Genomic DNA, 115,343 nt, shown 5'->3' with positions numbered 1-115,343 from the left:
ATTTACAATAACCAAATCAGTACAATACCAAAATCGATAGGTGAATGTAACAAAATCAGGGAATTGCACTTTATGAAGAACCAAATTAAAAAACTTCCACCTGAAATTGGTCATTTGACCGAGTTAAGGATTCTTGATTGTTCTGATAATCAAATGGAACTGGTTCCTCAAACTCTAGGTTCTTTGGTTTCACTGAAAATTCTAAATTTACGCAATAATAATTTAAATTCACTTGTAGATGAGATAGGAAATTTGTCCGAGCTGATTTACTTAGATTTAAGAAACAATCAGATAACTGAATTGCCTATGAGCATATTAAAACTGAAAAGCTTACAAAAGTTGGATATAAGATGTAATAGGAGGTTTGAATATCCAAATTGGTTATTTGAATTGGAAAATAACGGTTGCGTCATATTGCATTAGTGCTTGAAAGTCAAATAAACAACAATCAGAGTTGATTGAAAGCAATTTTATCCATTGGTCTTTTTAAAATGATTTCCATTTTGGAAAATTTAAATTTCAAAATTGTTATATTCTCAAAATCAGCCACATAGATTAAATTATGCTCACCACAGGTGAACAAGGTGAGAAATGACTAAATTTAAGGATTTACGAACATTTAGTTCTGAATGTTACAAAACCTCTCGTAAAATCGGAGATCATTATGTGGAAGTCCCTGTCATTATCTATCGGATACGTGATCTGCCACAATTGAATGAGATGGATTTGCCATCAAAATTATTTCAAGATGAAGATTTTGTCGTACCGCCGAAAAATAATGGTCGCAACTGGGTCAAAGCCAAGATAGGAAAACTTTATCTCGAATGGATACCCGAAGGGAAAGGAAGCTTTTGTCTAAATATTAAATACATAGATAAACACAATAGAACCCTCCGGTCATTTTTAAATTTAAAAAATCCACGACATTCAAATATTGAGTTTGAAGATTTATTGCCCTTTGATTTGGGTACCTATTATTCGGATCGTACCGGTAATATGACACGAAGTGCCAGCTTTGCACGGGAGCAAAGAAGCTGTGCTTATGAATTGAAAATAATTCTCACCAAATTGCTTCTTGATGAAACGCCTACTGCAGATGAGCTGAGAAACTTCCAGGAAAATTACAGGAAACTTTATGTTACAGGAAATTTAGCGCAATCTGACAAACGAATTATAAAAACACACTTTCAACCCTTAAAAGATATTACATACTTTGGACAAAATCCTCATAGAAAACCGGCTACTTTGTTTGAAGTATCAGCAAAAATAGGGGCAATTGCCTTAAATAATTTGTCTATCAGTGAGAAAGAAATTGGTGATGTTTTGACGGAATACCTTGAGGTTACAGGCCAAAAATTAGATATATTTGACACAAAAGAGGTTGAATCGGAAATATTGACTACTCTAATCGATAAAGGACGAGTTCCATTAAAGTCGATAGTTGATGATATAGAGCATTTACTGCACAATACGATTCGCAGTTTAAAGAGCCAGCAAGCTACTCGATATTTTTCATGTACTGATTTTACTTTAAAGAATAAAACTGGTGCGGAGATTGATCAATGGCTGCAAGAAATATTGTTTCAAGACCTTTCTCTTACAGAACGCAAAAATGGATATCTTTTAGGATTGGAAAGTATAATTAACGATTTGGAACCCGCACAAAAAAAGAGCTTAGGGCTCTGTATTTTAAATAATCCAAACCATTTCTTAAAAAAAGAACGACACTTTTTTCATTCTTTAGAGTATTCTAATGATACATTTTCTATCTTTCGACTGGTTAAAAAGCTCATGCTTGGAGAACAAATAAACAACACACTTATTATTCATGATGATGAACATCATCAAGATCATGTCCTGTCACGATATGTATAAAAAATAAATCTATAATTTACAGCTTGCATCCAGAATAGAGCAGAAATTCCGGATGCAAGAGCTCTAGGTAACCTTACTTTATATTGGGTTAAAATGTTGGGGCTGAACATTGAGAGGGGTTTTCTTTACTTACTTCGAAGCATGGAGACGTTTTATCTACATCAAGTTTCATATTGAGCTTCCTAAGTTCTAGTTCCAGTGCTTTCGCCCACTTATAAACTCCGTTAGTGGTTTCAATAGGTTGATATTTAAAAAAACTCTTAGGTAGCACTGTTCGTAAATGTTCAATGCCAGCCAATAAACAACGTTTGACACTCTTCGCACAATTATTTTTGATTAGCGTATAATTTTCATTTCGTTCTTTTTCCATGGCTTTAATCACTTCTAACTCATCAACGAAATAAGGTAAACCACATTCACTGGTAGGGAGATTGATCGAATGGTCCGGGTGTCGTCCATCAGTTTTGTATAGTTTTTTTATTAACATTTCTTGACGGGAAAGAAAATCTGCTCGTTCATTGATTTCTGATTTTAATGCCTCCATCTTCGTTTCATCTAGATTTTGCAATTTTTCATTGAGTTCATCAAGCTGGACTTGAAGATTACTCATTTCTTTATCAATTCGATCGACTCCCGTCTGATTTTCTTGCATTTGTTCTTGATATGCACTTTGTTGTCGTCTTCTCTTTTTTTCGATCTTAGCCAACTGCCGTGACAGCTCTAAATTCTCTTTTTGCAACGTATCACGCACTTGGATTACAGACTTCATTTCATCATATGTATTGTTCCCAGGACTGCAAATTTTTTCTAAATAACGCGATTTATTCGAAAGAAAAGCAATTTTTTGATTGTTTTTAGACAACTTGCTGGTTAAATTATCTGTTTTTTCCTTGAGTGCATCCAGTTTCTTTTGACAGCGTTTATTTAGGTCATCTCGTAAAGTAATTAAATCTTGCTGTTTTGACAGCAGCGCTTGAAGTTGTGCTTCAATATTTTTTTTATTGTCTAAATCACTATCCAAGTTCCAAGTTTTAACGATGTTATTAAGGTTTTCTTTTTTATCATTATCTACTTTTTGTATTCCTTTTTGATAGTAGGGATGTTGAATGGGATGGGTCGAGCCTTTGCCAATTACTTCTCTTTGCATATCGGATTCATGATCGGATATTTCAGGCTTAACTCCTTTACATTTCGGGGCAAGATGCAAAAAATGAAAAAAATCTTGAGCCAATTGACTTTTAGATGGCGTAATTTCGGGCCAGAAACTGTGGGTTACCTCAACGCTTTTCAGGGTTTTTCGCCTATAGTATTTGCCTGATTTACCTTCAACCAACTCAGGTACATAGCTAAGACTCTTTTTTACAAAAAAATGGCTTGGATTTTCTTCCAGTTTTGCGAAGCCGCGCGAGCGCTCATTAAGCTCCATGTAAAAGTTAGCGTGGCCAATATTTTCATCCTCATCAGAGGCTAATAATGGACCAAAGAATCTGTTTTTAATCCGTTTGCCAAAAATTTGCGTTGTTGAAAGCCAAACATTTACTTGAATCATAAAAGCCTTATTTCTTTTAAATCACAAAAACGATGAAAAATCACACACTTAGGAAGTTCAATCTTTATCTTATATTAAACTATTTGTTTTTCAAGTACTCAGGTCTATTTTTTAATTGAAAAATAATCGGCTTTTTTATTTTGCACAATGAGATTTATTTATAGAGAGTGCGAATTTAAAATACTTTCGCTAATGCATTCCAGGGAGCGCGATATTTTGATATCGTTTTAAACTTTTATGGCGAGTTTCAACTAATGCAACTGCTCAATTACTATTTGATTTTTCCCTCCTTTTTTAGCTTGATATAGTGCCTTATCAGCAAGGTTAATCACCGTTTCAATATTCGATGAATAATCAAAATGAATATTAACAATCCCTATACTTAATGTCACTTGCTCCCAAATGGTCTGATCATGAAGAATGGAATCTTCACCATGAACAAGTTTTTTTTGAAATAAACCGTTTATTGTTTGACATACAGAGATGGCCTCTTCAAGAGGCTGATTGGCAAGAATTGCAGCAAACTCATCGCCGCCTAGCCGAAAAAGTGTATCATTTGATCGTTGACAAACACTATTGAGAAGTTCCGCAATTCCGATTAAAAATTTATCACCATAAGGATGGCCAAAATTATCATTAATTAACTTAAAATTATCAACATCCATAGATATGAGATTTAAAGGGTATTTATTGCGTTTCGCTCGTTTAAGCTCTTGAGGGAATAGAAATTCAAAATGTCTTCTGTTATACAACCCAGTTAAAGGATCAGTTATCGATATAATTTGTAACTCATAAATCAATGTTTCTCTTTCGTGGGATAATTGAAAGCTTTTATGCAATAATTTCATATTAATTTTTGCGGAAATAAGAAGCATCACCACAAACAATAAAAACATAGTTGCCAAAAGGGCTCTGTCCATATCCAGAACTAAATAGTTATAGGCAATTACTGGTAAAAACATGGGAACTATATAAGCATAATATGCTGGTAAACAAACAGAGAGTGTCGCGATTGAACCAGCACTCATTCCACCGAATACTAAAATAATAATGAACTCATAGAGCTCAGTTACATAAGCTAAGGAAATTAAGTAGCAAGCCCCCCATGCAATCCCCATGAGTAGCGTGAGAAAAAAAAACTTGATTAAAATAGATTGTTTTTCACCCGGATCCAAATCGTTCTTAATGATTCGTCTGCAAAAATTCCATCTAATAAAACTAATGATTAAAATTCCGCAATACCAGCCACTAATCAGTAAGAAGGGGGCCTGATGATATAAAATAAGTGCGAGCAAGGAGGCCAAAATGATATTAAAAGGAATGGCCCTTTTAGAACCCTCCATAAGCAGTAATGTGGCTTCCTTACCTAACTTAAAGATCATCTCATTTCTCTTTGATAGTTCCTTTTTGTCTATTACATAGTATAGCTGGTGATACTCAAGTATCATTCAATGCAGAAATAACTATTTAGAATTGACCGGAGTACAATTATGCCTAAATACGCTCCAGCATGGCCTCATGGCGATATAATTGAAGCATTTGAAGGGATCTATGTTGTCCGTGGTACTAATATTACTCATTTTGATAATACAAAGATTCAGCACAGTAGAAATATGACAATTATTGAATCGAACGGCGATTTAACTCTCATCAATACGGTACGACTGAACGAGATTGGATTACAAGCGCTTGATAATTTAGGTACCGTAAGGCATGTTTTGAGCATTGGAGCATTTCATGGAAGAGATGATCTGTTTTATGTGAATAGATATCACGCCAAATTATGGTCTGTTCCTACTGAGGAAAAACATCATGATGTACGTTATTTACAGGACCAGGATGAACTGCCAATAAAAAACTGCCATTTTTTCATGTTCAAAAGTTCATCTCCTTCTGAGGGCTTCATCTATATTGAAGATCATGGGGGTATTATTATCACCTGCGACAGCATAAAAAATTGGATTGAAATTGATGAATTCTTTAGCGAAGATACAGCACAGATGGCTCTATCTCATGGAGAAATAGCAAAGGCACGAATTTCACCTATATGGCTTAATGCTACAGGTGTTCATAAGGCTGATTTCGACTCATTGTTACAATTGAGATTCAAACATCTTATTAGCGCTCATGGAAATGTATTAAGAGATACAGCCTATTCTGATGTGAAACATTCTGTGCAACAAATCAGTTGACCCCATAAATGCATCTGCAATGACAATGTGAGATGAGCGATAGGGGGCATATCCTTACTGAAACATAGAATAACCTAAAGAGTGAAGAGTAAAATAACACGACAAAGATTTCGTTTACAGCACAATGATTGAATTATTTTATCAAGCAATCCATTGTGTTTGATTAACGGCACAACAGGAGTTTCATCACTTTGGGCGAATAAAAAACATCATATACTTCCACTCCCAACAGGTCACATATTTTATTCAAGGCCCTGAAATGCTATATCAACAACACCATTGCGTTCAAACATCGATTTAAAATGCTCTAGACTCACCCGTTTCGATTGATCGCTCTGATTGGAGGAGAGTAAATCGAGTCCATAAAGAGCGATATCCTCGATAATACGTTCATGCCTGTAATAGGACAAAATCGTTTTATCGATCAGAACCTCACCATAGCCCTCATAAAAATAGGCTACTTCTGCAGATAAATTCCAAACATTGCCGACGCCACCGCCTATAAACATAAGATCTCGTTCTTTGGGAGCCATCATAGGGTCGTCCCAATCAATAATGTAAAATGATTCATCCGAAGTCATTAAAATGTTTCCAGCATGTACATCTGCATGACACAAGACGTAGTCCTGTGCATTAAACTGTATTTGTTTCACCAATGCTTCTGCCGAATTAACGAGTCGATTAATCGAATCGAATTGGTTAAGATAATAACTTTTAAACGCTACAGTCATTTTATTGGTGGATGTATTCGATTCTATTAGAGAGTATAAAGATTTAACTATTTCGCGCCATTTTGGAGAATACGTTTCGGTTCTCAGTGATTTTCGAAGCGCAAGCGGTATGGTTAATGTATGAATTTGTTTTAATGTTTTTCCTAACTTAATCCACTGATTTTTTGTTAATACTTGCTGGAATCCATCGAATCCCTCAATAAAAGGGTAAACAATCATTTGCAAGGCGTTAAATTGTTTTATTAATTTGCCATCAACAGAAGAAACAGGAAAAATAATTTCCTTTACGTGTGAATCATGCAGTAACTGAATAACATCCATGTGGTTTTTTTCATGATTACCGTATTTAAGTTTTAAAAAATAAGCCTTGGATGGGGCCTTTACTCTATACACCAATGCATTCATGTCAGCGCCTAATTGAAGCGGTAGAATTTCTTTTGCGAGGATCGCGTAGTAATTTTTTAATAACTCAATCAGCTGCTTTTCGGGGATTGGTTGACCTGGCATACACATAGTTTTAGTAGGTTGATTTATGTTGCCTATGTTATAACAAAAGCCAAAATCTGAGTACATTTAACTCGTAATTCAAATCGCGCGCATCTGCGTTCGATAAATCCGCAGCAATCTAAACCTAGCTCCAACGTTAAGAGGAAGATGCTAGTTGTTTAACCCGGACTACGGGTTACTCACTTTATTTCAACTTTGGTTACTCCATTCTTTGATACTCATTTTATACCTAGGTCATCATTTAAATTTTTGAACACCACCATGAGCCTATAATTCAGGCGATTTATGCGTAATTTGATTAGGCATACTATAATAATTAGCATGAGTCCAAAACTGGGATGAACCCCAAAAATATCTCATTCCAAAGTATGTCTTTCGACGGAGTTATCATGAGAGAAAAATCTAATCGAAAAGCAGAATTCCAGGCTTCGCCGATTGGAGGAGACAGCTTCGATGCGCATGAAACCCAACTTAAATTTGAAGATCTGGGAGAGATTTTTGCATATTATAGAGAAAAACATGGTATTCGTTTGATCAGGAATGGAGATTATCATAAGCACATTCTCCAAGCTAATATTAATGGCTTTGCTGCTCAACTTGATGCAGTTACCGCTAAAACGCAAACGTACTATAATTTTTTAAAAATATGCGAATTCAGTGATTCTGCTGTTTTAAAGTCATCTACACACCTTTCAACTAAAGAGTTGCATGAGCTTTATGATTTTCTCAAATCTGAAGGATTTCTGGAAAACAACCGATTAAAAAAAAATCTCAATCCAGAGCAAGTGCACGAGATAGAGAATTTTTGCCAAAAAAAATTATCGGCTCAAGCTCAAGCTAGATTAGAAAATCGAAGGAAGAGTTTAAGTAAAGACCTTCAATCAAAAATGCGCACTTGTTGCTTAACAAAAGAGCAAGCAATAGATGAAATTCTTGCTATCCAAAAGTCACTTGGTGAAAAAGAGATGGTTGGATATGTATTTACAAACAATGAACGTGGTCAAGGAATCACTCGACAAACCCATTGGGAAGCCCTCATAATTACCAAACATGATATTATTAAACCATTAGAGTGGCGCGACCCACCTTCTCCAAAGCCTGTCTTATATCATACTGATGGGGGATTAAACTCTGCTGCTTTTTACTCTCCGAGAGCGGACTTTTTCCCTGATAAGGGAGTACCTGACCAGCAGGTCAATAAAAGCCATGAGGGTGTGCTCAGTGTTTTGTATCTTAAAAAACTATTGCAAACTAATGGCAAAGCGCTGTCTGAAGACAGTTTAAGAATTCCGCTTTATGATGAAAAGAATGAGCTAAATTATGTTTTTATTCCTCCACCCGATGTGATGCAATACGCACCAAGCAATGAATTTATAGAATTTTACCAAAAACTGATAGGAAAAAAAGGAGAGACTTCCTCAGGTCAACCAACCCCTAGAGATCTGAAAGAGTTATTACTGGAATCAAAAGTAAGGGCACATTTGTTAGGCGATCGTAAGACCGCTGAATACAATCAAAATTTAATCAATAAATTGGATGCTTTCAGCGAGAAATGGATGCGAGGCTGTGAAGAGGCTTGTAAAAAAAGGGACGCAATGTTTCATAATAACGATAAGACAAGCTACAACCTCTATCTTGCTTACGCTGCAAAACGATTAAAAGATGTGGTGCTTTCTCGTAAAAAAGAACGAGTTGAGCCGGATTTAACCGATGAAAAGGAACAGGAAGCGACTAATGTGCAGGTCAACGATTATCAAAAGCATAGTATAGGGGCGGGGACAAGCACACCTCAAAAAGAAGACCAAACCCAGACATCCATGGCCGAAAAGGATCCAAAGGAAAAATTTAAAGACGATTTGCAAAATTATGTTTTTAAGCGCATGTCCGAAGCAGCTAGTGACGATTTTGCATCTCATCATCGGACCAGGATAATCACGCTTAAATTTGGTTATAGTGCTCAACAAAAAATAGCAGCAGTTAATAAACTGATTTATGCTTTAGATATGCAAGGTAAGCTTGATAAAAGACCGATAGAAATGCAATTAACTGAGACTGATATTGGCGCCTTGACTACTTCCAGACTGTATAGAAATGTGATTGAGAATCACCTGGAGCTGTTTAATCAAATACTTGAGAACTTACCGGAGAGACAGAACTCAAATCACTTGAAACACGATATGTGATGATTATTTCATTCAAGTCACGGTCTAGCTATCAATGTTTTTTGTTTGGAAAAAATAGCTATTTTTTTATTGTTAGAACCTAAAAAATAGACGGAATATTTCGGCTTATACATAGTGTAGCTGAAGCGTGCATGGGCAAATACATCAGCGACACTTCATAACTAAAGTCTGATTATATAGATTAAAAGGCCAAAGTAGTAATCCTAAACCACGTGCACTGCTCTATTCTGCCTATCTTTTTGTTCCTATCAATGCAGCATTGCTTGATATAGTATCGAATTATGGAGTTAAGCAAAAAAGCCGGCCGTCCTAGTGAATTTTTAAACCACCTTTGTCATTTAATTTAACCTCGTATAAGGCTCTATCTGCACGCATCATGATATCATCAAATTTATCGTCACAATCATCTAAAGTCGTACCGCCAACACTAATTTTAATGGGTGGACTCAACCTCTTTAATGATTCGATCAACTCCTGTGCTTTCGACTCAATTACCGTTGTCGTTGCACCAGGCATTATGATTGCAAATTCATCGCCACCAATTCGACAAATTAGATCTGAATCGCTGAAAACTGCCTTACAGGTATTCACTAAATTAATAAGAACTCTATCTCCATATAAATGACCCTCTTTATCATTGAATTTCTTAAAGTCATCAATGTCAATTAAAATAAATCCAAAGCTATTACTTTTTCTATGATTGTGCTTCAAAATCACATTTAGATAACTAAGCAAATAGCGTCGGTTGAATGCACCTGTAAGATTGTCGATAAATGACAAGCATTTTAGATCATTCTCAATTTTTTTATTTTCAGTGATGTCTCTTTCAATTGCGCAATAATATCCAATCGAGCCATCATCGTTAAACAAGGGAGTGACCATATAATCCAGCCAAAACTCACTTCCATCTTTTTTATAATTTAATAGCTCTGCTCTGTACGTTTTGCCATTTTGAATCGCTTTTCTTATCTCAGCTAATGTCTCTCTATCAGTTTTTGGGTCCTGAAGTAAGCGAGGAGTCTTACCTATAACCTCAGCGGGCGAATAGCCTGTGACTTTGGTAAAGGCGGTGTTAACATAAATAATTTCTGGACCATCAGGAGGGTCGATGTTATCTGCCTTAGTAATGATTACCATGTCATGGGCATGCTCAATTACTTCCTCAAATGGTATTTTTTTATCAGCCATGACCTTTATTAGTAGTTTATGAATACTAGTTATATTATAGTCTAGGCCCAATATAATGATTACAAACATTGGAAACGAAAAAGGTTATCAATAGAGCAATTAAAATTTTACGTAAAACTTTAGCCCCAATCCATTTGTGGTCCATAAGATTAAAATCTGGAAAATACGGCTGTAAATATTCGAAAGAAAAATATCATCCAAGTTTTAAAGCCATGAATGAAAAAAGCAATTTTAAAGTTCCCATGTTTGAAACAGAATATCGGATTCATACCGAATTTTCAGGAAGTGGATTTATTACAAAAGCAATTACCGCTATTGCAAGATTTGCTTTCGAACATTTTTTAGCGTTCCGTGTGCAAATCTGCGCGCAGAGAGAAAATATCAAGAGTATCAGTTAGAAGTCAGTCCCCATGTCTCAAACAAGACGGAATGGGGATTTTTATATTTTCCGTATGCAACGGAAGTAAATCGATACAATTAATAAGAGGGGAATCAGGCATCTGTTCTCAAATTAATTTAACTACGGGTTTCATTCATCGAGAGTCGTTTAGTGCATTAGAACATGGCCATTATGATAAGCACACGTCAAAATTCACCAAGATTTTCTAATAAAAACTTCATCTCCTCTATGTTTAGTTAGAACTTCAGGCTTTACTAACTTCGGCAAATGGTTTCACATTCTAGGGACAAATCTAGAGTACTTAATGACCCAAGAACATGAGTTTTTGAGTCCAGCCATTTAAATTACGATAAGCTTTCAGCATAGTTTGTGAAAATAGGTAAAGGAGTATGGGAGAATGAAATTAAGTGACGATGGCAAAATACTACTCAAAGGGACTAATAGGGATATCAATGAAGATGGCTCATTTGATTTTCCAGCAGGAGTTACCTCGATTGGAGACGATGCATTTGAAGGTTGCAGTGAAATAGGCGCCTCAAGATTCCCTAAAGAAATTATAATAAAAGAAGAATCTGCATTTTATAAGTATATTGTCCTCGTTTACTTCTTATCCATTCTCTATCCTGATCATCAAGAAAAGAATAATTGGAGATAAACTCTGGTGTTAAGTCATAAGAGTCCTTGCCATAATTTTCACTTTGATGAAATCGACCGGCATTACATCTAAATGTAAAGCGTGTTGCAAGAATCAGATGCAAAAGTCTATTGTTTTGCGATATGATTTGCAAATAAATTTTAGGGCTTTGTTATGAAAATTGGCTATACTCGCGTTTCAGCTATTGATCAAAATTTAGAGTTTCAATTAGCTGCTTTAAAAGAAGCTGGATGTGGTCGTATTTTTCAAGAAAAAATTTCGGGAGCAAAAAAAGACTGTCCTGAATTAGAACGTTTACTCGATCAACTTGGTCCTAATGATATTGTAGTTGTTTGGAAATTAGATAGATTAGCTCGTTCTACCCAGTATTTATTGGAGTTTGTAGAACGAATAAGAATAGCCAATGCTTCATTTTGCTCGCTTTCTGAACCATGGGCAGATACAACTTCTCATGCAGGCAAAATGATCATGACTGTATTTGCTGGTATTGCTGAATTTGAGCGTGATTTAATTCGTGAGCGCACTTCTGCGGGGCGTGAATCAGCCAAGCGGCGTGGAATTCGCTTTGGCCGCCCTAAAAAAATGAATGAAGAGCAACAATTATTAGCTAGGCGATTGTTGGAAGAAAATAAATCAGTAAGTGTAATTGCCAAAACTTTCAATGTTCACAAGGCAACAATTTACCGATTGCAGGATTAAGAATAATATGACTCAAAAAGGTTCATTTAAATTTCCAAAACTTGTTGCATTAATTTTAACGTTTTTCTTGATCACTCAATTGAATACAGTTAACGCCACTAACTTAAATTCTACTCAATATTCCCGTGCTTGTCTCAATGCAGACAACATAAACAGAATTAACGCAAATGGCGAATGTCTGGCAGCTCAGTCATTTTTTTACAAAAATAAATTACCCAATAAAAACTCCAGGTTACTTATATTCATACATGGAGATGGTGCAGAAGGTGGTGGACCTAGTGATTATTTAAAATACCAAGCAACATTGTTTCTAGATCCTAGCACAATATCTACTGTATTAATTCGACCTGGGTATTATGATAGTTATGGAAATTATTCGACTGGAGAAAGCTATGCCTTTGACTGTGATGGATTTCCTTGTGATGGTTATAGAGAAAAAACAATTACAACACTTGCGAGTGCTATAAAGAAACTGAAAAATTTTTATCAACCCAGATGTACTATTTTAGTCGGACATTCTGGTGGTGCTATGATGTCTGGAGTTATTTTGGGGAAATACCCTCATTTAGTTAGTGGGGCTGTTTTGGCTTCTACTACCAATAATGTCCACGAATGGTCTAATCATCATGGATGGGGGAAATGGCCTAATAGCCTATCACCTCACGATTGGATAGCTAAAATCCCCAGTGATACTTTCGTTTATATTGTATCTGGGGCCAGAGATAAGAATACGTATCCGAATATGGCAAGAACATATTATGAATCATTAAAAAAATCAAAGATACCTGCCTATTTTATATCCAGTGAAGAAGGATCACACAATACAATTGTTTTGAATAAAGCAAAAGAGTTTAAACTCGCGATTCAAAAGGCTTTAAAAAATTGCCCAGTACCTTAACTGTTCTTACAAAGTGTTTGTTAAGAACAATTCATGAATTTATAAAGAGGGCATTATTGTGATTATTGAAGCCGAACGACTTTGAATGAGACCACCAAAGTCAAGGGATGCTAAACCGGTCAACCTGGCTATTAATCAATCTTTAAATGAAATAAGTAGGTGGATGCCGTGGGCTTCGGATCCTAGTCTAGAAAGTACAGAAGATTTTATTAGGCATGGCATAGAGTCTTGGAAGGAATCTCAACCTAAAGAGCTTCCAATGATTATCGAGTTAAAATCTACTAGGGAAATTATTTCTGCTTCTGGCTTTAATGAAAAAAGCAATTTTGAAGTTCCAATGTTTGAAACAGGATATTGGATTAGTACCGAATTTTCAGGAAATGGATTTATTACAAAAGCAATTACCGCTATTGCAAGATTTGCTTTCGAACATTTTTCAGCAGACCGTGTGCAAATCTGTGCTCAGAAAGAAAATATCAAGAGTATTAATGTTGCTAAACGCTCAGGATTTATTGAAGAGGCGATTTTAAAAAATTTCAGGATAGATTGTTTATCTAAAAAACCATGCGATGAAGTGATCTATGCATGTTTTGAAAAAAATATGTTACCAAAACTTAATGTTTATAAGATAAATAAATAAGAATATGATGTTGGATTGGCGAGTTGAATTAGCCCCTACACTTCACCACTTAAGTCTGATTATCAAAATAATCAGACTTAAGTGATTATTCAACCATTCAGAATGAACCCCTACTTAATTCTTATCTCAAAAGATCCCATTCGATGAATGGTGATTTAAGATTCCTTCATTTTTTTTGTTGGTCTTCTCTGCACTTTTAAAAAAGGAGAAAATGGTGCTCTCTTGCCATATCAAAATTGTCGTACATTGATTCGTCTTGACGATTTGATATTTACTTTGGGACGCCTCCAATCTAAGTTTTGAAATATCTACTTCACTCACATCTGCTTGATGAACTGTACTATCGTCAGGTAAAGTGACCTTTCCTGTTTGAGCCTTTTGCTCCCAGCCAATTGGCATCATCCCGCTATCATCAATTTCCTCGATGAATACTGAGGCAGATGGCACTGAGGCAGATGACACTGACGAAGATGTATGTGAGAGCTCTCTAAAAGTAGGAAGCGGAATCGCCTTAGCTTCTCTTGACTCAGCTGAAGAGTTGGTGCTTCTCTCTAGAGCTAAAACATCGATAACTTTTATTGAGTGTTTATGTTCATGAGCATAACCCGCCATAACTAATTGTGTTTGGCCGTTTGCAAGCTCAAGATTAAAGTAAGCTGTTTTTTTAACTCGTTTTTCGCCTTGTTCAGTGACTATAGGTCGAGGGATGTAAACTGTCGCAGAATAATAATTAACGGTGAGATTTTTATACTCATCGCCTAACTCTTGAGCAAAGTAAGTGGCTAATCGGTCATTAGTCATACTTTCGTCACATACATATAAGTTAATTGCCTTAAGGTTTCGTGCTAATACGGGTGTTAGACCACATTGTTTCATACGCCAAGCTACTGCATCAATTGATAGTTGATAAGGTTCTTGTCCTAAACGTTCATAATAGGTTTGATTCACATTGACCACGTAATCAGGATCGCCTGTTCCATCAGCAAGAATATAAATGACTGTATTAGCAGGTAAGTTTTGCGGGGTGAATTTAAAATCAGCTGTATCATACAACTCATAATCTTCTTCATTTTCATCAGGATGGCGATACATTACTATACGTGGAATTATAGTGCCCATCTTTTCAGAACTGCGTAAATTATTTCTCCAGTCCAATGCTCTGATATATAAAGAGAAATTATTCTCACTGACTGTAAAAGGAATAAATAGAACAACATCAGAGGTCGGTAATTTTGATTCGGTTTTTTTAAACATGTGAATGTGAATGAGATTAAAAAATGTTTAAATTATATAATTTCTTGATTAAGATATTATTAACAAAGAAATTTGTGATAGTTCCAAAAGAAAAAATAATCTAAATAACAAGAGAACGAATCTTATGTCTTGGAAACAAACAATTACATTAAGTCAACTGCAACAAAAAGGACGTCACTGTGAAACCATAGATGGCCATAAAATTTTATTGATTTGGCATAACAATAAAGTACATGCCATTGCCTCCCAGTGCCCTCATTTTAAATTGCCTCTATCCAAAGGGACAATTACAGATGAAAATACTATCGTTTGCCCTTTTCATAAAAGTGCATTTAATCTCACAACGGGGACTCCCGAATGTTGGTCGCCCTGGCCACCAGCTGTCGGAACGGTGCTTGGTAAGCTGAGCAAACCCAAAAACTTAAGGATTTATCCGGTTCGCATTGATAATGACATGATTACAGTTGAGGTTGTCTAATCACAAGAAAAACCCAGATTAGAAGGTGTTCGTCTGGGTTTTCGTGTTATGAGTCTCCCCTACTATTCAATTTGTAATGAAAAAAGTCTCGCTTAAGAAAGCGAGTATTTCTAGAATACGTTAAGATGCTACCCACAAGTGTTACCAAAAAGAGCGTCCTATAGCATCTGATCTTGAGTCATTGGGGTCATATTTTTCATTTATTTCTAATGCAGCTACGAGTTGTTGCGCTTTAATCTGAGCAGGTGTATTACTAATTGATGGTCTAAAAAAGAAGTTTGGATTCGTACTACGCAATGATCCATAATAAGATACCGCAGAGTTTTCAGAAGAATAAGATGTTATATCGGAGGATTCGTATCCACATAAATCACTTAAACTGGAGTCAGTGATTGCAGCAAATTCTGCTAACGTAGTAGGCACATCAGAGATAGGTTTCTGTGTAGTAGTATTGTAGATTACTCCTTCAAGCTGAAGTAATTGATGTTGATAATAATAAGCGAGAGGAAATTTTAGTATATGGACTAATGCAACTATAGGAAAAACAATTAAAGTTGCTGCAGCAGCCATTGTTAATCTTAAAAATTGTAAACCAAATCCTATACAACAGGATATGTTTCTAAGAATGACTTTGTCATTCCATCGCTCTTCATCTCTGACATATTTGAAAGGATTATCATTTTTCGGTCTACTAGGCATACCATAATTAATTAAGAAATTAGATAATTGAGGGATCAAGGTTATATCAATTAATCCGTATTTCAGTTGATTAGGATCGAGTTCACCTCCATCTATTTTTTTTAGGATCCCATAATCCCCATACATTATTGAAAAAGTATCTTTCAATCCCTCCCAAAAATTATTTTTTAATACTTTATTCAGCTTTATCCATGGGTACCAACTATTAATTTTCAACGTATTATTTTTATAATCCTCATCCGCCCTTAATCTTTCAGAAGAATAAAAATATAAGCTGGGTTTTTTTCTTATTGCTACAGAAGCCACTCTTTCGCTATCCTTTAATCTATCTGATATATGAACATAAGAGTCGCAATCAATTGCAATTGCCGCAAGAACAAAACCTTCTTTATCTTTTAGTTGAGGGTTAGCATAATACATTGCGAATGAACTTATCTTTATCGCCTCCAGCATAAACTCTTCATGAGCCTTTAGATCCTCAGAAGCATCTGCAAGATACTCAACTTTTTGTCTGACTTTTTCTAATTCGCTTTTCTGAAATTCATCCAACATAAGAAAGGAAATTCACAAAGAATAAATAATGGGCAAATATTATAGTAAATCTGATTTTATGTAAAAGAATTTAAAAATAAGAGAAAGCCTTGGTTGTTTGAAACTCGGATTTTAGCGGAAATAACTTGGTGAAGCGATCCAAATCACCTCATTGCGACCGCTGATAAGATTCTATGCCATTGCCCCAGATTAATTACTTCCATTAATTTTTGGTACCTTATTCACCACGAATCGCATTTGCCCCGCTTCTGTAATTTAAACCAATTTTTCATTTTACGTAGATAATCTGCTCTAAACCCAGCTCAATCATTCAATCAATGAACCTTCTTCTCAGTAAACTCATGGTTGACTAAACCGCTTAAAAGGAGTTGTACTGCTGTCTCACCCATTTTTTCGCTGGGACAAAAATCCATCGCTACAGCAAAACCTATCTCTTTCATGGACTCATCCCATAATGGATCTTTATTCAAGATAGGTTTTATCTTCTCTAATAAAGAGTCGACGAACATATCGTCCATAGAAAGTAAATGCTGCTTTTGAGGTTTGTTAATCAGCATTTCTTTTAAGGTGATATAAAGCGAGTATTTCAATAAATATAAAGCATACTCTAGAGACTCATTGTTCATATCCAACTGAACACGCTGCTCTTGAGCGTAAAAATGAGTGAAATAATAGTTATCAGGATAAAATTCGCTATCAATAAAGTCCTGTAGCTGACCGTTACGTACTTCACATCGGAAAAGAAAATACTCTTCATGATGCGAATGAAGAGCAGAAACTTTAAAACATCCCTGAAAAATAGCGGGTTGATTCCAAATAGCCACTATAAGCAACGTTTCAACATTTATATCGAGGTGACTCATCTTTAATTAATCAATTTCATGTTTACTCACTAGTGTATAAGCACATAATACATAAGGACAAGTTGCGATTGCTATTTTTGAAAATGTAAGTCTTAAATTGCAATTTTATTGTGTATCAGTCGGAACAGTATGGTGTACCTTACCGCTAAATCGCGCACCTAAAGTTAAAATAGCAGGAAATTTTTTAATCATATGTAAAAGCCAAGATCGTGGCCAAGAGTTCATCATGGCAAGTTGTGCAAAAAATGAGGAGAAATAAATGCGCCTGCTAAAATGTTTGCGCCAGTGCTTCGCATAATAAATACCTAGCTCATCTAAACCATTGATGCCGTTAAGATTTGATTTAAATTCGATCAAACTGTTTGAAAGCAACCATGCCGATTGCAGGGCCATACTGATTCCCTCAGCAACAATCGGATGGGCTTCACCTGCAATATTACCAACAAAAAAGATACCCTCGCTATAACAAGAACGAATGCCAGGCCTAATTGGTCCTGCTGCCAGCCAGCTTCCTTCGCGTTCGGCACAGCCAAGAGCCTGCTTTACTCCGCGACACTGCGTCAATAAATATTGAAAAACGGTTTCCCCTGCTTGGCCCCCTGGATTTTTTAAGCGCAAATCATCCAAAAAGTGACGACGAACACAACAAGAAAGAGTTGTTCTCTGCAGACTACTCTGAACGATACCTCCATACCCCCCAGGAAAAGCAAGTAGGGGCATCAGATTTGTAGGCAAATTGGCATTTTTAAAGTGTGCTTTAAATGCCAACAAATCAGAAGGCTGATGGAGTTTGGTTTCTGATTGCGCAATTTGTTTTTCCCACGAACCATGAGCAATAATAATAAGTCGAGCAATTATCTCACCTATTTTACTATCTTCTTTTACAGTACAAATAAATAAACCATCTTCCTGACGACGATTTAGATTAATTGCTTCACAAGGTTGCCAAACCAGCACTCCTTTTGATTTGGCTTTCTCTATGAGTTCTGTATCGAGGTACTCTCGCGCTAATGCCCTACCCCAAAGGCCTTTTGCAGAAGAAGAATACGGCATATTTGCTGTTAATATAACTTCATCAGCATACAAGCCTACTTTTTTTATTTCTGGCCCCCCATTTGCTAAATAGAACTCTTCTAATCCTAGCTTCTGAAGCAGAGATAAACTGGTGGCCGATATAAATTCACCACAGACTTTTCTCCGAGGAAATTTTTTCTTCTCCACCAAGCCAACCGTCCAACCCGCCTCAGCAAGAAGTAATGCGGTAGTTGCACCAGCTGGTCCTCCTCCAATAATCAGTGCATCCAAAATCATAGGTTTTTATCCGTAATACTAATGTCTGTTTTATTTTGTTGACCAAATGCCTTATTTCAAAATAAGAATACTCCACCAAAATGGGAAGTGCCATTTGATGTGATAATTTTTGATACATGCCTTATTTAATAAAAACTCTAATTCTTTTCTGGTAAAACTTTTCTGAATCGAAAGCAGGCCATCATGAGTAATCAGCCGGTTATTAAACAATATAGGACTAATTATTTTATAAAGCCAATATGCCAGGAAATTACGGTGCAAGTCATTAATAACTACCGCTTTACGAGCGGTATGATTGGCTTTGATTAAAAACTCAATTAACTCATCATCATCCAGATGATGACATACTAAATTGATTAAAATGATATCGACACTATTTGGTATTACGTCAAGTTCTGGCTGCGGTTGTATTTTAAACTCAACTGAAATGCTTCCATTTTTTTGTTGCCATTGATCCAGTTCTTTCTCTGCAAGTTCAATAGCCTCTGTTGAGATGTCTAATCCAAGCATTTTCATTCGAGGGTAATATTTACTGAGATGAAGCAAGAGTAATCCTCCGCCACAGCCCACATCGACCAGTACGGATTGCTCAGAAAACCGTTGAAGTAAATTAACAGTGTTTTTAAAAATCCCCATCATTCTATTGATTTTAAATAGTTTTTTTAGAGAGTGAACGTACTCTTGTGATGTATAGAAATCTGGACCGAGATCAATGATTTCCTTTTCCCTTGATCGTGTTTTAAATTTGGTCATGCTCATTATGACTGATGATAAATTTTCATTTTGCATTGTATACTTCAATATTACAATAATGATTTAATGTATCGATAGCTCGTAAGCAACATCATCGGGTCTATATAGGGAAGAAATTTACAAAGGGACAAAATGCAGTCAAATATCACCGCGATCGGTATAGCAACCCCTCCGTTTATGCGAACTCAAGATGAGATCGCCGATCTTATTTCTGTGGGATTTCATCTTAATGTATCAGAAACAAAAATTTTAAAAAAAATCTATAAGTCCTCAGGAATTGAGACTCGATATAGTGTATTAACTGATTATTGTAAACAACCAGGTCAATTTGAATTTTTCCCTAATGCACCTCAAGAAAGTTTTCCGTCAACGTCACAGAGAATGGCTATATATAAAAAAAATGCCCTCAATCTAGCCATGTTATCCATTGAAAATTGTCTCAATAGCATTGATTTTGACCGAAGAAAAATTACTCATCTCATTACAGTGAGCTGTACCGGTATGTATGCTCCCGGAATTGATGTAGAGATTGTTCAAAAGCTTAATTTATCCCCTTCCGTTAAGCGCACTGCGATTAATTTTATGGGGTGTTATGGTGCCTTTAATGGTTTAAAGGTAGCCAATGCATTTTGTCAAACAGAACCTAGCAGCAATGTGCTTCTGGTTTGTGTTGAGCTTTGCACGATACACTTTCAGAATGCATTTAACCTACAAAACATCGTCTCAAATGCAATTTTTGCTGATGGAGCTGCAACAGCATTGATTCAGGGAGAAACCGCGAGGCAAAAACGTTTTGCTCTGGAGTCATTCTATTGTGATTTAGTACCTCAAACCAGCGAGGATATGGCATGGACCATTACCAATTACGGATTTGATATTATTCTGAGCTCCTATGTGCCTGAGGCAATTCAATCGGGTATTTTAATGTTTGCTGAAAAACTGTTAAGACAATTAAATTATTCGTTTAATGATATAGATTATTACGCAATTCACCCAGGTGGAATGAAAATTCTACAAGCATGCGAAAAGGCATTAAAGATTACGGCTGACGACAATCAATATTCTTATGATGTTTTAAGAAATTATGGGAATATGTCCTCTGCAACCGTATTATTTGTATTAAAAAAAATATGGGATAAGTTAGGCACACAAGATGAGGCAAAACATATTTTTAGTTGTGCTTTTGGACCCGGATTAACCTTGGAATCGATGATACTCAAAGTTGAACATAACTAATTTATTCTTTTATTCGAATAGTACCCTTATCCAAAACGAGCATAAACAAGAATCAAAAATGGTTGACAACCTAAGTAACACAAAGTATTTAATATGGCTGTCAAAATATTCGAGCAATCCGTTTTTCGAGCCGGTTCACGTTCCGAAAAAGGTGAGGAAGTCTTCTGAGACACCATATCCCAATTCATACCAACCTGTGGGACACCAGCATCTGGAATTTGTCCACGTTTTTTCCTCATGCAGGACGGTTTAAACATTTTTTGGTAGAATGCAGTTTATTTGCTATTTACCATAATAGCTACTTCTTAAAATCATCGAGATTAGAGGCTAAACAATAGCCCCTAATAAAAGCAACCAGGCTTGTGGAAAAAGCAGCATTAATCTAATGAATAGAAATTGTCTTCACTTTGATTCAAGGAAGGCATCAATTCGGCTTTAGCAGGTTTTATTGCTTTAAAAATTGAATGATTAAGCAGAGTACCTGGAACGTCAGTTAGGGTGTTAAATTTTTCACTTTTTGCAAGTAATGGAACTGCATGACCAAGTACTGATTCTGACGAAGTGACACAATGAGCTATCTTAGTTTTATCATCAGTCTCTGACTGCTCTTTGGGTTTCGTTGCTAAGTCTTTCAAAGACCCGGAAAATATCATGTCTATATCACCAGGAGTTAATTGCTCCTCTATCTCTAACTCAGAAATTTTGTTCGCTAAGGCGAAAGCATTTTTCACATTTCCTGAATTTAATCGAGATAAATATTCCATTGCTACGTCATCATCGTCAGCCAATAAGCTTACACCATGAACAATTTCGTTTATATGGTCTGGATATAGTTTGATAGCATCCAAAATCCTATTTTTCATTACAGGCGAAAATTTTACTGCATCGAGCATTTGCATCGCACGCACCAAAAGCTCTGCTGACTCTGAATGTTCAATTAATATCTCCAACATATTTGTGGTGATAGCTATGCCCGCTCTTTTTTGCCCCTTATTACATTTTTGTTCTGGTCTTCCATTTTTACCATTAGACCTGTTAATATGTAGCGTTTCTAATGCTTCTAATACATTTTCGGTATTTACTGTGCCACTGATTAATTTATCGAACATTTCTTGGGATAACTCTAACTTATCCCCTTCATAGTGTTTTTCATGCTTAATAAACTTAAGAATATCAATGACATTATCAAAATTATGTCTCTCTTTATCGGAAGTAGCTTTTAATAATAAATTACTCGTTTTATCTAATGCTATTTGAAGTAAGTCTGTCATATTAAGCCTTTGGATGTTCATTATGTATACTAAGTGTACATAAAATTCATTAAGACAGTATTAACCCAGCGAATCCATAGGCATCGTCGCTTTACTCACGACAAAATCATGGGGAAAGCTCTTGTTGGTAGCCATTGAAAAATATGTCTAACGTTTTTATAAATTGAGATAATTTTTTATAGGGGTTAATGACGAGCATACTGGGTGAGTGAGGGCATATTGCGCTATTAAGAAATTATAAAGTGAATCAATAGAGCAGCTCAATTAATTACAGTTTAAGCGACCTGAATAGCACCTATCCGAATATGGTCTACTCTTCTCGCATTACAAAATAGTGAGGGAAGATTATGAACATTAAAAAACTAGGGTGTCTTTTTGTATTAATCAGCTTTTTTCTATTGAGCGCATCAGGTTATACAAAAACAAATAATATACAATTTTTCTACTCAAACAATACTCAAACTCTGGACATGGAAAGAGCATTTCAGTGTTTAATCGGTAAAGAGCAACACCAGCTCAAAAAAGATGCCACTCGGATACTACAAAGACAACACATGGAATTAGGGGAATTTAAAAATGCTCTCGGAACATATACTGCCCAAGAAAAAAAGATATTTACCGCGGAGAACTCAGAAATTTTTTTTGTTTCACCGTTACAAAAATTATCTCAAAAAAAAGCATTCCTAGTAGCCACAATATTAGCAAAACATCTCAAACAAGAAAGTGTCGCCATTTTTATTCCTAACAAGACAGACTCGATTGCTCATATAAAACTGCTTTTTAAACACAATAAATTCACTATTAATGAGGTTCTTCAACTCATTCAGAGGCTACCCACCTCAATGAAACAGGCATTTACTATAAGATTAAAAAACTTGCATGTTGGTTTTGATTTTACAGAAGTTCAATCGATTGAATGGCTTGGAAACGATCTTAACACCACAGAGATAAAACATCTTTTTCCTTTTGATACGTTACTCACTGATAATGGTGAGGCTTTCCTGGTTTTTAATAATGGGCGCCATCAAAAACTATAAATGTGTTCTTAAAAATCGTAGAAAAAAATATCTGCAATTAATTCATGGGGTTAATAAAAAAAGCGGTGATGTAATCTTGCATAAATTGGATTTTTGTCTATTCCTAAGTAATAGGAGTAATTTAAGGAGTTCATAGAGTGATTAAAGAGGCTGTTCGTTTGGATGTGAATTATGATGTTGTTTTAGTGATTTTTAACTTTTTCAGGAGAAAATCATGAAAAAAATACTTTCTGTTCTACTAATAACAGCGACTATTTCTTCAGCTTATGCTTCAGGGATAATAAACACTATTGTCTCATCACCGGGTAGTGGAGGAACAAGTACTACTGGTACTCAAGGAACCAACACAGGAACCAATTCTGGAATGAATTCCGGAACTAATACGGGTACAGGCACCGATAATGGTTCTAACAGCGGGACTAATACTGGAACCAGCACTGGCACAGAAAATGGAACTGGTACTAATAACGGTACCGGCAACACCAGTACTACCTACTAAATGAAAAATGTACATTTTGTCTTTGAGAGTAATCTTTTAAAAGATTGCTTACAGATTCACTCGATTAAGACTCCATCGTCTCGAGGTTTTTCCTCGGGACGTAGGGGATAAGGAAAGGAACAAGGATAAAGTTGTTCATCATACCCGACTAGCCAAAAATAATGCGTCAACTAAAATTTCATCTGTTCGGATTGACTGAGCTGCTCATGGAGTTGTAATGCCGTGTCAGGACGACATTCGTTTTTGTATAAAAGGTAATTCTTGGCAAAAACCTCCTTTTGCATATTACTCTTAAAATACTTTATTGCGTCCTCATCCCCATAATGCACAGCGAGATCAAGCCAATCAAAACCCGCTTGCCAATCTAACTCTAATAAATCAGGAAATTCGACCTCAAGATCATCATCCATCTCTTTTTTAAGCGTCTCAAAATCAGCAAAAGATATTAGTGCTATTTCAAATTGAGCACTGCTATATCGTTGTAGTCCAGAAGAGGTTTCAGTAATTCGTTTTGCTGTAATTAAGGTCTCTTCCATGTACTCTTGAAAAGAAATACGACGTTTAGCGGTTTTAAAAAATCGTTTCATGGGTAGAATGAGAAAAATAGAATTAATTATGTGCTAAGTGTGCGCATAAGTAAATGTTTTTGTTCTATTATATATCCATTATGTTTCGATTCATAACCCATTTTCCAACTTAAGGCCAAGTTGGATAGTTTTTTATAGGAGATAAAATCGTGGAAAAAAAAGTATGTGTGATTGTTGGTGTTGGACCAGGAAATGGTGCTGCTTTTGCCTCTCGTTTTTCCAAAGAAGGATATCATTTGGCTTTGTTAGCTCGTTCCAAATCGTTTACTACTGAACTTGCAAATACACTGGGAAATGCATATCCCTATGAGTGTGATGTGAGTCAAAGTGATTCAATTCAAAGTGCTTTTACCCAAATCCAGCGCGATTTAGGAACAATTGATGTCGTGGTGTACAATGCAGGTTCAAGCTCTTGGGGGACTATTGAACAAATAAAACCTGAGGATTTCGAAGCAAGCTGGCGTGTTAATGCATTTGGATTAATGGTGGTGAGTCAATCCGTACTCTCCAGCATGAAACAAAAAGGCAAGGGAAACTTGATAATCATCGGTGCAACAGCCTCCAAAAGAGGAGGAATCCAAACTGCCGCATTTGGTCCTGCTAAAGCGGCTCAACGAAATCTTGCCGAATCCATGGCTAAGTATCTAGGCCCCATGGGAATTCATGTTGCCCTGGTGATTATCGACGGCATTGTTGATTTACCCAAAACACGAGAATATATGCCAGATAAGCCAGATAATTTTTTTGTTAAGCCTGATGATGTTGCAGAAACTGTATTCTGGCTTACTCAGCAAGCGCCATCAACTTGGTCATTTGAAGTAGAGATACGTCCATTTGGCGAGGCTTGGTAGTGTGCTTAAAATGAGTAGGCTGTTTTCTTCAGATGTGGTGTATTGATTAAGAATCTATAAATCTTTTTATTAATGATAAATAGGTTGAGTACATTGAGCCTGATCGCTTAATCGGGCTTAACTGTCCAATTGTACATGAATATCACGAGCATCAGATTGACCATGATCATCTACTACCCTAACTACAAATTTTCCCGGCTTTGCTTTCCATAAATAAGATTCTCCAGCTTTAGTCTTTGCAATAAACGTTTCGTTAATAAACCAGTATACATAGGCAATACCAGCGTCCGTGACAGCAGTGAGCGGTATGGTATTATTTTGCGGGGAATTCGCCCGAATAATATAACTGATCCCGTTTTGTGGCGAAGTAATGTGTGGATCGATACCCGAATTTCCAGACAAGGTACAATCAGGTTCAAAAAAAGGCGGTGTATGTCTTTGTATCCCAGCTTTCTTAAAAATACTCAACAAATCAGAGGGCCAAAACTCAAAAATCTCAAAACGAGTATATTCATCCATGTGGCAGGTCCGTAAGCCTGTTTTACTGTTAATAGCAACCTCACGATAAATTGTATCGGTTTTAATTGGTGACTTTCCGGGAATAAACCAGCTCCACTCGGTGTCTTGACAATAACGTGTAGGCAGCATACCGGAGGATTTACAGACTTCTACTTTTCTCAAATTCATATGCTCTGGATGTTTTTCCAACGCATGTATTGGCCCTCGCTCATGATTTAATGCATCAATCAACTCAAAAAATAAAGGCGCAGCAATGTCTTTGCCTATAAATGCAGGATTAGCCTTGTTATCAAAATTTCCTACCCATACCGCTAATACATAAGGACCAAACACTCCTACAGTCCATGCATCCCGATAACCTGAAGAAGTTCCAGTTTTCCAGGCAACTTGCAAACGTGACCAGCTCTTAGAGTTGTCATCCAGGCGGGGCGTATTTTTTAACATATCCAATACGAGGTAGCTTGCTTCTGGACTAAGCAAGCGTATTCCTTTGGGTTTTACTTTATTTTTAAATGCTTGAATGGGAAACCAAATTCCATCATTAGCCAGCATCGCATATAAGCTGACAAGTTCACTCATTGTTAATTCAGCCCCGCCCAAACTCAATGACAACCCATAGTAAGACTCTGATCGCAATTGGCTAATTTGGGCTTTTTCCAGTAATTGATGTAATGTTGGGTTAGTGAGCTGGCTAGCGAGAAAAATTGCTGGGATATTACGGCTTAAAACCAAGGCATCCTTCGCTTTGATAGGGCCTATAAAATCGTAATCAAAGTTTTCTGGGTTGTAGCCATTAAAACTATGAGGCACATCTTTTAAGACAGTATCTGGATGAATTAAGCCTTGATCCAACGCCAATCCATAGATAAATGGCTTTAAAGTGGACCCAGGTGATCGCTTGACTTCCGTACCATTAATTTGCCCGCTGATACTGGTATTGAAAAAATCAGCGGATCCCAACATGCCTTTAATACCCATATCGCGAGTATCTAGGAGTAAAACAGCTGCATTATTGACCCCTACTCCCCTCTTTCTTGCAAGATAATGATGCGTAATACGTTCAATAATCCCTTGCGTACGATAATCCAAGGTTGTATCAATGCTTTGCTGTTTGGTTGATACTTCAGATAAAATTTTATTTACAAAGTGTGGCGCATTAAAAGGGAGCATATGCGTGTCTTGCATCACCAAAGGCAAAGCAAACATCGCTTTTTTGTTACGATCTTCTGGATGTTTGTTTAACCAGCGACCTAACAAGTGTTCCCGAATTTTTTTTAACTCTTTATTGTTCGGTGTCCTTTTACCTGGATTTTGAGGAATGATGCTTAAAGTCAAAGATTGGGGTAAGGTAATTTTATGTGCTGGTGTTCCAAAATAAACCAAACTTGCAGCCCCTACTCCTTCAACATTGCCACCGTAGGGGGCCAAGTTTAAATAAGCTTCCAGAATTTGGTCTTTGCTGTAATGCATTTCAATTTGTATCGCACGAATGATTTGCAATAGCTTTCCTGAGATTTTTTTTGAATTCATACCATAACGCATCCGCGCCACTTGCATGGTAATTGTTGAGGCACCTACCCTTCGTGATTGTGCGCCATACGTTTGCCATATAGCTTTCATGGTTGCCCAAGGATTGACACCATAATGCCAATAAAAATATTGATCCTCTTGCAATAAGGTGGCTTCAATAAGCTGCTTTGATATGCGTGGTAGAGGTGTAAACAGTCGGTATTTCTCATCCTGACTCAATGTTAACCTCAATAGTTTATTATGTTCGTCATACACTGCTTTAGAAAAACTTGTTCCCTCGAGTAAGATGGGTTTAGGTAAAAAAAATAATATCAGATAGGCGCTGACAAGGAGCGTAATAAGGATTATGCTTAGGCATTTAAATATTTTATTCATAGTCGCTATTATGCACTAAATAGAATAAAATATATGCAAAAATTTTTCACCCCTTTCCACCTCTTGGGATAAATGATGAATAAAAATCCGCTATCTATATTACTAAATGCGTTTTCATCTGTATTTGGCAAATTAAACTGGCGAAGCCCTCCTTGGGTGAATTACTTGTGTAATCAATCAAAATCATCTCCCAAAAAGTTTTGGGGAAGCAGCTTATTAATAATTCTTATATTAATTTCAGCAGGATACTCCTTGTATTGGTATAAAAATTTACCTAAACCAATTTATACCACTGCGCAAATTACAGTCCCAGATATAACACCAAATACTGAAGAACAATTAGTTCCTAACAACTTGATTATTGATTTTGGAATAAAAAATAATGGATTTATTAATCAATCAGTTGCCCCACTTAATCTGATAGGAAAAACAGTCAGTGAAGGCATAGTAATAACCCCGAAAATTCCTGGGACATGGACCTGGAATACCGACAGTCAATTAGTTTTTACTCCCTCAGAAGATTGGCCTGCAGGAAAAAAATATACAATCCTTTTTGCTAAGAGTGCTTTTGCTCCTAATGCCAATATGGAAAGTCATCAGTTTACTTTTTCTACTCACCCTTTTAGTGCCAAAATTACTGAGTTTAAGCTCTATCAAGACCCGGTGCATGCTGAGGTAAGAAATGCTGTGGCAACAATACAGTTCAATTTTCCAGTTAATCCCCAAACTTTAGAACAACATACCTCTTTAGTGTATCAAACAAAATCTGGGTCTACTGGTGAAAATCTCCCGTTTACCTTTACTTACGATAAAAATAAACGTGTAGCATACCTACATTCAGAAACAATAAAGATCAGTGATGTAGCCCGTTTTATACGTCTAACCCTAGATCAAAATGTTACTTCTTCAACCAATTCTGGTCATTTACTGCAGGAACAATCACAAAATTTACTGATACCTAGCGCCAAAGACTTCCTTAAAGTTATTTCTGCCTCAGCATCCATCGTTCGTAATGATAAAGACAGGCCCGAACAAGTGCTTACTGTAGAAACCTCTTTGGGGGTTAATGAGAATCAGTTTAATAAGTCAGTACATGTTTATTTGCTGCCTAAAGATCGCCCAGCAACTACTGCCGAAGCTGCCAAAGAGAATTATCAATGGCAAAATCCAGGTGAAGTAACACCAGCAGTTCTCTCGCTGTCAACACCCTTGGCAAAAGAAGCGATTCCTACTGAGCAAAACTATTCCACCTTACACAGTTTTAAATTTAAAACCGAGACCCCCCGATATATCTACATTAAAATTGACAAAGGAATGCAAAGTTTTGGTGATTTTACTTTAGGCAATGAATATGCAGCGGTGATTCCTGTTCCAGCAATCCCTAAAGAGATCAGCTTCTTGCATAAAGGATCACTGCTGGCTTTAAGTGGTGAGAAAAAACTTTCTGTACTCGTTCGAGGCGTACCTGCAGTCAAGTTTGATTTTGCACGGGTATTGCCGGAAAACATCAATCAATTGGTAACCCAAACTCAAGGTGATTTTAATAATCCTTATTTTATTAATCCTACATTTAATCAACAAAATATCAGTCAAATCTCTTCAGAAGTCCAAGAGTTCGATATTTCTGATTTAGCAAAGCAACAGTATACTGCGCTCGACTTCAGCAAGTATTTAACAATGAATACCAATACCTTGGGACCACAAGGGTTATTTTTATTACAAGCTACTGGCTGGGATGTCCACAATAAATCAGCATTGGATGTCAAAGCAAGTCGTATGATATTAATCACCGATATGGCCTTGTTGGTAAAAGACAATCAGGACGGTAGTCATGATCTGTTCGTTAACTCCATAACCCAGGGAACTCCTGTTGCCAATGCAACAGTGACTGTTTTGGGTAAAAATGGCTTGCCCATTTTATCACGTGTTAGTGATGTCCAAGGACGCGTTACATTCCCACCGTTAAAAGACTTTGTTGATGATAGAGAACCTATCGTCTATTTGGCACAGTTAAACAATGATGTGTCTTTTATTCCATTCAATAATGCAAACAGACAACTCAATTTCTCTAAGTTTGATATTGGTGGGCTTTATACTAACAATCAAGAATTACACAGTTTAAGTGCTTATCTTTTCTCTGATAGAGGGATTTACAGACCAGGAGATACAGTTCATATCGGCATGATTGTCAAACAAGCCTATGCCCAACCACAACCCGGAGGCTTACCTTTGCAAGCAACTGTGGTTGACTCAAGAGGGACGACAATCAAAGATGAGAAAATTACGCTCAATGATCTAGGCTACATGGAACTGGATTTTGCAACAAATACCAGTTCGCCAACTGGTCAGTACATGGTCAGTCTGTACTTGGTGAAAGATGGATATCCCCAAAACCTACTTGGCTCTACAACCATTCGGGTTTCTGAATTTTTACCTGATAGAATGAGGATCACTACCAGCCTGTCCCCAAAACCATCGACCGGGTGGAGTGCTCCAACTGGCTTGAAAGGTGAAGTAAGTCTTTGGAACTTGTATGGCGCTCCTGCCGCTGATCGAAAAGTTAGCGCTAAAATTTTATTAGTACCCCAAAAGGTGCAATTCGACAAATACCCAGACTATGTCTTTGTTGATCCTTTGCTGGATCCCAAAAAACCGCCAAAAGTGTTCACTGAAACATTGAATGACGCAAAAACAAATGATAAAGGCGAGGTAGAATTTGATTTAAATCTAGATCGTTTTGAAAAAGCGACATATCAATTAACATTTTTTGCTGAAGGTTTTGAGTCTGATGGTGGTCGTAGTGTGACAAGCCAAAGTAAAACTTTAATTAGCCCACTGCCCTACTTTATAGGATATAAACCGGATGGTGACTTATCCTTTATCAAGCAAAACAGTGACCGAAGTGTTAATTACATTGCAATTAATCCTGGATTGGACAAGCAAGCAGTCAGTGATTTAAAGATCCAACTGGTTTCGTTACACCCGGTTACCACTTTGGTGAAAAAAACGGATGGAACCTACCAATATCAGTCCGTTATTCAATCTACAATAGTGAGTACCGCGCCTTTTAATATTTCCGAACAAGGTACTGATTACACTTTACCAACGCAACAAATTGGCGATTACTCTTTAAGTATTCTTGGGAAAGATAATACAGTACTTAATCAACTAAAATTCAGTATAGTCGGTGCAAGCCAACAGCCCTTGGCTAAGAATGCTGAATTATCGATTAAACTCAATAAAACGGAATATCAAGCGAATGAGGATATTGAAATCCAAATTACCGCACCCTATACAGGTTCCGGTTTAATAACTATAGAACGTGATAAAGTTTATGCAGCACAATGGTTCAAAACAGATACTACTAATTCCGTTCAAACCATCCATATACCTGCTGATTTTCAGGGAGATGGGTACGTCAATGTTGCTTTTATCCGTGATTGGAGCTCACCTGAAATATTCATAAGCCCGCTCAGCTATAGCGTGGTTCCTTTCACGGTGAATCATGAGAATCACAACATAAAGATTGATCTGAACACTGCAGCACTTGCACGGCCAGGTCAACCTTTCACTATCGATTATCATACTGACAAACCTGGAAAGATAATTGTCTTTGCTGTCGATGAGGGCATTCTCCAAGTTGCACGCTACACAACCCCAGATCCTTTATCATTCTTCTTCCAGAAGCATGCCCTTGAAGTATTGACCCAGCAAACTGTGGATCAAATCATGCCAAAATTTATTCAAGATCGTGAGCTTTCTGCAGTTGGCGGTGATAATGGTGAAGAAGGAATGGCAAGCCGCCTTAATCCTTTCAAGCGGAAAACCGAATTGCCTGTAGCTTATTGGTCAGGAATTGTGGATACCGATTCCAATAATCATCAATTAATCTATCAAGTTCCCGATTATTTTAATGGAACATTACGTGTCATGGCAGTGGCAGTATCCTCTGATTCTGTTGGCTCCAAAGAGACGTCTGCCGAAATTCGTGGCGATTTTATTATTAATCCCAATGTTCCGACTTTTGTTGCCCCAGGTGATGAATTTGAAATATCTGCATCGATTGCAAATAACATTAAAGACTCTGGGGAACATGCGCTGATCAATGTAGATTTGGCCGCTTCTCCTGAAATTGAAATCGTTGGAACCGCGACACAAACATTAGAAATTGCTGAAGGGCACGAACAGACGGTTCACTTCAAATTAAAGGCTAAAACTCTTTTAGGCGCGGCGAAATTAACCTTTAAAGCCAGTATGGGTGATAAATCAAGTACAATGGGTTCTACACTGAGTGTCAGACCGGCTACGCCGCTGAGCACCTATATCAATAGTGGGAAATCACAAGACGCCCAAAAAACTCTGGATATTATGCAAACACTGTATCCAGAATATCGCAAAGTGAGCGCTACTGTTTCCACTAGCCCGATGATTTTGGTATTTGGTTTACAACGTTATTTGGATAATTATCCTTATGGCTGTACTGAGCAATTAACCAGTAAAGCCCTACCCTTATTGGTCATGAACAACCAAACTGGTTTTGGTGAAGAAACAAAGCAAGTGAATGAAAAAGTAAACGCTGCAATTCAAATGCTAAGCCAACGCCAGATGTCCAATGGCGGTTTTAGTTACTGGCCAGGGCTTGGTGATAGCCAAGGTAATGATTTCGCAACAGTTTATGCCATGCATTTCTTAACTGAGGCAAGAGCGCAAGGATTTAATATTCCAAATGATCTATTCTTTAACGGAATTAACTATCTTAAAACCTTGGCAAGTCAAAATGTATCGGATATGGATACAGCAAGAATTCAGGCATACGCGATTTATATTTTAACCCGCAATGAAATTGTTACCACCAATTATCTTGGGAACCTACAAGTGTATCTTGAAAAGGATAAGACGAATGCCTGGAAGAGTGATATTACGTCAGCATATGTTGCTGCATCGTATCAACTACTACAAAGTCCAGATGAGGCAAATCAACTCATTGGTCTGTATAAGCCAAAAAATAACCAGGCTTATGTCAGTGATTTTTATAATAGTGCAATTGCCGATGCTCAATATTTATATCTTGTAGCGAAGCACTTCCCTAATCTATTGCCACAGGTTGGTGATGAGCTCCTCAATCGCTTAATTCAGGCAGTCAATAATGATGAAATCAATACTGTTTTATCAGGATTTACCAGTCTGGCTTTGGGTGCCTATCACCCAAATCTTCCCAATGAATCAGTATCAGCGTTATCGATGACCAAGATCATGGCTAATAACAAAGAAGTCGCTGTTCCATCGACTAATGCAAATTATCAAAAAACCGATCTTGATCCTGATGTCCTAAAGATACGTTTTAACAACCCTGATAAGAAAACATTTTTCTATCAATTAATGCAATCAGGATTTAATCGCGAACTTCCAAAAACTCCTTTAAAACAAGGCCTGGAAATTTTCCGAGAATATCGTGATGCAAAAGGAAATGCGATCACCACTACTACCCTGGGAAGTGAAATTGAAGTACATATCCAAATTCGTGCATTAGGTAGTGATTATTTATCGAATATTGCGATTGAAGATCTGTTGCCGGGCGGTTTTGAAGTCGTAACAGACTCTGTAAAAAATACGACAATGGATTTTGTTGATGTACGTGAGGATAGAGTCAATTTCTTTGGTGGAGTTGAGTCGGTTGCCAAGGAAATTGTTTATAAAATAAAAGCAGTGAATATAGGACAATACATTGTTCCCCCTGCTTATGCGGAAGCAATGTATAATCCCAATACGAAAGCACAAGGTGTTTCTTCAGTAATTACGGTTACTGAGGCACCCTGACATTTGCATTTATTGAATTGTAACCTGGATTAACGCTACATAAGCTGGGATTTTTGTTGTTATCCCGACTGAAGTGAGGGATTTTCCACTATAATACCGTGATATATTATGGGGATCTCTTGTTTCACTTAAGATGACGAGCGTGGTGGAAAAAGAGTTTTTAATAAAAAAATGGTGTACGTTTTATGAATAATCTAAAAAAAGGCATAAGTAAGTTTATCTTTATGGGAAGGTGGTTACAGCTCCCTTTATATTTAGGCCTTATTCTGATACTGGCTGTTTATGTATATCGTTTTGTCCATGAATTATTTGAATTAATAATCCATCTCAATAACATTAATGATACACTCATTATGCTTGGTGTATTGGATTTAATTGATGTCGTGATGATTGCCAATCTGCTTATTATGGTTGTTTTGGGAGGATATGAAACCTTTGTCTCGCCCCTTGCCCTTGACTCTCATCCGGACCAACCCGAATGGCTCGATCATCTTGATGCAGGAGCTATGAAAGTAAAGCTTGCTCTTTCATTAATTGGTATATCATCGATTCATCTATTGAGAACGTTTATTGATCCCAACAAACTCAGCAACTTCTCTGTAATGTGGCAAGTCATCATTCATTTAACGTTACTTGTTTCAGCCTTAGCAATTGCATTAACCAATAAAATGCTGGCGAAAAGCAAAACACATTAAAAAATAATCTTCTCGATTGATACTTTAAATTCCTGATTTTAAAACACGCTCTATCTTTAAAAGAGCATCTTGGGCATAATCAGGCACGTTTTGCAAAAATCGATTTACAAAACTTGTGCGCCCCTGCTTGAAAAAATCTGTGTATTCTTTCCATACTCCAACCTTAATTAATAATTTGCGAATGATGAGCAAGTAATCTGATTAATTTTTCAATAGAAGAAAGAGATGCTGGTTTTACCACATTACGCGCAAATGCCTACGCTGTTGCCTCATAACTTGTTTTGCTGGTTTCTTGATGAGAGCAGTTTAGTTGCTCCCCGTTCTAATTGCTTAGGGAGGACTGATAAGAGCATAATTGGTTGATTGTTTCAATTTAATATATGCTCACATATTATTCTATTAATTAATATTTTGTTAACAATTGATAAGTATAATACAGAGTCAAATTGATTTTAAAATTGGGTAAGGATGCCTCGTATGTTCATCAATATGAGGTTATTTAAATGTTCTCTAAAAAAGAAACACAACAACAAACTACAACAACACCACAAGTAAAATCCGAGCAAGCCAAAGCAGAATATCATGTTGCAGTCTGTGTAAAAGATACAAATCAAGAAAATGGTCCAGGACACGTGACGGCGCTGCTTATTAAGAAAAAAGAAGGTAAAACAGAAATTCGTACCACAAGTTTTTATCCTGGCTTCTTCGGAAGTATTGTTAATGGATTAACCTTCGGCTCGATCCCTGTGTCAGGGCAACTCGCCACAGATCATAAGCAAGATGTAGAAGAGGCCACTCACATTTTGACTACTCAAGTAACCAAAGACCAATTTAAAGGGGCTAAAAAAGGCCAAAATGAGTTCACTGAAGACGTTATCAAAGGTCATTCAACATACTCTGTTTTTGCTGATGCCAATCCACTAGTGAATGGATTTAAGCATCTACTTCAGGGTGCTTCAGGTTCTCAAAGAGTCGTAGAAAAAACTAAGAAAGAAACAGGTTGTCATCCGTTAGAAGATGTATTTGGTTTCCCTGTGTATGATGACAATCATCCTGAAGTTCCAGAAATGAAAGTTGATAATTGTGCTAGTTCGGTAACTCATGTTATCAAAGGTGCAGGTTTTAAGAATTTTGAAAATCCTAATATACCAACCTTATTTACTCCTGCGTTAGAAAAACATGGTTTTACTAAAGTAGATAAAGACTCATTTATCAAAGAATATTGCCGTGGTTTTAAATCATAATAAAATCCGCACACCCTATTTAATAAAGATTAAATAGGGTGTCTAATAAATACCCATTGATTTAAAATTTACTACCTGACTATAATCTCGATGCCAAATAGGTAATTTTTCTAAATAAAAGGATTGTTATGTTTTCATTTCTCAGATCTAAAAAAAATGATAGCGCAAATACTTCACTACCTAATCTAAATTTAAAAAAAGATATGGATAGCAACTCTGCAAACTTAAACTCTACTACTCCACATGAAGAAACAAAACCAACTGAACCTGCAAAAGATACATGGGTATTTGTTTGGAACATGACAGCCAGTAAAGTTGGCCATACTGCTGTACAAGTAGGTGGTTCAAAGCCAAAAATGAAAGATGAGGATCCAGGGGAATATGTAAGTATTCATCCTGAGTCTATCCCCTCAGGCGGGCTCACATCTGTAATCCCCTTGCCTGCACACATTGCTACTAATTTGTCTGATGATATGGAAACGTTGGGTGCATCGAAAAACACCTGCCTTGATCCAGATAGACCGATACAAGTAAAACCAATCGAAGATTCAACGCCTTTAGCCCCTGATCATGTTTTTCGTTATAAGAATTTAGATACTCCTGTAATGAGTGAACATATTAAGCAAACTCAAGAGAGAGTAAAAAAAGGAGAAGTAGGCTATCAACTACTGCCTAACGTTAATCTTGTTGGATTTTTTAAAGACAGTTCTGCGTTTGTCAATCAAGATCCAATTGATGTTGAACTGTATCGCAGGAAAATAACACCAAAGGAAAATGATAACCCAGTCTATAATTGTACTACATTGGTTAGTGAGATTTTGAATAAAGGTGGGTTACCTATCAGCCCCTCAAGTGTAAAACCATGGGGAATTACTCCGAATGGTTTATCAAGTGAAATAAGCAAATCAGCAGAAGAAATCCAAAGCCCCAGAATATAATAATGCGCACGTGGTTTTCTTTACCTAGTCAGAAAACTACGTGAGGATCAACATGACGAAGAAGGCATCTTCTGGATGAGGTATTTTCAAAGGCGACCTGTGTTGTCCCCTGAAAATATTTCATTTTTTCGGAATGACTTTCAGCAATTATTTAAATTTTGTTTTCCAGCGATTTTAAATGTGAGACATCATAAATAGTAATCGGTGAGTGGATTCCTTTAACTTTGACTCGAAGATGTCCATTTATTTCGATGTCATTTACAACTTCCTTATAAGTAGACTCAGAAATTAATATTTGGCCCCCAAGGCTGAGATCTTGAATTCGTGATGATAAATTAACAGATGATCCTATCGCGCTGTATTGCATTCGTTTTTTGGAACCCACATTTCCCACTACGGCAACCCCCGTATTAATGCCTATTCCCATTTCTAGCTGCGGCAAATTTTTCTTTTTATTCGCGTGATTCAATTTTTTTAGGACCTGTTGCATTTCTAAAGCACAGGCTATGGCACGGAGGGAATCATTTCCTGAGGAATATGGTGCGCCAAAAATGACCATAATGGCATCACCAATAAACGCATCAACAATTCCTTGATATTTTTCTATGACCGGAACCATTTTACTGAAATAGCTATTTAAAAGAGAGACCAGCGTTTCACCAGGAATTGCTTCAGATAAAGGAGTAAAATTTCTTAAATCGCTAAACATAACCGTTATTTTATTCTCATATCCCCCCAATTTTTGATGATGAGGGGATTTAAGAATGGTATTCACTACCTCATCTGACATATAAAAACTAAATACTTTACGAATTAACTTATTTCGTACTTCGAGTTGGGTTTTTATTTTTTGTAATAAAAAGTTTGTCTTACGGAGGCTTAACTGATCTTTGGCTATATGAGCCAAATTTAATAAGAGCTCTAACTGTTTTGAGTCCAATTGTTTTGGAGAGGTATCAGCCAAACAAAAGGTACCCACATTATAACCCTCTGGATCGGTCAGTGGAACGCCTGCATAAAAACGAATGTGAGGGGCCTCTTGTACTAAAGGGCTATTAGCAAATCGTTCATCATGCAATGCATCGTTAATGATTAAAGGTTCATGTTTTTTTATTGTTACATTACAAAAAGAAACGTTTTTTGGGGTTTGTTTTACCTTTAAACCGTGTTTTGATTTAAGCCATTGCCTTTTGTCATCCAGAAACGCGATATAACAAATGGGGATATTAAACAAATCAATTGCAAGACGCACCAATCGATCATAACTTTCTTCTGGACCCGTATCCATAATTTTTAATGACTGAAGTGCATCAAGGCGCTTATTCTCAAATTCCTGGGTATTTTCTATTTCTTTCAATTTCGATGCCATAGTAACTCTCTGTTTCTATTATCTAATATCATATTAGATGCACTGTACAAGTTCTCCATATACTCATTATAGATTAAATATGAACCACATTTTTTGCATTGGACATAATTCATGGTACTATCGATTTAACCTAATTTGTGCTTATAAAAATGTTTACAATGAAAAACAAACAGGAGCATAGACGATTAAGTAAAGTCGACGAGCATGGTGAATACGCACTATTTCCAGGAGTTACGGTGGTATCCGCCTGCTATCCTGAACATAAAGAATTTTGTGAAACCATCCATAAAGCCTTAAAAAATAATCCTGTGATTATGCAGCATTTTTCTCCCCTACCTGCCAATAGTTATCATATGACCACCATGAGCTTAGAGACGGAGCAAAAAGTAGGCGCTATATGGGATCAATTTATCACTCATAACTTACCTCACTACCAAAAAATCAAACAAGCGCTTCAAAAAACGCCTATTACCCCTTCCATTGAAAAGATGGATATCAATATTGGTCGGACCATTTCACTTGCTTTAAATTTATCCAAAGAGCATGCAGCACAAATTCAAGAAATAGCAGAAGCTTTGAGTATTGAAGAAACAATTCCCAAGATCTTTCACATCACCTTGGCCTATTCACGATCTAAAAAGATAAGTTCTATAGTCGTTTCGGAACCACTTAAAGAGGAGATAACCAGAGAACTCAATGTAATTCTCGAAAAAACGATACTTCCATTAAAAATTGCTGAAGCCAAACTTTGTTATTTTAATGATATGAAGGCTTTTATTCCTTGGGATGCAGAACATAATCCATTTACCCAATCCAAACAACATGTACCCGATTCCATGCTAACCAATGAACAGAGTACAGAAGATTTTCAAAAGGAAGCGCACCACGAGATGTGTTCCACATAAAAAATCATTTCTGTTGAAATAAACATTTTGATCTTATATTGTTGCTCCTTAATACCATGAATTAGGGAGTTTTCATGAAAAATCATTCTGGGATATTTAGGTTAAGTGATTATGAGGTTCTAGAATATCTCGTAAAACATGTCGATTTGGAGATTGATCTCTCAAAAAAACCGATTCAATCCAAAGCATTATTGACGATTGAACCAAATCCTAAATCTTCATCTCACTCGATTAATCTTGAGTTGGATGGAGAAAATATGCTCTTAGAATCCATTTCACTCGATGGTAAAAAACTGACTCAAGAAGAGTATGAAATAACAAAAGACTCTATAATTATCAAAAACATCCCCCAAGATCGCGCCTTTACACTCGAAACAGTGACTCGTTTAGGAGAAAATACGGATCTTTTTGGTTTATATGAAACAGAGGGAACAATTCTAGTTAAAGCGGAAACCGAAGGACTTCGTCGTGTTCTTTTTTGTCATGATCGGCCGGATAATTTAGCGACCTACAAAACAACAATTATTGCTAAAAAGGAAGACTATCCCGTATTACTCTCCAATGGTTCACTCATCGAACAAAACAATCTCGATAATGGGTTACACAGCGTAACCTGGTTGGATAAAGTACCTAAACCGAGTTATCTTTTTGCCTTGGTTGCTGGAAAGTTGCAAAAATCAGTAGCTTATTTCAAAACCCGCTCTCAACGTGAATTACCGATTGAATTTTATGTACCCCCTGCAGCTACCGCAAAATGTGATTTTGCTAAAGAAGTTTTAAAAGAAGCCATGCGTTGGGAAGAAGAGGTCTTTGATCTGGAATGTGAGTTAGCACAACATATGGTAGCTGGCGTCGATAAATATGCTTCAGGTGCTTCAGAACCGACTGGGTTAAACTTATTTAATACAGCAAATTTATTTGCCACACCCGAAACTCGAACTGATGCTGATTTTCTCCGTGTCTTAGAGGTTGTTGCTCATGAATATTTTCATTATTGGTCAGGAGATCGAGTAACTATCCGTGAGTGGTTTAACTTGCCATTTAAAGAAGGTTTAACTACGTTTAGAGCTGCGATGTTTCGGGAACGCTTATTCGGAACCGACTTAGTTCGGATGTTAGACGGAAAAAATCTTGATGAGCGTGCTCCAAGGCAAAATACATACACCAATGTTAGAAGTCTATATACTGCCGCTGCTTATGAAAAAAGTGCTGATATTTTTCGCATGATGATGCTCTTTGTTGGTGAAAAAAGTTTTTATGAAGGAATGACCCAATTTTTAAAAACTCATGATGGTGGGGCGGTAACTTTGGAAGATGTATTGGAGTCATTGAGTCAATCAACGGGTAAAGATATGCGCTCTTTCTTGTCTTGGTTTACTGAATCCGGTATTCCTCAATTAATGGTTACAGATGAATATGATGACAAAGCAAAATGTTATACTTTAAAATTTAAAACTAAAGATGGGAAAGGTAGGCCGATACCTGTTGTGTTCGGATTACTCGATAAAGATGGAAAGGAAATTCTCGATGATACAACGATAATAATTGATAAGCCTGAAATGGAATTTCACTTCAATCATGTTGATTCACGCCCTACTCCATCATTATTACGCAGCTTTTCGGCTCCTGTTCAACTTCAATTTGAATATGATTCAGAACAATTACTTCAATTAATGCAACATGACAGCAATTTATATAATCGTTGCGAGGCGGCAAATAAATTGATCACTCAGATGGTTAAAGAATATTGCCAGGGTAATTCTCTTAAATTCACCCCTGAATTCTTTAACACCTATCGAAAATTAATTCTGGAGGCATCGAATTCATTAAATCATTGGGTTTTGGCCGAACTAATATCCATACCTACAGAAGAAATTTTATTTTCCAATCTGCAAGACCAGAATTTTGAACAAATTGCAGAAGCACGTCGACTTATTCAATTCCAGCTTGCAAAAGAATTAAAGAACGATATTTTGTTACTGCAAAAAAATCTAGAAAAATTACCTGCTTCCAACAACTCACCTTTTAAATCATTTGATATCCTCTCTGCTGGGGTAAGACGCTTAAAGCATGTTTGTCATAGTTATTTAATTTCGGTAGAACCTGAAAAAACAGAGAGTTCTTTAATGGAACAATTCAATAGTTCCTTAGGTAAAAACATGACTGCTTGCCTTTCTGCACTTAGTTTGCTAATAAACAATAACTGCAGCCAAGCAAGCATCCTCTTAAACCGTTTTTATGATTACTGGAAAGCTGATGCGGGAGCTGTTAATTATTGGTTTAATGTGCAGACAGCTGCACATTCGGAGCATGTTGTAAAACTTGTGGAACAGTTAATGCAACATCCCGCTTTTGATTTATCTAATCCCAATAAAGTATATGCTTTACTGGGCACATTTATTAAAAATCCTTATGGTTTTCATGCAAATTCCGGAAAAGGCTATCAATTAATCGTTGACGTCATCCTAAAATTGGAAAAAATTAATCCGACATTAGCTGCGCGCGTAGCTGAAGAATTCAATGGTTGGGAGAAGTACGATAAGAAAAGACAACAAATGATGTTAAGTCAATTGGAATTCATGAGCATTAATGCAACAACTGATGATGTGAGAAACATGGCAAAAAAGGGGTTGGACAAGAGGAAAGCTGATCCACCTATTCCCATACAACATATGTTTTTTTGTCCTTCCACCCCAGCAAATCCAGGGACTTTGAATAAAGAAGAAGAAGAAAAAACTTATTCGTACAATAATTAGCAGTGAGTAAAAAACACTCTTTACCTTAGTTTCTCTCTGCAAGGGAGAAACAATCCGCAAGGCAGATAACAGGATTATAGTGTCACCTACACCAAAGCCCCCCTCCTAAAAGAGGGGGGACTCCTTTAAAGATCTTATAATTTTAAAAGAACTTCGGCACAACACTCAGGGGCAGTTTTTTTATCTAATCCCAATTCATCTTTACTTCGCTCTTGTTGCCGTTTTGCAGTAAAAAAAGCCGATATACTGCTCGAAAAATATTTTTCTGGAAGATAAGGTTTCCCAAAATGAGTGTAGGCTGGTTTTCCTTCTAATACTCCCTGATTTAATAAAGCTCCAGGAACAGCCTGGGCTACATATTCAGCTGCTGCTGCAGCTTCATTACCCGTGACATTAGCCCGTATAAAAACATGCTCAAATTCAGGATTAATAACAGTCAATTCAGGTTTTTTGAGTTTTTCAAATAAACTACTCGTCAAAATAATTTTAAATTGATTCTTACATGCATCTTGATGTTTTTTATAAACCTGAAGTATTTCTATTAAATAGGCGTCGAGATTTTCAATACCAGGGTGTAGACCAAGACGAACTTCCATATGAGGATGCTTGGGAAGTACATCAAGTACACAATTTAAAAAAGTACTATCAATTGCCACGGGCTGAGTAGTACTACTTACAAAAGCGAATGAATTTCCCTCAGTAATTTTCAAAGTTTCTCGTGTCTTCTGGGTCCGCTCTCGTTCTGCATCCAATCTCAGTGCCAGTTCTGTATCATTCACTGCAGGTTTTATAGCAAGCGCATTGTCAATACTCAGATGGCCAACAATATGTATTTTGTTTTTATCTTTAATTTCGAAGTCTGCTACAGCCGGCTCCAATGGCAAAGCCCATTGTACATTTGGCTTGTTTTTTAGCGTAGGTAAAGAATCCCATAAGTTATGGTTATCAGGCTTAAACATAAACTCATAAGCCATAAGTACAGGCATATCCTCTAATGCTGCTGCGATTTGAAAAGGAACTTTATTGCTCACCGAGGGAACACCACAATATACGTGCTGAACCTTCTCCATTTGCAAGTATTTTATTACGTTATTAAGTTGCTCTTCATTGCAGGAACTTACTGGAAAAGAGTTATTTTCAGTAGTAATTAATTCGGGCAATGATATTTTTGTGATGACTAAATTTGAATTAAAAACAGCGACTCGATCCTGTGCTGTTTTAGTTAATGAAATCAGTAAAGCCTCATGCTTACCGTGAGACTCTAGGACTCTAATCGTATTTAATGCTAAATCAGTATCTCCGGCACTACTAATTAAAAAAGCAAGTTTCATATCGTTTTGTCACCCAGAATATTAAATGAGCAAGAATATCAAAAAGCAATTGGAAAGTCCTGAGTCTGAGCTTGCATTTTCGTCTATGAGTTGCAGAATTCAAGTTTTCGGCACTTAAGCATATACAGGGGCAAAGGATCATTTATTTTAATTGCCCTTTTAAAAAGCCAAGTGCTTTTGCAATTTTTTTATTCATAAAACGTTTAGGTAATAACATGGGCAATATCCAATCCGTGAAGAGATTAGGAACCAAAACATAACTCGCTTTAGGATGTGGGTTAGATAAAATTATAGTTACAAGTTCGCCTACTTTTTTGGCAGGTAAAGCAGATAGCTCTATTTTATGATAAATATAGCGTTTAAATTTTAGAAGAGACTTCGCATAAATGGACTGACTCAGCTTATCGTCACTGATTTGATCTTCATTTTTATGCCAAATGGGAGTGTCAACCATTCCCGGTCTTACAAGTACTACATCAATACCAGAAATCATCAGCTCCATACGCAAAGTATCTGAAAATGCTTCCACTCCATATTTTGATATAGAATAGGGACCAAAAAAAGGCCTACAAATTTTACCAGATATAGATCCTATGTTGATGATTTTACCCGGAGGTCCATCCAGCATTTTATCGCCTCCAAGCAGAGAGATGAACTCTTGAGTTACCCTAATTTGCCCAATAACATTTACTTCAAATTGACGACGAAACTCATCAAGCGGCATTTCGCTCAAAGGACCAACAACCGCAATTCCTGCGTTATTAATTAATCCCCAAAGTTTTTTTCCTCGCAACTGTTTACGAACTTCTTGCGCTGCTTTTTTTACTGCCAATTCATCGGTTATATCAAACAAAAGAGGAACAAAAAGAGTACCAAGCTCTTCTTTGATCCTTAATGCATCCTCTTCATTGCGCACACTGCCAAAAACGCGAATATTGTGAGTAACTAACTCTTGAGCAATGGCAAATCCAATTCCAGATGAAACACCAGTAACCACAGCAGATCGCATCTTTTAAGCTCCTTTGCTTGCTTTAATTTCAGTTAAATGATTAGAGGACAAGATTTAAGTGTTTTGCTTTTATCGAATAAATATCTGTAGGTTGTAAGCACTCTATTTTTATTCATTAAACCAATTTTTTCCATCTGTTGTTGCATATTAGGATTCACTTCACCGATCCATTTCATTTCATACTCCGTATACTTAAATTTTGGAGATTTATTTATTTTCTTTAATAATTCGATCGTTAAGTAAACAGTAATTCCTGTTTTTTGAAACTCTGGGATAATCGCATAAATTAAACCCATCACTTTGTTACAGGGTTTAAAATGTTTCAAACAAAACAGTTTGACCATCTGCACAATACCAAACTTCCCATTCAAATATTTAATGAATTGATTTAAATCTGGAATAGAAAATAATGCAGCTATTGGACGCTGTTGATATAGAGCTAATAAAATCAGTGGATTATCGCCAAATAGCAACATTTTTCTTAGCAGGTCAACAACAAGATCAGACTCAACTTGTCTATTAAGCCCTAAATCCATCTTATCTACGTGCAGCATCTCTGTAAAATCATAGTAAAATTTTTTAAATTGATTTGTATCAATATGTTGAATCGAAAAGTCAGGATTATTTTCATATTCAGAATGGATTTTATACCAGATTGGTTTTAAGGATGTATCTAAAGCAATGCTATAACCTAATTGATGATAAAACTCTTGAAATCCGTAGGCTTCAAACAATTCTTGATAATAAGGTAAATTATAATTCATAAGGTACGATGGGTTCTGAAAACCTTCAACCAGTAATCCCCACCATCGGTCTTGTTCTCCGAAATTTATCGGCCCATCCATGGCTTCAATCCCTTGTAATCGAAGCCAGTCCTTTGCTGCATCAAAAAGTATTTTTGCAGCCTGATGATCGTAAATGCAGTCAAAAAAACCGATTCCTCCTACTAAATAATTATCCGCAATCACTTGATATTGTAAATTAATAAACGCGGCAATTCGACCAACTAGCTCACCCCGTGTATCACGTAAAATCCAACGTTGAGTCCACCCATGTCGAAACGTATTGTTCCTTTGTGGATCAAATACATCATCGATGTCTTGATTCAAGGGACGGATGTAATCAGCATTATTTTTGTTTATTTTGACATTGACTCGAATAAAATCCTTGGCATCTTTAGTGGTCTGGACTCTGGATAACTTAAATTGGCCCATAAGTATCTCCTTTTAAAGATAAAGATGCGGCCCCATTTAAAATCAAAGAATAAATCTTAGGGAAAAAAACGGTACAACCTCTAAATATCAATGTGCAGACTGCTTTAGCTGCAAAAAATATAAGTTGAACATAAACTCTGTTAACAGAATACGGGTGTTCTGTGAATATAGTCTTCATCACATGCCACATGCCCATACAATACATATAAGATGAGTATAGTTGATATTTAAGGTTTTACCGCATATCCAGCCCAAACTGGCAATGAGATAGCTAAGCGACTTTAAGTGCTAATATTTTGTCCATATCGAACAACCTATCCTGTTCTTCAATATCCTGAGTAAAGTCATATTCTCCATGCAAGTTCACGTAATGCCAGACTAAAGTCGACCCATTGCGAATAATGGTTAATAGTACTTTCCTGCTGACTTCATCCTCTAGCAGAGCCAATTTTTGCGAAAGATATAGCTCATTCCATAATACAATTGCATTTTGGATTAGGCGCTGGCAGCCAACAACCATTTCTTGTTCCACTTTACTGCTGTATTGAATCTCCTGGTTGTTACCAAACAAAATGGCTTTTGAAAATTTATTCGATAGCTCAATGCGATTTAACTGTTTTTCAACAGCCTGCCGTAATTCCACATCATCAATATACCGAAGAATAAACAGACTTTTAATGATCCGTCCAAATTCCTTGATGGCACAGTACAATGGATGCTGTTTAGAATATGAACTGAGGCGCTTCCAAAGTATTTGAATGATTTATCGGCATTCAATGACTCAACAACGACGCTGACTTTTCGCCCATCGCTTGATGTATGTAATTCATCAGGATTTTTTTGATAGACGCTGGCTAATGATAGCTTGCCGAACCTATCGATTTCAACAGTTTCGTTTATGATATTGATGATAAAGATGGACAGCGGTTATTAATTTCACATCGAAAGCTTACACGGGAACTCGTTACTGCAATGTGCAAATTCCTGAAAGATCATCCTAAGATCACCAAACTGATTTTGGCATGCTCACGATACAAAACAGAAGAAGACCATACGTGGTTTACGAAAGAAGGCATAGCGCTGATTGGCTCCCTACCCACCCTAACGAAACTGGATTTGTGTCATTGCATGCTAAATGATGAGGCACTGGCAACATTGAGTCAGTCTGCTTCGAAAAGCGCGATTAACTATCTGGCTTTGACTGATAATGACATAGAAGATCCAGAATCATTGCGAGTATTACCTAAATTAGAATGGCTATTCTTAAATTCAAATCCTATTACAACAGCAGGAGCAACCGCTTTATTACAATTTCCAGCCCTGAAATACATTACCATCAATGACACCAATATCGGCGATGAAGGAGCGAAGGCACTGGCCGCCAGTCGTTTGACCACATTGCAAATTGGTAATTGTGAGATGAGCCATGAGGGAATGAAGGCTCTGCTAGCAAACAAAACACTGATACAATTTGTTTTGTTTGATGAACAGCTAAAAAATGAATATGAAAAACCGATAGCGGAAATGCTAAATCGTAATAAATCAATAGTGATACGCGAACATTTTTTCAATCATTTTAAACACGATCAAAACAATGGTCGTCTATCAGACCAATTTCTTGATGAATATGTACATGAATATGATCAGCTTTTTAACCAACTCTATCCAGAAAATAATCGACAAAAGCAATGCATAAAGACACCAAATGTCTCTTCCGCTTCTTTGAAAAAAGTCGAAGCCTTACTCAAGGCTTATCAGCGTGGCTATCGGTATTTTAATTTATTTGAGCATCCCAACGAGAGTAACTATCTCTCCAAGCTACCCATAGAAATCCGTCGCATGACCCATGCTTATGTCGATATAGCTGGCCTACAATTTTTTGGCCAAAATCAAAAGCAAGACCAAACGGAAAATGGTGAGAACGACGCTAAACTTAAGCACGCTTTAGGCAATCTCCACTGACGTCCGCAAAAATGGGCTTATCCTGATTGACACCCAGCGATTTGTGTGTGGATAGCCCTCGTCCCTGCATGCTTACTTCATGCTTAACCACACTCATAAACGATGTGCTTTGTTGGTTGCCAACGCTTAATTCAAAACGCGATTGTATTATGGAATGAGTTATATCTTTCACAGAAATTAGCTCTATTAGAGGATGAAGAAAGTAGGAAGGCGCTATTAACCGTTATTCGTAATGGATCGACTTTAATTTGGCATTATGTCAACTTGCATGGGGAATATGATTTTACCCAGGATATTGAAGATCAGGATATCTTGTTCGATATGAACAAAATATTGGCACTTAAGGTCCGCTTAGCCATCTCATTGCCAGTTTGGGCTGGATATGCAGTAAAACCCTATTTATTACTTTGTTATCTAAAAGAAAAGTAAGCGTTTCATATGAGAAAATCGAGCCCTATACGAGCTCGAATATGTAGTTCTTTTCAGTTTTAGCTATTCATGCTCAGGGTGCACAACAAAAATACCCGGTGCGTTTCGCAAGTATTCGTTATAATCCATTCCATAACCAAAAATATAGTGATCTTCTACTTGTAAACCTACAAAATCAGCCTTTTGAAGACCATTTACAACGCGCTTCCTATATTTATCAACCAAAACGGCGCTGTATACTTTTTCTGCGCCAAGTTTTTTGACTTCATCAATTATTGCAGCTAAGGTGATGCCCCCGTCAAGAATATCATCAACCACAAGAACGGTTCTTCCTTTTAAATTAGCCGAAGGTTTTGCTTTCCAGACGATATCGCCTCCAGTTGTCTCTCCCTGATAACGGGTTGCATGGACATAGTCTACTTCTAACGGAAAGTCCAAGCGTGGCAATAAATTGCCTAAAAGAACCAAGCCCCCTACCATAACACAAAGAAGCACTGGATTTTGTTCTTGCAATTCTTTATGTATATTTATTGCCATACGATCAAGAGCGGCTTCAACTTCATTTGTAGTAAACAAGCAAGTTGACTTCTCATACACTTTTTTAATTTTATCTGGAATAGTCATTATTTGAATCCTTGGGACAAAGAGTGGGATATAAGGGAACGTTCATTTAATCTTTTATTTTTCCTGTGCCAGGAAAAGGGCTAACTTTACTTCCATAACCTGGATTATCCTTAACTTTAGCTGTTCCTTGTTTTGTCACTTCATCAATACGATAAATTGAATGCATGGGTATAAATGTCCGCTTTACTCCGTTAAATTCAATTTTTAATCGTTCTTCAGAAGGGTCAACAACTAATGCAGTTTGTTCACCAAACACCAGTTCTTCAACCTCGAGAAACCCAAAAATTTCACTTTCTTTGACAGATCGCGCATAAATTTCATAAATTGCTTCTTGGTTGGCAAAAGTGACTCTGAATATTGTTTTTTTATTCATAAAATTAACCTGTTCTTATGACATAGCGAAGTATACAAAAATAAAGGGACACTGTTCAAATTAAATTAACAGAAGTTAATTAGGGTTCGAACTCGCATTTCAACCGATAAATGCTAACCTTTAAATTATTAAGAGCCTATCGGGAATAATATACTATGACACAAAACAAGCAGGAACAACCGATCCAATTCAATGATATGATTTTTTTCCAAAATCTAGTTCCCGGCAAACAGCAATCTCCTTTAATTGATCATTATCGCTCCAATGTTCTTGATGAGGAAAAGGATCAGAATATAAAACAGCAGCGAAATGCGTTACTGATGGATTTCCCTCCTATTCTTTCTTTTCGCGATGAGAATCAGAAAAAAAAATTCTATGATGATGAGGCAAAAAAATGCCAACTATTTTGTTGTGGGGGCATGAACCCATTGAGTGCTGCATTTATAAGTGATATTGCCTTTGTCCCTAAAGATGATTATGTGTATTCTTCTGGAAATGGCGAACTGTATCAGGGAAGCCAAAAAGAAATAGGCAGCGCAATCAAAGAAGGGATGAGTCAAATGACTTTTGGCAGTTCAAGCCAAGAAAAATTAATGGATAGTCTAAAAACATTCAACGCAACAGTCACTCAAAGAGGTCAATCGACTGGCTCCATAGAAACAGAATCTCCTACTTTGGGAGAGATAAAAAGCCCAAATCCGTTTGATATGACATCGAAACCCAAGGATCAGAAGTAACTTTCCATGTAACTGAGGACTCCGGATCAAAGGATGGTCCTAGCATCAACAGGAGATCGTTCACTCAAGTTTTTAATATCCCATATAACCGATTCATAAATCATTTGATTTTATCTGATCGACGCAAACCAGGTACTTGCGAAGAAAAAATAACAGGCTGTAAGGGAGCCTGATAATCCTTAATTGGCTCCTCAACTGGATTATATTGCAAATTAGGTTGTATGGCCTGATATTTTTGAGCAATATAGCAATAAAATCCTGAAGGGAAAGGCCAAAGCATCTTGCCTATTTCATCCAGAAAAGTAAATTTTTTAATTAGTGAGGAGTTATTAACTGGTGGGATATAACAAAAATTACTTAAAGAATACTGTCTATATCCTCTTTGTATAAAAATTCGATTTATGTTGAATGGGGTTCTCATTTGAACTTTTTGATCGCTATAACAATGTAATAATCCAGTTTTTATTGCCCCACCCCAAAGACTCCAAGGATTAATACTTAATAAAACGACAAAACCCATGGGATTAAGAACGCGATCGATTTCGTCGATTAGACTCAAACTGTTGCTGAAAGGCTCCAGGGTAAGTGGCACAATAATGCAATCCACACTGTTACGGTCGAGTGGAAGTTGATTTAAAGCACACTTAATTTGCACTTTATTAGCCAATAAAAAAGGAGAAGCAATCCATTTATGAGTGTAATTGAATTTTTTTAACCAAATGTTATCGCCGCAATTTCCTAATTGCAGTAATGTATCGCCATGTGAATAATCACTTTCAGATTCAAGATTAACTAAAAACTCATGGGCAGCAAAAAGACCCAGGGGTGATTGAAACCATTTATTCAGGGCGCGATATTGTTTTAATTGTCGTTCAATTAACAAAATAATGCCTTTTAAAATAGTAAATCCTGAATTAAACTACAATACAACGAGTTTCTCATACATACAATCCATTTTCTTTTTTTGCACTTAAATATCTTGCGCTTAGGTTGGTGACAACTCACAAGACTTAATGAAAATGGCCTGAATAGTAGAATTCTTCATAGACACTATTTAAATCAAAGGTATGATTGCTTTGATATTGTTTTCGTCCAACCTACGCTACGTAAACAACAATGTTGACTGGAACACGTGATTTTATTAAATGGATTAACTATAGTTAATATTATTATAAGCTGATAGAAGCCTATGTTAGGAACGGATGAATTTAAATTACATGGAATAGGACAGCTATTTGTTCTTGAAAAGTTGTTGGATAGAGCTCAAGCTGTCGAATTCTGCAAACAAGCAGCTGCAGAAAAAATCTCTTTGGTTCAATATCTTGTAAAAAATAATATTTTATCAGCCACACAAATTGCACTTGCAGCGTCGAGAAATTTTGGCGTTCCTATACTTGATCTTGACTGCATTGAAATCGATTCTATCCCCACTAGTCTGGTTAACGAGAAATTAATTCGTCGCCATTCAATGGTTCCCCTATTTTACCGAGGCAATAATTTATACCTAGCAACAGAGGATCCAAGTATCCAAGCCTCTTTAAAAGAAATTCAATTCCATACTGGGCTCAACACGCATGCAATTGTCGTAGAAGCTGATAAGTTGAACGCGCTAATTGATCACTTACTCACATTACAAGAAACCCAGGGTTTATCCGAGTTTGTTGGTGGGGATAGTGATGAATTTGATGGACTTATCATTAATGAGGAAGAAGAGCACGACACAAATATTACTACTTCACTCACCGAAGATGCTCCCATTGTAAAATTCGTCAATAAGATACTTCTTGATGCCATTAAACAAGGAGCATCCGACATACATTTTGAACCCTACGAGAAAGAATATCGCATACGCTACCGACAAGATGGTATTTTACACGAAATTGCCACACCTCCAGGAAGTTTGGCTACGCGAATTACAGCTCGCATAAAAATCATGTCCAACTTAGATATTTCAGAAAGGCGAATACCTCAGGATGGGGGTTTTAAAATGAAAATATCCAAATCCCGATCCATCGATTTTCGCGTAAGCACCTGCCCTACTACTTCAGGTGAAAAAGTAGTTATGCGTATCTTAGATCCAGGCTCAGCAAAACTTGGTATTGAGGCTTTAGGTTTTAGCCCGATCCAAAAAGAACATTTTGTGCATTCAATTGAACGCCCTCAAGGTATGATCCTAGTGACCGGCCCCACCGGTAGTGGTAAAACGGTAACCTTGTATACCGCATTAAATATACTTAATACTAAAGAAGTGAATATCTCCACAGCAGAAGACCCGGTTGAAATTAAAGTACCAGGGATTAATCAGGTTAATATTAATCCTAAAGCAGGTTTAACCTTTTCCAACGCGTTACGATCGTTTTTACGCCAAGACCCTGACATTATCATGGTTGGTGAGATACGTGATTTGGAGACCGCTGAAATAGCTGTTAAAGCCGCTCAAACAGGACACTTAGTACTCTCAACATTGCATACAAACAGTGCTGCTGAAACCCTTAACCGCTTGGTGAATATGGGTATTGCAACATTTAATGTTGCCAGTTCTGTAACACTTATTATTGCACAACGTTTAGCTCGAAAATTATGTGAGCATTGTAAAGTATTGAGGGATGACTTCAATAAGCCAGGTTTGCTGGAATTAGGTTTTACTGAAGCAGATTTAGAGGGAATTAAATTATATAAAGCTGGAGGATGTCCTAAATGTACCAATGGATACCGCGGTAGAATAGGTTTATTTGAAGTATTGCCTATGACCAGAACACTTGGCCAGGTCATCATGTCTGGAGGAAATTCCCTGGATATATTAAAAATTGCTCAGGAAGAAGGCATGATTACTGTTTATCAATCTGGGCTTGAGAAGATAAAACAAGGTATTACCACTATAGAGGAAGTCAATCGGGTAACCGTTGATTAACCAGATAAAAAATGAAAAAAAATGCCAATACTACGTTAACTTTTCATTACACAGGCGTTAATAAAGCGGCTCAAAAAATAAATGGCGATATCGACGCCAGGAGTCTTGCTTTAGCTAAAGTAGAATTACGCAGACAAGGAATTATCGTAAGTAAAATTGCTAAAAAACGCGCCCCTTTTTTCAATTTTAAAAGTAAAAAAATCAAGTCCGGTGATATTACGGTATTTAGTCGCCAACTCGCGACAATGATTGAGTCTGGGATACCTTTAGTGCAAGCCTTTGATATTGTTGCAAAGGGACAGTCAAATAAACGGCTTAAGGAATTGATTGAAAATATTAAACACGATGTTGAAACAGGATTAACCCTCTCAGAAGCATTGATGAAGCATCCCGCCCATTTTAACGAATTATTTTGCAATTTGGTGGAAGCCGGGGAAAAATCAGGATCTCTGGATATCATGCTCGATAAAGTCGCCACCTATAAAGAAAAAATAGAAACAATCAAAAAGAAAATTAAAAAAGCGTTGACTTATCCTATGGCTGTTATGGTCGTCGCTCTGATTGTTACGACTGGGTTACTTATTTTTGTTGTTCCACAATTTGAATCATTATTTAAAGGTTTTGGTGCTGATCTACCTGCTATGACGCAAGCCGTGGTGAGCATGTCCAAATTCTTTCAATCCTTTTGGTATTTAATTTTTGGTGCATTGGGGGGAGGGATTTACGCTTTTATTTATGCACAAAAACACTCCCCTCAATTTGCACAAAATATAGATAGAACCTTATTAAAGCTGCCCGTTATTGGGCCGATTATTGAGAAAGCTGCAATCGCTCGATTTTCAAGAACCCTGTCAATTACTTTCGCAGCAGGTTTGCCTTTAGTTGAGGCACTTAAATCGGTGGCAGGGGCAACAGGAAATATTATTTTCGCCAAAGCCACTGATCAAATTAGAGAAGAGGTGTCAACGGGTCAACAAATGAATAAGGCCATGGAAAACACTCAATTATTCCCCAATATGGTAATCCAAATGGTAGCCATTGGAGAAGAGTCAGGTGCTTTAGAAAAAATGTTAAGTAAGGTTGCTGATTTTTTTGAAGAAGATGTGGATAATGCTGTTGATTCACTAAGTAGTTTATTAGAACCTGTTATCATGGTTGTTTTAGGTGTTTTGGTAGGTGGACTTGTTGTTGCAATGTATTTACCCATCTTCAAACTGGGATCTGCAATATAAGACGCTCATTATATTTCTTTGTAGTCTGGTGGATAAAAGTCACTCACCTCCATTAAGTAAAGGAGAACTCTCCTCGCCCATTCGTGGGAGGGGTGTGGTAAGGAAACATTAACTAAAATGAATACGTTGATCCGCCCTATCGAGCACCTTTACCCCGGAGGGAGAAGGGAAATTCATTGTCTTAATGACAGTGTGCCTATCACCCAGGCTACAACATTTTATGTAGGATCGATTAATGATAAATGACCTAATCATCAATCATACTTGGTTTATGTATTTAGTAGTTGCCCTTTTTTCCCTGTCTGTGGGTAGTTTACTTAATGTTATCATTTACCGCCTTCCTATCATGTTGGAAAGAGAATGGAAGCAACAATATAATGAGCTAGCGGGTATCAAGGAAGAGGAACAAAAACCGATTAATTTATTTTTTCCAAGATCATTTTGCCCTTCATGCAAAACCATGGTTAAAGCCTGGCAAAATATCCCTATTTTAAGTTATTTATTTTTACGTGGGCGCTGTCATCAATGTAAAAGTCCTATTCCTATTCGCTATCCTTTAATCGAACTAGGCACAATGATTCTTTCCTTATACGCGAGCTGGCATTTTGGTTTTACCTTGCAACTCGTTTTTGTATTGTTTGCACTTTGGATCTTAATTTGCTTAATGTTCATTGACTTAGATCATCAAATTTTACCAGACAGCCTGACTTTAAGCTTGTTATGGATAGGACTTATTGCCAATACACAAAATCTATTTGCTCCGCTGCCTCAAGCCGTGCTCAGTGCAGCAGGAGGTTATATAGGACTCTGGTTATTTATAAAAATATTTTACTTATGTACTGGTAAGATTGGCATGGGCAATGGCGATTTTAAATTGTTTGCTGCCTTTGGAGCCTGGTTTGGTTGGGTGTTTTTGCCGTTAATTCTTCTTCTTTCTTCAATTAGTGGTACAATTATCGGCTTATTGTATTTGCATATACAAAATAAATCCAAAGATACCACGATTCCTTTTGGTCCTTTTCTGTGTATCAGCGGATTAATTTCTTTATTTTGGGGGCATAGTATCGTGACCTGGTATCTGCATCTTTGGATGTAAGATGGCAATCAGTTCCAAGATATGTCTGAACATTGAATAAATGGTACCCAATACGGCTGTTCCCTGATACAGAGTGCCCCTTTGAATAAGATGAATAACAGGATCCATAAATGCCCTATCAAGTTATTTTATTTGACTTAGACGACACCCTTATCGATTTTTCATACTCCCAACGAGCGGGCTTAAAAAATATATATAAACTCTATTACTCATCAGTTGAGTATCCCATTTTTGAGCATCTTTATAAAGAAATTAATACCCATTTATGGAATCAGGTTGGCGCTAAAAGCAATGCGCTCACCCCACGCGAGGTAAGATTGCTACGATTCATACAATTAAATCAAAAACTTCCTAGTTCTGCCTCTGCGGAAGAAATAGCGGCAGAATATGATTTAAATCTTAGCGTACATGCTCACTGGATACCTAATGTTAAAACTGCCATTGAGTTTTTACATCAAAAGGGACATATTTTAGGTATTATTACTAATGGTTACGTTGAACAGCAGGGAAAAAAGCTGCAACGCCTTCAACTCAATAATTGGTTTGACTGTTATATTGTCTCGGATGAAGTGGGTGTTGCAAAACCTAATGTAGAAATCTTTAATATTGCCCTGCAAGAAATTACAAACAAGCACAAACTCTCGATCAACAAACGCTCCATATTAATGGTCGGCGACTCCATGTTGAACGATGGCTACGGGGCACGAGATTTTGGGATTGATTATTGCTTTATTAATAATCAATCATTAGATAACATGTCTTTGGAGGCTCCAGTTAAATACCACATCCGTTCAGTTGCGCATTTACCAGCATGCATAGGATACGAAACGGAGTTTAAGCAATTTTTAAAATCATCTGTGAGTGAGGAAGTAGGCGTATAATTCGAAGGGATGCATATGGATATTAATTTAATAGTATTTGCTGCGCCAATATTTCTTATTTTAATCGGTATCGAATTTTTATTTAAATCAGAAACTTATCAATTCAACGACACCATAAATAATTTTAGTACGGGTATCTTTGAGCAAATTGCTACGCTGCCGGCTAGAGGACTCATCATTTTCAGTTATTATTTTATCTATGAACATAGTGCTCTTTTTTCTATTAATCCACACTTTATTGGTTCTTGGATTATACTTTGGCTCAGCGTGGATTTTTGTTACTACTGGTACCATCGGACAAGTCACCGGTGCAATTTCTTTTGGATAGGACACTCTGTCCATCATCAAAGCGAGCGGTTTAATTTATCAGTTGCCTTAAGGCAAGGCTATTGGCAAACTCTTACATCCTGGATTTTTTATCTTCCTTTAGCCTTTATTGGCTTTCCGACTTGGATGTTTATAATCGTTTCTTCTTGTAATACCATTTATCAGTTTTGGATTCATACTCAATCAATCAACAAAATGGGATGGTTTGAAACACTCTTCAATACTCCTTCTCATCATAGAGTACATCATGGTAAGAACCCACAATACATAGATAAAAACTACGCAGGAAGTTTAATTATTTGGGATAAACTGTTTGGAACTTTTGAGCCAGAAAATATGCCTCCTGAGTACGGAGTTACTGAACCTTTAGACTCATGGAATCCTTTTTATGCAAATATCAAAGTCATTAAGGATGTGTTGTATTATGGAAAAAGCCTAAACAGTAAGCTGGATGTCATTCGTGCCTTTTTTATGCCCCCTGAGTGGATAATAAATCGCTTGCAACAAGAGAATAACAACATCCCTAAACGAATCATTCAACAAAAAAATAGCAAATCACTTAAATGTTATATGTTATTTAACACCACCCTTGCAATCGTCTTATATGCCTATCTTTCATTAATATTTACATTGAATTCATTGAATTCATGGCTTCTTGGAGTTTTCATATTATTTACTCTTTATATTCTTGGGGCGGTCGCCAATGGAAAACAAAAAATTTTAATCATTGAAATAATGCGTTCGATTTTAATCTTATTTATTTTGATTACATCAAAAATGCATCTTTTTTTATCTTTAGGCTTAATGATATTGTTTTTATTCACTAATCTAAGCATGTTCTATTTTGAGCTTCTCAAAAACCAGCAGTATACCACCTCCGTGTCAGCATAAGTAAAAGGATTAAACCGCTCAATTCAACCGAATAGAGGTTTTATATACTATACTAAAAACAGTTAATAAAATTTTTAACATTCGTTTTCCTGCGGTCAATTCGTAGTTCGATGGGGTAAAGATAAAGTGCCTTTTTCTAAAAAGTACTTTATTTACGAGGTAAAAACTAAAAAGGCGATTATTTTAGGAGACCTCTATGAGAGTTGGCGAATACTGTAACCGAGATGTAGTGGTTATCAATGGCAATGAATCGGTAAAAAACGCTGCAGAGCTGATGCGTACCTACCATGTAGGAGATTTAGTTTTGGTTGAAGAGCATCATAACCGAAAAATTCCGATAGGTATTGTTACTGATCGTGATTTAGTCATTGAAGTTATGGCAGCAGGAGTTCAACCAGAGTCGTTATTAGTCCGAGATATTCTCACCGATCCTTTTAGCTGTGTTTTTGAAAACGATAGTCTTTTTGATGCACTAGAAATAATGCATTCCAAAAAAATTCGTCGCTTACCTGTTATCAGTGAAAACAAAACGCTTATAGGCATAATTACCTTAGATGATCTTATTGAAATCCTGACTGAAACAATGACCCATATAGTTGATGTAGTTAAGCTTCAACAAAAAAAAGAAGCGAGACAAAGAACATAGCTTTAAAAAACGATATTGATGTCTGTGATATAAGGAGCAAGCAATGAACAATTCAGTACATTTTCCTATAAAAATTGTATTCAATAATCTAAGGCACTCTCGAGCTATTGAGGGTAATGTTCGTAAGCATGCTGAAAAATTAGGAACGTATTGTGATCGGATTATGAGTTGTAACGTAGGGATTGAAACGCATCGACATCATAATAAAGGCAAAATTTATCATATACGTATCGATCTTTCAGTTCCCAACGCAGAACTCGTAGTAAATCGTGATCTTGCAGATAATCATGCACATGAAGACGTCTATGTCGCAATAAGAGATGCTTTTCTAGCCATGACACGACAACTTAAAAAATATGTTGAAAAACAGCGAGGAAAAGTAAAATATCATGAACTACCACCAGTAGGACTAATTCGCGAAATCGCACCTGTTGCGGATTACGGTTTTATTGAAACGATTGATGGAAGAAGACTCCGCTTTACCAGTAAAAGTGTCATTGATTATGATTTCAGTAAATTAGAAGTCGGAAAAAGAGTTCTTTTTGTTGAAGCCAAAAGCAACGATGGTCCCGCAGCGAGCACTGTTTACGTACAATAATTAACTTTGATGGAAAAGGCATTCTGTCTTTTCCATCAAAAAACATAAATTCTCATCTTAATGTACTATCTCAGGTCATACCACCGTCAATTCCGATCACTTTTCCTGTAATGAAAGATGCCTTATCAGAAGCCAAAAAGACAATGGTTTGAGCGACTTCGTCAGGAAGACCTGCACGTTTTAAAGGTACCCTCTCGAGAAAAGCGGCTCTATTTTCTTCAGTGCCTGTAAAACGCTCAAACATGTCGGTACTAATCGGGCCAGGAGCAACTGCGTTGACGCGAACATGAGCTCCAGCGGCCTCGAGTGCGGCTACTTTTGTAAACCCTTCCACTGCATGCTTTGTTGCACAATAAATCGATGCACCTGGCACTCCGGTGTGACCGGCGATTGATGAGAGATTAATGATACATCCAGAACCTTGTTCCATCATCACTTTAAGCTCATATTTAAGGCACAAAAAGACACCGAGTACGTTCGTGTCAAACGTAGCCTGATAGTTTTCCAAAGTCTCATCAACAATCGAAACCGGTTGTCCCTCAGTACCAGCATTATTCACAGCAACGTCCAAACGCCCAAAACGTTTCATTGTAGTGTCTATAAGGGATTTTACTTCTTCTTCATAACGAACGTCAGCTCGAACGAATACCACATCAACTCCACTAGCACATAGCTCTTTTGCGAGAGACTCCCCTATTTCGTTTTTACGACCAGAGATTACGATATTTGCACCTTCTTGTGCAAAAGCAAAAGCAGTTGCCCTACCAATTCCAGCAAGAGCACCTGTAATTAGAACCGTTTTATTTTTCATTTCAAATTCCTTTTTAGTGAACACCTCGTTGCATCGAGTATAGTACAAATAAATTCAAAGTCTCATCACCTGATGAAGTATTTTATTTTACTAAATAGTACTCGTTTCCCATAAAGCCTTGATGATAAGATACCGCTTTTTTAATCCAGTTTTTAGGTTCAACTCATGGAAAAGAAAATTGCTGCAATTTATGTCACCAAACCCGAGTTTCTCTCTCTGCTTTCAGAAGAGCTGGGTGATGTCACAAAAATTGCAGAGGATTTGCTCAGTTCCCCCCATAAGAAATTGGATGTCTGTTTTGCACAAGATATTTGGTTGGAACCTCGGTTAGTTACATTTCAATCCATTTCTGAAGCGGTAAGAATTCTTCGCCTAGCGGGAAAATTCTGGTACTTACATCCCATTTCTCATATAAGACGCTCTCGATTAATTGAAGAACAATTACGTTCCACTCCAGATCTCAAGCGTCATTTCCCGCTGGAGTCTGAGATTCCACCCATAGGTGCTTTCAGTTTACTGGATAAAAACACTTTGATTTATAGCGCCACACGCCAAAAAAAATGGCCTCAAGGAACATGCTATTTTATCGAGGATAAAATAAATCCTCCAAACCGTGCCTATTTAAAACTCTGGGAGGCACTCACTCTTCTTGAAAAACATCCAAAATCAGGAGATAAGGTTCTGGATTTAGGCGCATCTCCAGGAGGATGGACTTACGTCATGCAATCATTAGGAGCCTCAGTCACTGCTGTGGATAAGGCTTTATTAGATGCTAAAATAGCCAAGTTACCTCACATCAACTACGTACAACAAAGTGCTTTTGCTATAGACCCTGCAAAATTGGAGCAAAACTATGATTGGGTTTTATCGGATGTAGCATGTTATCCTGATCGTGCTTATGCACTCATTATGAAATGGATAGAGTCTGGAAAAGCGAAGCAAATGATTTTTACGATTAAATTACAAGGTAAAGTGGAGTTATCTACAATAAAACTATTCCAAAAAATACCCAATTCATTTATCACGAACCTGTTCTATAACAAGCATGAAGCAACGTTTTTTTATCCTTATCCCAAATAACAACAGAATTTCATCCAAAGCACACTTTCTTCATATTTTTTTAAGGAAAATCAACTAAACTGTATATAAATAGGGTGTTCAAATAATTATTCGAGATAAATATATGTCTGGCTCTCAAGAAAAAACAAAGAAGTCAATAACCAGTGATCAGCTGCATAATAGAAACTGTTTTAATTACTTAAGAAATGTTAAGTTTCCTGATTCGATATTGGATAAGCTTCCCGCCGATATGGCTGAACATTTAAAATCGCTTCGTGGTAAAGATAAAAACGCCTATGATTCAAAATTTCCCTACGCCGATTTGTACACTAAATTTTTTGATTATCTAGATGAGCATATTAAAACACTATATGATGTCCCTCGAACAGACTTAAGTAGTACCCGCGAGCAAATTAACAACTATCTTAATCTTCCTAAAAAAGAAAATGATAGGCTACAAGAGGCTCTGCGAATTCTTCTTCGTCAGCAGGTAAGCGATTTACATAGTGATCTCCATTTGCTGACTGAGCTACCTCAGGATCTTACCGAATATAGGGGAAGTTATATATATGTTAATACCTCCGAAAGAAGTAGCCTTTGTTATATCAGTCCAGATGGTACTCAAAATGAATTGAATGTTGACGAACATAAATTTAACGAAATTCTAGGCGAGATTAATCCACAGCGAAGTACCCCATTTCATCTTAGAGAGGATCAAGTTACCAGCTTGATAACAGATAACATCCGGGATAAGGATGCTGACCTCCATTTGCTAGCTGAATTACCTGAGGATCTTGCAAATTATAAGGGAAGCTACATATATTGCTATGACTCTGAAACCAATAATAAAAAAAGGAAATTATATCATATTGAAGCAGATGGTACTTGTAAGACAGTAAATATTAAAGATTTCAAGAGTTTTGATCTTGATTTAGAAGAGATTAATAAACCCAAAAGACCCTCACTACATCTTAATAGTGATCAAGTTACTAAATTAATAACAAAAAACATCTGTAAAAAAACATTTGATGAGAAACTCAATCAAAAAGTCCAACTTCTTGGTAAAGAAATCGAAGCTTTAGAAGACTTTATCTATTCTCTTTATGCTAATGATAATGAGATTTTGAAGGATACTTATAATGATATCAGACACATTACGCTAGAGCATAGCCCTAACTCAGATAGAATCCAAAAATCCATCGCTCATCATGTGAGCGATACAGGTGAATCAATTAACCGTGAAAGCCAATCACCAGCAGAGCAAGAGTCAACAACAAGCAAAGTCTCAGCACTTTACGCTGATGTTTATAAACCACAACATGGTACCAGTTTGGCAACCATAAGACGGTACCGCTCTAATTTTGGTTTTACTGAATACCGTTTTGGAACACAGGGGCAACGTCACCAAGGTGAGGCGCGGGTTAGTCCTTTATTCGAGCGATTCCTAGCTATCGAAGAGAACAGAGAAGCAGCCAGGATAAAACAGCTCAAAAAAGAACGCGCTGAGAAAAAATTAACACAGGAAGACCAAGTTGAATTAGATGAACCCGCACTAGTCCAAGCTAAAGTAGACAAAGCGCAAGTAGAAAAAGAAGAGCCTGCTATTGATGAAGATAAAATAACCCATATTTATTTTAATGTACTGGGTCGTGATATTGTTCCGGGAGTTATGGAAAGCATAGGACATGAGCGAGCTAAGGAAAGTGCATTAACAGAGCAGCTAGAAAAGCTTGAGTTCGATCCTGTAAATAATCCATCAGGCCATAGAAATGTCGCAGTTATCACACTTCCTGCCGACAAGGGGCTAATGAGCCACCATCATTATGCAAGTACCGACGCCAAACATAATATTGGCGATGTGAAAGAAGAGTTTTTACGAATTGCACGAGAAGGTCGTGACCTGCATTTGATGAAACAATTACCTGCTGATCTGACACAATTTAAAGGGAGCTACATCTATATCGATAACGGGAGCGATAAAGAACTACTCTATATCAAATCAGATGGTCAACAGGAGAAAGTAAACATTCAGGATTTTTCTGTATTTGAGCAAAAACATAAATCTGTATTTGAGCAAAAACATAAACAGGTTACAGAAAAGACACTTGAGAACCCTATATTACTTAATGATCAACAAGTTAAAACATGGATCACAGCTAATGGGGGGCACACCCCTCCTTTAACAAAGGTAAAAGACTTCCACATTAGTCAGCGGGTTCGTGAAAAAATATTCCGTAATGAAAATGGAAAATATACACCTGAAGCGGAAGCCAAAATCATCAATGATTTACTTGACAAAAGCTTCGAAGCATTAGGCTATTCTAATGAAACTGTGTTATCGGATGCTCAACGACAAGCTGTCTGGTTTCATTTTATAAAATTTGAACTGACAAATCACATTATTGAATCCTTAAAACCTAAAAGTATTAACTTTACCTGTAAAGATGCAATTGACCGCGGTGGAGTTGCTTCTGCTTATTTCAATTTAATGAAATCATTTGAAGAAACAACTGAAGAGGAAGCCAATGCCGGAATTGAAAAAATCCCAATGAATCGGGAAGAGTTTGAACAAGCCTTACATGCTGCACCTACAATGGTGAAAGGTCGTGGTATGAATCATCATATCGACATCATCTGGAACGTCATAGATGCATATGTGAACAAACATTATGATCAATTAACGCACAACGAGGATCAAGCTTGGTTGATAGAATGGAGAGATTATAACTGCCCTCATGAACGTGTTGGTGCTTTATTAAATAAACGCACAAGCGAGTGTATGCAACAATTAGCTAATCACAAGCTCAAGCTTTTGCAAGAATTACAAACAAAACAACAGGAACTAGAATCAGAGCTTCAAAAACTACTGAAAGAACCACAAATAGAACCAACAGAAGAAGCGCTTGAAACAACACCTACACTAGAAGAGCTTCAAAGCAAAACACGCACACTTCAAGCAAGACTAATAGGGCGACAAGAAGAAGCAGAACTAGGTGAACTGAAAACAAAACTGCACAAACTAGAAGCGCAAACCAAAACCACAGCAAATAAATTAGATGTTCTATCAAAAGGAATGAACGTTATAGATGAAGTAAGTAGACAAAAGCATGGTAGTGGTAAACGTTTATTATTAGAAACTACTCTTAGGACTACTTCAATGGCAATTAGTCCCGAAACTCAAACTCCAGAAGCTTGCGCTCAATATGAAAAGCTTCATGATAAACTCTCAATTAACTATCCGAAATTAAAAGCTTTATGTGGAAGAATGAAGATATTACTTGGCACTATCTTGGATGGATTTTCATCCCTACTATCCACAATAACACGTGGAAAAATAGAACTTAAATCCGACTTAACATCCCGCGGGTTGGCTACATTGAATGCGGGTGATAAACCTGATGCGCGAAAATCATTGCAAGAGAAAATGAGAGAGCATATGTTTAAAATTAGAACCGAAAAGCAGGATCCTGTTACAGATGAATCTGACGCTCCTGCGGATAATCATTTGATTGAAGTAAAATAGAGCATCCCCCTTTTTTAACCATCACTTATCCTCATTAAAATAGATCACCATGAAAAAATTGATTAAAAAAATTGAAATATTTGTTAATCTGGGGATTAAAGTAATGTGTCAATCGTAAAACTCTTCAAATTTATTTCAGGGAAAAATCATGGATCTTCAACTCAAAGGTAAAACCGCTTTAGTAACCGGCTCCACTGCAGGAATAGGATTTTCAATTGCCCAAATATTAGCTCGAGAAGGTGCAACTGTGGTCATTAATGGTCGCTCCCAAGAAAGAGTGACTCAGGCAATTCATCAGATTAAAAAATGCGCTCCTGAAGCCAATTTGATTGCCGCTCCTGCTGATTTAAATCACAAAAAAGAACTAGATGAATTAATTAAACAAGTTCCTACAGTAGATATTCTTATTAATAATGCCGGTATTTATAATGCCAAAGCTTTTGCTGATATCTCGGATGAGGAATGGTTGCAGATGTTTGAAGTCAATGTTATGAGTGGTGTTCGTTTAAGCCGTCATTACCTTGCCCCCATGTTGAAACAAAATTGGGGCAGAATCATTTTTATCTCCAGCGAATCTGCATTACAAATACCTAAAGAGATGATTCATTATGGTATGAGCAAAACGGCGCAACTTGCAGTTGCACGGGGTATCGCTGAGCTCACAAAAGGAACTCATGTAACGGTCAACTCAGTTCTTCCTGGACCTACAAGCAGCGAAGGTGTGAGCCAGTTTGTGGCCGATCTTGGAAAACAGCAAAACAAATCGGCAAAACAAGTTGAAGAAGAACTTTTTGAAAACTTAAGACCCACTTCATTAATCAAGCGATTGGCTTCTACTGAAGAAATTGCGAATATGGTTGCATTTTTATCTAGCCCTCTGTCTTCCGCAACTAATGGTGCTCCTATTCGCGTGGATGGAGGTCTTATTTTATCAATTGCCTAGTCTCTTATTCTTGATCTGTTTCATTGTTTTTATCAAATGATGTAGCCTGATACGCGGTATGTTCTATCATAACTCGGTGCTTACTCAGTCGGAATACGGGAGAAGCTTTTTCATTCGCATCTCCCATGTTTAAAGGCAGCATCTCTAGTCAATTGAAACGAAATCTATTTCTTTTATATACATTGCAGACCTTGTACTGTCTCAATCAATTTTTCTCTATCTGATCTTTAATACCAATATAGACCGCACATTCTTCTTGTTCCATATACACTTCAAAATCAGTCTCATAAGCTCTAGCAACAGTAGATTGAGTATCAAAATAGTGCCAAATTGCTTGCCAGATTTCGATGATCGCTTTGGGCATCGGGCCAGAGTTTTTAAAAATAAGATAATTACCTTTTTTGATGCTGATCTTATCAAAATGATTGATTTGTGGATCAGGTGTCGCGACTCCGGCCGTGACCGTATAAAATCCATTATGATCTGACTCATACGCGGAATATACTCCATAAATCGGTGAGCCTGATTTTATTGATAGTGGTGAGGCATAAAATTTTTGCCAAAGCTTTGATAGCTTTGCTGTTTCAGCATTAAACTCATCGACATTCTGAGTGCGTACACTCAGTCCCGTCACGGTGAATGCTTCAACTTTAATTGGTTGTGGTTTAATGTGGATCATCTCATTCTCTCTTTTAGTGGATTATAGCCATTGAGCCTGCATGGCATTAGCAATAATTGACTTATCGTGGTCACTAATTGGAATTAGTCCAAACCGCAATGAATAACCCCAGTTTTTATTGTTTCTCGTGAAATCAAGATCAAAAAGCAAAGGAGCAATAGGAGTCTCAAGTGCCTTGGCCCAATCTACATCCCGTCGAAAAGGATGAAAATCGTCAGCCATCTCCACTTGATACGGCTCACCAGCCTTCACAATTCCTATCGCGGTAAATGATTGCAGCTTATCTTTTGCTCTAAAAATACGCGTTGGTGAATAGTAAATGACAAAGTCATTGGATTGAATTCGTTTTAAAGGAGCAAGCCTACCATGGCAGACCTGCATTATTCCCATTTGCTTGCCCAAACGCACATGCTCTGCCGAAGCAACAGCCAACCAGCATTTTCTCATGATTCTTTACCAGACGATCAAAGTAATTAAGAGTATAATCTACCTGAGTGACACTTTGTGTCAGTAGAAAACGGGTTTACCCTTTATTAATATCCTCGATAAATTTCACTGAGTCTAATGTAAGCTCAAATGAATCTAAATCCAAATCCTCCCTCATGTGCAGTGGATTACTTGTCCCGGTTAATGGCAGCATGCCTATTTGCAATGCAAAACGGAATATAATTTGTGGTATTGTCTTCTTATATTGTTTCGCAAGCGCATGCATCCGATCCGAAAGCAAATAAGATTGGTTTGCAGTAAGTAATGAAAATCCTTGATAGATCATTCCATTTTTTTGACAAAATTCGCGAATTGATAAATCCCATTGATTGCTAGCAAAACAACGATTCTGTACCAATGAGGGTTTCACAGTAGCAATACGATACAGGGTTTGTAACTGTTCTAGAGTTACATTGGAAATGCCAAGCAATCTGATTTTTCCTTCATTATACAAATCCTCCATTGCAGCCCAAATATCTAAATCATCTTGAACAAGTCCAGAGCGAAAAGTAGGTCCATGAAGAATATAGGAGTCAAGGTACTCTGTTTGTAAGTGATTTAGAGAACTTAAAAATGAGTGCCGCACCTGATTTTGAGTTGAATCTGTTTCATCGTAGGGCTTGCGATGATCCTGCCCAAGGGCTGGTGTAAATTTTGTTTGTAAAAATAAATCACTACGACTTTTTCCCGTGGCGTGTAAAAATTGTTGAATTCCATGCCCAACACCTTCCTCAAAGTAATGCATGCGTTGATTTGCAGTATCAATTCCAACAAAGCCGTTTTTTAAAGCCTGAAAAGTTAATTCTTGAGTACGTTCCTCTTTCCAGGCGGTACCGTACATAAAGGCTGGAATATCAATCCGATCCAGTCTGTGTGTAAATTGTTCAAGCATAAGATAAACCCTTAAGTGTATGATTATAAATTGCTTTATAGTATCGTTTAAAAAATAAATCAATTAGTGCATCAATTGTTACAATTCAGCCTTATTGTTACAAAAAACAGTGCATTGTTTTTTAATAGTCCTGATGAGCCTCATGTCATCCGGAGCGATGAACACTTGATACATAGGCCTTGCAAGAAATTGATGCTATCCTTAATGGTTTGGTTCCAGAACCTCTTGATCCTGAATTTATGACGCCACCGAAAGAAAATGAGTTGATAAAGTCTGCTGTATAATGTACTGAATCCTAGCATCCTTTTGTCATCATCCGTGGGATTTAGGAGGACACGAAACACCCGTGCTTGTCATTTTTAAGGTAAGCTTTTTCCATTTTTTTAAAAGCGTTTGGCGACGCTCCGGATAACCTGTATCCATTAGACTGATTTCAACAATACGATCAGTTCGAAAATGACGGAAGTCTTGTCTGAGCTCGCACCAAGCAATAAGAATACGAACTTGGTCAAAAAAACCTAATGCTAATGGCCAAATCGTTCTTTGTGAAGCGGTTTCATTGACATCTTGGTAACTTAATTGAAGCTTCCTTTCCAATCGCATTGCTTTTCTGATTAAAATTAAATCAGAGTCTTTACTTGACGTAACCTGCCCTGGGGCAATAAGTAGCCCTGGAAATTCCAGGTGTTCGCTTAATTCATTTGGAAGTACTGCTGCTATTTTCGCCAAAGCGTTTTGTGCAGCAAATTTAAGCTGGGTATCTGCTCGGTCAACTACCCAACGCGAACCCAGTACGATTGCTTCGATTTCATCTGCAGAAAACATAAGCGGCGGCAGAGTAAATCCTGGACGTAACACGTATCCCACGCCTGACTCTCCTTCGATTGGAGCCCCTTGCCCTTTAAGCATGGCAATATCTCTATATAAAGTACGAAGGCTAACTCCTAACTCTTGTGCCAGGGTTATGCCGCTTACAGGAAACCGGTGACGTCTTAATATCTGAATCAAGTCCAACAATCGCTCAGTTCGTGACATAATCAATAAAATCTGCATAAAAATTTACTGTTATATTATTCAAGTTGGATTTTAAATGCCAACAATTTAAAACACCGTTTCATTAATGCAAATAACGTCACCTAACCCACAAAAACCAATACTTAGTCTTTATGTGCAATTAATAATCTCTTAATACTTGTTTGATAAAATTACGAACTACATGTTCGAATGATATCCATATAGTTGAGGTTAATAATGGGTAAAGATGCTGTTCCGCAAGATATAAGACAAAATGAAATAAATTATATTTGTAAGGTGTTAAATCACAATCGCATCACTACCACCCAGGATTTAATCGCTCATTTCGACAAACTCATCAAACAAATTCGTTTAAATCCGCAAATTTTCAAAGAAGAATTTACTTCAGAGCAATGTTTTCAAATATTAAAAAAAGCAATAGCAACCTACTGTGACGTATATGCATATAAAATAACATTAAAAGAAGAGCTGATGGACAAGCTTGTTTTGGCTAGAAAGAAAAAAATCACTGTGGAAACAACCACTGACTCAGTTGAGGATGATTTGACAAAAGTTACAAAAGGATATGATCGACTTGAAGTAGTCCATCAGAAATTAAAGGAAATGAATCAAGAAATCTTACGTGTAATGAAAGATAAAGAATTCGCTATCGTTCCGCAAGTCATTATAGGTTCAGGTGATACTGGAACAACACTTTGGCTTGAGAAATTCAAAGCACATCATGGAACCTACCAGGCCCAATTAGCAAAGGGAGAACTTCCTTCCGTTCTGATGATCGGCGAACATTCAGGAAGTTGGAAACATGATTATACCCTTGCACAACCTCACAGTATTCTTGAGCGCACAACAGCCAAAGAAAATCCATCAATATATTTACCATCAGATTATTATCGAAAAAATCCTCATGCCAATGGTCGACACGTCTATCAGGCGAATCAAGCGACCCTTGGTTCAACTGAGGCGCCATTATTGCGTGCTACTGTATTGATGATTGAAAAAAGAAATAACCATATGACGGATTGGAAAGTCCCAGATCAAAAATATCGGTTAGTAGTAAAAACACCGGACGGAGTAATAAATATCTATACCAATCAATTAAATATATGTACTGGTCTTGGTCCTGCACGAAACTTACTTGCAGGCAGCTTACTAAGACAGGATGAATTCGAGATCCTTAACCAAATTGATCCTCGCAAAGGGTTTACACCAGTCGTAGATGGCAATCAATTCATTTTATCGGATACAGAAGAACACGGAAAAGAACCAAGAAAAATTGTGATTTATGGAGGTGGTGGAACTGCTGCTGCATGTTATAGAAAAGGTTTTTTTGGTCATGATATACGTACCGAGGCTATGGTCTTCGATAAAACCAATCAAAAGAACTCTGTTATTTGGATAGCAAAGCAATTTGAGAAAGCAGGCACCGGCAAGCTTGCTACTACGGCCCTATCCACTGCAAAATCACGTGGCGAATTAATGGAAGCTGAGTTAATTAAAATTGAACCAAAGCCTAACGGCAAACTATTCTTAGTGTTTAAAAAAAATGACCCCAAAGTGCCCACATTTGATATTGAATGTGACCAATTGATCTACTCCGTCGGACAAGATGACAAAGTTACAAGAACCATTTGCCAGGAAGTTGAAACTGATTTATCACTCAATTATGACAAAAATGGCATGGTACTTAATGTAAGTTCAGCAGATAAAGATGTAATGTTCTTCGGTGCAGCAGCAATGGCTGTTCGAGAAAAAGAATATATGCATGCCACCTGGAAATGGCTCCATTCAGAAAATATTGGTGGTGACGTAGGTCCCGGCTCAATGCCACCTACCAGAGCACAAATTAAGTGTTATAATTTTTGGAGCGGTATGAATCCAACAAGCATCAATGCGAACATCGATAGCCATCAACTCATTATAAACTATCTTGCAAAGGCTGGAATTGATGAAACTGTTGTTGCGCATTTTGTGGAAGACTTATTACAAGCAAGAAAATCAAGTACCTGTGGCGCATCCCATTCAATAATTCTCGATCTTTTGAGGAAACACAAACTGGACCGTATGATTGAAATTAAAGGACATGCGCATTTGGTTTTGAAGACGATGGACGGTAACCCTAAAGCAGGCAAACATGACACGGGTAAATCCACATCACAACTCTTATCTTGGCTGGGAACTCAACGAGAAACAGAAGATGCAAGTATCTTTATTTCTTCAGCTACGGCTGCAAAAACCTCTAAAGATACTGTGGAAAAAGAAGAATACAATGTACAATTAATTACTGAGATTAGATCATAAGAATCTTCTTGTTTTCTTATTTGTAAAAAAATTCCAGTAATTTACTATCAGTACCTAGTCATTTAAATTGGATGTAAGCATGAAACTAACTAAGTTTCTTGAGTTAAACGATCGAGAAAAAGACCAGCAAATCAAAATTTTGAGCTTAAAAAAGAGCTTGAATCCTGTTTTTTTTTATCGAGTGATTAAAAATCTCGATCATGACTTACTGTTCAAGCTTGCAATGATCAATCCAGAAATCGATAAAATCTGTAAATCACCCGAATTAAAATCACACTGGGAAGATTTATGGCGTCTTTGCGGCGTAAACCCTAAAGAAAGAGCGGAACAAAATGGTTTACCAGTTCATGAATATCAACCAATGTGTACCGTTGCCTCATGTTTTGATCTATTAAAAGGGTTGTATCTCTATGAGATTTATAGAAATACTTTTAAGGATAAAGAACACACTGATGAATTTTATAGGGATGCCGAAGAGTTTTTAGCAGCATCAGGTCTCTATGGGTGTTTTTTTGCCTTAAATGCCTTATGCCAGGGTGGATTAGATTTATTAAAACAGGAGTTCAATGAAGACATTGCTAGAAAAGTAATCCTCTATGCTCAAGTCGCTGCAAAATATTACTTATCTGCGGGTTATTTACTCTTAGGAAATACTTATCAAGAGCTACTTAACTACGAAAATCAACCCAGCCTAGTTGGACTGAATTTACGTCATCTATCATTTAAAGCAATAAGTGTTGCTGAAAGATTGGAATCTTATTCACATCCAATGATCAATAATGCGTATCAAGGAAAATCCTTATCAGAAGCCAGTAATGGACAAATAACTAATTTTTCACAAGCATTACTCCGATCACAAAAATATTTACAATTGTCACCACTAGAATTAGAAACTGCTACCAATGAAGCAAAAACTGAGGCTGCGTTAATTCAAAAGACTTATGATCTTGAAATAACATCAGATGATGAAGCCGAAATGTCATCAGCACCACCACCTGCAAGATTTACCACATAAATTAGACCTTATTCACGGTAAGCCTAGTTACGAACACTCCTCCTCTTTGCCTCGCATGGCAAGTATCTCCCCCCGTTAGCATCTCTCGCTGCTCTTGAGATGACGCAGGTCATTTCTTCAACTCAACTGCCTATTTCATTATGGATTTCTTCTAAAATAATTTGCGTACTGAGCATAATATTTTGAATTTCTTGAGTCACTTCCTCTTGTCGTAATAAGTTAATGCTATGCGTAAGACAAGTCACTTTTTTTTGTAACCGCTCTAGTGCGCTATCTAAGTGATTTGCACGATTATAGTTTTCAGCAAAAAACGATTGATAAAAAAGTGAATACAACATAAAGAAAACGTACTGATTCATCAATTCAATCATGAATTGTTGGTCAGATAAATTGAGCTGAGGTGAAATCTTAAAATCAGATTTTTTTATATTCTTAAATTCCGTAAAAGGCTGTTTAACGGTGGCCTCTACCCTGGTTTTAATTTTTTTATTAAAAATTATATTCCAGGTACTGAGCTTGAACTCAGTAAAAACCAAAGTTAAGGCATTGATTACATTTAAAATAATATTTGAAATTTCATCTACGGTATTTGGACCTGCTATAACTTGGATTACTCGTTGGTCATCCATCATTTTAGCAGCCAATTTTTGTCCAACTATGATAATTTTTGGATTCTTTATTGAATGATGAACTAAATGTGTCTCCAAATAACGTATAAGATTATCATTGAAACTACCACAAAATCCTCGTTCTGCCCCTATAAGGATATATACATTGGACTCAACAACTTCCATCTGAGCGAGTAATTGCGGATAACTTGATAAAAAATCAATACCTATCTGTTGAATCATTGCATTCATTTTTTCTTGAGTCGCAAGACATTTAGTCACCCTATTCATCTCAATGAATGAAAGATTTCTCATGGCAGTCATCATGGTACCAATTTTATCTAGAGTTTGCAGGTGCGCTTTAAAGCGCGCTTTTTTTGTCATGTTTGGGTCAACCAGTTAAAAACTTTATTTTTCCATTGTTCTCTGGGGCTATCTAATGTCAAATCACAGTGAGACACCTGTTGTTCAATCTTGTTTAAATATTTTGTTAGTTCATCAGGTTTTATTTCATTAAAAAAACCCTCGTTATATCCAATAAGCCAAGCAAGCTGAAACTCAATAGGGAGTGGGGACAATTGATTTTGTTTTAAAATTTCACGCAATATCCGTCCACGCTGGACCTGAAGTTCCATCGCTTCATCGAGTTTAGATCCAAAGCGGGTAAACACCTCCAAATCAATAAATTGCATATAATCGAGTTTGATTTTACTCGCTTCCCGTTTGATTTGTGGATGTTGCGCTCTACCCCCTATACGTGAGACAGAACGTGTAATATCTATTGCCGGTAAGAATCCACCTGAAAAAAGCTGTTCATTAAAAAATAATTGTCCATCAGTAATTGAAATCAAATTGGTTGGAATATACGTAGCAATCTCCCCTTCCTTGGTTTCGATGATGGGGAAAGCGGTCATGGTGCCCCCACCCAGTTCAGGAGAAAGACAGCTCGAACGTTCTAGTAATCGTGCATGTAGGTGAAAAATATCTGCTGGAAATGCCTCTCTTCCAGGAGGTTGTCTCAATAAGAGCGAAAGCTCACGATAACTATTCGCATGGGCGCTCAAATCATCATAAATAATTAAGGTATCATAACCGGTCTTCATCCAATATTCGGCAATAGCGCAACCACTGAAGGGGGCGAGATAATGCAAACCAGGTAATGCAGACGCCTCAGCAACAACAACGGTTGTATATTCTAGTGCTTGTGTATCCTTGAGCAACTGAATAGTGGTAAGAACAGTTGATCTTTTTTGTCCAATTAAGACATAAATACAACGTACATTTTTATTTTTTTGATTAATAACGATATCCAGCGCTAACGAACTTTTACCTAGTCCATTATCACCAATAATTAATTCTCGCTGTCCTTTACCAATGGGAATTAAGTTGTCAATTATCTTGTTACCCGTATAAAGTGGCTGATTAATAAAATCACGATGTGTAATTGGTGGTGAAAGAACATCAAGCAAACCATACTCGAGACACTGAGGTGCTTCATAACCATCAAGGGGTTGTACCAGTGGATCAATGACTCGTCCTAAAAGACGATCGCCAACCGGAATACTTAGTGAGCGACTGTAATGAAAAACTCGCATCGATGCTTTAATTACATCCGATTGCTCCAACAAAATAGCACCAATCAGATGCTCCGTTAGATGGAAAACCATGGCCCTACTTCCGTCTTCGACAATCAAAATTTCATCAATTGCCGCAGAGGGTAACCCTTGTATCCAGATAATTCCATCGCCAACAGAACTAATGGAGCCAAACTCTTGCATTCGTACCTTAAAAGCATAGGACTCCACCTTCTTCTGCTGTATTCTCAAACTGTGTGGTGTTCCTTCGGCTCTAAGATGAGCGTGAGCCAAGATAGGTCTCCCCTGTTTAGCTTTTTTCATTTTCAGTTTCCGCAAAAAAGGCTAATTCATCACGCAAGTTGGCTTGTAAAAAAAAATGACCTATTTTAATGTTTAATCCTGCAAGCAGCTCCGGATTTTGTTTAAATACTAACACCGTGGGCACAACAAATTTACTGTGGATAGTATGAGCTATCGTGTTTTTCTGCTGTTCCTCTAAGGAAAACGCGCTCTCAATGATAATCTCTTTATTTTCATTTAAACCCTGCTGTAATAAGGTTGTTTTCTCCTCTGACAAAGAGGACAACTCAGTAATCGTTTTATCAATGCATATTTTTTCAAGATGAATATCAGCAAAATTCAGCAAAAATTTTGTGGAAAACTTGCTGGCGTTAATTAGCGCTTCATGCGCATTCTGATTGATTATGGAGGACAATTTTTGCTTTTCTTGCTCTATCATTTTTTCTTTTTCTTGAGCCAAGTTTTTTTTAAAGGCCTCTTGCTGACTTATTTTCCAATCTTCCAGTGAGCGTTCAACTTTTTTCCTTTCCTGTTCTTTTTCCAGGTCCCAAATTTGCAAACGATTTGTATACTGTTCTTGTAATTTATTGGCTTCATCATACATTGCCTGTGCTTTATCAAGATCATTTTGCACTGCCAGCTTGCGCTTTAAAATAACTTGCTGAACTGGTCTGTAGAAAAAAAACTTTAAAATCCATACAAGAACAATAAAGTTAATCAACTCCAGAATAAAGCTTGACCAGGAAAATTCCATTTTCCAATCCTCTTTAATGATTGACTAAATAAGCCAATAAGGGATTTCTGAATAAAATAATCAATACTATCACCAAACAATAGATTGCTAAGGATTCAATCATTGCTAAACCAATAAATAGAGTGCGTGTTATTGATTTTTCTGCTTCGGGTTGCCTGGCGATTGCATCCAGTGCTTTACTAATTGCTCGCCCCATTGCAATGGCGGGTAACATAGTTCCTAAGGCAATAGCCAAACCAGCCACAACCGTGGACACCAAGGTAAACCAACTCATGTTATCCATGAAGATACTCCTTTTCTCTTCGTATTACCTGTGATTGAATCCCGCTCGCAATATAAATTAATGCAAGCATTCCAAAAATATACGCTTGGATAACCGCTTCTAATAAATGCAGCATTAAAATAGGGACAGGAGCCAATAATCCTGCAACCATAAGTACAATCATAGCAGTTAACTGCAGACTCATCATATTACCAAATAATCGTACTGCTAATGCCAATGTTCGTGATAGCTCACTAATTAAATGAAAAGGCAGTAACAAAGGACTGGGTAAAATATAATGCCGTAAATAATTTTTAATTCCTTCAACACGGATACCAAACCAATGAACGGAAAAAAAAGTTACGATAGCAAGACTTGATGTAACTGATAAGTCTGCTGTAGGAGAACTCAAACCAGGAATTACTCCAATTAGGTTGGACAACCCAATAAAAAGCCATAGAGTAGCAACAAAAGGAAATATTAGTTCAACATGCTCAGGCAATACCTCATTTACTGCATCATACATTGCCAAATAAATCCCTTCAGTAACCACTTGATATGAGCTTGGCCTTTCTTTTAATTTTCGCCCAGATAACCAAGCCCATATCAATAAAATTAAAATAAGTAACCAACTGGTTAATATACTTTGAGTCAACATTAATCGGCTCTCCATTTCATGATGTCTCCTTCGGTACAACCCTACGGTATCCCATAAGTAACTTCCCCTCTCACCGTGGGTAGAGGGTGCCCGTAGGGCGGATGAGAGCATTAATTTTAACTAATGAACCCTCCCCCTACCCCTCTATCACAAGGCGCAGAGGGGATTCATCGGCGCATAAAACAGCTTATTATTTATCCCTTATAAATAAATATACATTAAGCGCCCCTACAAAAACGCCAATAAGAATCAAATTAATTGTCCATGCAATAGAATAACCATGCAATTTATTATCCAGCCATACGCCCAAATATGCGCCTATAATTATGGGTAGAATAAATAGTATTCCTAACGTCCCTAAAAAAATGGTTTGCGCCAAAATTGTAGGGGATTCTTTTTTTGACTTTTCTATTTTAACAACGGATTTCTCTACGTTGCTTCTGAGTTTGTTCTGAGAGTTCTTAGAGGTCATGCCAATCCTTGTTCTTTAATTCTAATAAGCTCTTTACCATTTCATAATCCAATCGATGAATGCTTTCTTTAATAGCTATTAACTTTTTTTCTTCCCTTTGCAGCTGTTGATCTATAGCAAACAAAATATCCTGACAGCTTGGGGAACGAATGTAATGTCTTGTTAAAATATGAAGATCGTTATCAATAAAATAGAGCAAACCACTGGGTATTGCTAAATATTCCGTTTTACCCTCTTCATAACGAAATCGGGCTAATCCGTAATTTAAGCAAGTCATCATTCGCGTATGATGGGCTAATAAGCCAAACTGTCCTGAATCATCCTCACCAATAAAACTCACTACCCCGTTAACTTGTTCCTCTTGTAGGGCACTATGTAAATGCAGCGTAAATGTTGCCATTTAATCAACTCCAGATAAGGAGCCTTTCATATAACATTGCTCTTCAGTCAAATAATCAAACTTACCGTTTAAAAATGCCTCACAATCCAGTAATGTTTTTTCCAGTGGTACGGATACCCCTTGAATGTCCGTTCTTTCGACCATACCGTGAAATGGTTGCGTGAGATAACGTTGTAATTTGCGAGCCCTTAAAACAATTTTCTGATCCTCTGAGGACAATTCATCGATTCCTATCATAGAAATAATATCTTCTAACTCACGATAATGTGACAGATGCTCCCTTACTGCCTGTGCGATTGAATAATGGCGCTGCCCTAATACAGCAATATTCATAAATTTACTTTTAGATAGCAAAGGATCAATCGCAGGATATATGCCTTTTCCAGCTTGTGAACGGGTTAAGACCACCATTGAATCCAAATGGGTAATAATTCCTGCAACTGCTGGATCGCTCATATCATCAGCAGGGACATAAACCGCTTGAACAGAAGTGACTGCGCCCTGAGAAGAAGAGCTAATACGTTCTTCGATTTCTGCTATTTCAGTCATTAAAGTTGGTTGATAGCCTACATTAGCCGACATTCTTCCTAGCAACCCTGATATTTCGCTCCCAGCCTGGACAAATCGATAAATATTATCAATCAAAAACAAGACATCACGTTGTAATGTATCTCGTAAATATTCTGCATTAGTGAGTGCGGACAAACCCACTCGAAATCGAACACATGGAGATTCATCCATTTGCCCAAATACCATTAACGTATTATCCATTAAACCTGCTGCTTGCATTTCACGCCATAATTCATGGCCCTCGCGTACCCGCTCTCCAATCCCTGCAAAAACAGAAGCTCCGCGATGAATTTTGATAATCGCATGCATAAACTCCATCAAAAGTACCGTCTTGCCAACTCCTGCACCACCAAATAATCCCACCTTTCCTCCCTGGACTACAGGGCAAAGCAAGTCAATTACTTTTATTCCGGTTTCTAAAATTGTTTGAGGTGTTGTTATGCCTTCAATGGGTGGTGATTTTGATAAAATGGGACGCGATTCGCATGTGGGTATTAGGTCAAATCCATCTAAAGGGTTACCAAACACATCAAGAAGTCTACCTAATGAATGGATAGAAACCGGGACTTCAAGTGGGACTCCCAGGTCAAATACATCCAAGCCTCGTTGTAGCCCTGAAGTTCGATGTAATGCAATAGCCATCACATGCTCATGATCGATATGTTTATGAACTTCCAAAATATAAGTATCATCCTTTCGAATTATTTTAAGTGCTTGATGCAATGGGGGTAAAACCTCACAAGCAATGGTTACAACAGAACCATGAATTTGTACGGTTTTACCAATCAGACGTCCTTTATCATCCCTGGATAAAGACATAAATGAGTCTCTTAAAATTTAAAATATTTCTTTTAAATTATGGTACAAATCTGAAATTTATAAATCCTTATTCTGTAGAAATTACTCAAAATAACGAATATGCTAATGAAATTTAAGTAAAAATATCCCTTGCTGGAGTCGGTTTTAAGGGAGAAGGATGTTTCCAAAATGAAAGATGGATTGATACGGATTGCTCTGAAGCTTTTAGTAAATGACAAGGGGAAATTTTTTACTTTAATTGTAGGGATTACGTTTGCTGTCTTTCTCATGATGCAAATGACTTCTGTATTTTCTGGGATTATGCAGAGAACCTCTGCAACCATTCTTAATATAGGCTCTTCTGTTTGGGTCATGGATCCCTCAGTCAAAATTCAAACGGATAATATCCCTATGCCAAATTATGTTCTTGATGTAGTGAGAAGTATTAAAGGAGTAAAATATGCTGCTCCGCTCTACTCAGGACAAGGCCTTGTTAAATTAAGAACGGGAACATACCAAGCAACTACGATAATTGGTTTGGATGATTCAACATTGCTTGGCAGACCTAAACTTATTGATGGCAATATTAATGCCATTTTTAGTAATGATGCTTATATTGCAATCAAAGACACTGAATATTACAAATTAGATAGTCCCCAAATAGGTACAACGTTTGAAGTCAATGACCATAGAGCGATTGTCATTGCATTGGGTAAGGCCTTAGTTAATGGGTTATTTGGTACACCCACATTATATACTACTTACTCCCGAGCTATTTCAGATTTACCAACCACTCGTTTCACTATTTCCTACATTCTTTTGGAGCCCAAATCGCCTCAAGATATTCCTTACATTCAAGAGCAGGTAAAAAAATTGGGGTATTCTGCAGTCACTCGCCAGGAATTTGTGAAGAAGAATAAAAACTATTATTTATATGAAACGGGTTTAGGAACTAATTTGCTGATCATGACGTTAATCAGTTTCATTGTGGGTTTATCCATAGCCGGTCAAACTTTTTACACCTTTGTTCTGGAAAATATTGAGGAGTACGGCGCTTTAAAAGCGATTGGAGCAAAAAAAAATGAAATGATCAAAATGATCTTTTTCCAATCAGGAATTATAGGGTTTCTAGGATACGGGTTTGGTGTACTGTTATCTTCCGTGTTAATTGCATTAGCAAAGCTTAGGCTATCTAACTATGCCTCACTAGTGACCTATCCGAGTTTAGTTTTCTCTTTTTTTATGGTCATTGTTATCATTGCTTTTTCAAGCTACTTAGGAATAAGAAAAGTAACTCGTATTGATCCATTTGATATTTTTCGAGGTTAGGGATGATTGTACAGGCTTTCAATTTAACTAAATGGTTTGGTACGGGTAACAATAAAACTTATGCAGTAAGGGATGTCTGTTTTGAACTTGATTTTGGAGAAATGCTCTACATTATCGGCCCATCAGGTTCAGGAAAAACAACGCTGTTGAGTATTATTTCAGGAATTCTTCGACCTAATGAGGGATATGTGCTCGTTAAGGGAAAAAACATTTGGCAGCTTAATGATGATGCATTAGCTGATTTCAGGCTCTACTCACTAGGCTTCGTGTTTCAAGACTTTCATTTATTTCCTAAATTAACGAGTCAAGAAAATGTAGCAATACCACTCATTCTCCAAAGAGTCTCCTGGATTGCAGCACTGGAAAAAGCAAAAAAAGCCCTTGAAATTGTTGGACTAAGCCACCGGATCTTAGTTCCTCCCTACAAGTTAAGCATAGGGGAGCAACAACGTGTCGCCATCGCTCGGGCAATTATTACAGAACCAGAATTACTTATATTTGATGAACCCACAGCATCTTTAGATGGTGAAACTGGGAAGCATATTATCACGTTCATTAAAGAGAATATTTTAAGTGACACGCGTGCAATTATTATAGTGACGCATGATAATAGAATTTTTGATTTTGCAACTCGCATTATTACTATGGAAGATGGAAGACTATTGGAAGGTTCTCAATGAGTATACGAACGTTGTTCCTTATCGCTTGCCTGGGGGTTTTAGCGGGTATTGGAAGCGTGATTATTTATAACGAAAAGATCAAGCCAGAAAATCCTATTACAGTAAGTTATAATCCTTATGAAAAAGGAATCTATGCAACAGGAATTGTTGAAAGTCATCAACCTACTGGACAAAATGTTAATATTTACCCTCAAGTTTCTGGAGAGATAACTGCAGTTTTTGCTCAAGAAGGAGAATACCTTAAAAAAGGGGATCCAATTCTAACGCTGGATGATTCAATACAAAAAGAACTGGTTGCAAAGGATGCAGCTCAAATACGCTATCAACAAGCCAGCTTGTTAAATTTACAACAACAATTAGAAAAAAACCGTAAATCTTATCTATTAGATCCCAAATCAGTGAGCAAAAATGCTCTAGACAATGCAATTAACGCAGTAAAAATACAAATAGAAAACGTCCATGTTGCACAAAAGCAATATGATGCCGACAAGGCGCTGCTTGATAAATATACTCTTAGATCCCCTATTGATGGGATTATTTTGCGTGTAGGCGTTGCATTAGGAGATTATGGTTCTCCTTTAGGTCGTTTTGATACCTATACACAAGCCATGCTCCCTGTCGTTGAAATGGGTGTGACCAAACCGTTCATGGAAGTGCGATGTTTTGTAGATGAAATTCTAGTTCCTACACTACCAAGCGCCTCTCATCTTGAAGCGACTATGTTTGTACGCGGAATATCGAATCGAGGTATACCCCTCGAATTCATAAAAATTCAACCCTATTTGATACCTAATATTCAACTCTCCAATGAGCGAACAGAACGTGTTGATGTAAGAGTCCTACCTGTCCTATTTAAATTTAGTAAACCCGAGGACATTAATATTTTCCCAGGACAATTAGTTGATATTTACATCAAGGGAAAAAAATGAATCTAATAAAATCATTATTTTTCCTTTTAACATTATTCGTATTGAACAACTGTACATTATATCAAAAACCAAAAATTGCTCCTTTAGAGGTACCTAAACACTTTAAAACCTCTATCCAATTGACAAATAAAAATATAAACAATTCATGGTGGACAAATTTTCACGATAACAAATTGAACCAATTGGTCGCTTGGGCAATCAAAGAAAATTTAAATTATCAGATTGCGATCAAAAACATTCAAATTTCACAGACTTATGTGACTCAAGCCGCCTCTGCCTTACTGCCGCAAGTTAATTTAAATTTTGACGCAACACGAATTAAACTATCTAAAAACGCAATTAACACATTTGGCACCGCAAATAATTTAGGTTCAACGAACCCATCCGTTCCATTACGAAATTTCTCAAGCCCATTTACTTCGATAGAAGGTTTCGTATCAGCCAGTTATGAGCTGGATGTTTGGAATCAAATTCATAACAGCGTCAACCAAGCCAAGGCGAATACAGTGGTTAGCGCTGCAAATAGTGATGTGATTAAACTCACTTTAATAAGTGATGTAGTCAATACTTATTTTCAAATTCTTGCCTTAAATTCAAATTTAGCTAATTTACGGCAACAAATTTATTTCTCTAATGAGCTCTTAAAACTAACTAGGAGCCAATTCAAAGGCGGTCTTGTCGATGCTGAATCTGTTGATGATGTAAAAAATCAAATAGAATCGATAAAAATCAATATCAGCAGTCTTAAAAAACAAAAAGCAATACTGCTGAATTCAATGGCTTATTTACTTGGCCAATATCCAGAACATTTTAATATTTCAATCAATAACTTACTCATTAATCAATCACTCACTGGGCTAGTCCCCAAAGATATACCCGCTGCTGTTTTATGCAGACGTCCTGATATTCGTGGCGCATTTTATCAAGTGGTTGCTTACGGTTATCTTGAAAAACAAAATATAGCTAATTTCTTGCCTTCATTTAATTTGACGGGTAACTATGGCTTTTCCAGCCCCAATTTAAAAAACTTTCTTTCCAGTGGCAGTATTTTCTGGAATTACGGAACCAATATCTTGCAGCCAATTTTTGATTTTGGCTTAAGAATAAGCGAATACAAACGCTCCAAATATCAGTTTGAATCTGCCTTTTTAAATTATAAAAATATCGTAATCAATGCAATTAGCGAAGTGGACAATGCTTTATCCTCCTATCAAAAAGATTATTTAGCCTTACAATCTTATCAACAACAATCCAAAATATTTAAAGATAAATTAAGAATTACCGCCGCTCAATATAAAGGAGGGCTCGTCGATGATTCAAGTTTCTTAACGACAAATCTAGGGGCACTGCAAACGAACTACAATCTTGCAACGCAACAAGCTCTTGTTCTGCAAGATATTGTACAAATTTATAAGACCTTAGGACTGGGTTTAAGCACAGAAGATCAACCTTATATTCATGGAATGCATCATGTTAAATAATATTCATGAAGTTCAATCGAAACAATATTATTGGATTGCTTTAAGTTGTCTCATTTCATTTTTTTTAGTTTCGTTTTCAACATTCGCAGCACCTAAAGTTGTCAATTTGGATATTGGTTACAAAACAGTCTACTTTACTAACAAATCAGTCAGAGCTATTGCAGTAAATAATCAAATCCCTGCACCCACATTACATTTTAAAGAGGGTGATCAGGTAACCATAAATGTTACCAATCATCTTGATAAAGGAACAGCGATCCATTGGCATGGTGTCTTGGTTCCATGGCAAATGGATGGTGTAGAAGGTGTGGCTCAAACTGAAATTCCTCCAGGTAGTACCTTTCACTACCAATTTACTTTAAAACAATCAGGTACTTATTGGTATCATGCCCATGCTGGCTTGGAAGAGCAACAGGGATTATATGGTGCTTTTTTGATTGCTCCTAAGAAACCACCTCATTACACCTACACTAAAGATTACGTAGTCGTATTATCTGATTGGATTAATACCAAACCGGAACAGGTTTTAGCTCATTTAAAAAAATCCGGAGACTATTATGCACCGCGCTTTCCTCTTCAACCATCCCTGGCAAAATTTATCCATGATTACCGAAAAGCATCAAAAAATGAACGACAAAAACTTCTTGATGACTATAAAAGCATGCAGCGAATGCGCATGAGCATTTATGACATTAGTGACGTTGCCTTTGATGCATTTTTGATAAACGGACATCCTAAAGACAATCCGTGGACTGCTCCAGTTAAAATAGGTGATATTGTCCGCTTGCGATTTATTGATGCAGGAAGCAGCACGATTTTCCGTATTAAAATACCTGATTCGAACATGACAGTAATACAAGCGGATGGAAACGACGTAAAACCTTATTCTAGTGAGGAGTTATCTATTTCCCCTGCTGAAACCTATGATGTATTGGTAAAAATAGAAAAAAATAAACCTTATATTATTTATGCGGGTTCAAAAGATACTGTAGGCACTGTCTATGCCGCTCTTAAAACAGCGCCTGATCAAACAGTCGACTATGCTCAAGTTAAACCGTTCAGTGAGCCCATCCCGGTTACAAGAGAAATGATGAACGTCATGATGGGAGGTATGTATCAAGGCAATTTGCCCATAACACACAAAAAACAAGACAATGCACTTTCCTCACAGCATAAGCACTCGATGCACATGGATCATAATATGCCTATGGGACACTCGATGGACATGCAAATGCCAACGGAGCCAACTCGATTTAAAGATACAATAGCACCTAGCACCTCATCCTATATGACCTCAATGGACACAAAGTATCGCGATTTGACCGCTGCGGTCCCGACTAATGATCCTAATAAACCTGTAGAGGGAGTCATTAATTTGGAATTGTTTGGCTATATGGGCCAATATATTTGGTTTGTTAATGGAGTACCTGGTTATAAGGCAAAACCGATACCTTTAAAACCGGGTAAACGTTATCGCTTTGTATTTACAAATCCATCGATGATGCATCATCCAATGCATATCCATGGCCATTGGTTTATTGTTCGTACTGGAAAAGACACTTTTGATCCGCTAAAACATACGCTTGATATTCCACCCGGAGCAACAATCACAGCGGATGTAGATACCGATGCAAGTGGCCAGTGGTTTTTCCATTGTCATATGCTTTATCACATGATGACTGGAATGAACCGCGTTTTCCAATATACAACCATTATTGAAATAGCCGAAGACAAAACTCAGCCGAAACATATCATTAAAGACACCTCGTATTACAACCGCCCCATAATACGAGTCGACGAAGCCATTAAGCCGATTAATCTGGATTTGGTGAAACACCCCATGGCTCATGGCGCTGGCCTTTGGCTATCAAATTTTCTAGATGTAGGTGCTGATCCTGTTCACAATTCACAGCTCCTTACCTACAAAGGCATGTTTGGCCCTGATTATAATAAACTGCAATTATTTATCAAGGATGCTGAAATGTATAAGAGGGAGCTAGAAAATGCAGATATAGACATCTTTTACTGGCATTTAATCAGTCAATTTTGGGCCATAAAAGGGGGAGCAAACTATTTTAATCAACCGGCCAATAAGCCCTATTGGCAAGCAGGCCTTGGTCTGGAAGGATTAATGCCCTTTTTTATCGACACCGACATAAGAACTTACTTTTATGGTGGCAGTATTAAATTTGATATTGAATTATCTCGCGACACACTAATTACCAATAATTTTTTAATCAGGACAGGAATTCGCAGTATTTTAGCGACTAAAACAGTTGTTCATGCTCAAATTGGCAGTGGCTTGAATCAAATGCGCTACACAGTAAGACCGTATTATCGTCTTATACCCGGATTAAGTATATTTGTTGAATATGAAAACGAACACAATTACGGAGCATTTAAAACACTCGAGAATGAAAGTACTACACCGGATATTTCCGATACCGTTTCTTTAGGCTTAAATTTGCTGTTCTGATTTTTGGAACAGATTGTATAGCCCACAGCAATTAGCCGAGCTGCAGCCAGCTCACCGTCATCCTGAGCTCATTGAGGGATCTCCATGTTATAGCCCTGTATTGGGATGGTAGATCACTTGTTACCCTCGGGGTGACAGTTAAGTTAGATTAATCCAGACTCCGAATCACAATAAAACCATTATTCGATGCGGTTCACTCATAAAATTCCGCACTTATAAAGTGCTAATGAACTAATCTTCAATTTACTCTCTAATAAAAAAATAAGTTACACTAGCTAAAATTAAAGTTACGGAAGCGTACATTGAGTAATACATCAAAAATAATTGCACTCAAAAAAACAAATGTGTTTTTGGCTTTTCTATGCAAGCTGATGCTATTACTGACTATCATGTGCATTTTCATTCCTTTTTCTCCTAAAATGCCGGCGCCAGGGATTGATCCTTCTTGGGCTCTTGGTTTAAATCAAGCGGTTGCTCAAGGATTAGCTTTTGGCCGAGAAATAATTTTTACGCTCGGCCCCTATTCGTCTCTTTACACAAAAGCCTATCACCCTGCTACGGATTTCCTGATGATTATCGGGTGTATTGTCCTAGCCGTATCTTTGTGGTTCTGCCTTCTTTTTTTAATGAAAGGAAAGCGATGGTATTGGTTTCTCGCTTATTGCGTACCCCTTTTAGGCATGGTTTACGCTCGAGACTCATTATTTTTTTCATATCCATTACTTGCAGGGTTAATAAGCTTACGAATCATTTCCCCAGAATGTAGAGATAGGCTTACAAATAAATCTCTTTTATTGCTGGTTTTTTTTCTATTTGCCCCATTTGGCTTACTTGCACTAATTAAGGGGTCTATGCTCATTCTATGCATTCTTGTGCTTTTTTTGTGCTTTACCTTTTTTTGCACCCAGGATAACAAAAAACTAGCATTGATATGCCTTGTCTCACCTTTAATATCAATGATTACCTTTTGGCTTGCAGCAGGACAACCACTCGCATCTTTGCCTGATTATCTCACTAGCACACTCTGTATCGCCTCAAGCTTTACTGAAGCAATGTCCACAGATGGAAATATGAATGAAGTGATATTGTATTTAATTACTTGCTTATTCATTTTCCTGGCTATTTCATGTCAAAAACAGATGCCTGCTGCCGCAAAAATATTCTTGCTCGGAATTTATTTTGCGTTTCTATTTGTTTCTTTTAAAACAGGTTTTACCCGTCATTTAGGCCATGCCTTTATACCCGGGACTTCTATTTTATTAGCAACACTATTTTTACCCTTTATTTTGAATTTCAGAGTGAGTCTTCTACTCATTTTTATCTCATTCAATAGCTGGTACTCTATTAATAGCCACTATACCGGCATATCAATCCGAAACAACCTCATATCCTCCTGCTCTTCAGCATGGCATGGCCTAAAAAGCAGAATACAAGATCCTTCTTGGCTTAAAAAAAACTATATTTTTACTATGGATTTTTTACGCGAGCAAGCAGCCTTCCCTGTTTTACATGGGACGACTGATATTTACTCCTATGATCAAACCTATTTACTTTCTTCACACAACCGCTGGTCTCCGCGTCCCGTATTCCAAAGTTATTCTGTCTTTAATCAAAATTTGGCTAAAGACAATAAAAAACATCTTCAAGGACTCCATAGGCCTGATAATATTATTTTTAAAATTCAACCCATTGACCAACGCGTTCCTTCTTTAGAGGATGGCGCAAGTTGGCCTTTATTGTTAGCCAATTATCAACCGATTCGTTTAAATCGAAATGTTCTATTTCTTCATAAAAAGAAATACCTGCATGAGGTCAACTTGTCTTTATTAAAAAGCGAAGTCCATACCCTGGGTGAGCTGGTGCCCTTGCCTAAGAGCCAGCTACTCTTTGTTGCGATTGATTTGAAACCCACAATTTGGGGAACTCTAGCGACCATTTTTTTTAAACCACAGCAATTATTCATTAGTTTAAACCTAAAAAATGGTGAAACAAAACGCTATAGACTGGTTGCAAATATGGCAAAATCGTCTTTTCTCCTCACTCCACTCATTGAAAATACAACAGAATTTTCAATGCTCTATGAGAAGAATAATCAATTAGATGCCAAAAGAGTGAATTCCTTTGTGATTACAACAAGTCAGGGAACACCTTGGCATTGGAACAGTAATTATACGATTCACTTTATGAGTACTAGATCTGCAAAAGAATATTCTTAATAACCAAGACTCATCAAAACGCTTGTACTTGAGTCAGGGCAATATCTTTTGAAGGGTCAATCTCTGCTCGTTTTTCACCAGGCTGTGCTTTAAAAAAGCCCAAACGGCTTCCTAAGACACCTTCATGGCGAATTTTATCCATTATTATTTTATGATTAACCTTAGAAGCCAATCGATTTTCATCCAATAAGTTATATGTAACCATTTGAGTAGGCGTTTGAACTACTTGTTGTATGGAACGGTCAGGTGTACTCTGCTTTAAAATAACGGAGTCAGCTAATTCTGTTTCAGTTAGTGCTATAGCATAAGGTCCGACAAAAAAAGAATCTCCATGAATTACATTACTAGCAATTTTCATGGTATAGCCAAATGGAATTTCAAATGCAGCAAAATCAAAAGCTCCATCATCACGTTCTACTCCTAGTATCAATGCTCCACTACACTCTGGGGATAAAGGTGTAAAAACATGAGGAAATGGATGAGTTTCAACAAATAATCCACCACCACCTCTGATCTTCATTACATAGTCTTGAATGTAGTCAGCATTCCATTGATATTCAATCAAATATAAGTTTTGTAATGAAGGCTCATCTACAGCGTCCAGAATAAATGATTGTTCTAGAGGAATCAGTTCGGCACCGTATTTTGCTAAAAACGATGTGGGCACACTCTGCGCATTCATTTTGGGAATATTAACCACATGAATATCGGATGGGATTATCAATACTCCCAAACCACCAAAAACACTTGCATCCCGACCACTTACCGCACGTTCTTGGTTTTTATTTTTCCAGGTTGCCTTAATGGTTAATTCTCGTGGAGAGCTTATATAGACTGTCCCATGTTTTGGCGGTAAATCCGCTTCACTGATCCCAGTTGCGGTTAATAAATTTATTTTTGTACCTGTTTTAAGAATGGCATGCGCTCTTGCTGCTTTCATTAAGGATTTACTTCCAGGAAGCTCTGGATTGCGGCGGTCAACCATAGTGGATTGTAGCCTATGGAAATGTTCATTTACTATTTCAGCTGGTAATTTGCTTTTCATACAAATAGTAGGAGTACAAATATCAGGACGAGTTGTAATGGTGTTTTTTTCTGATATTGACTTTTTTATAACTGGCATAAATCATCTCGCATATAATCAAAAATAACCAAATCAATCCCCGTGGCTATTATTTTTACAAAAAGGTGGATTATAAGCTAAATTTATTAACTAATTATTAATTAAGAACCAAAAAGGTCAAAAATCACACGAAACTAAAGAGGAGTGTCGATACAAAACAATAAATCAAAGAATCAGACCTAATCTTGCTATCAAAATGGTTGTCATTAGAAATCAAGAAGAGAAATAGTCTCTCCCCTGGAGTCAAATTAGAGATTAATGGATAAAATGTCACATCTAACGCTAGGTTTTTTGTTGATAAACTACTCATTGTTTTAGGCAATGAGCGCTTTAGTGTCGATATTCTGCTTCACCTCCCCCTCTTCCATCTTGAACTTATAAAAGCTCAAAACTGTAGTCAGTGATACTGAGGGGATGGGAGAGGAGAAACTATTCGCTGGTGTTTAAAGAAAAAAATTCAAAAAAATTTATTTTTGTAAGGAGTACCCCTCGTCAAGCCAACCTTGTAATCCAGTATCTAATGAGTAAACTTGGGTATACCCCATTTTTTGTAAATTGTCGGCAACCAGTGCGCACCGAAAACCCCCGCTGCAGTAAACAACAACCTGGTCATTTAAATTAGGAATTTTCTTTTCAATATCTCGCTCAATTATGCCCTTACTTAAGTGTATTGCAGTTGGAATATAACCTGTTTCCCATTCATTAAGTTCACGAACATCAATAAGAAACATGGGTTCTTTTGATTCAATTTTTTCTTTTAAAGCTTTTGGTGTGATTTCTTTGATATGTTTTTTAGTTTCGGCGATTAGTGTCAAAAATCCCTGTGAATGTTGTTTTTTCATTAATTTCTCCTAAATTTATTTATTATTTTCAATAAATTAATCCCTTTTATAAAAACGTGCAAACGATAATGATCAGATTTCATTTAACATGAATTGATGGATATGAGTGATTTTGAAAATTAGAGTTCATATCACCTCTTTCAATTAATGATCTTTTCTAATTCGCTTCAACCAATTTTTTAATTCAGGCCAAAAAGCAATAATCCCTATAAAAAGAGTAAATAAAATGACGGCTATCACCATTTGAACAATAGGAAACTTGAGCTCATCACGTGCCACGAACCAGCTCGCAATTGATCCTGAAATGACTAAAAGCAATCTAAAAAACCACTGAAACATAAATAACACTCCAGATAATTTATGTGTTGAACACTTGGATCAGTTGGCAATATGCCACAGTAAGCAATCCCCCAGCATCTTGAGCGAAGCAAGCGATCGCATATTGTCCCCCTGGATCCAGGTTGGAGATCCTTCGCAGTACTCGAGAAGTAGTGATCTACCACCATTTTGGCTCAATCTAAGATACTACATTTAATGTGTGTTTAGCGATCATATATTCTTCATTTGTAGGGATGACGCCTACATAAACTCTGCTTTGAAGATGACTAATCACTGCAGCATTTTGTTGATTTTCGTGTTCATCCAACAGAACACCCAACCAACCCAAACGTTCACATATTTTTTTTCTTACCAGTGCAGAATGTTCACCTATCCCCGCAGTGAAAATGATCGCATCACATCCTTGTAAGCTGCTGGCTAGAGCACATAATTCTCGTGCTGCCCGATAACAAAATAAATCGATGGCTTCAACAGCTTTGGCTTCTGTACTTGATTGCAGCTCGCGCATGTCACTGCTGATCCCAGAAACCCCCAAAAGACCAGATTTTTTATAAAGAATGGTATTTACCTCTTCTACTGATAATTTCTTTTCTTGTAGCAAATATAAAATTACTCCAGGATCAATGCCCCCGCAGCGGGTTCCCATAACCAAACCATCTAATGCTGTAAACCCCATAGAAGTTGTAACGCTTTTACCATACTCCATAGCACACATACTGGCACCATTTCCAAGATGAGCGACAATTACTTTTTTATTTTTTATTGGTTCAGGCAATACCGAAGCAATGTATTCATAAGAAATACCATGAAAACCGTAGCGAACAATCCCTTCCTCACTTAACTCTCTAGGTATAGCAAAAAGAGTTGCCAGTTTATCTTGTGTTCGATGAAATGACGTATCAAAACAAGCCACTTGCCGCATCTCAGGATAAAGCTTCAAAATACTTTTTATGATGGCAACATTATATGGTTGATGAAGGGGTGCCAAAGGATTTAATGAGGATAATTTTTCAATGGAATCCGCATTGATTAGGACCGGATGATCAAAAAAATTCCCTCCATGAACCACCCGATGCCCAACCGCTTTTATAAGGTAATCAGCAGGTAACTGCGCTATCCATTCAAATAAATAACTTAATGCCGATTCATAACCAGACGATAAAATGGATTCTTTAACAATTTGTACCTGTTTCGCGTTAGAAACTGTAATTTGTGGCGCATCGAAAATACATTCAATTTCACCACGATAGATTAAAGTTAATGAAGAGAGAAAAAGGCTAAATTTAATACTGGAAGAGCCTGCATTTATGACTAGAATGACTTCATCAATTTGATTTAATTTCATTATTTTTTTCTTCGTGCATATAATAAAGCCATAACGCAAGATGCTTTTCGTGATAATTCATTGCTGCCACGACTGGTGAGGATAATGGGAACATGTGCACCTAATACCATTCCTGCAGCTTCAATTCCTGATAAATAAGTCATTTGTTTGTAAAGCATATTACCTGACTCAACATCGGGAACAACCAAGATGTCCGCATTACCAGCAACTGGGGAGCAAATGCCTTTTTCACGTGCTGAATCGATAGAAATAGCATTATCGAATGCTAAAGGACCATCTAAAACACCTCCAGTTATCTGCCCACGTTCAGCCATTTTGCACAATGCGGTCGCATCGAGAGTCGATGGAATTTTTTCATTTACCGTTTCAACTGCAGAAAGAATAGCCACATTAGGGGTACCCAATTCAAGTGCATGGAACAAATCAATAGCATTTTGCACAATATCACACTTTTCCCTTAGATTAGGAAAAAGATTAATTGCTGCGTCAGTAAGAAAAATTGGTTTTGGATAATTAGGTACATCAAGAGAAAATACATGGCTCATACGACGACCTGTTCGCAAGCCATTGTCTTTGGAAACAATCGGCTTCATCAGTTCTTCAGTATGAATTTTCCCTTTCATTATTGCTTCAACTTTTTTGGTTGCAGCGAGTTTAACCGCTATTTCAGCGGCTTCATTACTGTGTTCTGTGGCAACGAGTTCGTAAGCTGTGATATCAACGTCAGCTTCTTTTGCAGCATCAAGGATTTTTTGTTTAGGGCCAACGAGAATAGGTGTAATTAATCCCTCTTCAGCGGAAGCAATGGCACCTTTAATTGACAATACATCTACTGGATGAACTACAGCGGTTACAAGTGGTTTTAAATCGTCCTTCGCCATGATTAAACGATGATACCAATGGTCTTGTTTTGGTTTAAGTTGTATTTCAGGAAGGTCTATGCGTTTTCTTTTCATCTTCACGGTGGGCGCTATGACCCGCGCAAGACCACTAATGACCATTTCCCCCGACTGATTTATACATTTACAATCAAGTTCAACAATGTGCTTTTCCGGTATTTTTTTAACTACCTCAAGAGTCACTGTGACTGTGTCGCCTAAAGTGACCGGATGTTTAAACTTTAAAGTTTGATCTAAATAAATGGTGCCAAGACCAGGAAGCTCTGTTCCCAAAACTGTAGATAAAAGTGATGCTCCCCACATCCCATGAGCAATGATCTTATGAAACATATCATGTTTAGCATATTCGGCATCGACATGTGCAGGATTTACATCGCCAGACATAACCGCAAAAAGGTCAATATCTTCCTTAGTTAATGTCCTTACTAGACTTGCTGATTCTCCAATCTTTAGTTCATCAAAGACGCGATTTTTTATATAACCCATGTGCATGCCTGTCATAATAAATGTTTATAAAAATCCGCTTCGAAGGAAAATCAGTCAATGCAAAGCGAAGCATAATGCCCCATAAGGACAATGGGGCTATTAGTTATTTATTTTGCTTGTTCTACTTTTATATCACGAGACTTCCCTTTTGCTTCGGATTTTTTTGGCAACTCAACCCAAAGCATTCCTTTTTTAAAACTGGCCTTAGCCTTGTCGATATCAACGGTTGAAGGTAAAGAGAGCGAGCGTTCGTATTTACCGTAACTAATTTCTCGAGAAATGTATTTTTTATTATCATTTTTTTTAGAGCTTGATTTTTCACCAGTAATAGTGAGTATGTTACCATTAAAAGACACGCTAATGTCTTTTTCGTCCATACCTGGCATTTCCATCTGAATGGTAAAATGATCTTTATCCTCTACAACATCCATTGAAGGCATTAAATTGAGGTTCTCGAATTGTTCCCAGCCCCTACTGGATCCGAACATATCATAAAAATCTCGGAATGCTTTATCAACTTCGTTTTGCAGGTTTAAAAAAGGATGTTGAGAATGTTCTGCTAAGGGGTTTCCTTTCTTCCATTTTAATAGCGTATTCATTTTATTGACTCCGTTCAATATAATTTCGTATTCATATTAAAAAATACACCATAATAAGTTTGATATACAAAAGTAATTTGTCAAGCAAAACGGTTTTCATTATTTAGTCTACAGTTTAATTGATATTCCCATACTATTTTTATCGATACTACTTGATATTAGGAAACTTTAGAAAATGATGATGCATGCTATGGTTCTAGAAAAATCGGGGCATAAATTGGTCTATAAACAGGTAGAAAAACCTGTCCCTCAAAAAAATGAAGTGCTCGTCAAAGTGCATGCCTGTGGTATTTGTCGTACCGATTTACATGTTGTCGATGGGGAATTAGAACACCCTAAACTTCCTCTTATTCCTGGTCATCAAATTGTTGGTACCATTGAAAGCGTCGGTTCTTCAGTGACCCATTTTAAAATCGGCCAACGAATCGGTATTCCTTGGCTGGGTGGAAGTTGCGAGACCTGTCAATTTTGTTTGTCAGGGCGTGAAAATCTTTGTGATCAAGCTCGTTTTACTGGTTATCAAATTGACGGTGGATTTGCAGAATATTGTGTTGCGAATCATCGGTTTTGTTTTCCTATCCCTGATGGCTATTCAGATTATCAAGCGGCACCACTATTTTGTGCCGGATTAATTGGCTATCGTGCTTTATTAAAAACCAATCATGCTGAGCACTTAGGGTTATATGGTTTCGGCGCAGCAGCTCATATCTTGATTCAAATAGCAAAAAATCAAAAGCGTAAAATATATGCTTTTACTAGCCCAGGAGACCACCAAGCCCAAGAGTTTGCCTATAAACTTGGAGCAACATGGGCGGGCGATTCAGATATATCCCCTCCTCATCTTCTTGATGCTGCAATCATTTTTGCACCTGTTGGCGCACTCGTCCCCCTTGCGCTTCGCAATACGATAAAGGGTGGGATCGTAGTTTGTGCTGGAATTCATATGAGTGATATACCCAGTTTTCCCTATGATTTTCTCTGGGGTGAGCGCTCGCTTTGCTCTGTTGCAAACCTCACGAGAAAAGATGGAGAAGAATTTTTATCATTAGCGCCTCAAGTTCCTGTTAGAACCGAGATTCATACTTATCCATTGACTGAAGTCAATCAAGCACTCGATGACCTGCGTTATGGACGATTTACTGGAGCAGCAGTGATCTCAGTCTAATTAGCACAGCATAATCCAATGGCGCACATACCTCATCCCGAATGAAGCGACGATTCTCCATTTTGTAACAGGGTGTTACTGCGCGTGGTTTTTTCGCCTCACTCGGTATGGCGACCCAAATCCCCTGCTGATGCGGGCTAATCTGACTAATAAAGAACAAAACCACTACAAACCATTAATATTTATTTTTACGAACGGTTCCTCTTGATTTGAGGGATGAGATTTGTGACTATCAGCATATCAACAGAGGCCAACTCTATTTATAAAAGGGATTTATTATGTTTCACCAGGCAATAGTACGCACACCCTCTTCCAACATGATTCATGGCTTGACATCAACCATAGAATTCGGTCGCCCAGATTACATTAGGGCTCTAGAGCAACATCAAAATTACCTGAATACACTGATAGAGTGTGGTTTGGAAGTTACTGCCTTACCTGCAGTAGACGACTTTCCTGATTCATGTTTTGTAGAGGACCCAGCGCTCCTGACTGATAAGGTTGCAATCCTGACTCGACCCGGTGCCCTATCAAGACAAGGAGAAGTTGATTTAATTAAGCCCTGCATTCAGACCTTTTATAAGGAACGTATTCATCAGATAGAGGCTCCAGGAACATTGGAAGCTGGCGACGTCATGCAAATTGAAGATGTTTTTTACATAGGAATTTCACAGCGTACTAATCAAGAGGGATCACGACAATTGACTTCCTTGTTAGCTCAGTATGGCTATAAAAGCGTATTAATCGAGCTTAAAAATTTCCTACATTTAAAAACAGGTGTTTCCTCTTTGGGGAATGGATACCTGCTCGTCCATGGTGAATTAGTTGATCACCCGGCTTTTAAGTCATTCAAACAATTAGCTGTTTCCGATCATGAAGCTTATGCAGCGAATTGTATAAGAGTCAATAATTCGGTCATTATGCCTCAAGGGTTTCATCATACTACTGAAATGGTGCGCAATTTAGGCTTTCGAGTGGTCACCGTGGATGTAAGTGAGTTCCGTAAAATCGATGGTGGTTTAAGCTGTTTATCATTGAGATTTTAATGAATAAAAAGCTAACTGCTTTTAGTTTAACTTTGATGACTGTCGGTTCAGTAGATAGTATTCGGAATCTACCTGCTGCAGCATTAGTTGGAACGGATATTTTTTGGTATTTTGGGCTGGCTTTATCTTTCTTCTTATTACCCAGTGCAATTGTTGCAGCATGGTTTTCCTCTAGATCACATGAGGGAATTTATGGATGGGTAAAAAATAGTCTAGGTAAAGATGTGGGCTTTATCGCTATTTGGTTTCAGTGGATGCAAAATATCCTTATCTATCCAACATTTTTCAGTTTTATCGCGGGCACACTTTTATATTGTATCAACCCATATTTTATTGAAAATAAAATACTACTTTTCTCTCTGATTAATCTATTCATCTGGTGCTTAACCTGGGTGAATTTTAAAGGTTTTTACTTGTCTCATCGAGTGACTGTTTTTTGCTCTACATTTGGACTGTTGCTCCCGTTTGTTTTAATTTTAGCCATAGGCGCTTTTTGGATGATCTTTCATCCTCAACCTTTAAAACTTATCCCCTCTTCCCATCAAGACTCATGGACATCTCTAACCGCTATTATTCTATCTTTTTGCGGGATTGAAATTGCTGGAGTTCATACTCAAGAATGTAGACCAGGAGCTTTGCCTAAAGCCATTGCATTCTCAGTGCTGATTATTTTTACTACAATGTTGTTTGGCTCATTGACTTTAGCGATGCTGCTTTCCCCAAAACAATTGAATCTGATTAGCGGTATTCCCGCATTGTTTGAAGTATTTTTTACTCAAATTCAATTTGCCAACCTAAGCTTGATTGTTAATATTTTAATTGTCCTCGGATGTATTGGTTGTGCCAATAGTTGGCTTATCTCCCCCCTCAAAGGTCTAATATTCGCCAGCAATGAACTCACGAATACGACACATCAATCCTCTGCTAAATTTTTGCTGATTCAAGCATGTGGCGTATCTTTTATTAGCACTCTTTTTTTATTATTCCCGAGTATTAATGCGTCATACTGGTTCATGATTACTTTAGCAACTCAAATGTATTTATTCATGTACGGGTGTATGTTTGCAGGGGCAATCCGATTAGCGTGGCAAGAAAAAAAACGATTTTATTGGTTAATTATTGCCTCCTCCATTCTTGGATTTATAGGCATTACAATTTCACTAGCGGTTACTTTTATACCTCCTGCATCACTAAAATTTGGTTCTCTTTTGTATTATGATTTATTTATTATTGTGTGTTTGTTTCTCATTGGCTTTTCATCTCTCTTATGGAAAAGAGCCCTAAAAATAGCCCCGAACAATCTCAAACAGGTTCAATTCAGGATGAATTAACAGACCCAAGATTAACTTCTTGATTTCTCAGCTTATTAGAAAAGTAACTGCTTTACTTTAAATCCAAAAAAGATTATAATTTGAACAGATATCTTATATTGGAGTTATTCCGTGCCTATTTCATCGTCCTCCCCTAAACCCACCCCAATGACTTTAACTTCCAGTCAATTAGAGCAATGGTTTGCTAATATAGAACGGAATCAACATCCGAATACTTCAGAAGATGATCCCTATTTAGCGACTCAATTTCTTTCTCGATTTGGACTGCGTAATGCCAAACAGGTGGCCGAGTTTCTTAAAACAGCCGGTGGTAACGAAACGATAAACATGATAGTGCAAGAACTGGTAAAAGAAGAGGCACAACTTCAATTAATCAGGGAACGAAATGCAGAAGAGCAGCTCAAACAACAACGTTTGCTTTTCCTTCTTTTGACTTTCATTGCTAAAGATAAAAAACTTGCAAAACACGTTAACGAAATTATCCAACAACAAATCGATCAAAAACTAAAAGAAACAAAAACTGCTGAAGCGCAAAAAGTTAGCTACGCTGCCTTACAGATTGTTGACGCTAATATTCAAGCATACAGTAAAGCAATCAAAGCATTAGAGGAAGAAGAGCAATCCCTCAAAGAAAAACTAGATGAGGTTGAAGAAGAATTAAATGCTCTTGAAGAAGAAGCATTGTTAATGGAAGAGACTCATGTCCATATGACTGACCACTTGGATGAGCTTAATGTCTTCCTGCAAGCCCCCATATTCAACAATCAACCAATCACGCAATTTATTAGCTATTCAAACCAACAAATAGCTTCTTTATCTGCACAGCTTGCAGCGCTTAAAGCACAACATGCAGCCCAAACGTCTACCTTAAGCGATGCCAGTAGAGTACAAGCGATTGAATCACCTACTGACAGAAAAATTCGAATGCTGCAAAATCGACTCGACTTTTTCCAAAAGCAATTTGTACAACCACCTCAAAGTTCAGAACAAGTAGTGCAACAACTTATTGCACAAGTAAGAACCCGATTAGAGGAGTTACAACGTTCCAATGAGCTACAAATCCCAATGACGCTTCGTGAGCGTGAATTAGAAGGGTTAAGATTACAAGAACGTGGATTCTTACAGGCGCAACAATTTTTGAGAAAAGAGAAAATTCTTCTCAACTCCCAATTGGAGCCGGTCAATGATTTTACCCAAGCTTATTTAATCATTGATCCAAATGAGCAAGCCCGTTACCGAAAACACGGTAATTCCTATGTTATCCTTTCTGAAGATAGACAGCCAGATGGCTTGACTGCTGAGGATTGGTTGCAAGCAAAACTTAATTACGAAAGGTTGAAATCTGATATTTGTTGTGTCAATGCAGATTATTATGAACGAAGACAACAACAACTTGACTCGCTGGATCAGCGTAGACAACCTCTTCTCACCAAGAAAAATAATTTCATTGACCGCCTTGAAGAGGTTAAAGCAAATAAGGTTGAGCAACTTCATGCATTATCCAGTGCTAAAGCTCAACGCGCCTTATTAAGTCAACCTCAGGAGGAAATCACTCCGTTGTCGATGTCACCCAGGCCAACCCCAAAAACGGCGCCTAAACTTGAACCCAAGTGTAGTTATTCGCTTATGATGCCTAGTTTAAAATGCTTGGTACCAACCCTTGCGCCAGCACATAAAGTTGATTTGGATGAACGATTCAATGAAGTAAAACCTGCCCAAATTACGGAGCCGGAACTGAGACTTGATTGGCTTTATAGAGCTAAAAATCAGATGCCGGATATTCCTGCTCCTGAATTGGATTCCGAGTTAAAATATAAAAAATAACAATTCATTATCACCAAAATCAATTATCCGAGGCATTTATGTCTCGGATTTGGGTAAAAACCATCCTATGAAAATCAAAGACATTCACAACATCACAATCCACCTAAAACGAAGCATTTAGATAAAAATGAGTTTCTTCGATAGTTTTAAACCCATGCATAATCAAATTTATATGATAATCTATTTGACAAGATCTAATACGAATTGTTACTATCTAAGAATAAATAATTTATTTCACACTCTGTAATATACATGAACAATAACGCACAACATCAAATTTCTTTAAACAGCTCTTTGGGGTTGGTGGGTGTTATTGCTTCTATCGTTTCTGTTGTGGTGGTGGTCGTGGTCTTCCTTTCCTCGCCCTAGAGTTGTGTTTTGATTATTCGGCCTCTCTAGGGAGAAGGCTAAATAATCAAGCGATACAACTAACAATCATGAGGAGAATCACCATGGGAAACGCACTTGATGCAGAGGCATCGCAGAAAAAAATCACTTATCGCGCTATCTTTATCATAACTTTATGTGCTGCATTTTTATTTTATAAATACATTCTCCAAAATTTTCCAAGTGTAATGCCTCAACAATTGATGGATGCGTTTCACTTACAGGGACTGGGCCTTGGTGTTTTATCGGGAGTGTATTTCTGGACCTATCTTATTGTGCCACTATTTGTAGGAATTGTTCTCGATCGTTATGGTACACGTTGGATTACTACAGGAGCCATTTTTTGTTGTGCGATTGGTATCTATATTTTTTCTCAAGCCCAAGATTTAAATACCGCGATTTTGGGGCGTTCTTTAACTGGTGTTGGTGTTTCTTTTGCCTCCATCGCCTACTTTAAATTGTCAGCAGTATGGTTTCCCAAGAAATACTATGCCTTATTGACGTCATTACTTGTTACTGCTGCAATGATTGGCGCAATTTTTGGGCAAATGCCACTGGCATGGTTAGTGAGTCAGATAGGCTGGAGGTCCAGTTTAGCTAATCTAGCTTGGATGGGCATCATTTTGTCGTTCTTATTCCTAATTCTTGTTAAAGACAAACCAGACTCTTCCATTGAAGCATCCCAGCCAGAACCTCAGCATGCCTCTAAAAACCCTCATTTATGGAACGATATTTTACTTATTGTAAAAAACAAACAAAACTGGTTATTAACAGGGTTTAGCGGTTTAGCATTTTCTCCCATTGTTATTTTTTGTGGCTTATGGGGAAACCCTTTTTTACAGAAAGCATATCATTTAGATAAATTGGTTGCTCCTTCGCTTATTTCTTTAGTTTTTGTAGGCTTAGCAATTGCATGTCCTGTATTTGCATTATTCATTAACCGCATACAAAATCGTTGTTCTTTTATGTTTTACAGCACCTTGGTTTCTGCTTTATGTATCAGCTTGGTTATTTACGCACACCCCATGCCAATCTGGCTATTGAGTGTATTGCTTTTTCTATTTGGTTTTAGTTTAGGCGCATTTCCAATAGTATTTGTCATTGGAAAAGAATCCAATCCATTATATCTGGCGGGGACAGTAACCTCCTTAATCAATGCGAGTGACGCTTTTCTGGATGCAATTACTGAACCTGCAATAGGAAAACTTCTTGATGCGTTCAGTAATGCCGGTCCTTCTCATGATTTTTCATTATTTAGTTACCATATTGCTTTGGCCATCTTGCCTTTATACCAAATAATTGGAGCCTTTTTGATGCGTTGGGTTAAAGACGAGCATCGTATAGTCCATTAAAAAATAACGAATCATTAAGTCTCTCTGTGAACTTAATGATTCGTTATCCAGGATCAACTTCTTCATCAAGAACAATATAATCCCGCTGCAATATTCTCCCACTTTGGAAGACACCAGCAAAGACAATTCCAGAATTAGGTAAAAAATAGGCTCTGACAAACAGCAAGAACTGCAGCTTTAATTATCAGAATAAGTTAATTCGATACTGTCAACATGAACATATACCCAAGCATATAGGCCCGAAGCAAGTTTAACCTGAATTCGTTTATAGTCTGCCACTTCGTACGAATCTGCTTTTTTTAACTCTTCTGCACTGACATCAAAAACCATACCCTCGACACTATCTGCTGATTTTCCAGTATAAGTAATAATCGGATGCTCGTCCTCACCACTTGTAGCAATGACACTCAAGTCTTTTATTCTTACTTTAGATATACCAAACCCTGGAAGACTATCTTCAGCTCCTTGTAATTTTCTGCCAAAATTACTTAATTGAACTGATTCATAACGTAATGTGCCATAAGAAAATAGTTTTTCAGTATTCACCGATTTCTACCTTAGAATAATAGTTTTGGCAGATTATCCAGAATTTTCTATTAATAACAAGAGAAACCTAACATCGTCCTCGATTTGACGGTTAGTTTTAATCATTTCTATTTTGATGCGCACGTGTACTTGCAACGACTTTATTTCGACCCATTTTTTTTTGACTGATAAAGTACTTCATCCGCGTTAATATCAACTCATCTAACCTTGTCCCATCATCAGGATAAAAAAATATCCGTATGGAGAATGTAACTGAAATAGGCTCATCTTGATTAACCCATCGGAATCATTTTTTTAGACAAAGCCTGGTGGCACAACAAACAGCGTTGCGGCCTCAACCAATTAAGTGGGACTTCCTTCTAAACTGTATTCATCCAAAGCCAATAATATTTTCTCTTCAAGTGACTTAGCTTTTTCTAAGGGTTGATTTACTCCATTGATAATAATGGAAAAAATAAATGTTTTTTCATTTGGATTGATCATGTAGCCCGATAATGAAGAGATATCATGCATTGAACCCGTTTTGGCATAAACTTTTTTCTCAAGCATGGTCTTCTTCATTCTGTCTTTTAGCGTGCCTGAAACACCTGCTTGAGGTAAAGCCTCGAAAAATATTCTGTTCATATCTTTATCCTGATAAAGATCACTCAGCAGGATTACCATTTGTTCGGCTGTCACCAAATTATAGCGAGTTCCTTCTCCATCGACGATCTCCATTTGAGACAAATCCAGGTGTGTATGTTCAGATAATATTTTTTTAATAGCGAAAGCGCCTTCTTTATGAGACCCCTTTCCTGTGAGCGTGTAGCCTAATTTTTTGGTTATACTGTTCGCATAGAGATTATCGGATTGCTGTAACATATGTTTTATTAATTTATTAAGGGGTTTAGATTGAAAACTCGCAATAAAAGCAGCATCCGATGGGGATTTGCCGGTAAGGATTGTTCCTTTCAAAACAAGGCTGCTTTTATCAATAGCTTTTTTGACTACTTGTTTTACCAATAAAATAGGGTCAGGAATTGCAAGTTCTATTAACTTTGGATTTTTTTCTTGGATCATGCAGCCATATAATCGCATTGTATTTTGCGGTTTAATTTCAAGATTAAGACTACAATGATTCTTTTCCTCTTCTTTACTCACTGTAACCACTTCATTAATAAGTGTTAAAGCTTTAGGCAGAGTTTTGGGTTTAACCACGGCAGGCTTGCCTAATTCTTTCGCACTAATTAACTCATACACCACTTTATTTTCATTCAATATTGCCGCTGTATCTGGAGCAGCATAATACCACCCCAAATCATCATAAGAGGTCCCACTTGGATAATTCGGAGATTGATATTGTGAGCTATCAATCACCACATTGCCGTTTATTACCTTTTCGCTATTTTTTTGCAAATATTGTAACAACGAATTCAAATTCCCAACAGTAAAAGACGGTGAACCGGTAAATTGAATATAGTAATCTTGATTTTTTCGAGACAGCGTTGTTATAAAACGATAGTCTGGTTTTAATTGATAAAGCGCTGCTGCAGCTGTAAGTATCTTCATACCACTAGCTGGAGATAATAGCTTATCAGCATTTCGACTATAAACGAGTTGTCCGCTCTGGGCATCTTTAATCAGTATGCCAACAGTTGCATGGGGTAATTGTTGTGCAATAATCCCATCTATTTTTTCCGAAAGCGTCTGAGTACAGCCCATTTGGTTGAAGAAAAATGCAGCAATGACCCACAAATAATTAGAATAGCGCACGACATTTACCCTAATAAGTGACATGAAGTATAGCTTTACCCATTCAGACCCGAAGTGCAACCCCTCTGATTAAGAATGTTATAGGCACTTCCCATTCAGAATCCTACTCCTCTTCAACACAACGACTTTAAGTAAGAATCTTCTCCTCTAACACGGTTGTAGATTCTTCTGAGAGAGAGACAATATGTTCATGACGCTCAGGACTCAACAATTTTTGAGATGAGTACAGAATAAAGATACTTAAGGGCAACAAACTCAACAAGTCAAAGGGAAACTTTAAAATACCTATACCTCCAAAAACACCCAAATAGGAGATAACAAGTATCGTCATCATATAAAATAAAAACCAATATAAAAGTGCACTATTATCCCAGGTGTTTTTACGATGGTAAATGCAATAAATCAGAAGACCAATAAGTAAAGCAATATCCAGTTTCCATATGACCGAAAATCCGCACCAGTACAGCATTAAATTGCAAAAATAAAATGCAATATGAGAACAAACTAATGCACCAGACAGTCTAAAAGGCCTTGGTGTTTGTGGCTGTAATTTACGCATTGCTAAAAGACATATAGGCCCGATGCTATAGGACAAAATACTTGCTGAAGATAGAAAAGCCACCAACTTTTGCCATCCAGGAAATGGTAGAAATGAAAGCATTCCAACCAATAAATTTGCATACAACGTCACATAAGGAATCTTATGCCGATTTACCTTTAAAAAGATTTTAGGTAAATGATCATTGAGTGCCATCCCATATAAAATGCGTGACGTTGCGGCTGTATATACGAGCGTTGTTCCAAAGGGGGAAAATGCAGCATCAATTAATAGTAAAGTTGCCACAACACTGAGTCCTGAGAGTAAAGCTAATCCGACTAAAGGTCCGCTATCACCTGGATAACTTAGAGCATGCCAGCCATTAGTTAGGTATTTCTGAGGAACCGCTGCGATAAAACTCAATTGCAACATGAAGTACAAGATAAATCCAATCAGCACCGCCCCTAGTATCGCAATGGGGATATTTCGCTGTGGATTTTTTACCTCCCCAGCCAATATCAAACCATTCTGGAATCCAGTAAACGCAAAGGCAATACCTCCAGCTGAAAGTGCCGTGAAAATATTTATCCAACTTTCTTTTGTAGACAAATCAATTTGAACGTTGCCAAGGTTTGGTGCAACATGAAGTAAAGAAAAAATGGCTATGCTTGGTAATATAAATTTAATAATACTTGCATACTTATTGCATTCAACCAGCAATTTAATTCCATAGGAATTCAATACAACAACAAAAAGCATGATGCTTATCGCGGCAACATAACCATATCCAGAAAGTGTAAACGTTGTTGAGTCTTTGACAATTAATAGTGGAAAAAAGTGACTTGAATATTGCAGAATTGCCTGAATTTCTATAGGAGTCATAACCACATAAGACAACCACGATGTCCATGCAAACAAAAATCCAACTTCCTTACCATGGGTAAAGGTTGGATAGTTAGACATTCCTCCAGAAATAGGAAACATCGTTCCAAGTTCGCACAAAGGAAGTGCAATAAATAACATAAAAACAGTAGCAATACCCCATGAAATTAATGAATTGCTACCTGCCATTTGGGCGCTGATGAATGGGCTAAATAACCATCCGGAACCAATCATTCCACCCGCAGAGGCAATTAGAATGTTAGTTGTTGAAATATCACGTTTTAACATAAATAAACCTCAAGCAGGCAAAACTCTAATTTAGCCGAAAAAGTCATAAAGATACAAGTACTTAATCATGCTATATTAGAAATAGTCTAGGCACATAGGAATCGAGTCACCGACTTAATTGTATTTTTTAATGAATCTCAGTTAGTGATATCCCCGCTCTATTGCATCAATTTCTTTGATAACCTCTTTCCCTTTTTCATCAGTTGGAGTATTAAACCAAGAATCTAAAATTTCTTTGGCTAAATCTTGGGTCAACAATCGATTGGATAGAGCCAAAACATTCGCGCTATTCCATATTCTTGCACCCTTAGCTGTTTGAGCATCAGTACACAGAGCCGCCCTTATACCCGGTATTTTATTCGCCACGATCGAAATGCCTGTACCAGTCCAGCAAAAAAAAATACCCTCATCACACTCACCCTTCCGAATTGCCTCAGCAGCAACATGAGCAGTTTTTATCCATGGTTCACTTTGCCCTGTTTTGATTGCCCCGAAGAGGACTACTTGATGCCCCAAACGTTCAAGCTCTTCCACAACGAACTCATTAACAGGATAGAGCGCATCACTACACACTGCTATTTTCATCGATTTATAACTCCTTGCCATTCAAAAAACCAGGTAACTTTCCGTCATCCCCAGCCTAAGGGAAGATAACCATACTTTAGCTGTATTACTGCACGCCAAACCAACCCCCTGTATCGCCTCCAGCCCAGCATGAATTATTTTTACATGCATCGATTTTTACCGAACAGAGGAATTTAAAATGCCCTATCTTACTGATATCCATCCCTTGATACCCTTCCGGCTGGCATATCCGCTCCACATATCTTCCTCGAACCCGGATTTGGCCCATTACATAAATAGTTTCAGCCACAGGATAAACACCTTGGTTATGTGAGTAACATGCAATATAACAACCTGGATCCAGAGTATAACTATTATCTGTGGGTAAAAAAGCCTGTTCAGCACCAGGATAAGGATGATTAATAACACCATTATTTCCAAGAATATAAACAGGAAAAGGTGATGGTAATAAGGACTTATTTACATCTGGACTCGCTTTAGGTGTAGATGCGTTAAGAGCACAAATTTGTATGCCCATTAAAAATCCAACACCAAACAAAAATAGTCTTTTCATTTTTTATATCCTTAAAGCATTAACTCTTTTAAGTATAGGCAATAAAGAAATTGGTTTTTTTTGAATTACCGCCTCCCCGAGTGTAATGAGGGAGCTCCGGTTGCAACAGAGTACTAAATCATGGAGATCGATCATTGCTTTCGGGGTGACGGCAAAAAAGCTCACGCTGCGCTTGACCGAGGCGGTAGCTAATAGACTTTATCGTGATGGATGCTCAACTCCATTGAAATCAATATCATAAGTTGAAGCTGGATAAAATCCTTTCTTCACTCTGATTGCTCGGCAAAACACATTGAGGAGCATCAGCGTGCTTTTAAACCTTAACCAGCGATATGCTTTGTTTTTTAATACATCATGTGCTCTTCGGTAATCTTTGATGAAACGAACTGGATTTTTAAGTAAATATTTGAGGCTATGAAGCATCATTCCCTTGCCGAGCATGAACGGCTGCATATGTTGCATATTGGGGATATCATATTGACGCTGTCCACTTAAGATACTATGCCAATCAATTTTATCGGTAAGAAGGTGGAAACCACTAGTTACTCTTGGATTACACTCTAAAACATAGGCTTTATCATTAATCAAAATAAAATCAAACCCAATTTGACCACTAAATTGGAAACGTTTGCAAAATGTTTTGATAAATTCGGTAATTGGTTTTATTTCTGCAGGCTCAAAATAAATTCCAGTAGAACGTCCTACCCGATATTTGGAGTGATAACACGATTGAATTAATACCTCTCCATTACGGGCAATAGCATAAGTACTGTATTCTTTTCCTTGAATAAAATCTTGAGCAATATAGGGTTCATTAAGAGTAAGTTTAGCAAGCTCTTTGGGTGATGGTTTAATGAGTGCATGCGAACCAAAACGGGAAAAAACAGGTTTTAAAACAAGCGCTGCGTCCGGAGGAAGATTTTGCTTGTCCTTATCTGTGTAGACTAACCAACTTTGAGGTGCCGTCAAACCATATTCGTGCACAAGTTGATTAAACGTATATTTATGATACAACTGATTTAAACGTTCAAAAGGTTCACAAAAAACCTTAGTGTGCTGTGATAGCTCCTCATAGCCCTGGCTGACATAAAAAATTTCTTCACATGTAGGAATAAGTAGATCAATTTTATATTGAATCACTATTTCTTTTATTGCCTTAATAAACGCAGCGAGGTCCTGATTGGGTTTAGGGATGACAAAATGCTTTTTTATTCCTATAACACATCGCGCAAGTGGAAAAAGCATACTTTCAGCACTATAAACCTGATACCCCTGATTCATGAGGCTACGCATAATATCCATGGTAGCAGGTGCTCTACCACCAGTAACTAAAATGTTCATCTACATCATTCCTTAAAAACCAATTTAAAGTACGGCTCACACATTATTATGAGAGAGAAGAACATTATATGGAGTTGGATGAACTCATAGCCGCTCTAATCCTTTAACAAAGCCAATATAATGCTCAATAGAAATTATTTTTATTATCATTTCATTATTCATGTGAGCCATTTGCATTGAATCCTCTCCCAGCTCGCCAAAAGTAGCATGATTATCAATAACTTCAAGAGGTAAAGATAAGGCATATGCAAATATTTGACGTATATTTGCTAATTAGTCTGGCGGTGATAATGGGTTAGATTTTTTGGATAACAACTTTTACTTTGGATTCAGCAAAAACGAACGATAATGCCTTTAAAAAAAGAACAACTAAAGACATACTCAATTTTATGCCCTAACGAAGGTAAAAATACGTCTGGGTATCGTCTTACTTTATACCCAGACTATATGCTCATGATGACTTCCTGCGTTGCATAATTTGTGAAAAAAACTCAGGTTTATTCAAGCCCATGGACGCAAAAATTTGCGGTACTCTATCCCATGAGCCTTCTTCCTCAATACTTGCAACAATTAACTCAAAACCAGCCTTCTTATCCGCTTCAAGTCCCCAACCATTAATAAAGCTTAGGCCTCTTAATCGTTTTGCACCGACATGGCCTAATGCGATTGCGGCAGATAAATAAGCATGTGCCTCTTCAAAAAGCTGATTGCATTTTTTTAAATTCGCTTCACTTTTAAAAACACCTTCTTTTTCTAAATTTTGTCTGAATTTAGCTTCTTCAAGAATCATTTGTCCTAATTGATAATTTGCCTCTGCATCATCCAATCCTGCAGCTGCCCTATAACATTCCATGTACATTAAATTTGCATAAGGGAATTTTTTATTGCCATTTAACTTACTGTAAATAGATGCCAGTTCAAAATAGTAAGCAATTTCCTTTTTTAGTATTTCATCTCCGGGTTGATTATTTACCCGATTTGCTTGCATCGCTTTTATTCGCTTAGTAATTTTTTTAATTTTCCAGCGTTTTAAATAGGACATAACTTCTCCTGCCATTTGCTATGATGTTGATTGGATAAGATATTGCAATAAAAAAATCACAAGAACAATCAGGATCATTAACCCAAGAATCTTTAATCCAAAACCAGCAGACTCTCTTATTTCTTTCCCAATTTGTTTGCTTGGAGCAGCCTCTTGCTCCTCTTTTATATTTAACTCTGATTTATAAAGATTATTATCTATGTGGTTCGATACAAAATAAGAGATCAGTCCGGTAATCATGCTCGGCACAAAAAATATAAGCCAAGCAATAACTTTACTGGCTCCAACACTATAATTGTAGTCATCCTGCAATGAGCTCAAAAGATCTAAAATAATCGCAGGCACATTATAATTTAGCCCCCAAGCCAGGTAAGGCAATATATATAAACTAAAGAAAAATAATCCCAGGCTGAGAACCAAACAGATCATGCCTAGAATATAGAGTTTGCTGTTGCTGCTAAATCGATCGTGTTCCATAGTAACCTTAAATATCCTTTTCTTAATTTTAAGATAGCAGATGGATCTAAATAAGTACACTTGCTGGTGATATTAACTAATTCATTTTAAAATATAATATATACTTTTTATTAAGGCAGCATATGAAGCGCTATGTTTTTATGATCTCTGATGGTACAGGAATTACCGCCGAAACTTTTGGCCATAGCTTAATTACCCAATTTGAAAACATAAAATTTGAAAAGCTTACTATTCCCTATATCGATTCCTTAAAAAAAGCGGAACACGCAGTGGAACAGATCAACCATGCATTTGAGGAACAGGGAATTAGGCCTTTGGTATTTATGACTTTGATCGACCCAGAAATCAGAAATTACATCAAAAAAGCAAATGCCCGAGTGTTTGATTTATTTAATACTTTTATCGGCCCTATGGAAGAAGAGCTGAATGAAAAATCTTCTTATACAGTTGGAAGAACTCATGGTGTGGTAAACAGTAAACTTTACTTGCATCGGCTTGAAGCAATCGATTTTGCTTTATCTCATGATGATGGAGTAAAAACTCGTGGATATGACAAGGCGGATATTATTCTCATTGGTGTTTCACGTTGTGGAAAAACACCAAGTTGTTTGTATATGGCACTTCAATATGGAATTTTAGCTGCGAACTACCCTTTTACTGAAGAAGAAATATTAGGCTTTAAATTACCTGAAGTACTGAGACCTTATAAAAATAAACTTTTTGGATTAACCATTGATCCACAACGTTTGCATCACATTAGAGCTGAGCGCAGACCCAACAGCAAGTACGCATCACCAGAGCAATGTCGTCTCGAAGTAAATGAAGTTGAAGCGATGTATCAAAAGGAAAAAATTCCTTACATTAATTCGACAAAATATTCTATAGAAGAAATATCAACCAAAATACTTGCTGCTTCAGGTTTACAGCGAAAATTATAAACACTGTATAAGTTATTGTTTTAACATCAGTTTTTGTATTGATTTTAAACAACTCATATGAGGGGCACTTGCCCCTCATATGCATTAAAGCTTCCCTACCGCTTGATAATTTCCACGAACAGCTTGATGGAGAAGCTTGCTTGCTTCCTGTAACGTAGTTAAGTATTGATTTATTCTGAATAAATCATGATTTCTTTTTGAGATAATAGAACTGATTATGGACTCTTTGGTAGGTAAAAACTGGGTTTCTCCATTTTTTTAAACATGAAGTAACTGATTAATCTATTTAAATCCATCTTACACGGCTTTTCCCTAAGAAATGAATTTGTAAGTCTCACTTAATCAGATAGTTGTTTTCAAGGTCAATTGAAAGAGTATTATTTCGGAACACTGGGAAAATCAGCATTACAATCATATCGATTATCATTCGCTAAAAAAGTCTTACAACTTTGATTAATCGTATATTTTACAGTAGTAGAATCAGGAACAGCAGTATTTTGTTTTGAATACATTTGCCAAATCATAACGCCTCCACTGTCTTTTTGCTGATCAAGAATTTTGTTAACTAATTGATTGGTTAACTGAAGTTGACCATTCATATTTTTAGGATAAGCCGGCTGATTAACTTCAAATCCAAAGAGGATTTTTGCTTGAATATGATACTTGGCAGGCAAATAAGTTACTTTTCCAATGTTGTCAATGGTTAGGCTAGGTTTGCTTACAGTCTCTGCTTTCAACCAATTCATGTAATCCTTCATATAAGCACTGACTTGGCCAGGCAAATCTAAAGGTCCATCAGCGTATGGCGCACATACCGTTGGGTCATCACCACACAAATCATAGGTCATCACACCCATGCTATCAAAACGCGAGACAACCGTTTCGTCCTTATTCATCAAGTTGTACCATAAGCCTTTCAGATTTCCTTTCCACCAAAGCCCTCCTTTTGAATAGATATCAGGGAATTTGTCCCCAAAAACAAAACCTGTAATGGGACGCGCCCCAACTGGTGGCGCAGCTGTAGCAAACTTAAGGTATTTAGCTCCCGGATCATCCATTATTGTATGTAAAATTGCATCAACTTTATCAATTGTCTTTGGCATAACAAATGAAGAACCTGAACTTATTCCATATTTCATAAGATTTTCATAAGTTGGTCCACCTGCATCATGTATTCTTTGGGCTATTTCTGTTGACCACTCACCAGCAGAGCTAGGACCCCAAGTCACAGCATATTGATCCGCATGCCAAAATTCTTCATAGTCAATATCAATACCGTCCACACCTAAATCATTGGCTAATTTTACTATATTTGCATAAGAGGTTTTTGCTTTGCTCGCTTGATCTTTATCAGATGGGTCAGGAAACCAATCATAAAAAATCTGGTTTATAGATGAAGAACGAGGACCACAGGCCTCTTGAGTTAAATCAAAATTACAGCTGTAATTCCAACCTCCTACAGAGAGAAAGGTTTGAATGTTTTTTTGTTTGGATAATTTGATCGCTGATTTTAATGCATTAAAAGCTTGGGCGCCCTTACCATCATGATCCGTAAAGTAGCCCAATATTCCCGTATCAGCGAGGCTGCCACTCTGATAATCGATTAATGTTGGTCGAACAAATGAAAAGAGCACGCGGTTAAAATTAGGTTTTTTTAGTCTAACCAAATCATCAACGTATTGTTGAAGCTGTTCCGGCCTATCTATAAGCAAATATACGGAAACAATTTTTCCTTTCACCACGTCCTTGGTGTTAATTGAATAAGCATACGCAACAAAAGCAGAAGACCCAAGGATCATTGAATAGAACACAGAGAGATAAGTCTGTTTTAGGTTCATCGCCTCTCCCTGACAATCATCAGACACCTGATTAAATTATATACATTTAATTGGGATAAGCAAAGTTAAGCGATTAGTAACAAGAACCTCGGGATATTAATAATCCCGAGGTTGAATAAAACACTTAAAGACTAGACAACCCATAGTTGCATAAAATCTTCTACTTTCATTGCAGCCAGTGTATTTGTATCGCTCATTACGTGCATGATACGGTCAACGCGATCTGCAGTAAACTGCGTACTTAAATTCTTTTTAAATTTGGATAACAAAACAGGGATACCTTCTTCACGTCTACGTTTGTGACCGATTGGATATTCCACTGTAATCAAATCACTTTCAGTACCATCATTAAAAATTATCTTAATACTGTTAGCAATAGAACGCTTTTCTGGATCAAGATAATCCCTTGAAAAACGCTCATTCTCAGTGACATGCATCTTGGCGCGTAATGCATCAATTCGCGGATCGGCAGCGATATCGTCTTCATAATGCTCGGCCTTTAAATCGCCAAATAATAAACCTATAGCAACCATGTATTGTAAACAATGATCTCGATCTGCTGGATTATGCAAAGCCCCTTGCTTACTGATAATTCGAATTGCCGACTCATGGGTTACTAAATCAATTCGAGCGATATCATTGAATCGTTGTTTCACTATTGGATGCAACATCACGGCACACTCAACGGCAGTTTGTGCATGGAATTCAGCGGGATAGGATAACTTAAATAAAACATTTTCCATAACATAGCTGCCATACTGACGTTGAAATTTGAATACGTTCTTTTCAAAAAGCACATCATAAAAACCCCATTTGGGGGCACTTAACGCACTGGGATAGCCCATTTCCCCTGCTTTAGCAATCAATGCCAATCGAACTCCCCTGGATGTTGCATCCCCTGCAGCCCATGACTTTCTGGAACCGGCATTCGGAGCATGTCTATAGGTTCGTAGACTTTGACCATCGACAAAAACTTGGGACAAGGTTCTTAACATCGTGTCTCTATCGGCGCCAAACAATTGAGCAGCAACAGCTGCACTGGCAATTTTGACTAAAAAGACATGATCTAATCCCACCCGATTAAAACTGTTTTCAAGAGCGAGACATCCTTGAATTTCATGTGCCTTAATCATGGCAGTCAGTACGTCTTGCATTAAAATAGGAGGGTTACCCACGGAGCAATTTTGTCGACACATATAATCTGCTACAGCAAGAATGGCGCCTAAATTATCAGAAGGATGTCCCCATTCAGCTGCAAGCCAGGTATCATTGAAATCAAGCCAACGAATCATAGCGCCAATATTAAAAGCAGCTTGTACTGGATCTAACTCATATGCAGTACCAGGAACCCGAGCCCCACCAGCGAGCGTAGCACCGGGAACAATTGGGCCTAAAAGTTTGGTGCATTCAGGGAAGTTTAATGCCAAAATCCCACATCCCAATGTATCCATAAGGCATAAACGTGCTGTCTCATATGCTAAAGCACTATCAATTTTCTTGTTTAATACATAATCAGCAATATCAATCATAACCTGATCATAATCAGGCTTAATGTTATCTTCTACATAACTGTGCATAATAACCTCTGTGTATAAATAATATTTCCTCATCAGCTCAGTTATCCCCTCTCCTCTTCTACTTTGCATCATCCCGAGCAGGGATCTCCAAGGCTATGGCACAGTGTTACTCATAGGAGATCCCTCATAAAGCTGGGGACAACGGGGACAGAGGAGCAGGAATATTCCTTAAGCCAAACTACATCCACGCTTCAATTAGCGAACGGATTCGGCAATTATCCTCTCGAGTCTATCGGACGAAACTTCTGTGGCTCAGGTCCAGTATATTCAGAAGTAGGTCTTATTAATTTATTATTTGCTCTTTGCTCAAACACATGTGCAGACCATCCTGTAATACGTGACATCACAAAAATGGGAGTGAACAAGAACGTTGGTATGCCACAATAGTGGTATGCTGAAGCACTATAAAAATCCAGATTCGGAAATAATTTCTTTTCATTCCACATGACTTCTTCAATTCGTTCTGAGACATGATATAAAAGAAGGTCTCCTTTTTCCTCACCTAAGCGGAATGACCATTTTTTAATAATGTCAGAGCGAGGATCACTCGTTGTATACACACGATGTCCAAATCCCATGATGAGGGCTTTATTAACCAACATGTTTTTCAATTCAGTTTCGGCTTGATCAGGACTTGTGAAACGTCCAATAAGATCCATTGCCGCTTCATTAGCACCACCATGCAAAGGACCACGTAAGGTACCAATTGCACTGGTAATTGCAGAATAAAAATCAGCAAGCGTTGCAGCAGTAACTCGGGCCGCAAAGGTAGAGGCGTTAAACTCATGCTCTGCATATAAAATTAGGGAGACATTCATCATTTGAGCTTCTAGTTTGCTCGGTTTTCTTCCATGTAATAGAGCAAGAAAATGTGCTCCAGTTGTTTCCTCATCACTTAAACCAGATATTTCTTTATTGTGAAAATGCCAGGCATACCAGTAGCACATCATTCCTGGAAATAAAGCCAACAAACGATCTGCAATATGATATTGCTGGGAAAAATCATCTTCAGGTTCAATTGTTCCTAAAAAGGAGCATCCAGTTCGCAACACATCCATGGGATGAGTGTTTTTAGGAATTAATTTAAGAACTGTTTTTAAACTTTCTGGTAATGTCCTTAACTGAGTCAGTTTCTTTGTATATTCATCCAATTGCTTTTGAGTAGGGAGTTTCCCATAGAGTAACAAATAGGCTACTTCCTCAAATGTGGCATATTCAGCCAAATCATCAATTGAGTAGCCTCTATAATTTAAACCCTTACCTGCTAGTCCAACTGTACAAATTGCTGATTGTCCTGCAACAACACCGGCTAAACCGCCGCTTTTAACACTCATTGTCTTCCTCCATCAATTGGTCTAGTTTTTGTTCGTATTGATAATAACCAAGTACTTCGTATAATTCCTCTCGAGTTTGCATGTTATCTAATATGTTTTTTTGCGTGCCATCTCGAAGAATTGCCCTGTACGTATTTAAAGCAGCTTGAGACATTGCTCTGAATGCACTTAAAGGATATAAAATTAGTGATACACCAACTTGTTTGAGCTCTTCCCGACTAAATAAAGGAGTTTTACCAAACTCCGTAATATTCGCCAACACAGGCACAGGAACTGCCTTCGTAAATGTATGATATTCATCGAGGCGAGTCATCGCTTCGGGAAATATCATATCAGCGCCCAATTCAATACAAAGCAAAGCTCGTTCGATCGCTGCGTTCATGCCTTCAACAGCATAGGCGTCTGTTCTTGCCATAATGACAAAATCAGGATCTTGGCGTGCATCAACTGCAGATTTAATTCGATCCCCCATTTCCTTCATGGATACAATAGCTTTATTAGGTCTGTGTCCACATCGTTTTGCCAATACTTGATCTTCAATATGTATTGCGGCAACCCCAGTTTTTTCCATGAGCTTTACTGTTCTGGCTATATTAAATGCATGCCCCCATCCAGTATCTACGTCAACCAAAAGAGGCAGAGAACAGGCTTCGGTAATTCTTCGTGCATCTTCGAGCACTTGCGATAAATTGGTCATGCCAAGATCAGGTATGCCATAAGAGGCATTTGCAACGCCTGCTCCTGAAAGATAGATTGCCTGAGCTCCGGCACTTTGCGCGAGCATCGCAGAATAAGCGTTGATGGCACCCAATACGGGTAAGGGTTTATTTTCTTTGATTATCTGTTTGAAGGCTTTGCCCATGGAACCAGCCATTAATTGTCACTCCTTGATCTTAAATATATGAACTGTCGTAGTCGAGAGTTGCAGCTAGTGAACCCCTAGTTTTTTGTCATAATCTCGATAGCGAGAGACGACGAGGACTACAGGTTTATTATTATGCTCTAATGAGAATCTCATCTCAATCGATTTTAATGGCTCCACGAATTATATTTTTACGCAAAAAACGTGCGGGGGATAAAGCTTGTTGCAAATTTCTGGGTAAACAACTTAGTTCATTATTAATTACCGACGCGAGCCATTCCGCACATAAAGGAATGGTTGTAAGACCGCGGGAACCAAATCCAGCACAGGCATAAAGTCCAGGATAATAGGGTCCACTCTGCGCAATCCAACGTTTTGCGTTCGTTTCCAAACGTGCAAATTGATGTACAAACTGTTCCGCATCAGCAATTTTACCAACCAAAGGAAGATAATCCGGTGTAGATGCTCTAACTCCGGCCCAATGATTGCTTACTTGATCAGACCATAGAATTTCTGGAGCCAGTTGCTTCAGCTTTGCTAAATTAATCCTATCATCCTGAGATTTAATTTGTGATTCTGCTGACTTTAACTCATAAGTGGCACCTAATTGATGCATACCATTAAGAGCAGGAAGAACATGACCATCACCACATAGAGGTAGTTTCAAAGACGCACTTTGAGCCGTTGCTGGAATTGCTGTCATCTGGCCCCGTATCGGCTTGACAGGTAGATACTCAGTTTCTGTGAATGAATTAATTTTATACCCATTAGCCAAAATGAGTACTTCAGTGTTTATATCATTCACTATCCAGCGCTTATCAAAAGCTAATTGTTTAATTGAAGTATTGGTGAGCAAAGAAATGCCTTCTCGATTAATTAAAAAGCGGCATAATTCTGGAGAGTTAATCCATCCTGATAACGGAATATATAATCCAGGCTTATCGAGCAAAAATCCTGCTAACTCAGAGGCATGTTGTATATCAACTAATGAACCCAACTCTGGATAATGAGCCAGCCAAGAATGTAAACTGGACTGTGCCGACTTTTCTTTGTCAGAGTATGCAAGTAACAAAGAGCCACATAATTCACCTATCTTGGCCTGATTTAAAATGCGTTGATAAGCTCGTGCAGCATACAAAAATGCAGATAACATAAACTGCGTTAAGGGTGAATTGTAAGCAGAGAGTTTAGGGAATAAGACGGCTTGCTGATTCGCAGATCCACCATCACCTACCTGACCTAATTCATCAATTAATGTAACGTTCCACCCTCTTTTATTAAGTGTGTATGCGGTAAAGCAGCCGGCCAATCCTGCACCTAAAATAACAGCTGATTTACTGGAATAACGTTCAGGAGCACTAACATGCCATGGTGTATGGCGTTTTGCTGCTTTGTATATCGGATCTTGTGCAAAACGAGCACAAATCATATGCCGTTTTCGTCCAAAGCCTTTTCTTTTTTCAACAATAAACCCATTTTCAGTTAAATTGGTTTTAACAGAACCTGCAGCAGTATACGTAGCTAAGGTAGTCTGCTCATTAGATAACATGGCAATTGTTTTAATGAGGGCATCAGACCACATACTTTTATTTTTAGATGGAGCAAAACCATCTAAAAACCAGGCATCGACAAAAGCGGTTCGAAGCTGCCTTTCAAGTGAGGATTCCCCACAAATTAGCAGCTGTTCATAGCATTCCAATGCCTCTCCTAGCATCAATGTTAAGGTCACTTTGCCCTCACAAAATGACAGATGATGATATCCAGGTGTCAATACAGGATAACTGGCGATCAGTTGTTGAGCCTGGTTTTCCAGTTGCGGCCAGAAAGCAAGACTTCGCTTTAAATCACTAAGAGATAAAGGATGTTTTTCACATGAAATGAAATGCAATTCACAGGACTCAGGCGCATATTGTTCCCACAAACTCCAACTTACAAGAAAATTTAAACCGGTTCCAAAGCCAGTCTCTGCAATAGTAAATCTTTGGGGCTTATCTTTAGAAAATGATTGCCAACGCTGAATTAGATTATTTCCATCAATAAAGACATGCCGGGATTGATGCATTCCGCCATCAGAAGAATGGTACACATCATCATATTGTGTTGAGAAAGGCAGAGTATCTTGCCAATTGAGCTCTGCCTTATTAATCGGTACAAAAAAATTACTCACATATAACCACTCGATTTGTAGCCATTCCCTTGGCCTCTTGTACTTCAGCTAACTTTTTTTCCTGAATTAACTCTCTCAGCTTAGGTACAATGATAAAAAGTACAATTGAAGCACCAATTGCAAATAACCCTAACATTAAAAATACATGACTATAGCCACTATTAGTCACTAAAGGCGAACTACTATCTTGCCCTTCAATCATCAAGTTAGAACTGTAGCTGGACAATGTTGCACCAACACCCGTATTAAGCATCCACATGCCCATCATTACACCCTGTAATGATGATGGAGCCAAATAACCTATCATAGCATAACCA

Annotated in this window: 101 protein-coding genes and 1 pseudogene (2 of these 102 cut by a window edge); 48 read left to right on the top strand and 54 right to left on the bottom strand. The window is 37.3% G+C overall.

All coding sequences use genetic code 11. The features are described from left to right. Together OQJ13_RS00805 and OQJ13_RS00800 are read left to right on the top strand one after the other, a co-directional pair. A protein-coding gene (locus OQJ13_RS00805) for a leucine-rich repeat domain-containing protein (protein ID WP_265708482.1) crosses the window boundary here: on the top strand, positions 1-423 show its 3' portion. Its footprint begins 450 nt before the window's first position; the window shows 423 of its 873 coding nt (coding positions 451-873); the start codon falls outside the window, past its left edge; its stop codon occupies positions 421-423. Between the two features lie 168 nt (positions 424-591). Beyond that, positions 592-1,875: a hypothetical protein gene (locus tag OQJ13_RS00800; protein ID WP_265708481.1), complete on the top strand. Its 1,284-nt coding sequence runs from the start codon at positions 592-594 to the stop codon at positions 1,873-1,875. 88 nt (positions 1,876-1,963) lie between these two features. Here OQJ13_RS00800 and OQJ13_RS00795 read toward each other — a convergent pair whose 3' ends face one another. Beyond that, positions 1,964-3,424 carry a hypothetical protein gene (locus tag OQJ13_RS00795; protein WP_265708478.1) on the bottom strand — a complete coding sequence of 487 codons (1,461 nt, stop codon included), beginning with the start codon at positions 3,422-3,424 and terminating at the stop codon, positions 1,964-1,966. 251 nt (positions 3,425-3,675) lie between these two features. After that, entirely contained in the window at positions 3,676-4,806 is a 1,131-nt protein-coding gene (locus tag OQJ13_RS00790) for a GGDEF domain-containing protein (protein WP_265708475.1), read from the bottom strand. 108 nt (positions 4,807-4,914) lie between these two features. Here OQJ13_RS00790 and OQJ13_RS00785 point away from each other — a divergent pair, with 108 nt between their 5' ends. Continuing rightward, entirely contained in the window at positions 4,915-5,616 is a 702-nt protein-coding gene (locus tag OQJ13_RS00785; protein WP_265708474.1) for a hypothetical protein, read from the top strand. A 242-nt stretch (positions 5,617-5,858) separates the two neighbouring features. On the opposite strand, the gene OQJ13_RS00780 is transcribed toward OQJ13_RS00785, so the two are convergent. Then, entirely contained in the window at positions 5,859-6,854 is a 996-nt protein-coding gene (locus tag OQJ13_RS00780; RefSeq protein WP_265711861.1) for an aminoglycoside phosphotransferase family protein, read from the bottom strand. Between the two features lie 389 nt (positions 6,855-7,243). Here OQJ13_RS00780 and OQJ13_RS00775 point away from each other — a divergent pair, with 389 nt between their 5' ends. Next, positions 7,244-9,037, top strand: a complete 1,794-nt coding sequence (locus OQJ13_RS00775; RefSeq protein ID WP_265708473.1) for a hypothetical protein — start codon at positions 7,244-7,246, stop codon at positions 9,035-9,037. Between the two features lie 309 nt (positions 9,038-9,346). Here OQJ13_RS00775 and OQJ13_RS00770 read toward each other — a convergent pair whose 3' ends face one another. After that, positions 9,347-10,225, bottom strand: coding sequence for a diguanylate cyclase domain-containing protein (locus tag OQJ13_RS00770; protein ID WP_265708471.1), 879 nt, complete (start codon positions 10,223-10,225; stop codon positions 9,347-9,349). Between the two features lie 68 nt (positions 10,226-10,293). On the opposite strand from OQJ13_RS00770, the gene OQJ13_RS00765 reads away from it, so the two are divergent. The 5 genes from OQJ13_RS00765 to OQJ13_RS00745 all read left to right on the top strand — a co-directional run bounded on the left by OQJ13_RS00765 (position 10,294) and on the right by OQJ13_RS00745 (position 13,517). Next, positions 10,294-10,623 carry a GNAT family N-acetyltransferase gene (locus OQJ13_RS00765; protein WP_265708469.1) on the top strand — a complete coding sequence of 110 codons (330 nt, stop codon included), beginning with the start codon at positions 10,294-10,296 and terminating at the stop codon, positions 10,621-10,623. A gap of 399 nt (positions 10,624-11,022) precedes the next feature. Next, positions 11,023-11,280, top strand: a complete 258-nt coding sequence (locus OQJ13_RS00760; protein WP_265708467.1) for a hypothetical protein — start codon at positions 11,023-11,025, stop codon at positions 11,278-11,280. A gap of 153 nt (positions 11,281-11,433) precedes the next feature. After that, entirely contained in the window at positions 11,434-11,979 is a 546-nt protein-coding gene (locus tag OQJ13_RS00755; RefSeq protein ID WP_265708466.1) for a recombinase family protein, read from the top strand. Positions 11,980-11,986: 7 nt separating this feature from the next. Beyond that, positions 11,987-12,877 carry a hypothetical protein gene (locus OQJ13_RS00750; protein WP_265708464.1) on the top strand — a complete coding sequence of 297 codons (891 nt, stop codon included), beginning with the start codon at positions 11,987-11,989 and terminating at the stop codon, positions 12,875-12,877. Between the two features lie 85 nt (positions 12,878-12,962). Further along, positions 12,963-13,517, top strand: a complete 555-nt coding sequence (locus OQJ13_RS00745; protein ID WP_265708462.1) for a GNAT family N-acetyltransferase — start codon at positions 12,963-12,965, stop codon at positions 13,515-13,517. Positions 13,518-13,643: 126 nt separating this feature from the next. On the opposite strand, the gene OQJ13_RS00740 is transcribed toward OQJ13_RS00745, so the two are convergent. After that, positions 13,644-14,771, bottom strand: a complete 1,128-nt coding sequence (locus OQJ13_RS00740; RefSeq protein WP_265708460.1) for a hypothetical protein — start codon at positions 14,769-14,771, stop codon at positions 13,644-13,646. A 124-nt stretch (positions 14,772-14,895) separates the two neighbouring features. Here OQJ13_RS00740 and OQJ13_RS00735 point away from each other — a divergent pair, with 124 nt between their 5' ends. Next, complete coding sequence (locus OQJ13_RS00735) at positions 14,896-15,249, top strand: Rieske (2Fe-2S) protein (RefSeq protein ID WP_265708458.1); 354 nt, start codon at positions 14,896-14,898, stop codon at positions 15,247-15,249. A gap of 141 nt (positions 15,250-15,390) precedes the next feature. On the opposite strand, the gene OQJ13_RS00730 is transcribed toward OQJ13_RS00735, so the two are convergent. From OQJ13_RS00730 to OQJ13_RS00715, 4 genes are all read right to left on the bottom strand, one after another. After that, positions 15,391-16,500 (bottom strand): DUF4116 domain-containing protein, encoded by a 1,110-nt coding sequence (locus OQJ13_RS00730; protein WP_265708455.1) that lies wholly within the window; start codon positions 16,498-16,500, stop codon positions 15,391-15,393. A 314-nt stretch (positions 16,501-16,814) separates the two neighbouring features. After that, a complete protein-coding gene (locus OQJ13_RS00725) occupies positions 16,815-17,363 on the bottom strand; it encodes a hypothetical protein (RefSeq protein ID WP_265708454.1) in 549 nt (182 codons plus the stop codon). A 105-nt stretch (positions 17,364-17,468) separates the two neighbouring features. Next, positions 17,469-18,674 (bottom strand): NAD(P)/FAD-dependent oxidoreductase, encoded by a 1,206-nt coding sequence (locus tag OQJ13_RS00720; RefSeq protein WP_265708452.1) that lies wholly within the window; start codon positions 18,672-18,674, stop codon positions 17,469-17,471. Between the two features lie 51 nt (positions 18,675-18,725). Then, the gene (locus tag OQJ13_RS00715; protein WP_265708450.1) at positions 18,726-19,427 is read right to left on the bottom strand and encodes a methyltransferase; all 702 of its coding nucleotides are present in this window, start codon (positions 19,425-19,427) and stop codon (positions 18,726-18,728) included. Between the two features lie 123 nt (positions 19,428-19,550). Here OQJ13_RS00715 and OQJ13_RS00710 point away from each other — a divergent pair. Together OQJ13_RS00710 and OQJ13_RS00705 are read left to right on the top strand one after the other, a co-directional pair. After that, positions 19,551-20,207: pseudogene (locus OQJ13_RS00710) on the top strand (type III polyketide synthase); the annotation flags it as partial. Next, positions 20,187-20,663 (top strand): 3-oxoacyl-[acyl-carrier-protein] synthase III C-terminal domain-containing protein, encoded by a 477-nt coding sequence (locus OQJ13_RS00705; RefSeq protein WP_265711860.1) that lies wholly within the window; start codon positions 20,187-20,189, stop codon positions 20,661-20,663. The pseudogene OQJ13_RS00710 and the gene OQJ13_RS00705, both read left to right, overlap by 21 nt. A 26-nt stretch (positions 20,664-20,689) precedes the next feature. Here OQJ13_RS00705 and OQJ13_RS00700 read toward each other — a convergent pair whose 3' ends face one another. Further along, positions 20,690-20,902, bottom strand: coding sequence for a hypothetical protein (locus OQJ13_RS00700; protein ID WP_265708449.1), 213 nt, complete (start codon positions 20,900-20,902; stop codon positions 20,690-20,692). A 138-nt stretch (positions 20,903-21,040) separates the two neighbouring features. Continuing rightward, positions 21,041-21,934: a hypothetical protein gene (locus OQJ13_RS00695; RefSeq protein WP_265708447.1), complete on the bottom strand. Its 894-nt coding sequence runs from the start codon at positions 21,932-21,934 to the stop codon at positions 21,041-21,043. A gap of 347 nt (positions 21,935-22,281) precedes the next feature. Between OQJ13_RS00695 and OQJ13_RS00690 the strand changes: the two genes are divergently transcribed. Both OQJ13_RS00690 and OQJ13_RS00685 read left to right on the top strand, forming a co-directional pair. After that, the gene (locus tag OQJ13_RS00690; RefSeq protein ID WP_265708446.1) at positions 22,282-22,971 is read left to right on the top strand and encodes a hypothetical protein; all 690 of its coding nucleotides are present in this window, start codon (positions 22,282-22,284) and stop codon (positions 22,969-22,971) included. Positions 22,972-23,185: 214 nt separating this feature from the next. Next, positions 23,186-23,470, top strand: coding sequence for a hypothetical protein (locus OQJ13_RS00685; RefSeq protein ID WP_265708444.1), 285 nt, complete (start codon positions 23,186-23,188; stop codon positions 23,468-23,470). A 170-nt stretch (positions 23,471-23,640) separates the two neighbouring features. Here the strand turns inward: OQJ13_RS00685 and OQJ13_RS00680 are convergent, their stop codons facing one another. Then, a complete protein-coding gene (locus OQJ13_RS00680) occupies positions 23,641-24,057 on the bottom strand; it encodes a hypothetical protein (protein ID WP_265708442.1) in 417 nt (138 codons plus the stop codon). A gap of 149 nt (positions 24,058-24,206) precedes the next feature. Between OQJ13_RS00680 and OQJ13_RS00675 the strand changes: the two genes are divergently transcribed. Then, on the top strand, positions 24,207-24,908 hold the full coding sequence (locus OQJ13_RS00675) for an SDR family NAD(P)-dependent oxidoreductase (RefSeq protein WP_265708440.1): 702 nt from the start codon (positions 24,207-24,209) through the stop codon (positions 24,906-24,908). A 117-nt stretch (positions 24,909-25,025) separates the two neighbouring features. On the opposite strand, the gene pbpC is transcribed toward OQJ13_RS00675, so the two are convergent. Continuing rightward, the gene (gene pbpC / locus OQJ13_RS00670) at positions 25,026-27,332 is read right to left on the bottom strand and encodes a penicillin-binding protein 1C (RefSeq protein ID WP_265708438.1); all 2,307 of its coding nucleotides are present in this window, start codon (positions 27,330-27,332) and stop codon (positions 25,026-25,028) included. Between the two features lie 75 nt (positions 27,333-27,407). On the opposite strand from pbpC, the gene OQJ13_RS00665 reads away from it, so the two are divergent. The 4 genes from OQJ13_RS00665 (at position 27,408) to OQJ13_RS00650 (ending at position 36,026) form a co-directional block, all read left to right on the top strand. Then, positions 27,408-33,149 carry an alpha-2-macroglobulin gene (locus tag OQJ13_RS00665; protein ID WP_265711859.1) on the top strand — a complete coding sequence of 1,914 codons (5,742 nt, stop codon included), beginning with the start codon at positions 27,408-27,410 and terminating at the stop codon, positions 33,147-33,149. Between the two features lie 185 nt (positions 33,150-33,334). Then, entirely contained in the window at positions 33,335-33,844 is a 510-nt protein-coding gene (locus OQJ13_RS00660) for a TIGR00645 family protein (RefSeq protein WP_265708437.1), read from the top strand. 503 nt (positions 33,845-34,347) lie between these two features. Further along, positions 34,348-35,088, top strand: a complete 741-nt coding sequence (locus OQJ13_RS00655) for a hypothetical protein (RefSeq protein WP_265708436.1) — start codon at positions 34,348-34,350, stop codon at positions 35,086-35,088. 128 nt (positions 35,089-35,216) lie between these two features. Continuing rightward, positions 35,217-36,026, top strand: a complete 810-nt coding sequence (locus OQJ13_RS00650; protein WP_265708435.1) for a hypothetical protein — start codon at positions 35,217-35,219, stop codon at positions 36,024-36,026. Positions 36,027-36,177: 151 nt separating this feature from the next. Here OQJ13_RS00650 and OQJ13_RS00645 read toward each other — a convergent pair whose 3' ends face one another. After that, positions 36,178-37,395, bottom strand: a complete 1,218-nt coding sequence (locus OQJ13_RS00645) for an adenylate/guanylate cyclase domain-containing protein (protein WP_265708434.1) — start codon at positions 37,393-37,395, stop codon at positions 36,178-36,180. Positions 37,396-37,553: 158 nt separating this feature from the next. On the opposite strand from OQJ13_RS00645, the gene OQJ13_RS00640 reads away from it, so the two are divergent. Further along, a complete protein-coding gene (locus tag OQJ13_RS00640) occupies positions 37,554-38,300 on the top strand; it encodes a DUF1868 domain-containing protein (RefSeq protein ID WP_265708432.1) in 747 nt (248 codons plus the stop codon). 74 nt (positions 38,301-38,374) lie between these two features. Next, complete coding sequence (gene pepN / locus OQJ13_RS00635) at positions 38,375-41,056, top strand: aminopeptidase N (protein WP_265708430.1); 2,682 nt, start codon at positions 38,375-38,377, stop codon at positions 41,054-41,056. Positions 41,057-41,190: 134 nt separating this feature from the next. On the opposite strand, the gene OQJ13_RS00630 is transcribed toward pepN, so the two are convergent. From OQJ13_RS00630 to OQJ13_RS00615, 4 genes are all read right to left on the bottom strand, one after another. Beyond that, the gene (locus OQJ13_RS00630) at positions 41,191-42,387 is read right to left on the bottom strand and encodes a hypothetical protein (protein ID WP_265708428.1); all 1,197 of its coding nucleotides are present in this window, start codon (positions 42,385-42,387) and stop codon (positions 41,191-41,193) included. 142 nt (positions 42,388-42,529) lie between these two features. After that, entirely contained in the window at positions 42,530-43,396 is an 867-nt protein-coding gene (locus OQJ13_RS00625) for an SDR family NAD(P)-dependent oxidoreductase (RefSeq protein WP_265708426.1), read from the bottom strand. 32 nt (positions 43,397-43,428) lie between these two features. Continuing rightward, entirely contained in the window at positions 43,429-44,610 is a 1,182-nt protein-coding gene (locus tag OQJ13_RS00620; RefSeq protein ID WP_265708425.1) for a hypothetical protein, read from the bottom strand. A 271-nt stretch (positions 44,611-44,881) separates the two neighbouring features. Next, positions 44,882-45,364, bottom strand: a complete 483-nt coding sequence (locus tag OQJ13_RS00615) for a Tn3 family transposase (protein ID WP_265711858.1) — start codon at positions 45,362-45,364, stop codon at positions 44,882-44,884. A 218-nt stretch (positions 45,365-45,582) separates the two neighbouring features. Here OQJ13_RS00615 and OQJ13_RS00610 point away from each other — a divergent pair, with 218 nt between their 5' ends. Both OQJ13_RS00610 and OQJ13_RS00605 read left to right on the top strand, forming a co-directional pair. After that, entirely contained in the window at positions 45,583-46,572 is a 990-nt protein-coding gene (locus OQJ13_RS00610; RefSeq protein ID WP_265708424.1) for a hypothetical protein, read from the top strand. A gap of 102 nt (positions 46,573-46,674) precedes the next feature. Next, entirely contained in the window at positions 46,675-47,001 is a 327-nt protein-coding gene (locus OQJ13_RS00605; RefSeq protein WP_265708423.1) for a Tn3 family transposase, read from the top strand. 63 nt (positions 47,002-47,064) lie between these two features. Here the strand turns inward: OQJ13_RS00605 and OQJ13_RS00600 are convergent, their stop codons facing one another. Next, entirely contained in the window at positions 47,065-47,625 is a 561-nt protein-coding gene (locus tag OQJ13_RS00600; protein ID WP_265704782.1) for a hypoxanthine-guanine phosphoribosyltransferase, read from the bottom strand. A 46-nt stretch (positions 47,626-47,671) separates the two neighbouring features. Continuing rightward, the gene (locus OQJ13_RS00595; RefSeq protein WP_265708422.1) at positions 47,672-47,998 is read right to left on the bottom strand and encodes a DUF1820 family protein; all 327 of its coding nucleotides are present in this window, start codon (positions 47,996-47,998) and stop codon (positions 47,672-47,674) included. 155 nt (positions 47,999-48,153) lie between these two features. Between OQJ13_RS00595 and OQJ13_RS00590 the strand changes: the two genes are divergently transcribed. Then, positions 48,154-48,735 carry a hypothetical protein gene (locus tag OQJ13_RS00590; protein ID WP_265708421.1) on the top strand — a complete coding sequence of 194 codons (582 nt, stop codon included), beginning with the start codon at positions 48,154-48,156 and terminating at the stop codon, positions 48,733-48,735. A 100-nt stretch (positions 48,736-48,835) separates the two neighbouring features. Here OQJ13_RS00590 and OQJ13_RS00585 read toward each other — a convergent pair whose 3' ends face one another. Further along, on the bottom strand, positions 48,836-49,618 hold the full coding sequence (locus OQJ13_RS00585; RefSeq protein ID WP_265708420.1) for a methyltransferase domain-containing protein: 783 nt from the start codon (positions 49,616-49,618) through the stop codon (positions 48,836-48,838). Between the two features lie 306 nt (positions 49,619-49,924). Here OQJ13_RS00585 and pilB point away from each other — a divergent pair, with 306 nt between their 5' ends. From pilB to OQJ13_RS00550, 7 genes are all read left to right on the top strand, one after another. Then, on the top strand, positions 49,925-51,646 hold the full coding sequence (gene pilB, locus OQJ13_RS00580) for a type IV-A pilus assembly ATPase PilB (protein ID WP_265708418.1): 1,722 nt from the start codon (positions 49,925-49,927) through the stop codon (positions 51,644-51,646). Positions 51,647-51,657: 11 nt separating this feature from the next. Next, the gene (locus tag OQJ13_RS00575; RefSeq protein WP_265708416.1) at positions 51,658-52,878 is read left to right on the top strand and encodes a type II secretion system F family protein; all 1,221 of its coding nucleotides are present in this window, start codon (positions 51,658-51,660) and stop codon (positions 52,876-52,878) included. A 235-nt stretch (positions 52,879-53,113) separates the two neighbouring features. Next, positions 53,114-53,974 (top strand): prepilin peptidase, encoded by an 861-nt coding sequence (locus tag OQJ13_RS00570; RefSeq protein WP_265708414.1) that lies wholly within the window; start codon positions 53,114-53,116, stop codon positions 53,972-53,974. A 110-nt stretch (positions 53,975-54,084) separates the two neighbouring features. Continuing rightward, a complete protein-coding gene (locus tag OQJ13_RS00565) occupies positions 54,085-54,855 on the top strand; it encodes an HAD family hydrolase (protein WP_265708413.1) in 771 nt (256 codons plus the stop codon). Between the two features lie 15 nt (positions 54,856-54,870). After that, on the top strand, positions 54,871-56,073 hold the full coding sequence (locus OQJ13_RS00560; RefSeq protein WP_265708412.1) for a sterol desaturase family protein: 1,203 nt from the start codon (positions 54,871-54,873) through the stop codon (positions 56,071-56,073). A gap of 196 nt (positions 56,074-56,269) precedes the next feature. Then, the gene (locus OQJ13_RS00555; protein ID WP_265708410.1) at positions 56,270-56,719 is read left to right on the top strand and encodes a CBS domain-containing protein; all 450 of its coding nucleotides are present in this window, start codon (positions 56,270-56,272) and stop codon (positions 56,717-56,719) included. Between the two features lie 43 nt (positions 56,720-56,762). Continuing rightward, the gene (locus OQJ13_RS00550) at positions 56,763-57,317 is read left to right on the top strand and encodes an HPF/RaiA family ribosome-associated protein (protein ID WP_265708409.1); all 555 of its coding nucleotides are present in this window, start codon (positions 56,763-56,765) and stop codon (positions 57,315-57,317) included. Between the two features lie 70 nt (positions 57,318-57,387). Here the strand turns inward: OQJ13_RS00550 and OQJ13_RS00545 are convergent, their stop codons facing one another. Then, complete coding sequence (locus OQJ13_RS00545) at positions 57,388-58,128, bottom strand: SDR family NAD(P)-dependent oxidoreductase (protein WP_265708408.1); 741 nt, start codon at positions 58,126-58,128, stop codon at positions 57,388-57,390. Between the two features lie 165 nt (positions 58,129-58,293). Here OQJ13_RS00545 and OQJ13_RS00540 point away from each other — a divergent pair, with 165 nt between their 5' ends. The 3 genes from OQJ13_RS00540 to OQJ13_RS00530 all read left to right on the top strand — a co-directional run bounded on the left by OQJ13_RS00540 (position 58,294) and on the right by OQJ13_RS00530 (position 63,653). Continuing rightward, positions 58,294-59,208, top strand: coding sequence for an SAM-dependent methyltransferase (locus OQJ13_RS00540; protein ID WP_265708407.1), 915 nt, complete (start codon positions 58,294-58,296; stop codon positions 59,206-59,208). 103 nt (positions 59,209-59,311) lie between these two features. Further along, entirely contained in the window at positions 59,312-62,710 is a 3,399-nt protein-coding gene (locus OQJ13_RS00535) for a hypothetical protein (protein WP_265708406.1), read from the top strand. A gap of 148 nt (positions 62,711-62,858) precedes the next feature. Then, positions 62,859-63,653, top strand: coding sequence for an SDR family NAD(P)-dependent oxidoreductase (locus tag OQJ13_RS00530; protein ID WP_028380571.1), 795 nt, complete (start codon positions 62,859-62,861; stop codon positions 63,651-63,653). A 205-nt stretch (positions 63,654-63,858) separates the two neighbouring features. On the opposite strand, the gene OQJ13_RS00525 is transcribed toward OQJ13_RS00530, so the two are convergent. The 4 genes from OQJ13_RS00525 to OQJ13_RS00510 all read right to left on the bottom strand — a co-directional run bounded on the left by OQJ13_RS00525 (position 63,859) and on the right by OQJ13_RS00510 (position 66,745). Beyond that, positions 63,859-64,332, bottom strand: a complete 474-nt coding sequence (locus OQJ13_RS00525; protein ID WP_265708405.1) for a GyrI-like domain-containing protein — start codon at positions 64,330-64,332, stop codon at positions 63,859-63,861. A gap of 21 nt (positions 64,333-64,353) precedes the next feature. Continuing rightward, a complete protein-coding gene (locus tag OQJ13_RS00520) occupies positions 64,354-64,779 on the bottom strand; it encodes an EVE domain-containing protein (protein ID WP_265708403.1) in 426 nt (141 codons plus the stop codon). Between the two features lie 76 nt (positions 64,780-64,855). Next, positions 64,856-65,710, bottom strand: coding sequence for an aldo/keto reductase family protein (locus tag OQJ13_RS00515; RefSeq protein WP_265708402.1), 855 nt, complete (start codon positions 65,708-65,710; stop codon positions 64,856-64,858). 312 nt (positions 65,711-66,022) lie between these two features. After that, the gene (locus tag OQJ13_RS00510) at positions 66,023-66,745 is read right to left on the bottom strand and encodes a YafY family protein (protein WP_322783749.1); all 723 of its coding nucleotides are present in this window, start codon (positions 66,743-66,745) and stop codon (positions 66,023-66,025) included. 216 nt (positions 66,746-66,961) lie between these two features. Between OQJ13_RS00510 and OQJ13_RS00505 the strand changes: the two genes are divergently transcribed. Both OQJ13_RS00505 and OQJ13_RS00500 read left to right on the top strand, forming a co-directional pair. Further along, on the top strand, positions 66,962-69,043 hold the full coding sequence (locus OQJ13_RS00505; protein WP_265708399.1) for a hypothetical protein: 2,082 nt from the start codon (positions 66,962-66,964) through the stop codon (positions 69,041-69,043). Between the two features lie 79 nt (positions 69,044-69,122). Beyond that, positions 69,123-70,058: a DUF5630 domain-containing protein gene (locus tag OQJ13_RS00500; protein ID WP_265708398.1), complete on the top strand. Its 936-nt coding sequence runs from the start codon at positions 69,123-69,125 to the stop codon at positions 70,056-70,058. Positions 70,059-70,180: 122 nt separating this feature from the next. Here OQJ13_RS00500 and OQJ13_RS00495 read toward each other — a convergent pair whose 3' ends face one another. The 8 genes from OQJ13_RS00495 to atpD form a co-directional block, all read right to left on the bottom strand. Beyond that, positions 70,181-71,050, bottom strand: a complete 870-nt coding sequence (locus tag OQJ13_RS00495) for a F0F1 ATP synthase subunit gamma (RefSeq protein WP_265708396.1) — start codon at positions 71,048-71,050, stop codon at positions 70,181-70,183. Next, a complete protein-coding gene (locus OQJ13_RS00490; RefSeq protein ID WP_265708395.1) occupies positions 71,047-72,564 on the bottom strand; it encodes a F0F1 ATP synthase subunit alpha in 1,518 nt (505 codons plus the stop codon). Before OQJ13_RS00490 ends, OQJ13_RS00495 begins: the two co-directional genes overlap by 4 nt. Continuing rightward, positions 72,551-73,297: a F0F1 ATP synthase subunit delta gene (locus OQJ13_RS00485; protein WP_265708394.1), complete on the bottom strand. Its 747-nt coding sequence runs from the start codon at positions 73,295-73,297 to the stop codon at positions 72,551-72,553. The genes OQJ13_RS00490 and OQJ13_RS00485 overlap by 14 nt, the downstream gene beginning before the upstream one ends. A 13-nt stretch (positions 73,298-73,310) precedes the next feature. Continuing rightward, complete coding sequence (locus OQJ13_RS00480) at positions 73,311-73,580, bottom strand: F0F1 ATP synthase subunit C (protein ID WP_028380582.1); 270 nt, start codon at positions 73,578-73,580, stop codon at positions 73,311-73,313. Further along, positions 73,573-74,217, bottom strand: coding sequence for a F0F1 ATP synthase subunit A (locus OQJ13_RS00475; protein ID WP_265708393.1), 645 nt, complete (start codon positions 74,215-74,217; stop codon positions 73,573-73,575). The genes OQJ13_RS00480 and OQJ13_RS00475 overlap by 8 nt, the downstream gene beginning before the upstream one ends. Before the next feature lie 190 nt (positions 74,218-74,407). Beyond that, positions 74,408-74,689: an AtpZ/AtpI family protein gene (locus OQJ13_RS00470; RefSeq protein WP_265708392.1), complete on the bottom strand. Its 282-nt coding sequence runs from the start codon at positions 74,687-74,689 to the stop codon at positions 74,408-74,410. Continuing rightward, positions 74,679-75,089, bottom strand: a complete 411-nt coding sequence (locus OQJ13_RS00465; protein ID WP_265708391.1) for a F0F1 ATP synthase subunit epsilon — start codon at positions 75,087-75,089, stop codon at positions 74,679-74,681. Before OQJ13_RS00465 ends, OQJ13_RS00470 begins: the two co-directional genes overlap by 11 nt. After that, entirely contained in the window at positions 75,090-76,478 is a 1,389-nt protein-coding gene (gene atpD, locus OQJ13_RS00460; RefSeq protein WP_265708389.1) for a F0F1 ATP synthase subunit beta, read from the bottom strand. It abuts the gene before it with no gap. A gap of 168 nt (positions 76,479-76,646) precedes the next feature. Between atpD and OQJ13_RS00455 the strand changes: the two genes are divergently transcribed. From OQJ13_RS00455 to OQJ13_RS00430, 6 genes are all read left to right on the top strand, one after another. After that, positions 76,647-77,786 (top strand): ABC transporter permease, encoded by a 1,140-nt coding sequence (locus tag OQJ13_RS00455; protein ID WP_058387672.1) that lies wholly within the window; start codon positions 76,647-76,649, stop codon positions 77,784-77,786. Between the two features lie 2 nt (positions 77,787-77,788). Further along, positions 77,789-78,466 (top strand): ABC transporter ATP-binding protein, encoded by a 678-nt coding sequence (locus OQJ13_RS00450; protein WP_265708386.1) that lies wholly within the window; start codon positions 77,789-77,791, stop codon positions 78,464-78,466. After that, positions 78,463-79,395: an efflux RND transporter periplasmic adaptor subunit gene (locus OQJ13_RS00445; protein ID WP_265708385.1), complete on the top strand. Its 933-nt coding sequence runs from the start codon at positions 78,463-78,465 to the stop codon at positions 79,393-79,395. The genes OQJ13_RS00450 and OQJ13_RS00445 overlap by 4 nt, the downstream gene beginning before the upstream one ends. Next, positions 79,392-80,876: an efflux transporter outer membrane subunit gene (locus OQJ13_RS00440; RefSeq protein WP_265708383.1), complete on the top strand. Its 1,485-nt coding sequence runs from the start codon at positions 79,392-79,394 to the stop codon at positions 80,874-80,876. Before OQJ13_RS00445 ends, OQJ13_RS00440 begins: the two co-directional genes overlap by 4 nt. Then, entirely contained in the window at positions 80,866-83,352 is a 2,487-nt protein-coding gene (locus OQJ13_RS00435) for a multicopper oxidase domain-containing protein (protein WP_265708381.1), read from the top strand. The genes OQJ13_RS00440 and OQJ13_RS00435 overlap by 11 nt, the downstream gene beginning before the upstream one ends. A gap of 302 nt (positions 83,353-83,654) precedes the next feature. After that, positions 83,655-85,568, top strand: a complete 1,914-nt coding sequence (locus OQJ13_RS00430; RefSeq protein ID WP_265708378.1) for a hypothetical protein — start codon at positions 83,655-83,657, stop codon at positions 85,566-85,568. Positions 85,569-85,581: 13 nt separating this feature from the next. On the opposite strand, the gene OQJ13_RS00425 is transcribed toward OQJ13_RS00430, so the two are convergent. The 6 genes from OQJ13_RS00425 to OQJ13_RS00400 form a co-directional block, all read right to left on the bottom strand. Further along, on the bottom strand, positions 85,582-86,691 hold the full coding sequence (locus tag OQJ13_RS00425; RefSeq protein WP_265708376.1) for a hypothetical protein: 1,110 nt from the start codon (positions 86,689-86,691) through the stop codon (positions 85,582-85,584). A 467-nt stretch (positions 86,692-87,158) separates the two neighbouring features. Continuing rightward, on the bottom strand, positions 87,159-87,533 hold the full coding sequence (locus OQJ13_RS00420) for a rhodanese-like domain-containing protein (RefSeq protein ID WP_028380595.1): 375 nt from the start codon (positions 87,531-87,533) through the stop codon (positions 87,159-87,161). Between the two features lie 144 nt (positions 87,534-87,677). Beyond that, positions 87,678-87,872: a hypothetical protein gene (locus OQJ13_RS00415; RefSeq protein ID WP_265708374.1), complete on the bottom strand. Its 195-nt coding sequence runs from the start codon at positions 87,870-87,872 to the stop codon at positions 87,678-87,680. A gap of 178 nt (positions 87,873-88,050) precedes the next feature. Continuing rightward, positions 88,051-89,217 (bottom strand): acetate/propionate family kinase, encoded by a 1,167-nt coding sequence (locus tag OQJ13_RS00410; RefSeq protein WP_265708373.1) that lies wholly within the window; start codon positions 89,215-89,217, stop codon positions 88,051-88,053. Next, complete coding sequence (locus OQJ13_RS00405; protein ID WP_265708372.1) at positions 89,217-90,602, bottom strand: bifunctional enoyl-CoA hydratase/phosphate acetyltransferase; 1,386 nt, start codon at positions 90,600-90,602, stop codon at positions 89,217-89,219. Before OQJ13_RS00405 ends, OQJ13_RS00410 begins: the two co-directional genes overlap by 1 nt. A gap of 107 nt (positions 90,603-90,709) precedes the next feature. After that, positions 90,710-91,201, bottom strand: a complete 492-nt coding sequence (locus OQJ13_RS00400) for an Hsp20/alpha crystallin family protein (RefSeq protein WP_265708370.1) — start codon at positions 91,199-91,201, stop codon at positions 90,710-90,712. 181 nt (positions 91,202-91,382) lie between these two features. Here OQJ13_RS00400 and OQJ13_RS00395 point away from each other — a divergent pair, with 181 nt between their 5' ends. From OQJ13_RS00395 to OQJ13_RS00375, 5 genes are all read left to right on the top strand, one after another. Further along, positions 91,383-92,366 carry a zinc-dependent alcohol dehydrogenase family protein gene (locus tag OQJ13_RS00395; protein ID WP_265711857.1) on the top strand — a complete coding sequence of 328 codons (984 nt, stop codon included), beginning with the start codon at positions 91,383-91,385 and terminating at the stop codon, positions 92,364-92,366. 278 nt (positions 92,367-92,644) lie between these two features. Beyond that, positions 92,645-93,412, top strand: a complete 768-nt coding sequence (locus tag OQJ13_RS00390) for a dimethylarginine dimethylaminohydrolase family protein (RefSeq protein WP_265708369.1) — start codon at positions 92,645-92,647, stop codon at positions 93,410-93,412. Continuing rightward, positions 93,412-94,743 (top strand): APC family permease, encoded by a 1,332-nt coding sequence (locus OQJ13_RS00385; RefSeq protein WP_265708367.1) that lies wholly within the window; start codon positions 93,412-93,414, stop codon positions 94,741-94,743. Before OQJ13_RS00390 ends, OQJ13_RS00385 begins: the two co-directional genes overlap by 1 nt. Positions 94,744-94,854: 111 nt before the next feature. Then, positions 94,855-96,567: a hypothetical protein gene (locus tag OQJ13_RS00380; RefSeq protein ID WP_265708365.1), complete on the top strand. Its 1,713-nt coding sequence runs from the start codon at positions 94,855-94,857 to the stop codon at positions 96,565-96,567. Positions 96,568-97,019: 452 nt separating this feature from the next. After that, a complete protein-coding gene (locus OQJ13_RS00375; RefSeq protein ID WP_265708363.1) occupies positions 97,020-98,306 on the top strand; it encodes an MFS transporter in 1,287 nt (428 codons plus the stop codon). Positions 98,307-98,483: 177 nt separating this feature from the next. Here the strand turns inward: OQJ13_RS00375 and OQJ13_RS00370 are convergent, their stop codons facing one another. The 8 genes from OQJ13_RS00370 to OQJ13_RS00335 all read right to left on the bottom strand — a co-directional run bounded on the left by OQJ13_RS00370 (position 98,484) and on the right by OQJ13_RS00335 (position 106,310). Next, complete coding sequence (locus OQJ13_RS00370) at positions 98,484-98,852, bottom strand: gamma-glutamylcyclotransferase family protein (protein WP_265708361.1); 369 nt, start codon at positions 98,850-98,852, stop codon at positions 98,484-98,486. A 342-nt stretch (positions 98,853-99,194) separates the two neighbouring features. Then, on the bottom strand, positions 99,195-100,604 hold the full coding sequence (gene dacB / locus OQJ13_RS00365) for a D-alanyl-D-alanine carboxypeptidase/D-alanyl-D-alanine-endopeptidase (RefSeq protein WP_265708360.1): 1,410 nt from the start codon (positions 100,602-100,604) through the stop codon (positions 99,195-99,197). Positions 100,605-100,731: 127 nt separating this feature from the next. Beyond that, positions 100,732-102,312 (bottom strand): APC family permease, encoded by a 1,581-nt coding sequence (locus tag OQJ13_RS00360; protein ID WP_265708359.1) that lies wholly within the window; start codon positions 102,310-102,312, stop codon positions 100,732-100,734. 141 nt (positions 102,313-102,453) lie between these two features. Next, the gene (locus OQJ13_RS00355; protein WP_265708357.1) at positions 102,454-102,897 is read right to left on the bottom strand and encodes an RpiB/LacA/LacB family sugar-phosphate isomerase; all 444 of its coding nucleotides are present in this window, start codon (positions 102,895-102,897) and stop codon (positions 102,454-102,456) included. Positions 102,898-102,982: 85 nt separating this feature from the next. Then, a complete protein-coding gene (locus OQJ13_RS00350) occupies positions 102,983-103,414 on the bottom strand; it encodes a hypothetical protein (RefSeq protein ID WP_322783748.1) in 432 nt (143 codons plus the stop codon). Positions 103,415-103,648: 234 nt separating this feature from the next. After that, positions 103,649-104,791, bottom strand: a complete 1,143-nt coding sequence (locus tag OQJ13_RS00345) for an ATP-grasp domain-containing protein (protein ID WP_265708353.1) — start codon at positions 104,789-104,791, stop codon at positions 103,649-103,651. Between the two features lie 451 nt (positions 104,792-105,242). Further along, positions 105,243-105,833, bottom strand: a complete 591-nt coding sequence (locus OQJ13_RS00340) for a hypothetical protein (RefSeq protein WP_265708351.1) — start codon at positions 105,831-105,833, stop codon at positions 105,243-105,245. 18 nt (positions 105,834-105,851) lie between these two features. Beyond that, a complete protein-coding gene (locus OQJ13_RS00335; RefSeq protein ID WP_265708349.1) occupies positions 105,852-106,310 on the bottom strand; it encodes a hypothetical protein in 459 nt (152 codons plus the stop codon). 122 nt (positions 106,311-106,432) lie between these two features. Here OQJ13_RS00335 and OQJ13_RS00330 point away from each other — a divergent pair, with 122 nt between their 5' ends. Beyond that, the gene (locus tag OQJ13_RS00330) at positions 106,433-107,248 is read left to right on the top strand and encodes a pyruvate, water dikinase regulatory protein (RefSeq protein ID WP_265708347.1); all 816 of its coding nucleotides are present in this window, start codon (positions 106,433-106,435) and stop codon (positions 107,246-107,248) included. Between the two features lie 377 nt (positions 107,249-107,625). On the opposite strand, the gene OQJ13_RS00325 is transcribed toward OQJ13_RS00330, so the two are convergent. From OQJ13_RS00325 to OQJ13_RS00300, 6 genes are all read right to left on the bottom strand, one after another. Continuing rightward, positions 107,626-109,086: a glycoside hydrolase family 18 protein gene (locus OQJ13_RS00325; protein WP_265708344.1), complete on the bottom strand. Its 1,461-nt coding sequence runs from the start codon at positions 109,084-109,086 to the stop codon at positions 107,626-107,628. 131 nt (positions 109,087-109,217) lie between these two features. Next, positions 109,218-110,663, bottom strand: a complete 1,446-nt coding sequence (locus OQJ13_RS00320; protein WP_265708331.1) for a bifunctional 2-methylcitrate dehydratase/aconitate hydratase — start codon at positions 110,661-110,663, stop codon at positions 109,218-109,220. A 215-nt stretch (positions 110,664-110,878) separates the two neighbouring features. Further along, entirely contained in the window at positions 110,879-111,997 is a 1,119-nt protein-coding gene (gene prpC, locus OQJ13_RS00315; RefSeq protein WP_265708329.1) for a 2-methylcitrate synthase, read from the bottom strand. Further along, positions 111,987-112,871, bottom strand: coding sequence for a methylisocitrate lyase (prpB, locus tag OQJ13_RS00310; protein ID WP_265708328.1), 885 nt, complete (start codon positions 112,869-112,871; stop codon positions 111,987-111,989). The genes prpC and prpB overlap by 11 nt, the downstream gene beginning before the upstream one ends. A 145-nt stretch (positions 112,872-113,016) precedes the next feature. After that, positions 113,017-115,026, bottom strand: a complete 2,010-nt coding sequence (gene mnmC / locus OQJ13_RS00305; protein WP_265708326.1) for a bifunctional tRNA (5-methylaminomethyl-2-thiouridine)(34)-methyltransferase MnmD/FAD-dependent 5-carboxymethylaminomethyl-2-thiouridine(34) oxidoreductase MnmC — start codon at positions 115,024-115,026, stop codon at positions 113,017-113,019. Then, positions 115,019-115,343, bottom strand: partial view of a peptide MFS transporter gene (locus tag OQJ13_RS00300; protein ID WP_265708324.1) — the 3' portion only. The gene runs 1,199 nt beyond the window's last position; only the last 325 of its 1,524 coding nucleotides appear in the window; its start codon lies off the right edge, out of view; its stop codon occupies positions 115,019-115,021. Before OQJ13_RS00300 ends, mnmC begins: the two co-directional genes overlap by 8 nt.

Origin of the sequence: Legionella sp. PATHC035 (assembly GCF_026191115.1) — a bacterium.
Taxonomy (GTDB): Bacteria; Pseudomonadota; Gammaproteobacteria; order Legionellales; family Legionellaceae; genus Legionella.
Note: the sequence above shows the minus strand (reverse complement) of the source record. Positions and strands in the feature narration are given on the sequence as shown.

Bases quoted from the DNA above. Each gene is read 5' to 3' on its own strand.
- OQJ13_RS00795 (WP_265708478.1), bottom strand. From the start codon at position 3,424: ATGATTCAAGTAAATGTTTGGCTTTCAACAACGCAAATTTTTGGCAAA.
- OQJ13_RS00760 (WP_265708467.1), top strand. From the start codon at position 11,023: ATGAAATTAAGTGACGATGGCAAAATACTACTCAAAGGGACTAATAGG.
- OQJ13_RS00495 (WP_265708396.1), bottom strand. From the start codon at position 71,050: ATGACAAAAAAAGCGCGCTTTAAAGCGCACCTGCAAACTCTAGATAAA.
- OQJ13_RS00330 (WP_265708347.1), top strand. From the start codon at position 106,433: ATGAAGCGCTATGTTTTTATGATCTCTGATGGTACAGGAATTACCGCC.
- OQJ13_RS00745 (WP_265708462.1), top strand. From the start codon at position 12,963: ATGAGACCACCAAAGTCAAGGGATGCTAAACCGGTCAACCTGGCTATT.
- OQJ13_RS00775 (WP_265708473.1), top strand. From the start codon at position 7,244: ATGAGAGAAAAATCTAATCGAAAAGCAGAATTCCAGGCTTCGCCGATT.
- OQJ13_RS00740 (WP_265708460.1), bottom strand. From the start codon at position 14,771: ATGTTTAAAAAAACCGAATCAAAATTACCGACCTCTGATGTTGTTCTA.
- OQJ13_RS00735 (WP_265708458.1), top strand. From the start codon at position 14,896: ATGTCTTGGAAACAAACAATTACATTAAGTCAACTGCAACAAAAAGGA.
- OQJ13_RS00555 (WP_265708410.1), top strand. From the start codon at position 56,270: ATGAGAGTTGGCGAATACTGTAACCGAGATGTAGTGGTTATCAATGGC.
- OQJ13_RS00535 (WP_265708406.1), top strand. From the start codon at position 59,312: ATGTCTGGCTCTCAAGAAAAAACAAAGAAGTCAATAACCAGTGATCAG.
- OQJ13_RS00510 (WP_322783749.1), bottom strand. From the start codon at position 66,745: ATGTCACGAACTGAGCGATTGTTGGACTTGATTCAGATATTAAGACGT.
- OQJ13_RS00785 (WP_265708474.1), top strand. From the start codon at position 4,915: ATGCCTAAATACGCTCCAGCATGGCCTCATGGCGATATAATTGAAGCA.
- OQJ13_RS00800 (WP_265708481.1), top strand. From the start codon at position 592: ATGACTAAATTTAAGGATTTACGAACATTTAGTTCTGAATGTTACAAA.
- OQJ13_RS00770 (WP_265708471.1), bottom strand. From the start codon at position 10,225: ATGGCTGATAAAAAAATACCATTTGAGGAAGTAATTGAGCATGCCCAT.
- OQJ13_RS00345 (WP_265708353.1), bottom strand. From the start codon at position 104,791: ATGAACATTTTAGTTACTGGTGGTAGAGCACCTGCTACCATGGATATT.
- OQJ13_RS00335 (WP_265708349.1), bottom strand. From the start codon at position 106,310: ATGGAACACGATCGATTTAGCAGCAACAGCAAACTCTATATTCTAGGC.
- pbpC (WP_265708438.1), bottom strand. From the start codon at position 27,332: ATGAATAAAATATTTAAATGCCTAAGCATAATCCTTATTACGCTCCTT.
- OQJ13_RS00645 (WP_265708434.1), bottom strand. From the start codon at position 37,395: ATGGCATCGAAATTGAAAGAAATAGAAAATACCCAGGAATTTGAGAAT.
- OQJ13_RS00390 (WP_265708369.1), top strand. From the start codon at position 92,645: ATGTTTCACCAGGCAATAGTACGCACACCCTCTTCCAACATGATTCAT.
- OQJ13_RS00620 (WP_265708425.1), bottom strand. From the start codon at position 44,610: ATGGGCCAATTTAAGTTATCCAGAGTCCAGACCACTAAAGATGCCAAG.
- pilB (WP_265708418.1), top strand. From the start codon at position 49,925: ATGTTAGGAACGGATGAATTTAAATTACATGGAATAGGACAGCTATTT.
- OQJ13_RS00630 (WP_265708428.1), bottom strand. From the start codon at position 42,387: ATGAAACTTGCTTTTTTAATTAGTAGTGCCGGAGATACTGATTTAGCA.
- OQJ13_RS00545 (WP_265708408.1), bottom strand. From the start codon at position 58,128: ATGAAAAATAAAACGGTTCTAATTACAGGTGCTCTTGCTGGAATTGGT.
- OQJ13_RS00465 (WP_265708391.1), bottom strand. From the start codon at position 75,089: ATGGCAACATTTACGCTGCATTTACATAGTGCCCTACAAGAGGAACAA.
- OQJ13_RS00425 (WP_265708376.1), bottom strand. From the start codon at position 86,691: ATGCCAGTTATAAAAAAGTCAATATCAGAAAAAAACACCATTACAACT.
- OQJ13_RS00385 (WP_265708367.1), top strand. From the start codon at position 93,412: ATGAATAAAAAGCTAACTGCTTTTAGTTTAACTTTGATGACTGTCGGT.
- OQJ13_RS00405 (WP_265708372.1), bottom strand. From the start codon at position 90,602: ATGGGTTATATAAAAAATCGCGTCTTTGATGAACTAAAGATTGGAGAA.
- OQJ13_RS00570 (WP_265708414.1), top strand. From the start codon at position 53,114: ATGATAAATGACCTAATCATCAATCATACTTGGTTTATGTATTTAGTA.
- atpD (WP_265708389.1), bottom strand. From the start codon at position 76,478: ATGTCTTTATCCAGGGATGATAAAGGACGTCTGATTGGTAAAACCGTA.
- OQJ13_RS00530 (WP_028380571.1), top strand. From the start codon at position 62,859: ATGGATCTTCAACTCAAAGGTAAAACCGCTTTAGTAACCGGCTCCACT.
- OQJ13_RS00725 (WP_265708454.1), bottom strand. From the start codon at position 17,363: ATGAGTCACCTCGATATAAATGTTGAAACGTTGCTTATAGTGGCTATT.
- OQJ13_RS00505 (WP_265708399.1), top strand. From the start codon at position 66,962: ATGGGTAAAGATGCTGTTCCGCAAGATATAAGACAAAATGAAATAAAT.
- OQJ13_RS00600 (WP_265704782.1), bottom strand. From the start codon at position 47,625: ATGACTATTCCAGATAAAATTAAAAAAGTGTATGAGAAGTCAACTTGC.
- OQJ13_RS00515 (WP_265708402.1), bottom strand. From the start codon at position 65,710: ATGCTTGAACAATTTACACACAGACTGGATCGGATTGATATTCCAGCC.
- OQJ13_RS00550 (WP_265708409.1), top strand. From the start codon at position 56,763: ATGAACAATTCAGTACATTTTCCTATAAAAATTGTATTCAATAATCTA.
- pepN (WP_265708430.1), top strand. From the start codon at position 38,375: ATGAAAAATCATTCTGGGATATTTAGGTTAAGTGATTATGAGGTTCTA.
- OQJ13_RS00590 (WP_265708421.1), top strand. From the start codon at position 48,154: ATGACACAAAACAAGCAGGAACAACCGATCCAATTCAATGATATGATT.
- OQJ13_RS00480 (WP_028380582.1), bottom strand. From the start codon at position 73,580: ATGGATAACATGAGTTGGTTTACCTTGGTGTCCACGGTTGTGGCTGGT.
- OQJ13_RS00525 (WP_265708405.1), bottom strand. From the start codon at position 64,332: ATGATCCACATTAAACCACAACCAATTAAAGTTGAAGCATTCACCGTG.
- OQJ13_RS00455 (WP_058387672.1), top strand. From the start codon at position 76,647: ATGAAAGATGGATTGATACGGATTGCTCTGAAGCTTTTAGTAAATGAC.
- OQJ13_RS00780 (WP_265711861.1), bottom strand. From the start codon at position 6,854: ATGCCAGGTCAACCAATCCCCGAAAAGCAGCTGATTGAGTTATTAAAA.
- OQJ13_RS00625 (WP_265708426.1), bottom strand. From the start codon at position 43,396: ATGCGATCTGCTGTGGTTACTGGTGTTTCATCTGGAATTGGATTTGCC.
- OQJ13_RS00320 (WP_265708331.1), bottom strand. From the start codon at position 110,663: ATGCACAGTTATGTAGAAGATAACATTAAGCCTGATTATGATCAGGTT.
- OQJ13_RS00610 (WP_265708424.1), top strand. From the start codon at position 45,583: ATGTGCAAATTCCTGAAAGATCATCCTAAGATCACCAAACTGATTTTG.
- prpC (WP_265708329.1), bottom strand. From the start codon at position 111,997: ATGAGTGTTAAAAGCGGCGGTTTAGCCGGTGTTGTTGCAGGACAATCA.
- OQJ13_RS00395 (WP_265711857.1), top strand. From the start codon at position 91,383: ATGCATGCTATGGTTCTAGAAAAATCGGGGCATAAATTGGTCTATAAA.
- OQJ13_RS00350 (WP_322783748.1), bottom strand. From the start codon at position 103,414: ATGGGCATACAAATTTGTGCTCTTAACGCATCTACACCTAAAGCGAGT.
- OQJ13_RS00440 (WP_265708383.1), top strand. From the start codon at position 79,392: ATGAATCTAATAAAATCATTATTTTTCCTTTTAACATTATTCGTATTG.
- OQJ13_RS00730 (WP_265708455.1), bottom strand. From the start codon at position 16,500: ATGTTGGATGAATTTCAGAAAAGCGAATTAGAAAAAGTCAGACAAAAA.
- OQJ13_RS00700 (WP_265708449.1), bottom strand. From the start codon at position 20,902: ATGAGGAAAAAACGTGGACAAATTCCAGATGCTGGTGTCCCACAGGTT.
- OQJ13_RS00690 (WP_265708446.1), top strand. From the start codon at position 22,282: ATGAACATTAAAAAACTAGGGTGTCTTTTTGTATTAATCAGCTTTTTT.
- OQJ13_RS00695 (WP_265708447.1), bottom strand. From the start codon at position 21,934: ATGACAGACTTACTTCAAATAGCATTAGATAAAACGAGTAATTTATTA.
- OQJ13_RS00655 (WP_265708436.1), top strand. From the start codon at position 34,348: ATGTTCTCTAAAAAAGAAACACAACAACAAACTACAACAACACCACAA.
- OQJ13_RS00420 (WP_028380595.1), bottom strand. From the start codon at position 87,533: ATGAAAAAACAACATTCACAGGGATTTTTGACACTAATCGCCGAAACT.
- OQJ13_RS00445 (WP_265708385.1), top strand. From the start codon at position 78,463: ATGAGTATACGAACGTTGTTCCTTATCGCTTGCCTGGGGGTTTTAGCG.
- OQJ13_RS00720 (WP_265708452.1), bottom strand. From the start codon at position 18,674: ATGATTTTGGATGCACTGATTATTGGAGGAGGACCAGCTGGTGCAACT.
- OQJ13_RS00375 (WP_265708363.1), top strand. From the start codon at position 97,020: ATGGGAAACGCACTTGATGCAGAGGCATCGCAGAAAAAAATCACTTAT.
- OQJ13_RS00595 (WP_265708422.1), bottom strand. From the start codon at position 47,998: ATGAATAAAAAAACAATATTCAGAGTCACTTTTGCCAACCAAGAAGCA.
- OQJ13_RS00665 (WP_265711859.1), top strand. From the start codon at position 27,408: ATGAATAAAAATCCGCTATCTATATTACTAAATGCGTTTTCATCTGTA.
- OQJ13_RS00565 (WP_265708413.1), top strand. From the start codon at position 54,085: ATGCCCTATCAAGTTATTTTATTTGACTTAGACGACACCCTTATCGAT.
- OQJ13_RS00355 (WP_265708357.1), bottom strand. From the start codon at position 102,897: ATGAAAATAGCAGTGTGTAGTGATGCGCTCTATCCTGTTAATGAGTTC.
- OQJ13_RS00500 (WP_265708398.1), top strand. From the start codon at position 69,123: ATGAAACTAACTAAGTTTCTTGAGTTAAACGATCGAGAAAAAGACCAG.
- OQJ13_RS00450 (WP_265708386.1), top strand. From the start codon at position 77,789: ATGATTGTACAGGCTTTCAATTTAACTAAATGGTTTGGTACGGGTAAC.
- OQJ13_RS00485 (WP_265708394.1), bottom strand. From the start codon at position 73,297: ATGGAATTTTCCTGGTCAAGCTTTATTCTGGAGTTGATTAACTTTATT.
- OQJ13_RS00605 (WP_265708423.1), top strand. From the start codon at position 46,675: ATGTGCTTTGTTGGTTGCCAACGCTTAATTCAAAACGCGATTGTATTA.
- OQJ13_RS00650 (WP_265708435.1), top strand. From the start codon at position 35,217: ATGTTTTCATTTCTCAGATCTAAAAAAAATGATAGCGCAAATACTTCA.
- OQJ13_RS00470 (WP_265708392.1), bottom strand. From the start codon at position 74,689: ATGACCTCTAAGAACTCTCAGAACAAACTCAGAAGCAACGTAGAGAAA.
- OQJ13_RS00360 (WP_265708359.1), bottom strand. From the start codon at position 102,312: ATGTTAAAACGTGATATTTCAACAACTAACATTCTAATTGCCTCTGCG.
- OQJ13_RS00685 (WP_265708444.1), top strand. From the start codon at position 23,186: ATGAAAAAAATACTTTCTGTTCTACTAATAACAGCGACTATTTCTTCA.
- OQJ13_RS00680 (WP_265708442.1), bottom strand. From the start codon at position 24,057: ATGAAACGATTTTTTAAAACCGCTAAACGTCGTATTTCTTTTCAAGAG.
- OQJ13_RS00415 (WP_265708374.1), bottom strand. From the start codon at position 87,872: ATGTTTCAGTGGTTTTTTAGATTGCTTTTAGTCATTTCAGGATCAATT.
- OQJ13_RS00475 (WP_265708393.1), bottom strand. From the start codon at position 74,217: ATGTTGACTCAAAGTATATTAACCAGTTGGTTACTTATTTTAATTTTA.
- OQJ13_RS00490 (WP_265708395.1), bottom strand. From the start codon at position 72,564: ATGAAAAAAGCTAAACAGGGGAGACCTATCTTGGCTCACGCTCATCTT.
- prpB (WP_265708328.1), bottom strand. From the start codon at position 112,871: ATGGCTGGTTCCATGGGCAAAGCCTTCAAACAGATAATCAAAGAAAAT.
- OQJ13_RS00520 (WP_265708403.1), bottom strand. From the start codon at position 64,779: ATGAGAAAATGCTGGTTGGCTGTTGCTTCGGCAGAGCATGTGCGTTTG.
- OQJ13_RS00715 (WP_265708450.1), bottom strand. From the start codon at position 19,427: ATGACCAAATTTAAAACACGATCAAGGGAAAAGGAAATCATTGATCTC.
- OQJ13_RS00340 (WP_265708351.1), bottom strand. From the start codon at position 105,833: ATGTCCTATTTAAAACGCTGGAAAATTAAAAAAATTACTAAGCGAATA.
- OQJ13_RS00660 (WP_265708437.1), top strand. From the start codon at position 33,335: ATGAATAATCTAAAAAAAGGCATAAGTAAGTTTATCTTTATGGGAAGG.
- OQJ13_RS00435 (WP_265708381.1), top strand. From the start codon at position 80,866: ATGTTAAATAATATTCATGAAGTTCAATCGAAACAATATTATTGGATT.
- OQJ13_RS00540 (WP_265708407.1), top strand. From the start codon at position 58,294: ATGGAAAAGAAAATTGCTGCAATTTATGTCACCAAACCCGAGTTTCTC.
- OQJ13_RS00755 (WP_265708466.1), top strand. From the start codon at position 11,434: ATGAAAATTGGCTATACTCGCGTTTCAGCTATTGATCAAAATTTAGAG.
- OQJ13_RS00400 (WP_265708370.1), bottom strand. From the start codon at position 91,201: ATGAATACGCTATTAAAATGGAAGAAAGGAAACCCCTTAGCAGAACAT.
- OQJ13_RS00790 (WP_265708475.1), bottom strand. From the start codon at position 4,806: ATGATCTTTAAGTTAGGTAAGGAAGCCACATTACTGCTTATGGAGGGT.
- OQJ13_RS00325 (WP_265708344.1), bottom strand. From the start codon at position 109,086: ATGAACCTAAAACAGACTTATCTCTCTGTGTTCTATTCAATGATCCTT.
- OQJ13_RS00750 (WP_265708464.1), top strand. From the start codon at position 11,987: ATGACTCAAAAAGGTTCATTTAAATTTCCAAAACTTGTTGCATTAATT.
- OQJ13_RS00410 (WP_265708373.1), bottom strand. From the start codon at position 89,217: ATGAAATTAAATCAAATTGATGAAGTCATTCTAGTCATAAATGCAGGC.
- OQJ13_RS00640 (WP_265708432.1), top strand. From the start codon at position 37,554: ATGAAAAACAAACAGGAGCATAGACGATTAAGTAAAGTCGACGAGCAT.
- OQJ13_RS00560 (WP_265708412.1), top strand. From the start codon at position 54,871: ATGGATATTAATTTAATAGTATTTGCTGCGCCAATATTTCTTATTTTA.
- OQJ13_RS00575 (WP_265708416.1), top strand. From the start codon at position 51,658: ATGAAAAAAAATGCCAATACTACGTTAACTTTTCATTACACAGGCGTT.